The 111,152-nt window shown below is 54.3% G+C and carries 100 protein-coding genes and 1 riboswitch; of the genes, 48 read left to right on the top strand and 52 right to left on the bottom strand.

Translation table 11 applies throughout. The features are described 5' to 3' along the window. Window positions 1-49 precede the first annotated feature (49 nt). Window positions 50-553: a molybdopterin-guanine dinucleotide biosynthesis protein MobB gene (mobB, locus tag AC0LWE_RS20540; RefSeq protein ID WP_219347224.1), complete on the bottom strand. Its 504-nt coding sequence runs from the start codon at window positions 551-553 to the stop codon at window positions 50-52. After that, entirely contained in the window at window positions 550-1,134 is a 585-nt protein-coding gene (mobA, locus tag AC0LWE_RS20535) for a molybdenum cofactor guanylyltransferase MobA (protein ID WP_219347225.1), read from the bottom strand. Before mobA ends, mobB begins: the two co-directional genes overlap by 4 nt. A gap of 68 nt (window positions 1,135-1,202) precedes the next feature. Between mobA and AC0LWE_RS20530 the strand changes: the two genes are divergently transcribed. From AC0LWE_RS20530 to dsbA, 3 genes are all read left to right on the top strand, one after another. Next, on the top strand, window positions 1,203-1,472 hold the full coding sequence (locus AC0LWE_RS20530; RefSeq protein WP_059180536.1) for a YihD family protein: 270 nt from the start codon (window positions 1,203-1,205) through the stop codon (window positions 1,470-1,472). 75 nt (window positions 1,473-1,547) lie between these two features. Further along, entirely contained in the window at window positions 1,548-2,534 is a 987-nt protein-coding gene (locus tag AC0LWE_RS20525; RefSeq protein WP_202714695.1) for a serine/threonine protein kinase, read from the top strand. A gap of 26 nt (window positions 2,535-2,560) precedes the next feature. Then, window positions 2,561-3,184 carry a thiol:disulfide interchange protein DsbA gene (gene dsbA / locus AC0LWE_RS20520; RefSeq protein ID WP_059180538.1) on the top strand — a complete coding sequence of 208 codons (624 nt, stop codon included), beginning with the start codon at window positions 2,561-2,563 and terminating at the stop codon, window positions 3,182-3,184. A 15-nt stretch (window positions 3,185-3,199) separates the two neighbouring features. On the opposite strand, the gene AC0LWE_RS20515 is transcribed toward dsbA, so the two are convergent. Then, the gene (locus tag AC0LWE_RS20515; protein ID WP_219347226.1) at window positions 3,200-4,108 is read right to left on the bottom strand and encodes an acyltransferase; all 909 of its coding nucleotides are present in this window, start codon (window positions 4,106-4,108) and stop codon (window positions 3,200-3,202) included. A 436-nt stretch (window positions 4,109-4,544) separates the two neighbouring features. On the opposite strand from AC0LWE_RS20515, the gene polA reads away from it, so the two are divergent. Further along, window positions 4,545-7,337: a DNA polymerase I gene (gene polA / locus AC0LWE_RS20510; protein WP_202668688.1), complete on the top strand. Its 2,793-nt coding sequence runs from the start codon at window positions 4,545-4,547 to the stop codon at window positions 7,335-7,337. 166 nt (window positions 7,338-7,503) lie between these two features. Beyond that, the gene (gene spfP / locus AC0LWE_RS20505; RefSeq protein ID WP_071892919.1) at window positions 7,504-7,551 is read left to right on the top strand and encodes a small protein SpfP; all 48 of its coding nucleotides are present in this window, start codon (window positions 7,504-7,506) and stop codon (window positions 7,549-7,551) included. 98 nt (window positions 7,552-7,649) lie between these two features. Here spfP and yihA read toward each other — a convergent pair whose 3' ends face one another. Beyond that, window positions 7,650-8,276, bottom strand: a complete 627-nt coding sequence (gene yihA, locus AC0LWE_RS20500; RefSeq protein WP_059180541.1) for a ribosome biogenesis GTP-binding protein YihA/YsxC — start codon at window positions 8,274-8,276, stop codon at window positions 7,650-7,652. A 575-nt stretch (window positions 8,277-8,851) separates the two neighbouring features. On the opposite strand from yihA, the gene yihI reads away from it, so the two are divergent. Together yihI and hemN are read left to right on the top strand one after the other, a co-directional pair. After that, window positions 8,852-9,367 carry a Der GTPase-activating protein YihI gene (gene yihI / locus AC0LWE_RS20495; RefSeq protein WP_131487105.1) on the top strand — a complete coding sequence of 172 codons (516 nt, stop codon included), beginning with the start codon at window positions 8,852-8,854 and terminating at the stop codon, window positions 9,365-9,367. Window positions 9,368-9,555: 188 nt separating this feature from the next. Next, the gene (gene hemN / locus AC0LWE_RS20490) at window positions 9,556-10,929 is read left to right on the top strand and encodes an oxygen-independent coproporphyrinogen III oxidase (protein ID WP_202668687.1); all 1,374 of its coding nucleotides are present in this window, start codon (window positions 9,556-9,558) and stop codon (window positions 10,927-10,929) included. Window positions 10,930-10,969: 40 nt separating this feature from the next. On the opposite strand, the gene glnG is transcribed toward hemN, so the two are convergent. The 3 genes from glnG to glnA form a co-directional block, all read right to left on the bottom strand. Beyond that, window positions 10,970-12,382, bottom strand: a complete 1,413-nt coding sequence (glnG, locus tag AC0LWE_RS20485) for a nitrogen regulation protein NR(I) (RefSeq protein ID WP_015961056.1) — start codon at window positions 12,380-12,382, stop codon at window positions 10,970-10,972. Between the two features lie 10 nt (window positions 12,383-12,392). Continuing rightward, window positions 12,393-13,442, bottom strand: coding sequence for a nitrogen regulation protein NR(II) (glnL, locus tag AC0LWE_RS20480; RefSeq protein WP_059180544.1), 1,050 nt, complete (start codon window positions 13,440-13,442; stop codon window positions 12,393-12,395). A gap of 301 nt (window positions 13,443-13,743) precedes the next feature. Continuing rightward, window positions 13,744-15,153, bottom strand: coding sequence for a glutamate--ammonia ligase (gene glnA / locus AC0LWE_RS20475; protein WP_015961054.1), 1,410 nt, complete (start codon window positions 15,151-15,153; stop codon window positions 13,744-13,746). Window positions 15,154-15,542: 389 nt separating this feature from the next. Here glnA and typA point away from each other — a divergent pair, with 389 nt between their 5' ends. Further along, window positions 15,543-17,366, top strand: a complete 1,824-nt coding sequence (gene typA, locus AC0LWE_RS20470; RefSeq protein WP_059180545.1) for a ribosome-dependent GTPase TypA — start codon at window positions 15,543-15,545, stop codon at window positions 17,364-17,366. An 87-nt stretch (window positions 17,367-17,453) separates the two neighbouring features. Here typA and ompL read toward each other — a convergent pair whose 3' ends face one another. The 7 genes from ompL to yihU all read right to left on the bottom strand — a co-directional run bounded on the left by ompL (window position 17,454) and on the right by yihU (window position 26,205). Continuing rightward, window positions 17,454-18,140 carry a porin OmpL gene (gene ompL, locus AC0LWE_RS20465; RefSeq protein WP_174343773.1) on the bottom strand — a complete coding sequence of 229 codons (687 nt, stop codon included), beginning with the start codon at window positions 18,138-18,140 and terminating at the stop codon, window positions 17,454-17,456. Window positions 18,141-18,215: 75 nt separating this feature from the next. Further along, a complete protein-coding gene (locus AC0LWE_RS20460; protein WP_202666395.1) occupies window positions 18,216-19,640 on the bottom strand; it encodes an MFS transporter in 1,425 nt (474 codons plus the stop codon). Between the two features lie 43 nt (window positions 19,641-19,683). Next, entirely contained in the window at window positions 19,684-21,066 is a 1,383-nt protein-coding gene (locus AC0LWE_RS20455; protein ID WP_219347227.1) for an MFS transporter, read from the bottom strand. Window positions 21,067-21,111: 45 nt separating this feature from the next. Then, entirely contained in the window at window positions 21,112-23,136 is a 2,025-nt protein-coding gene (locus AC0LWE_RS20450; protein ID WP_219347228.1) for an alpha-glucosidase, read from the bottom strand. Window positions 23,137-23,163: 27 nt separating this feature from the next. Then, window positions 23,164-24,405: a sulfoquinovose isomerase gene (gene yihS, locus AC0LWE_RS20445; protein ID WP_059180550.1), complete on the bottom strand. Its 1,242-nt coding sequence runs from the start codon at window positions 24,403-24,405 to the stop codon at window positions 23,164-23,166. 14 nt (window positions 24,406-24,419) lie between these two features. Further along, window positions 24,420-25,295 carry a sulfofructosephosphate aldolase gene (gene yihT / locus AC0LWE_RS20440; RefSeq protein WP_219347229.1) on the bottom strand — a complete coding sequence of 292 codons (876 nt, stop codon included), beginning with the start codon at window positions 25,293-25,295 and terminating at the stop codon, window positions 24,420-24,422. A gap of 19 nt (window positions 25,296-25,314) precedes the next feature. Next, entirely contained in the window at window positions 25,315-26,205 is an 891-nt protein-coding gene (gene yihU, locus AC0LWE_RS20435; RefSeq protein ID WP_219347230.1) for a sulfolactaldehyde 3-reductase, read from the bottom strand. Window positions 26,206-26,373: 168 nt separating this feature from the next. On the opposite strand from yihU, the gene AC0LWE_RS20430 reads away from it, so the two are divergent. The 8 genes from AC0LWE_RS20430 to nadS all read left to right on the top strand — a co-directional run bounded on the left by AC0LWE_RS20430 (window position 26,374) and on the right by nadS (window position 31,883). Continuing rightward, complete coding sequence (locus tag AC0LWE_RS20430) at window positions 26,374-27,270, top strand: sugar kinase (RefSeq protein ID WP_219347231.1); 897 nt, start codon at window positions 26,374-26,376, stop codon at window positions 27,268-27,270. 34 nt (window positions 27,271-27,304) lie between these two features. After that, window positions 27,305-28,105 carry a DeoR/GlpR family DNA-binding transcription regulator gene (locus AC0LWE_RS20425; protein WP_202694773.1) on the top strand — a complete coding sequence of 267 codons (801 nt, stop codon included), beginning with the start codon at window positions 27,305-27,307 and terminating at the stop codon, window positions 28,103-28,105. Between the two features lie 132 nt (window positions 28,106-28,237). Further along, window positions 28,238-28,837, top strand: a complete 600-nt coding sequence (gene yihX, locus AC0LWE_RS20420; protein WP_015961052.1) for a glucose-1-phosphatase — start codon at window positions 28,238-28,240, stop codon at window positions 28,835-28,837. Continuing rightward, window positions 28,831-29,703, top strand: a complete 873-nt coding sequence (locus AC0LWE_RS20415; protein WP_131487116.1) for a virulence factor BrkB family protein — start codon at window positions 28,831-28,833, stop codon at window positions 29,701-29,703. Before yihX ends, AC0LWE_RS20415 begins: the two co-directional genes overlap by 7 nt. Further along, window positions 29,700-30,137, top strand: a complete 438-nt coding sequence (gene dtd, locus AC0LWE_RS20410; protein WP_059180556.1) for a D-aminoacyl-tRNA deacylase — start codon at window positions 29,700-29,702, stop codon at window positions 30,135-30,137. Before AC0LWE_RS20415 ends, dtd begins: the two co-directional genes overlap by 4 nt. 44 nt (window positions 30,138-30,181) lie before the next feature. Continuing rightward, window positions 30,182-31,123 carry a fatty acid biosynthesis protein FabY gene (gene fabY, locus AC0LWE_RS20405; protein WP_041689564.1) on the top strand — a complete coding sequence of 314 codons (942 nt, stop codon included), beginning with the start codon at window positions 30,182-30,184 and terminating at the stop codon, window positions 31,121-31,123. 157 nt (window positions 31,124-31,280) lie between these two features. Further along, the gene (locus AC0LWE_RS20400) at window positions 31,281-31,592 is read left to right on the top strand and encodes a type II toxin-antitoxin system RelE/ParE family toxin (protein ID WP_219347232.1); all 312 of its coding nucleotides are present in this window, start codon (window positions 31,281-31,283) and stop codon (window positions 31,590-31,592) included. Then, the gene (nadS, locus tag AC0LWE_RS20395) at window positions 31,593-31,883 is read left to right on the top strand and encodes a NadS family protein (protein WP_174343764.1); all 291 of its coding nucleotides are present in this window, start codon (window positions 31,593-31,595) and stop codon (window positions 31,881-31,883) included. Window positions 31,884-31,925: 42 nt separating this feature from the next. Here nadS and fdhE read toward each other — a convergent pair whose 3' ends face one another. From fdhE to fdnG, 4 genes are read right to left on the bottom strand one after another with little or no spacing between them, the layout of a single operon-like run. Then, complete coding sequence (fdhE, locus tag AC0LWE_RS20390; protein ID WP_234593281.1) at window positions 31,926-32,855, bottom strand: formate dehydrogenase accessory protein FdhE; 930 nt, start codon at window positions 32,853-32,855, stop codon at window positions 31,926-31,928. Next, window positions 32,852-33,487: a formate dehydrogenase cytochrome b556 subunit gene (gene fdoI / locus AC0LWE_RS20385; protein WP_059180560.1), complete on the bottom strand. Its 636-nt coding sequence runs from the start codon at window positions 33,485-33,487 to the stop codon at window positions 32,852-32,854. Before fdoI ends, fdhE begins: the two co-directional genes overlap by 4 nt. Then, window positions 33,484-34,407 carry a formate dehydrogenase subunit beta gene (gene fdxH, locus AC0LWE_RS20380; protein ID WP_219347234.1) on the bottom strand — a complete coding sequence of 308 codons (924 nt, stop codon included), beginning with the start codon at window positions 34,405-34,407 and terminating at the stop codon, window positions 33,484-33,486. The genes fdoI and fdxH overlap by 4 nt, the downstream gene beginning before the upstream one ends. Before the next feature lie 12 nt (window positions 34,408-34,419). Continuing rightward, window positions 34,420-37,470, bottom strand: a complete 3,051-nt coding sequence (fdnG, locus tag AC0LWE_RS20375; RefSeq protein ID WP_138108107.1) for a formate dehydrogenase-N subunit alpha — start codon at window positions 37,468-37,470, stop codon at window positions 34,420-34,422. Between the two features lie 434 nt (window positions 37,471-37,904). Here fdnG and fdhD point away from each other — a divergent pair, with 434 nt between their 5' ends. Beyond that, a complete protein-coding gene (gene fdhD / locus AC0LWE_RS20370) occupies window positions 37,905-38,741 on the top strand; it encodes a formate dehydrogenase accessory sulfurtransferase FdhD (RefSeq protein WP_059180562.1) in 837 nt (278 codons plus the stop codon). Window positions 38,742-38,853: 112 nt separating this feature from the next. Continuing rightward, window positions 38,854-39,066, top strand: a complete 213-nt coding sequence (locus AC0LWE_RS20365) for a YdgH/BhsA/McbA family protein (RefSeq protein ID WP_015961041.1) — start codon at window positions 38,854-38,856, stop codon at window positions 39,064-39,066. Window positions 39,067-39,105: 39 nt separating this feature from the next. On the opposite strand, the gene AC0LWE_RS20360 is transcribed toward AC0LWE_RS20365, so the two are convergent. Both AC0LWE_RS20360 and AC0LWE_RS20355 read right to left on the bottom strand, forming a co-directional pair. Then, the gene (locus AC0LWE_RS20360; protein ID WP_131487120.1) at window positions 39,106-39,429 is read right to left on the bottom strand and encodes an AzlD domain-containing protein; all 324 of its coding nucleotides are present in this window, start codon (window positions 39,427-39,429) and stop codon (window positions 39,106-39,108) included. Then, on the bottom strand, window positions 39,429-40,088 hold the full coding sequence (locus tag AC0LWE_RS20355) for an AzlC family ABC transporter permease (protein WP_219347236.1): 660 nt from the start codon (window positions 40,086-40,088) through the stop codon (window positions 39,429-39,431). Before AC0LWE_RS20355 ends, AC0LWE_RS20360 begins: the two co-directional genes overlap by 1 nt. A 102-nt stretch (window positions 40,089-40,190) precedes the next feature. Between AC0LWE_RS20355 and AC0LWE_RS20350 the strand changes: the two genes are divergently transcribed. From AC0LWE_RS20350 to AC0LWE_RS20335, 4 genes are all read left to right on the top strand, one after another. Then, window positions 40,191-40,739: a helix-turn-helix domain-containing protein gene (locus AC0LWE_RS20350; protein ID WP_059180565.1), complete on the top strand. Its 549-nt coding sequence runs from the start codon at window positions 40,191-40,193 to the stop codon at window positions 40,737-40,739. Window positions 40,740-40,759: 20 nt separating this feature from the next. After that, a complete protein-coding gene (locus AC0LWE_RS20345) occupies window positions 40,760-41,755 on the top strand; it encodes a LacI family DNA-binding transcriptional regulator (protein WP_204771899.1) in 996 nt (331 codons plus the stop codon). A 102-nt stretch (window positions 41,756-41,857) separates the two neighbouring features. Continuing rightward, window positions 41,858-43,981: an alpha-galactosidase gene (locus AC0LWE_RS20340; RefSeq protein ID WP_234593286.1), complete on the top strand. Its 2,124-nt coding sequence runs from the start codon at window positions 41,858-41,860 to the stop codon at window positions 43,979-43,981. A gap of 44 nt (window positions 43,982-44,025) precedes the next feature. Continuing rightward, complete coding sequence (locus AC0LWE_RS20335; RefSeq protein WP_219347238.1) at window positions 44,026-45,291, top strand: MFS transporter; 1,266 nt, start codon at window positions 44,026-44,028, stop codon at window positions 45,289-45,291. A gap of 42 nt (window positions 45,292-45,333) precedes the next feature. On the opposite strand, the gene rhaM is transcribed toward AC0LWE_RS20335, so the two are convergent. The 9 genes from rhaM to rhaB form a co-directional block, all read right to left on the bottom strand. Beyond that, the gene (gene rhaM, locus AC0LWE_RS20330) at window positions 45,334-45,648 is read right to left on the bottom strand and encodes an L-rhamnose mutarotase (protein WP_174343751.1); all 315 of its coding nucleotides are present in this window, start codon (window positions 45,646-45,648) and stop codon (window positions 45,334-45,336) included. Further along, window positions 45,645-46,793, bottom strand: a complete 1,149-nt coding sequence (gene fucO, locus AC0LWE_RS20325; protein WP_219347239.1) for a lactaldehyde reductase — start codon at window positions 46,791-46,793, stop codon at window positions 45,645-45,647. Before fucO ends, rhaM begins: the two co-directional genes overlap by 4 nt. A 64-nt stretch (window positions 46,794-46,857) precedes the next feature. Next, complete coding sequence (locus AC0LWE_RS20320) at window positions 46,858-47,862, bottom strand: ABC transporter permease (RefSeq protein ID WP_202668675.1); 1,005 nt, start codon at window positions 47,860-47,862, stop codon at window positions 46,858-46,860. Next, a complete protein-coding gene (locus AC0LWE_RS20315) occupies window positions 47,859-48,863 on the bottom strand; it encodes an ABC transporter permease (protein WP_059180572.1) in 1,005 nt (334 codons plus the stop codon). The genes AC0LWE_RS20320 and AC0LWE_RS20315 overlap by 4 nt, the downstream gene beginning before the upstream one ends. Beyond that, the gene (locus tag AC0LWE_RS20310) at window positions 48,863-50,365 is read right to left on the bottom strand and encodes a sugar ABC transporter ATP-binding protein (protein WP_216980766.1); all 1,503 of its coding nucleotides are present in this window, start codon (window positions 50,363-50,365) and stop codon (window positions 48,863-48,865) included. The genes AC0LWE_RS20315 and AC0LWE_RS20310 overlap by 1 nt, the downstream gene beginning before the upstream one ends. A 101-nt stretch (window positions 50,366-50,466) precedes the next feature. Further along, a complete protein-coding gene (gene rhaS / locus AC0LWE_RS20305) occupies window positions 50,467-51,453 on the bottom strand; it encodes a rhamnose ABC transporter substrate-binding protein (RefSeq protein ID WP_059180574.1) in 987 nt (328 codons plus the stop codon). A gap of 203 nt (window positions 51,454-51,656) precedes the next feature. After that, window positions 51,657-52,487 carry a rhamnulose-1-phosphate aldolase gene (gene rhaD / locus AC0LWE_RS20300; RefSeq protein WP_474266069.1) on the bottom strand — a complete coding sequence of 277 codons (831 nt, stop codon included), beginning with the start codon at window positions 52,485-52,487 and terminating at the stop codon, window positions 51,657-51,659. 300 nt (window positions 52,488-52,787) lie between these two features. Then, window positions 52,788-54,047: an L-rhamnose isomerase gene (locus AC0LWE_RS20295; protein WP_059180576.1), complete on the bottom strand. Its 1,260-nt coding sequence runs from the start codon at window positions 54,045-54,047 to the stop codon at window positions 52,788-52,790. Then, window positions 54,044-55,513, bottom strand: a complete 1,470-nt coding sequence (gene rhaB / locus AC0LWE_RS20290) for a rhamnulokinase (protein ID WP_219347240.1) — start codon at window positions 55,511-55,513, stop codon at window positions 54,044-54,046. The genes AC0LWE_RS20295 and rhaB overlap by 4 nt, the downstream gene beginning before the upstream one ends. A 301-nt stretch (window positions 55,514-55,814) precedes the next feature. Here rhaB and rhaS (AC0LWE_RS20285) point away from each other — a divergent pair, with 301 nt between their 5' ends. Together rhaS (AC0LWE_RS20285) and rhaR are read left to right on the top strand one after the other, a co-directional pair. Then, window positions 55,815-56,651: an HTH-type transcriptional activator RhaS gene (rhaS, locus tag AC0LWE_RS20285; RefSeq protein ID WP_202668672.1), complete on the top strand. Its 837-nt coding sequence runs from the start codon at window positions 55,815-55,817 to the stop codon at window positions 56,649-56,651. Window positions 56,652-56,723: 72 nt separating this feature from the next. After that, window positions 56,724-57,572: an HTH-type transcriptional activator RhaR gene (gene rhaR / locus AC0LWE_RS20280; RefSeq protein WP_202694766.1), complete on the top strand. Its 849-nt coding sequence runs from the start codon at window positions 56,724-56,726 to the stop codon at window positions 57,570-57,572. Here the strand turns inward: rhaR and rhaT are convergent, their stop codons facing one another. After that, on the bottom strand, window positions 57,573-58,607 hold the full coding sequence (rhaT, locus tag AC0LWE_RS20275) for an L-rhamnose/proton symporter RhaT (RefSeq protein WP_131487133.1): 1,035 nt from the start codon (window positions 58,605-58,607) through the stop codon (window positions 57,573-57,575). It lies immediately after the preceding gene. 289 nt (window positions 58,608-58,896) lie between these two features. Here rhaT and sodA point away from each other — a divergent pair, with 289 nt between their 5' ends. Both sodA and yiiM read left to right on the top strand, forming a co-directional pair. Continuing rightward, the gene (gene sodA / locus AC0LWE_RS20270) at window positions 58,897-59,517 is read left to right on the top strand and encodes a superoxide dismutase [Mn] (RefSeq protein ID WP_015961022.1); all 621 of its coding nucleotides are present in this window, start codon (window positions 58,897-58,899) and stop codon (window positions 59,515-59,517) included. Window positions 59,518-59,591: 74 nt separating this feature from the next. Beyond that, complete coding sequence (gene yiiM, locus AC0LWE_RS20265) at window positions 59,592-60,266, top strand: 6-hydroxyaminopurine reductase (protein ID WP_174343742.1); 675 nt, start codon at window positions 59,592-59,594, stop codon at window positions 60,264-60,266. A gap of 187 nt (window positions 60,267-60,453) precedes the next feature. On the opposite strand, the gene cpxA is transcribed toward yiiM, so the two are convergent. Together cpxA and cpxR are read right to left on the bottom strand one after the other, a co-directional pair. After that, window positions 60,454-61,827: an envelope stress sensor histidine kinase CpxA gene (cpxA, locus tag AC0LWE_RS20260; RefSeq protein WP_059180584.1), complete on the bottom strand. Its 1,374-nt coding sequence runs from the start codon at window positions 61,825-61,827 to the stop codon at window positions 60,454-60,456. After that, window positions 61,824-62,522: an envelope stress response regulator transcription factor CpxR gene (gene cpxR, locus AC0LWE_RS20255; protein ID WP_059180585.1), complete on the bottom strand. Its 699-nt coding sequence runs from the start codon at window positions 62,520-62,522 to the stop codon at window positions 61,824-61,826. The genes cpxA and cpxR overlap by 4 nt, the downstream gene beginning before the upstream one ends. Window positions 62,523-62,672: 150 nt before the next feature. Between cpxR and cpxP the strand changes: the two genes are divergently transcribed. From cpxP to AC0LWE_RS20220, 7 genes are all read left to right on the top strand, one after another. Continuing rightward, window positions 62,673-63,173 carry a cell-envelope stress modulator CpxP gene (cpxP, locus tag AC0LWE_RS20250; protein WP_059180586.1) on the top strand — a complete coding sequence of 167 codons (501 nt, stop codon included), beginning with the start codon at window positions 62,673-62,675 and terminating at the stop codon, window positions 63,171-63,173. Between the two features lie 437 nt (window positions 63,174-63,610). Then, window positions 63,611-64,828, top strand: coding sequence for a serine hydrolase domain-containing protein (locus AC0LWE_RS20245; protein ID WP_202694763.1), 1,218 nt, complete (start codon window positions 63,611-63,613; stop codon window positions 64,826-64,828). Between the two features lie 110 nt (window positions 64,829-64,938). Beyond that, entirely contained in the window at window positions 64,939-65,841 is a 903-nt protein-coding gene (fieF, locus tag AC0LWE_RS20240) for a CDF family cation-efflux transporter FieF (RefSeq protein ID WP_174343740.1), read from the top strand. A 234-nt stretch (window positions 65,842-66,075) separates the two neighbouring features. Then, the gene (gene pfkA, locus AC0LWE_RS20235; RefSeq protein WP_015961015.1) at window positions 66,076-67,038 is read left to right on the top strand and encodes a 6-phosphofructokinase; all 963 of its coding nucleotides are present in this window, start codon (window positions 66,076-66,078) and stop codon (window positions 67,036-67,038) included. A 133-nt stretch (window positions 67,039-67,171) separates the two neighbouring features. Beyond that, the gene (locus AC0LWE_RS20230) at window positions 67,172-68,161 is read left to right on the top strand and encodes a sulfate ABC transporter substrate-binding protein (protein WP_202668668.1); all 990 of its coding nucleotides are present in this window, start codon (window positions 67,172-67,174) and stop codon (window positions 68,159-68,161) included. A gap of 108 nt (window positions 68,162-68,269) precedes the next feature. Continuing rightward, window positions 68,270-69,013, top strand: a complete 744-nt coding sequence (locus tag AC0LWE_RS20225) for a CDP-diacylglycerol diphosphatase (protein WP_202668667.1) — start codon at window positions 68,270-68,272, stop codon at window positions 69,011-69,013. A gap of 73 nt (window positions 69,014-69,086) precedes the next feature. Beyond that, entirely contained in the window at window positions 69,087-70,391 is a 1,305-nt protein-coding gene (locus AC0LWE_RS20220; protein ID WP_219347241.1) for an SLC13 family permease, read from the top strand. Between the two features lie 48 nt (window positions 70,392-70,439). On the opposite strand, the gene tpiA is transcribed toward AC0LWE_RS20220, so the two are convergent. Both tpiA and AC0LWE_RS20210 read right to left on the bottom strand, forming a co-directional pair. Beyond that, complete coding sequence (tpiA, locus tag AC0LWE_RS20215) at window positions 70,440-71,207, bottom strand: triose-phosphate isomerase (protein WP_059180591.1); 768 nt, start codon at window positions 71,205-71,207, stop codon at window positions 70,440-70,442. Between the two features lie 111 nt (window positions 71,208-71,318). Next, entirely contained in the window at window positions 71,319-71,915 is a 597-nt protein-coding gene (locus AC0LWE_RS20210) for a DUF1454 family protein (RefSeq protein ID WP_059180592.1), read from the bottom strand. Between the two features lie 112 nt (window positions 71,916-72,027). Between AC0LWE_RS20210 and AC0LWE_RS20205 the strand changes: the two genes are divergently transcribed. After that, window positions 72,028-72,447 (top strand): DUF805 domain-containing protein, encoded by a 420-nt coding sequence (locus AC0LWE_RS20205; protein WP_174343736.1) that lies wholly within the window; start codon window positions 72,028-72,030, stop codon window positions 72,445-72,447. On the opposite strand, the gene fpr is transcribed toward AC0LWE_RS20205, so the two are convergent. The 4 genes from fpr to AC0LWE_RS20185 all read right to left on the bottom strand — a co-directional run bounded on the left by fpr (window position 72,448) and on the right by AC0LWE_RS20185 (window position 76,902). Continuing rightward, window positions 72,448-73,194, bottom strand: a complete 747-nt coding sequence (gene fpr / locus AC0LWE_RS20200) for a ferredoxin--NADP(+) reductase (RefSeq protein WP_174343735.1) — start codon at window positions 73,192-73,194, stop codon at window positions 72,448-72,450. A gap of 96 nt (window positions 73,195-73,290) precedes the next feature. Further along, window positions 73,291-74,301, bottom strand: coding sequence for a class II fructose-bisphosphatase (gene glpX / locus AC0LWE_RS20195; RefSeq protein WP_059180595.1), 1,011 nt, complete (start codon window positions 74,299-74,301; stop codon window positions 73,291-73,293). A 225-nt stretch (window positions 74,302-74,526) separates the two neighbouring features. Continuing rightward, window positions 74,527-76,035: a glycerol kinase GlpK gene (gene glpK, locus AC0LWE_RS20190; protein WP_219347242.1), complete on the bottom strand. Its 1,509-nt coding sequence runs from the start codon at window positions 76,033-76,035 to the stop codon at window positions 74,527-74,529. Between the two features lie 21 nt (window positions 76,036-76,056). Then, entirely contained in the window at window positions 76,057-76,902 is an 846-nt protein-coding gene (locus AC0LWE_RS20185; protein ID WP_015961005.1) for an MIP/aquaporin family protein, read from the bottom strand. A gap of 450 nt (window positions 76,903-77,352) precedes the next feature. Between AC0LWE_RS20185 and zapB the strand changes: the two genes are divergently transcribed. Further along, a complete protein-coding gene (zapB, locus tag AC0LWE_RS20180; RefSeq protein ID WP_096759555.1) occupies window positions 77,353-77,598 on the top strand; it encodes a septal ring assembly protein ZapB in 246 nt (81 codons plus the stop codon). A 192-nt stretch (window positions 77,599-77,790) separates the two neighbouring features. On the opposite strand, the gene rraA is transcribed toward zapB, so the two are convergent. The 7 genes from rraA to priA all read right to left on the bottom strand — a co-directional run bounded on the left by rraA (window position 77,791) and on the right by priA (window position 85,780). After that, on the bottom strand, window positions 77,791-78,276 hold the full coding sequence (gene rraA / locus AC0LWE_RS20175) for a ribonuclease E activity regulator RraA (RefSeq protein ID WP_015961003.1): 486 nt from the start codon (window positions 78,274-78,276) through the stop codon (window positions 77,791-77,793). A 92-nt stretch (window positions 78,277-78,368) separates the two neighbouring features. Then, window positions 78,369-79,289, bottom strand: coding sequence for a 1,4-dihydroxy-2-naphthoate polyprenyltransferase (gene menA / locus AC0LWE_RS20170; protein WP_202668665.1), 921 nt, complete (start codon window positions 79,287-79,289; stop codon window positions 78,369-78,371). A gap of 67 nt (window positions 79,290-79,356) precedes the next feature. Next, on the bottom strand, window positions 79,357-80,688 hold the full coding sequence (hslU, locus tag AC0LWE_RS20165) for an HslU--HslV peptidase ATPase subunit (RefSeq protein ID WP_059180598.1): 1,332 nt from the start codon (window positions 80,686-80,688) through the stop codon (window positions 79,357-79,359). Window positions 80,689-80,697: 9 nt separating this feature from the next. Then, the gene (hslV, locus tag AC0LWE_RS20160; protein WP_059180599.1) at window positions 80,698-81,228 is read right to left on the bottom strand and encodes an ATP-dependent protease subunit HslV; all 531 of its coding nucleotides are present in this window, start codon (window positions 81,226-81,228) and stop codon (window positions 80,698-80,700) included. 92 nt (window positions 81,229-81,320) lie between these two features. Continuing rightward, the gene (ftsN, locus tag AC0LWE_RS20155; RefSeq protein ID WP_059180617.1) at window positions 81,321-82,337 is read right to left on the bottom strand and encodes a cell division protein FtsN; all 1,017 of its coding nucleotides are present in this window, start codon (window positions 82,335-82,337) and stop codon (window positions 81,321-81,323) included. A 93-nt stretch (window positions 82,338-82,430) separates the two neighbouring features. Then, window positions 82,431-83,456, bottom strand: coding sequence for a DNA-binding transcriptional regulator CytR (gene cytR, locus AC0LWE_RS20150; protein WP_131489416.1), 1,026 nt, complete (start codon window positions 83,454-83,456; stop codon window positions 82,431-82,433). Between the two features lie 128 nt (window positions 83,457-83,584). Then, complete coding sequence (gene priA / locus AC0LWE_RS20145) at window positions 83,585-85,780, bottom strand: primosomal protein N' (protein WP_219347243.1); 2,196 nt, start codon at window positions 85,778-85,780, stop codon at window positions 83,585-83,587. A gap of 203 nt (window positions 85,781-85,983) precedes the next feature. Here priA and rpmE point away from each other — a divergent pair, with 203 nt between their 5' ends. Further along, on the top strand, window positions 85,984-86,196 hold the full coding sequence (rpmE, locus tag AC0LWE_RS20140; protein ID WP_015960996.1) for a 50S ribosomal protein L31: 213 nt from the start codon (window positions 85,984-85,986) through the stop codon (window positions 86,194-86,196). A gap of 48 nt (window positions 86,197-86,244) precedes the next feature. On the opposite strand, the gene metJ is transcribed toward rpmE, so the two are convergent. Next, window positions 86,245-86,562, bottom strand: a complete 318-nt coding sequence (gene metJ / locus AC0LWE_RS20135; RefSeq protein WP_015960995.1) for a met regulon transcriptional regulator MetJ — start codon at window positions 86,560-86,562, stop codon at window positions 86,245-86,247. A gap of 277 nt (window positions 86,563-86,839) precedes the next feature. Here metJ and metB point away from each other — a divergent pair, with 277 nt between their 5' ends. After that, a complete protein-coding gene (metB, locus tag AC0LWE_RS20130) occupies window positions 86,840-88,000 on the top strand; it encodes a cystathionine gamma-synthase (protein ID WP_202668663.1) in 1,161 nt (386 codons plus the stop codon). 2 nt (window positions 88,001-88,002) lie between these two features. Then, on the top strand, window positions 88,003-90,435 hold the full coding sequence (locus AC0LWE_RS20125) for a bifunctional aspartate kinase/homoserine dehydrogenase II (RefSeq protein WP_202668662.1): 2,433 nt from the start codon (window positions 88,003-88,005) through the stop codon (window positions 90,433-90,435). Between the two features lie 146 nt (window positions 90,436-90,581). Here AC0LWE_RS20125 and AC0LWE_RS20120 read toward each other — a convergent pair whose 3' ends face one another. Further along, window positions 90,582-90,809: a hypothetical protein gene (locus AC0LWE_RS20120; protein ID WP_219347244.1), complete on the bottom strand. Its 228-nt coding sequence runs from the start codon at window positions 90,807-90,809 to the stop codon at window positions 90,582-90,584. A gap of 90 nt (window positions 90,810-90,899) precedes the next feature. Between AC0LWE_RS20120 and metF the strand changes: the two genes are divergently transcribed. Together metF and katG are read left to right on the top strand one after the other, a co-directional pair. Next, window positions 90,900-91,790, top strand: a complete 891-nt coding sequence (gene metF / locus AC0LWE_RS20115) for a methylenetetrahydrofolate reductase (RefSeq protein WP_131489420.1) — start codon at window positions 90,900-90,902, stop codon at window positions 91,788-91,790. A gap of 206 nt (window positions 91,791-91,996) precedes the next feature. Then, complete coding sequence (gene katG / locus AC0LWE_RS20110; RefSeq protein WP_219347245.1) at window positions 91,997-94,177, top strand: catalase/peroxidase HPI; 2,181 nt, start codon at window positions 91,997-91,999, stop codon at window positions 94,175-94,177. A gap of 58 nt (window positions 94,178-94,235) precedes the next feature. Here katG and gldA read toward each other — a convergent pair whose 3' ends face one another. The 3 genes from gldA to argE all read right to left on the bottom strand — a co-directional run bounded on the left by gldA (window position 94,236) and on the right by argE (window position 99,719). Beyond that, window positions 94,236-95,339: a bifunctional L-1,2-propanediol dehydrogenase/glycerol dehydrogenase gene (gene gldA, locus AC0LWE_RS20105; protein ID WP_059180606.1), complete on the bottom strand. Its 1,104-nt coding sequence runs from the start codon at window positions 95,337-95,339 to the stop codon at window positions 94,236-94,238. Between the two features lie 176 nt (window positions 95,340-95,515). Continuing rightward, complete coding sequence (gene ppc, locus AC0LWE_RS20100; protein ID WP_202694757.1) at window positions 95,516-98,167, bottom strand: phosphoenolpyruvate carboxylase; 2,652 nt, start codon at window positions 98,165-98,167, stop codon at window positions 95,516-95,518. A 400-nt stretch (window positions 98,168-98,567) separates the two neighbouring features. Continuing rightward, window positions 98,568-99,719, bottom strand: a complete 1,152-nt coding sequence (gene argE / locus AC0LWE_RS20095; RefSeq protein WP_131489422.1) for an acetylornithine deacetylase — start codon at window positions 99,717-99,719, stop codon at window positions 98,568-98,570. An 88-nt stretch (window positions 99,720-99,807) separates the two neighbouring features. On the opposite strand from argE, the gene argC reads away from it, so the two are divergent. The 4 genes from argC to oxyR all read left to right on the top strand — a co-directional run bounded on the left by argC (window position 99,808) and on the right by oxyR (window position 104,447). Continuing rightward, window positions 99,808-100,812, top strand: a complete 1,005-nt coding sequence (argC, locus tag AC0LWE_RS20090; protein WP_219347246.1) for an N-acetyl-gamma-glutamyl-phosphate reductase — start codon at window positions 99,808-99,810, stop codon at window positions 100,810-100,812. A 6-nt stretch (window positions 100,813-100,818) separates the two neighbouring features. Continuing rightward, window positions 100,819-101,595, top strand: coding sequence for an acetylglutamate kinase (argB, locus tag AC0LWE_RS20085; RefSeq protein ID WP_096759554.1), 777 nt, complete (start codon window positions 100,819-100,821; stop codon window positions 101,593-101,595). A 53-nt stretch (window positions 101,596-101,648) separates the two neighbouring features. Beyond that, a complete protein-coding gene (argH, locus tag AC0LWE_RS20080; protein WP_219347247.1) occupies window positions 101,649-103,022 on the top strand; it encodes an argininosuccinate lyase in 1,374 nt (457 codons plus the stop codon). Window positions 103,023-103,529: 507 nt separating this feature from the next. Then, the gene (gene oxyR / locus AC0LWE_RS20075; RefSeq protein WP_015960984.1) at window positions 103,530-104,447 is read left to right on the top strand and encodes a DNA-binding transcriptional regulator OxyR; all 918 of its coding nucleotides are present in this window, start codon (window positions 103,530-103,532) and stop codon (window positions 104,445-104,447) included. Here oxyR and sthA read toward each other — a convergent pair. Then, entirely contained in the window at window positions 104,430-105,830 is a 1,401-nt protein-coding gene (gene sthA / locus AC0LWE_RS20070) for a Si-specific NAD(P)(+) transhydrogenase (protein ID WP_059180611.1), read from the bottom strand. The genes oxyR and sthA overlap by 18 nt on opposite strands. A 196-nt stretch (window positions 105,831-106,026) precedes the next feature. On the opposite strand from sthA, the gene fabR reads away from it, so the two are divergent. Next, on the top strand, window positions 106,027-106,668 hold the full coding sequence (gene fabR / locus AC0LWE_RS20065) for an HTH-type transcriptional repressor FabR (RefSeq protein WP_015960982.1): 642 nt from the start codon (window positions 106,027-106,029) through the stop codon (window positions 106,666-106,668). 3 nt (window positions 106,669-106,671) lie between these two features. Further along, window positions 106,672-107,031, top strand: a complete 360-nt coding sequence (locus AC0LWE_RS20060) for a YijD family membrane protein (protein WP_015960981.1) — start codon at window positions 106,672-106,674, stop codon at window positions 107,029-107,031. Between the two features lie 5 nt (window positions 107,032-107,036). Here the strand turns inward: AC0LWE_RS20060 and trmA are convergent, their stop codons facing one another. Further along, complete coding sequence (gene trmA, locus AC0LWE_RS20055; protein WP_131489427.1) at window positions 107,037-108,137, bottom strand: tRNA (uridine(54)-C5)-methyltransferase TrmA; 1,101 nt, start codon at window positions 108,135-108,137, stop codon at window positions 107,037-107,039. A gap of 104 nt (window positions 108,138-108,241) precedes the next feature. After that, a riboswitch (cobalamin riboswitch) is annotated at window positions 108,242-108,417 on the top strand. Between the two features lie 66 nt (window positions 108,418-108,483). Here trmA and btuB point away from each other — a divergent pair. Together btuB and murI are read left to right on the top strand one after the other, a co-directional pair. Further along, window positions 108,484-110,334, top strand: coding sequence for a TonB-dependent vitamin B12 receptor BtuB (btuB, locus tag AC0LWE_RS20050; protein WP_059180613.1), 1,851 nt, complete (start codon window positions 108,484-108,486; stop codon window positions 110,332-110,334). Beyond that, window positions 110,279-111,130, top strand: a complete 852-nt coding sequence (gene murI, locus AC0LWE_RS20045) for a glutamate racemase (protein ID WP_059180614.1) — start codon at window positions 110,279-110,281, stop codon at window positions 111,128-111,130. Before btuB ends, murI begins: the two co-directional genes overlap by 56 nt. Window positions 111,131-111,152: the final 22 nt, after the last annotated feature.

Genomic DNA, 111,152 nt, shown 5'->3' with positions numbered 1-111,152 from the left:
ATGAAATGCGCAGAAAACAAGCCAGTCTGATATGTCGCCCAGATGTTTACTACGTCTGTAGCCACGCCTCAATAAAATCGGTAATTTCATCCGTATCATTGAGATTTAAAACTGGCATCTGTATTGTCAGTGAAACATCACTGGCAACGGCAATCACATCCTGATCCAACGTTAACTCATCGACTCCATGCCCGGTACCCTGTCTGAACAACAGTATCTTAGCCACCGATTCATGCTTAAATCCCTCAACTAAAACCAGATCCAATGCTGAATGATCCATACGACTCACAAGATAATTGAGATCGAGTGTGTCTTTTTCTGGTGTTTCAGTCATCAGTGCCCATCGCTGCGTACTGGCAACCATGGTTTGCGCAGCGCCAGCGTGGCGCAATTCGTAACTGTCTTTACCCGGTTTATCGATATCCATATTGTGATGGGTATGCTTAATTATCCCAGTACGGATGCCTCGGGCGTAAAGCGCAGGAATGAGTTTTTTAAGAAGATAGGTTTTACCTGTGCCACTCCACGCGGCGATGGCTAAAACGGGTTTCATACAGTCCCCTGTATATTTCGCAGATCTTCAGGTGTATTCACGTTAATAAAAGCAGATTTTTGGTCGCTAAAATCGACTGAATGACCGCCGGATTGACGCAGGAATATCATCACTCGACGTTCTCCGGATGTCAGGTACGCTTTCATTTCAGTAATTAACTTTCTATTAATCAATGCAATAGTAGGATGATCTCGCTCGCCATCGTGTACCCAGACGACAGGAGAATTATCCCGATTGCTGACCAGCCGTTCAGCAAGACAAGTTGGAATAAAAGGCGTATCGCAGGGGCAAAAGAGAAACCATTCTCGCTCTGACTGCTGCATAACGCTGAGCATACCGGCTAAAGGCCCCGGATAATCATCAAGACTGTCTTGATAGACGGGATAACCACTTTGCTGATAAATATCGATATGCCGGTTAGCACTAATAGCGATCGCATCGACTTGCTTACTAAGCGTATCGGCCACGTGCTTCCATAAAGGCTTTCCATCAAGTTCTTGTAAGCCCTTATCTCTTCCCCCCATTCGTGTCGCTCTTCCACCTGCCAGAACCACAGCAAATACTTCCTTGCATTGATTCACAAATATCGCCTCTTTTATTGTGGGATTGACCCTGATAACGTATTCCCATAAACGAAAGGAGCATCGCAATGAAATGTAAACGTCTGAACGAAGTTATTGAACTCCTCCAGCCAGCCTGGCAAAAAGAGCCTGAACTGAATCTAATCCAATTTTTACAGAAACTGGCGAAAGAGTCAGGTTATGACGGCGAACTGACCGACCTTTCTGATGACATTCTGATCTATCACCTCAAAATGCGCGATTCCGCAAAAGATGCTGCGATTCCAGGGATAAAGAAAGATTACGAAGAAGACTTTAAAACCGCACTTCTGCGAGCCCGTGGCGTCATTAAAGAGTAAAACCTTGTAAGAGCTGCCACCGAAATCGCTGTGAAATGATATCCTGAATCATTCGTATAATTTCCGGATGATCGGATGAACGACAAGTCTTTTACTTTCCAGACATTACACCCGGATACCATTATGGATGCCCTGTTCGAGCAGGGTATCCGCGTAGACTCCGGGTTAACACCCCTTAACAGCTATGAAAACCGCGTCTATCAATTTCAGGATGAAGACCGCCAGCGTTTTGTCGTTAAATTTTATCGGCCTCAACGTTGGTCTGCTGAGCAAATTCAGGAAGAGCATCAGTTCGCTCTGGATCTCGTGAATGATGAGATTCCTGTAGCCGCGCCGATTCAATTTGATAACCAAACGTTATTGACGCATAAAGGCTTTTTTTATGCTGTTTTCCCAAGTCTCGGCGGCCGTCAGTTTGAGTCCGATAATATCGATCAAATGGAGTGGGTTGCCCGCTATCTGGGTCGAATTCATCAGACTGGCCGAAAAAAAACCTTTAGTGCCCGTCCTGCGATCGGTATTCAGGAATATTTAACAGAACCCCGTCAGGTTTTTGAAACCGCCACGCTGATCCCCAAGGCTCTGAAAGCGAACTTCCTTAAAGCGACCGATGCACTGATTGATGCGGTTGCGATGCACTGGGATGGTCAGGCAGAAACGTTGCGCCTTCATGGGGATTGTCATGCCGGTAATATCCTGTGGCGAGACGGGCCTTTATTTGTCGATCTCGACGATGCCAGAATGGGACCCGCGGTTCAGGATCTCTGGATGCTGCTGAATGGTGATAAAGCGGAACAACGCATGCAGCTTGAAACCATTATTGAAGCATATGAAGAATTTAGCCCCTTCAATTCAGATGAAATCGCTCTGATTGAACCTTTACGCGCCATGCGTTTTGTATATTATCTCGCATGGTTAATCAGGCGTTGGGACGATCCCGCCTTTCCTAAAAACTTCCCGTGGTTAACCGGGGAGGATTACTGGCGCAGCCAGACAACCACATTTATTGAGCAGGTTAAGGTTCTCAATGAACCTCCACTGCAATTAACGCCAATGTATTAATCGGAAACATCAGGAGAAAGTTGATCATGAAAAAAATATGGCTGGCGCTGGCAGGTATGATTCTGGCATTTAGCGCATCCGCTGCTCAATTCAGCGATGGCAAACAGTTCAATACCCTTGAAAAACCGGTCGCCGGTGAGCCTCAGGTGCTTGAGTTTTTCTCATTCTATTGCCCACATTGCTATCAGTTTGAGGAAGTGCTGCACGTTTCAGATAACGTGAAGAAAAAGTTGCCTGAAGGCACCAAAATGACCAAATATCATGTCGAATTCCTGGGGCCTTTGGGCAAAGATTTGACCCAGGCTTGGGCTGTGGCACTGGCGTTAGGTGTGGAAGATCAAGTTACCGCACCAATGTTTGAAGCCGTTCAGAAAACCCAAACCGTTCAGACAACCGCCGATATTCGCAAAGTCTTTGTTGATGCCGGTGTGAAAGGTGAAGATTACGACGCCGCATGGAATAGTTTTGTCGTGAAATCCCTTGTCGCCCAACAGGAAAAAGCTGCCGCAGATCTTCAGCTGCAAGGTGTTCCAGCCATGTTCGTAAATGGCAAATATCAGGTGAACCCACAAGGTATGGATGCAAGCAACATGGACATTTTCGTGCAGCAATACGCTGACACCGTAAAATATCTGGTTGAGAAGAAATAAAAAAGAAAACGCCGGTTAACAGCCGGCGTTTTTATTTGGTGATTTAATCCTGTCTATCAGCTCATCTTTATCATTCCACAGCGTGTTTAGCCAAAGCTGAAAGCGACGTTTGAAGTGCTTATCGTTAATGTAATCGCCGTGCAACTCTTCATTCACCTCGACAACATTAACCCGCACCACCACGTGCGTTAACTTTCCGCAGAGCATATCGTAGAACGGTTTTTTGCTATTTTCTGAATAGTACAAAGTGACATTCAGCAGCTTATCGAAGTTTTTCCCCAGGACATTAATCGCCATAGCGATCCCCGCAGCTTTGGGTGGCAGCAGGTTTTTATAATGGGAACGAGCCTGCAAGCGTTTCTGTTCGGTAAAGCGAGACCCTTCGACAAAATTGACAATAGTTGTCGGAAGCACGCGAAATTTTTCGCATGAACGGCGTGTCGTTTCAACGTCTCTACCGCGGTGCTGAGGGTGGCGAAGCAGATAACTGCGTGAATAGCGTTTCATAAACGGCATATCCAATGCCCAACAGGCCAGGCCAATAAAAGGAATCCACGCTAACTGCTGTTTCAGAAAATATTTGTTCATTGGAATGTGTTTGCGAAACAGCACGCATAACACGACGATATCTGCCCAGCTATAGTGATTGCAGACCAGCAAATATCCCTTGTTCTTACTCAGTCCATCTAACCCTTCGATATCCCATTTCAGGTCGGGGTTTAGACAAAGCAGGAACGCTAACCCTTCGCACCAGCAATACATCATGAAATTACAGAATGTCGAGACTGTGCGCCAAACGATGGGAACAGGCAGCAATAATTTTATTATGCCAGCGAGAATTATAGGCACAGCGCAAAAGAGAGTGATCAGAATCGTTAAAGTGATGCTGAGCAGTAAGGTTGCTGCAGCGAGGAATCTCGACATGATGGGTTTTTCAGGTGGTTAGCGGATAATCAACGAGGGTATCGCTGAAGCAGGACGCTGATTTTATCAGAAAACATGGAGTCGGATGTACTTTCACTCAGTGATTATTTGGAACTGATTTTGCGACAGAGTATTTCACCCGAAAATGATTTTAGCTCAGGTAATATCCACACAGAGTAAATAATCAGCGCCCGGAAATATACGGATGGAATACTTCCTTAGTACTTTGATCACAAAGCATAAATTATAAAACCTGATATTTTGAAGGATACGATTATTGTTATGTCATGAAAGTATTCACAAAGTTATCCACAGTTTGAATTTGCGAAGGATCCTGAGGATCGCGAAATCTTTTGCTGTACACAGCGCTAAAAACTGATGTTTTCATCCGTCTGTGGCATCCTTGAGCCATAAATTAATTAAAGGCACGTACACTATGGTTCAGATCCCAGAAAACCCTCTTATTCTCGTCGATGGCTCTTCTTACCTTTATCGGGCGTATCATGCGTTTCCTCCTCTGACCAATAGCGCAGGGCTGCCTACCGGCGCGATGTACGGTGTGCTGAACATGCTGCGCAGTCTGATCCTTCAGTATCAGCCATCGCATGCAGCGGTCGTTTTTGACGCGAAGGGCAAAACGTTCCGCGATGAACTGTTTGAAGATTACAAATCCCACCGTCCACCTATGCCGGACGATTTGCGTGCGCAAATTGAGCCTCTGCATGCCATGGTGAAAGCAATGGGCTTGCCATTGCTTGCCGTTTCTGGCGTTGAAGCCGATGACGTCATCGGTACGCTGGCGCGCGAAGCTGAAAAATTAGGTCGTCCGGTGCTCATCAGCACGGGTGATAAAGACATGGCGCAGCTGGTGACCCCTGGTATCACCCTAATCAATACCATGACAAATACCATTCTTGGGCCAGATGAAGTCGTCACCAAATATGGCGTGCCTCCAGAACTGATTATTGATTTCCTGGCCTTGATGGGTGACTCCTCGGATAACATCCCAGGCGTGCCGGGCGTAGGTGAAAAGACCGCGCAAGCGCTGCTACAAGGGTTAGGTGGGCTGGACACCCTCTATGCCGAATCGGATAAAATCGCTGGCTTAACATTCCGTGGCGCGAAGACCATTGCCGCGAAACTGGAACAGAATAAAGAGGTGGCCTACCTCTCTTACAAACTGGCGACCATTAAAACCGACGTTGAACTAGAACTGACCTGTGAACAGCTTGAGGTGCAGCAGCCGATTGCTGAAGAGCTGCTTGGCCTGTTTAAGCAATATGAATTCAAGCGCTGGATAACGGATGTCGAAGCCGGTAAATGGATGCAAGCTAAGGGCGGCAAACCTGCCGCGAAGCCAAAAGACACTATCGTCGTCAATGCTGAAGACGAAGTGGAAGAAGAGGCAGCGACGCTCTCTTATGAGAACTATGAAGTTGTGCTTGAAGAGTCGCAGCTTATTGCCTGGATTGAAAAACTGAAAAAAGCGCCCGTCTTTGCTTTTGATACCGAAACTGACAGCCTTGATAATATCTCTGCCAACATGGTGGGTCTGTCATTTGCAACGGAGCCTGGCATGGCGGCTTATGTTCCCGTTGCGCATGACTATCTCGATGCCCCTAATCAGATTTCACGCGACCGGGTACTGGAATTGCTGAAACCGCTTCTCGAAGATGAGAACGCGAAAAAAGTGGGGCAAAACCTCAAGTTTGACCGCGGCATTTTGCAAAATTACGGCATTGAGCTACGCGGTATTGCCTATGACACCATGCTGGAATCTTACATTCTAAACAGTGTCGCGGGTCGCCATGATATGGATTCGCTTTCAGATCGCTGGCTTAAGCATAAAACCGTCACCTTTGAAGAGATCGCGGGTAAAGGCAAAAATCAGCTGACGTTTAATCAGATCGCGCTGGAAGAAGCGGGCCGTTACGCGGCGGAAGACGCCGACGTCACTCTGCAACTGCATCTGAAAATGTGGCCAAAACTGCAAAAGCAGGAAGGTCCGCTGAATGTATTCGAGCATATTGAAATGCCGCTGGTGCCGGTTATTTCGCGCATTGAGCGCAACGGCGTCAAAATCGATCCGGCGGTGTTGCATAAACATTCTGAGGAACTCGCGCTACGATTGAGCGAGCTTGAGCAAAAAGCCCATGAGATTGCCGGTGAGCCGTTCAACCTGTCCTCAACCAAGCAGTTGCAGACTATCTTGTTTGAAAAGCAAGGCATCAAGCCGCTGAAGAAAACCCCTGGTGGTGCACCGTCAACGTCTGAAGAGGTACTGGAAGAGCTGGCGCTGGATTACCCGTTACCTAAAGTGATTCTGCAATACCGGGGTCTCGCTAAGCTTAAATCGACTTACACCGATAAGCTGCCGTTGATGATCAACCCAAAAACCAGTCGCGTTCACACCTCTTATCATCAGGCGGTTGCGGCGACGGGGCGTTTATCCTCTACCGAGCCAAACCTGCAGAACATCCCCGTTCGTAATGAAGAGGGGCGCAGAATCCGTCAGGCATTTATCGCGCCGAAAGATTATCTGATTGTCTCTGCCGACTACTCGCAAATTGAACTGCGCATCATGGCGCATTTGTCGCGTGACAAAGGCTTACTGACCGCGTTTGCCGAAGGCAAGGACATCCATCGCGCGACAGCTGCAGAAGTTTTTGGATTGCCACTGGACAGCGTGACCAACGATCAGCGTCGCAGCGCGAAAGCGATCAATTTCGGTTTGATTTACGGCATGAGCGCGTTTGGCCTTTCTCGTCAGTTAAATATTCCGCGCAAAGAGTCGCAAAAGTACATGGATCTCTACTTTGAGCGTTATCCTGGCGTTCTGGAATATATGGAACGCACTCGCGCGCAGGCGAAGGAAAAAGGTTACGTCGAAACGCTGGATGGCCGTCGCCTTTATCTCCCGGACATCACGTCAAGCAATGCGGCGCGTCGAGCTGGAGCAGAGCGAGCGGCGATCAACGCACCCATGCAGGGAACGGCAGCCGACATTATTAAACGTGCAATGATTGCAGTGGATGCGTGGCTTGAAAAAGACAAACCGCGCGTGCGCATGATCATGCAGGTACACGATGAACTGGTGTTCGAAGTTCATCACGAAGATCTGGAAGCCGTTTCGAAAAAAATCCATGAACTGATGGAAAGCAGCATGACACTCGATGTGCCGTTGCTGGTGGAAGTGGGAAGTGGTGAAAACTGGGATCAGGCTCACTAATGATTCGATGCGTAATGCGCTTTTTATGTAAGTAAGCAACATAACAGCGCGCATTATGTGACATTCATTAGATTTACCTATGTAAAGAGTGAAAAAAAACTACAAAAAGTGCTTTGTCCAGCGTTAAAAAAAGAGTAGAGTTATTCGCGTAGGGTACAGAGGTAAGATGTTCTATCTTTCAGACCTTTTACTTCACGTAATCGGATTTGGCTGAATATTTTAGCCGCCCCAGTCAGTAATGACTGGGGCGTTTTTTATTGCGGCAAAGAAAATTTTAGGCCAAAAAAAGCGCGGACATCGCCGCGCTTCTTATCACTCTTCCGCTTCTACAGCGGGTTCCAGTCCGTTATACCAACTGTCTAGCTTTTGGCGTAACACATCTACGCCTTGCTTTTTAAGCGATGAAAACGTCTCAATTTGCACGTCACCGTTGAATGCCATCGCGGCTTCACGCACCATTTTAAGCTGCGCTTTACGTGCTCCGCTGGCCAGCTTGTCGGATTTGGTCAATAGCACCAGTACTGGGATTTCACTCGCTACCGCCCAGTGGATCATCTGCTGATCGAGATCTTTAAGCGGGTGGCGGATATCCATCAGCACAACCAGACCTTTCAGACACTGGCGTTTTTCCAGATATTCACCCAGGGCTTTTTGCCATTTGAGTTTTACCTCTTCTGGAACTTCCGCATAGCCGTAACCGGGTAAATCGACCAGTCGCTTGCCTTCAGCAACTTCAAATAAGTTAATAAGCTGGGTGCGCCCTGGCGTTTTTGAGGTACGCGCCAGGCTTCTCTGGTTAGTTAGCGTATTGAGGGCGCTTGATTTCCCGGCATTAGAACGGCCCGCAAACGCCACTTCAATCCCGGTATCAGGGGGTAAGTGGCGGATATCAGGCGCACTGGTGACAAAATTCGTCTGTTGATAGTTCCAGTTAGTCACGTACTTGTCTCCAAAATTCTTATTCTGGAAGGGATTATACCTGAATGCAGGCAAAAGGCTTTCCCTTCGCGAATACGGCGTACGTGAATACCCTATCCATTGTGAGATATGCGCCATGAAAGCTATGGGAAATATCAGACTAACGCCAGGCGAGAAATTAACCAAAGCATTTAAAATCAATATCTTATTTTTAAGTAATTTTCCTAAAATCTTTTTTTGTACACTTTCGTTACTTGTCAGAAGAAGTGAAAAAGGTAAAGTAGCACCCACGGCGAGGATGCCATCAGGATTATGACTTAAGGATGAGGGTCAGGAGCGCCAGGAGGCGAAGACTCAGGACGACAAGGACGACACGCCAGGAGGCGTTTTAAAGGGAAATGGAACTGCATCACGGATGATTCCGCTAAAGGATAAACAGGGTTAGTTGTTGGCGAACAGGGATTGTAAAACCCGTTTAGGGTGGTGAGTCAGGAAAAAAGGCGACAGATTGCTCTGTCGCCTTTTTTCTTTGCTTGCTTTCTGCTAGATTTCGCCGCAATTCTATACTGAATAAAACGGCTTAAAGACAAGACATCATGAAAAAACCGACCTCTGCAGCGGGCGCAAAACGCCCGGCAAAAGCGCACCGCAAAACGCGTGAAGAACTGAATCAGGAAGCACGCGATCGCAAACGTGTTAAAAAGCACAGTGGGCATTCTGCGGGGAGCCGTGCGAATGGTAGCAGTGCATCAGGTTCTGCTGCACAAAACAGCAAACAGAAAGATCCGCGCATCGGCAGTAAAACGCCAATTCCACTGGGCGTGACAGACACCCCAGTCGTCAAGCAGCACAAACCTAAGAGCGAGAAACCTATGCTTTCACCGCAGGCAGAGCTGGATATGCTGGAGAATGATGAGCGCCTGGACGCGCTGCTGGAACGCCTTGAAGCAGGCGAAAAACTGAATGCTGAAGAGCAAAAATGGGTCGATGCCAAATTAGACCGTATTGATGAACTGATGCAGCAGCTCGGCCTCTCTTACGAAGATGATGAAGACGACGAAGAAGAAGAGAAGCAGGACGACATGATGCGTCTTCTGAAAGGTGGAAACTAACATTTGCACCCGGCAGGCACTATCGTCCTGCTTATAACCCTTCCGGTTATATGTTATCTGGTGTGGTTATTCGTTAAACTACGGCGGTTGTCGCGGCGACAGAGGTTGTTGCGCACCCGAATGATGACCCGCAATGGGGCTAAAACGGGCCGCCGTATACGAATGCGACACCAACGGAAGGAGTGAACATGTCTGTACCGAGCATCGACTGGGATCTGGCCCTGATCCAAAAATATAACTATTCCGGGCCGCGTTATACCTCATATCCGACTGCGCTGGAGTTTGCCGAAACGTTCAGTGAGGCTGATTTCCAGCAGGCGGTGGTGCGTTATCCTGAGCGCCCGCTTTCGCTGTATGTTCACATCCCTTTCTGCCACAAGCTCTGCTATTTTTGCGGCTGTAATAAGATCGTGACTCGCCAGCAGCATAAAGCCGACCACTATCTCGATGCGCTTGAGCAGGAAATTCTGCATCGCGCACCGCTTTTTGCTGGCCGTCATGTGAGCCAGCTGCACTGGGGCGGTGGTACACCGACCTATCTGAACAAAGCGCAAATCAGCCGTCTGATGGATCTGCTGCGGGCAAACTTCCGGTTCGATGCTGATGCCGAAATTTCTATCGAAGTCGATCCGCGTGAAATTGAGCTGGACGTCCTTGATCACCTGCGGGCGGAAGGTTTTAACCGTCTGAGCATGGGTGTCCAGGACTTCAACAAAGAGGTTCAGCGTCTGGTTAACCGCGAGCAGGATGAAGATTTTATTTTTGCTCTGCTGAACCATGCTCGCGAAATCGGTTTTACCTCAACTAATATTGACCTGATTTATGGCCTGCCGAAGCAGACGCCCGAAAGCTTTGCCTTCACGCTTAAACGAGTAGCAGAACTGAATCCCGATCGCCTGAGCGTCTTTAACTATGCGCATCTGCCAACGCTGTTTGCGGCGCAACGTAAAATTAAAGATGCCGATCTGCCGTCCGCGCAGCAGAAGCTCGATATCCTGCAAGAAACCATCACGTCACTGACGGAAACAGGCTATCAGTTTATCGGTATGGATCACTTTGCCCGCCCGGATGACGAGCTAGCGGTTGCCCAACGCGAAGGCATTCTGCATCGTAATTTCCAGGGCTACACCACTCAGGGCGACAGTGACTTGCTGGGCATGGGCGTCTCTGCCATCAGTATGATCGGCGACTGCTATGCGCAAAACCAGAAAGAGCTGAAGCAGTATTATCAGCAGGTGGATGACTTCGGGAATGCGCTGTGGCGCGGGATTGCGTTAACGCGCGACGATTGTATTCGCCGTGACGTTATTAAGGCGCTTATCTGTAACTTCCGCCTCGATTTTGAGCCGGTAGAAGCGCAATGGGATCTGAAATTTGCAGACTATTTTGCCGAAGATTTACAGCTGCTCGCCCCGCTGGCGAAAGATGGGCTGGTGGATGTGACGGACAAAGAGATTCAGGTGACGCCGAAAGGGCGCTTATTAATTCGTAATATCTGCATGTGTTTTGACGCCTATTTGCGCCAGAAGGCAAGGCTGCAACAGTTCTCAAGGGTCATTTAAGTAAAAAAACGGAGGCTCAAGCCTCCGGTTTTAGCTGTACTTACTCCATTCCCAACTCTTTCAGCTTGCGGGTCAGGGTATTTCGCCCCCAACCCAGCAGTCGCGCTGCTTCCTGCTTGTGCCCTTGCGTGTGGCGAAGCGCGGTCGTCAGCAACGTACGCTCCATCTCTGGCTGTGCTTCTGACAGTAAATTTTGATGACCGGAACGCAGTGCGCGATCCGCCCATTGCGCCAGAAGTGTCGCCCAGCTGTCGGGCAATGACTGCCCGTTGCTGCTCTCTGGCGCCGTCGCTTCAAACAACTCACTCGGTAAATCCTGGATCAACACTTCCTGACCGGCTGCCATCACGGTCAGCCAGCGGCAGGTGTTTTCAAGCTGGCGCACGTTTCCGGGCCAGGCCAGGCGAGTTAATGCGGCATCTGTCTCCGGATGCAGGAGTTTGGCTTCCACGCCCAATTCGCGGGCGGCAACCTGCAAAAAGTGACGTGCCAGGCGGGGAATATCTTCACGGCGCTCACGCAGCGGCGGCAGATGAACGCGGATAACGTTCAGGCGGTGGAACAAATCCTCACGGAATTTGCCTTCCTGCACACGCTGCTCCAGGTTCTGGTGTGTCGCGGCGATAATGCGCACGTCCACTTTCACCGGCGCGTATCCACCGACGCGATAGAACTGACCATCCGCTAAAACGCGAAGCAGACGAGTCTGCACATCCATCGGCATATCACCGATTTCATCGAGGAACAGCGTCCCGCCATCGGCCTGCTCAAAGCGTCCCTGACGAACGGTGTTCGCGCCGGTAAAGGCCCCTTTCTCGTGGCCAAAAAGTTCCGACTCAATTAAGTCTTTTGGAATCGCCGCCATATTCAGCGCGATAAACGGCGCTTTCGCACGCGGACTGTGGCGGTGCAGGGCGTGAGCAACCAGCTCTTTACCGGTCCCGGACTCACCGTTAATCAGGACGCTAATGGATGAGCGCGACAAACGCCCGATGATGCGAAAGACATCCTGCATGGCAGGTGCTTCGCCAATAATATCGGTCGTTGGCCCAAAGACTGGCGCATTGCGCGGCTGCTGCTGTTCCTGATAATGACTGATCGCGCGCTCAACCAGAGCCACCGCTTCGTCAATATCAAACGGCTTGGGCAAATAATCAAACGCACCCTGCTGGTACGCGCTCACGGCCGCATCCAGATCGGAATGAGCGGTCATTATGATGACCGGCAACATCGGGTGACGCTGTTTGATTTGCTTCAGTAACGCAAGCCCGTCCATTCCCGGCATGCGAATATCAGAAAGCAGCACGTCCGGGGTTTTGGTGATGAGCGCGTCGAGCACTTCGCTACCGCTTTCAAAGGTGGTGCAGTTTAATCCTGCTCCGGTAAGCGCGCGTTCGAGCACCCAGCGTATGGAACTATCATCATCGACTACCCAGACTATCCCTCGTTGCATCGTCGTCACCTTATTTTTTTATTGGCAGGTAAACCGAAAACTCGGTATGACCCGGCCAACTGGTAAATTCAATTTTGCCGGAGTGTTGGTCGATCAAATTGCGGGCAATGGACAACCCAAGCCCGGTGCCGCCTTCGCGGCCGCTCACCATCGGGTAGAAAAGCGTATCCTGAAGATGCGACGGAATACCCGGCCCGTTGTCTTCAACGTCGATTCTCGCCGCCAGGCGATAGCGCACGCCGTGCAGCGTCAACTGGAATGCCGTGCGGGTACGCAGGATAATTTCGCCGCCTTCGGGGCCGAGGGCCTGTAGGGCATTGCGCACGATATTGAGCAGAACTTGCTCAACCTGGTCGGGGTCATGCGGCAATTCCGGCAGGCTCGGATCGTAATCGCGAATCAGTTTGACGTTCGGCGGGAGCTCCATCGACACCAGCTTCACGACCCGCTCCGCCACTTTATGAATACTTTCCGTCACGTGCATACCCGGCTGCTGCGGCCCAAGTAATCGGTCAACCAGATTGCGCAGGCGATCGGCCTGTTCAATGATGACGTTGGTATATTCCGCCAGCGCAGGGTCCGGCAGCGCTTTGGTTAACAGCTGCGCTGCACCCCGTAAACCGCCTAACGGGTTTTTGATTTCATGGGCAAGGCCTCTCACCAGATCGCGTGCAGCAATCTGCTGTGCATGCTGAAGCTGTTCCTGGCTGAGCCGACGCAGATTATCCATCGGCGCCATTTCCAGTAAAATCAGGCCGTCCGGCAAGCGTTGCGCTGTTAACGAGAGAATATGCGAGCGTCCGTCGATCACCAGGGTCACTTCGTTATCGGTAAATCCCTGACCCGCAGCCAAACTTTCCTGCATCAACGGGATATTCAGCGAAAAATAACTCAACAGTTCCGGCAAGGGTGTGCCGAATAATTTGCGTGAGCTTTGGGCGAGCAGCTGCTGCGCCGCAGGGTTGGCGTAATGGACCGCCAGCTCATCATCGACAAGTAAGATGCTGTTGATTAAAGAATTGAGGATCTGCCCAGCATCGGGCAGCGCGCCAGTTGCCATTCAGCAGTCTCCTGGAGTAGGTGCACTAATTTAGTGCAGTATAGCTTTTTCGTTGTAAAAAGCGCGTCAGATCAGTCTGTTGGTGGAGAAAAAAGCCCATCCGAAGATGGGCTGAAAGTTTCCACGGCAACAAAAATCTTCTCGCGTTTTTCTCGCCGCAACGGCGTTGGCCGCCTTTGCTCACCCCAGTCACATCGTTATCTATGCGCCTGGGGATGTATGAGAGGCATTCTGCCTCTCACCAGCTGCCGCCTTGTTGCGACAAGAAATCCACCGAGTATTTATTTCTTACGAGTATTTCTTAAACGCTGTAGTACAGCTCGAACTCAACCGGGTGTGGAGTCATGCGTACGCGGTCGTTCTCTTCGATACGCAGGCCGATGTAAGCATCGATTGCATCGTCAGTGAACACGCCGCCAGCCGTCAGGAACTCGCGGTCAGCGTCCAGCGCGTTCAGTGCTTCTTCCAGAGAACCGGCAACCTGTGGGATCTCTTTCGCTTCTTCTGGCGGCAGGTCATACAGGTTTTTATCCATGGCTTCGCCTGGATGGATTTTGTTCTTAATGCCGTCCAGACCCGCCATCAGCAGCGCTGCGAAGCACAGGTATGGGTTAGCCGCTGGATCCGGGAAACGCACTTCGATACGACGTGCTTTCGGAGATGCCACCACTGGGATACGGATAGAAGCAGAACGGTTACGTGCGGAGTAAGCCAGCATAACAGGGGCTTCATAACCCGGGACCAGACGCTTGTAGGAGTTGGTCGTTGGGTTTGCCAGGGCGTTAATCGCTTTAGCGTGCTTGATAACACCGCCGATGTAGAACAGCGCCTGCTCTGACAGACCCGCATATTTGTCACCAGAGAACAGGTTTACGCCGTTCTTGGACAAGGACATGTGGCAGTGCATACCGGAACCGTTGTCGCCAAACATTGGTTTTGGCATAAAGGTCGCGGTTTTGCCGAAGCGGTGAGCAACGTTGTGCACCACATATTTGTAGATCTGAATTTCATCCGCTTTTTTGGTCATGGTGTTAAAGCGGGTCGCGATTTCGTTCTGGCCCGCAGTGGCCACTTCGTGGTGGTGAGCTTCAACCACCAGGCCCATCTCTTCCATGATCAGACACATGGTAGAGCGGATGTCCTGTGAAGAATCGACCGGAGGAACCGGGAAGTAACCGCCTTTCACGCCAGGACGGTGACCTTTGTTGCCACCTTCGTATTTGGTGGAGGAGTTCCATGCGCCTTCGATATCATCGATAGCGACGTGGGAACCGGAAATGGACGCACCAAAACGAATGTCGTCGAACAGGAAGAATTCTGGCTCTGGCCCAAACAGAACGGTGTCTGCAATGCCAGTAGAGCGCAGGTACTCTTCAGCGCGTTTAGCGATGGAGCGTGGGTCGCGATCGTAGCCCTGCAGCGTGCCTGGCTCAAGAATGTCGCAACGGATAATCAGGGTAGACTCTTCGTAGAACGGGTCAATGAGCGCAGTCGTTGAATCTGGCATCAGTACCATGTCGGATTCGTTAATGCCTTTCCAGCCACCGATAGAGGAGCCGTCAAACATTTTGCCTTCTTCGAAGAATTCGGCATTTACCTGGTGAGCAGGAATTGTGACGTGCTGTTCTTTGCCTTTGGTATCGGTGAAGCGCAGATCAACAAACTTCACTTCATGTTCGTTCAGCATCGTCAAAACGTGTTCAGCGGACATACTTAACTCTCCCGGATTGGTCATTGTCGTCGTGGTAACGAGGTCTTCAATTCTGTTTAAGGCTGGCGCCGTCGCCATCTTTTTGCCGTATTTTTATAAAGCGAAATCTGTGCCAACTTTCAAATTACCCCCAAAAGGCGTTATCATGCACACCATAGTGCAAACGACCTGCACCACGAACGTCACATTGCACCATTATAGTGCTTCAATGTGAACATTGAGCACCATAATGGTGCGATTTCCGTTAAAGTGCACTTTTTACGCTGCGTGAAAGCGATCACAAAGCAACTCTGCAATACTTGTTTGCGGAGGATGTTTGTGATCCTGTTTAGTCCTGCGATTAATCCGTGTACAATAACGCGCTATTTCTAAATGCCTGAGGCAAAGTTGTGATCGAAAATCTGCGTAATATCGCCATCATCGCGCACGTTGACCATGGTAAAACTACCCTGGTTGACAAGCTGCTACAGCAATCCGGTACTTTCAGCAATGAACGTGCAGAAGCCACCGAACGCGTGATGGACTCCAACGATTTGGAGAAAGAGCGTGGGATTACCATCCTCGCTAAAAACACCGCTATCAAATGGAATGACTACCGTATCAACATCGTTGATACCCCAGGGCACGCCGACTTCGGTGGTGAAGTTGAACGTGTGATGTCCATGGTAGACTCCGTTCTGCTGGTCGTTGACGCAATGGATGGCCCAATGCCGCAGACGCGCTTCGTAACCAAAAAGGCATTTGCCCATGGTTTGAAGCCAATCGTGGTTATCAACAAAGTTGACCGTCCTGGCGCGCGTCCTGACTGGGTTGTGGATCAGGTCTTCGACCTGTTCGTAAACCTGGATGCAAGCGACGAGCAACTCGATTTCCCAATCATCTATGCATCAGCATTGATGGGTATCGCGGGCAACGACCACACTGATATGGCGGAAGACATGACCCCGCTGTACCAGGCTATCGTTGACCACGTTAAAGCACCGAGCGTTGATCTTGACGGTCCGTTCCAGATGCAAATCTCCCAGCTGGATTACAACAACTACGTTGGCGTAATCGGCATCGGTCGTATCAAACGTGGCCGTGTTAAACCTAACCAGCAGATCACTCTGATCGACAGCGAAGGTAAAACACGTAACGGTAAAGTGGGTAAAGTTCTGACTCACCTCGGTCTGGAGCGTATTGAATCCACCGAAGCTGAAGCGGGCGATATCATCGCGATCACCGGTCTGGGCGAACTGAACATCTCCGACACCCTTTGCGATCCGCAAAATGTCGAAGCGCTGCCAGCGCTGTCTGTTGATGAACCAACAGTCACCATGTTCTTCAACGTCAACACCTCTCCGTTCTGTGGCAAAGAAGGTAAATATGTTACCTCTCGTCAGATTCTTGACCGCCTGAACAAAGAGCTGGTGCACAACGTGGCACTGCGTGTTGAAGAAACCGAAGATGCGGACGCGTTCCGTGTATCCGGTCGTGGTGAGCTGCACCTGTCTGTTCTTATCGAAAACATGCGTCGTGAAGGCTTCGAACTGGCTGTGTCCCGTCCGAAAGTTATCAACCGTATGATCGATGGCCGTATGCAAGAGCCGTTCGAGAACGTGACGCTGGACATCGAAGAACAGCACCAGGGTTCTGTGATGCAGGCAATGGGCGAGCGTAAGGGCGATGTCAAAGACATGATCCCTGACGGCAAAGGCCGTATTCGTCTGGATTACCTGATCCCGGCACGTGGCCTGATCGGCTTCCGTACCGAGTTCATGACCATGACGTCTGGTACAGGTCTGCTGTACTCCACGTTCAGCCACTACGATGACGTTAAACCGGGTGAAATCGGCCAGCGCCAGAACGGCGTGCTGATCTCTAACGGCCAGGGTAAAGCAGTTGCGTTCGCACTGTTCAGCCTGCAGGATCGCGGTAAGCTGTTCCTGGGTCACGGTGCAGAAGTTTACGAAGGCCAGATCATCGGTATTCACAGTCGTTCTAACGACCTGACTGTAAACTGCCTGACCGGTAAGAAACTGACCAACATGCGTGCTTCCGGTACTGACGAAGCGACCACGCTGGTTCCAGCACTGAAAATGTCTCTTGAGCAGGCTCTGGAATTTATCGATGACGACGAACTGGTAGAAGTTACCCCTACCTCCGTACGTATCCGTAAACGTCACCTGACTGAGAACGACCGTAAACGTGCGGGCCGTGGCAGCAAAGACTAATACGACGCCTGTAAAGACGCCGTATACCGGGTGGGCGTAAGCCTCGCCCGGAACGTAAAAAGCCGCTGATTTCAGCGGCTTTTTTTATTAGAACGAATACCGCAACCCCAGGCGAATGCGGTACTGCTCGCGGTTGTAATCATTCCATCTGTCCAGCCACTGAAGTTCCAGATACGGCATCCAGTTCCGGTCGATTTTATAGCTAAACTTGTTGGTAATTTCCCAGTGATGATCCTTACCGTTTTTACTGTGGTAATCATTCACCCGCTGGAAAAAATGCGGCTCAAAGGTATAGAACAACGAATCGGTTAATTTGAAATTCCAGTAATTGGCAAACTCATGGGTATCGTTTTTATCCATTTCGCCGTTAAAGTCAGGCGTATCATAATTATTATGGTTATAGCGATAACGAAACGTCAGATTAAATGCGTTGGCAAATTTATAATTGGTATCCAGATAAAGGGCACCTCCCGATCCATCTTTATTGTCGTTGATTAACCCGCCGGGCTGAAAAGTGAGTTTAGCCGTCGGTTTAAATAAGGGATACCATCCTTCGATTTCGTTATAGCTGTGCTTAATTTCATCCCATTTCCCCACGTCATAGGCGTTCGTGAACATCAGACCCGCGCCCATATCAAAATTATAACCGGCTCGCAGGATCACCTCATGGCGTTCAGAGGCAGTGTTGTAGGCTTCACGTGTTTCGACATAGGCCCCCGCAAAAGCAGAGCCAGACACAGACGAAACGAGGAGTACTGTCGCTATTTTTTTCATAATTCTTCCATGTGTCAGGTACAGAAAGGCCGCCCCTCCTTATGAACAGGAAGGGAATACCGGCTGGATTTATTGTTATAAAGTGACGGGTGAGGCTTTATTCTCATTATTCAAGGGCGTTACTTCGCCCATTTTATTCTTCCGTTTGCTTATCTCCTTAATAATAAAAGCGAAGCGCGCTTCATTGAGTTTATAAAAAAGTCCCATGGTGATGGCCGCAATAATGGCTAGCCCGCAGGGCCAGAGAAAGATCAGCTGACGTAACCCCAGCAGCGTGCCCGCGCTTTGTACGGCATGCGGAACATAGCCAATCTGCGTGAGCATGATGCCCGGCAGGAAACCGGCAAGCGCGGCGGAAATCTTGCGTGAAAAGGTATACCCGGTATACACCGACCCTTCGGCGCGAATCCCGGTTTTCCACTCGCCATAGTCCACGGTGTCGGGCACCAGCGCCCAGTTCAGGCTGTTGACAAAGGCGGTGCCGAAAAAGGCCATGCAGGAGAAGAGCACAAACGTGGTGGAACTGCTCCCCCAGAAGAAATTCAGCACGTCGCCCACGGCCCACAGCGCCAGCCCGCCTAAATACACCTGTTTCTTACCAAAACGCTTTACCGCGCCGGGCACGAGGAAAACGCCCACCAGAATGCAGCCCATGCTGAAAAATCCCATCCACGACAGCAGATGGATATCGTTCAGCACGTACTGGGTGTAATAGACCTGGATGGCGAGCTTGATGTTAAACGCCGCCAGCGTGCAGAGATTGGCGATGCACAACACCAGCAGTGGGGGATTGCGAAAGATAGCGCAGAAGGATTTTAAAATGCTGGGTTTGTGATGATCGGGCGAAACCTCGACATAGCGTTCCTTCACCCCGCTGTAGCACCACCACATGCAGAACAGCCCGCAGGTCACAAACAGCAGAGCCGCAACGAGGTAGCCCAGCGACGGTTGGCTGACAAAGAGTGCCTGGACAGGCATAAAGCCCACCGTGCACAGCAGCAAGCCCACCGTGGCACCCCCCTGACGCCACGCGGCCAGCTGCGCCCGCTCGTTCGGGTTTTTGGTGATCGCCGGAACCATCGCCCCATAAGAACAGTTCATCAGGCTGTAGAACAACCCGAACAGCATAAACAGAACGGTAGCGAGGGCGGTTTTCACCGTCAGGTTAAAATCATTCGCCACAAACTGCGCCGTCGCCGCCAGCGCGACGGGAACCGAAGCATAGAGAATAAAAGGCCTGAACTTGCCCCGCGCGCCAATGTGACGCCGTGAGTCCAGCAGCACGCCGGTCAACATATCGGTGAAAGCGGTGAAGAACTTGGCGACCAGAAAAATAATACCGCCATAGAAGGCAGGCAGACCCAGCTCATCGGTATAAAACTTCAGCAGATACAGCGTGCCAATACACAGCATCAGGTTAGAGCCAAAATCGCCCATCCCATAGGCGCACTTCTCTCGCAGGCTCAGTTTCAGGGTTAACGGATCAGGAGTGTGATTCATAGTCGATCCTCGTAGCGCCCGTGAGAGCGCTAAGACAGTTCATTCAGGCCGGACGTTTACGCTGTTCTATCTCTTCAACGATGCGTACATACATCTTTTCGTTGAGATTATAGAAACAGCCCATCGCCACGATGGTGATCACCGCGAGGAGGCTGGGGTAGATGAAGATCAGCTGCCGCAACCCTTCAACCGTACCTGCCGACTGCACCACATTCGGTATATAGCCGATTTGCGTCAGCATAATGCCGGGGAAGAAGCCCGCCAGCGCCTGCGACACCTTGCGAAAGAAGGTAAAGCCGGTATAGACCGTCCCTTCCGAACGCACACCGGTACGCCATTCGCCGTACTCGACCGTGTCGGACACCAGCGCCCAGTTCAGGCTATTTACAAACGCAGAACCGAAGAAAGCCAGGCACGAGAACGCAACAAAGCTGACCGAACCGCCGCCAAAGAAGTAGTTAAGAAGATCGCCTGCCACCCAGATCAGCAATCCGCTGATATAGACTTTTTTCTTACCGAAGCGACGCACGGCACCGGGCATCAAAAAGACCCCAATGAAAATGCAGCCCATGCTGAAAAAGCCCATATAGGACAGCAAAATCGGATCGTTAAGGACGTATTGGGTGTAGTAAACCTGAATGGCGAGCTTGACGTTGAACGCGCCCAGGGTACACAGGTTGGCGATGCACAAAATAAACAGCGGTCGGTTACCCGCAATCGCCCGAAACGACTGTAACAGCCCCGGTTTATGCGTCGGGTGCGCCGGCTGTGCCTCCACGTAGCGTTCTTTCACGCCGCGATAGCACCACCACATAAAGAACAGCCCGAACAGCGAGAAGAGGGTCGCGGCAAAGATATACCCGAGCTGGTCGCTCCCCTCGATCAGGTTCATCACCGGAACAAACCCCACGGTACAGAGCAACAGACCCAGCGTCGCGCCGCCCTGTCGCCATGCAGCAAGCGAGGCGCGCTCGTCAGGGTTTTTGGTGATCGCGGGCACCATGGCGCCGTAGGAACAGTTCATCATGCTGAAGAACAAGCCATACAGCATGAACAACACCGTGGCCATCACCGTCTTGCCGGTCACCTCAAACGGCGTGCCGACAAAGTTGGCGATAGCTAACAGCGTCACCGGAAACGCCGCATAAAGCACGAACGGGCGGAACTTGCCTTTTGGCCCGATTTTGCGCCGCGAGTCGAGCATGATACCGGTGCCCATATCGGTGAAGGCGGTAAAGAATTTGGCAATCAAAAAGATAATCCCGCCATACGTGCCCGGTAACCCCAGCACGTCGGTGTAAAACTTCAGCAGGTACAAGGTGCCGATATCTAACAGAATATTGGACCCTAAATCGCCCATTCCGTAGGCGAGTTTTTCTTTAAACGGCAGTCGTAGGGTTGCCGGATCGGATGCATGTTGACTCATTATTATTCTCCGTCTGCCCGCAGGTTTCCCTGCGGGCGAGCCTTATCAGAGTTGACGTAAGCGGCCAAACAGATCGGCCCATTCACTTTGCTCGCGCCAAAAGACCGGGGGTTGGCCGAGAGGCGCAGCAACGGTCACTTCGCCTCCCTGATAGCGCTCTCCGGTCCAGGCATTGACCCAGTTGTCCTGCGGCAGATACAGCGTCCAGTCGCTGCGGCCCTCTTCATACACTGGCGCAACCAGCAGATCGCGGCCAAACAGATACTGATATTTCAGCGTGTAGGTATGGGCATCATCCTCGTAATGCAGGAAGAGCGGGCGCATTACCGGCAGGCCAGATTTGGCGTTCTGGGCTACAGCGTCTTTGATGTAAGGTTTGAGGGTCGTGAAGACGGTGGTCATACGGGCAAAATGGGCGATGGTTTCAGCATCGCTGTCAAACTGCCAGTTATCACCGGGGCGATTGCCTTCGTGGGTGCGCATCATGGGAGTAAAGGCGCTGAAATCGCACCAGCGCAACAGCAGCTCTTTACTGCGTTTCATCTCAAAGAGCGTGGTGTAACCGCCAATGTCGCTATGGTGCAGGCCGTGTCCGGTCATCGCCAGCGACAGCGCCGCCGGGATCACCGAGGCCAGACCATCGTCCAGGCTCCAGTCCACGTTCTGATCGCCTGCCCACATCATCAGGGAGTGTTTCTGGCTGCCGGTGTAACCTGCCCGCATAAAGAACAGGATCTCCCCGAGCTTGCCGGTCTCTTCCAGCGCCTCGTAGTTACATTTTGCCCACAGTGCTGGCCAGGCGTTATGCATGATCTCTGCGCTGACGCCGTTGTGCAGGAAGGTGTCGGTCGGCAGATACTCACCGAAGTCGGCCATCCAGCCACCGCACCCGAGTTCTATTAAATTCTTTTTGATGACCTCTTTGTACCAGGCGTAAGCCTCCGGATTGGTCAGATCAATGACGCCGGCATAGAACTCACCAAACTCAACGTGGTAATCCTTTCCCTCAGCGTCTTTGGTGAGATACCCGCGTTTAGAGGCCTCTTCGCACAAGTCACGGTCGCTGGCGACGTACGGATTGATATACGAAAGGTACTGCACCCCTTCGCGCTTCCACTGCGCAATACGCTCATTCAGCTGCGGATAAAGCTCACTGTTCCACTTCCAGTTCCACATCACGCGCTTGCCGAAAGAGGTCATGCGGATGCCGGACCAGTCCTGCGCCCAAATCCCATTTACCTTCACGCCGCCGTTGCGCAGGGTGTCCAGCTTTTGCTGGCAAATGTCGGTCCCGCCCTGAATCCCCAGCGTCACGCCATCGTAAACCCAGTCTGGCAGTTCAGGCTGACGGCCCAGCAGCCCCGTTAATTTTTCCAGCAGATCGATATACGTTTCTGCACATTCGAAGCGCAGCGTGGCGTTATCTTCCCAGAAGGCCAGTTCGTGGAAATCGGGCGCGCTAAAATCAAAATTCATATAGCAGCTGTTATCAACGTGGCAGTAATACTTTTGCGTGCTGACAAAGGTTGGCTGCGGGAAGAAGGTCCAGTAATAATCGCCGCCCGCATTCTCTTTACAGTCAGCCTGCCAGGTGACATACGTCTGTTTGTTACGCCCCACGCCCTGTTCGCTGGTCCACAGCGGGAAGGGTTTGCCACGCAAATCGAAATACGAGAACTGTTCGCCACAGCCGTAGATGTGATCTTCTGGCTCGGCCGCCAGCCGCAGCCAGATGCGGTTATGGCTGGCGGCATCGTTTTTGAGTTTAATTTCAAGTCGGCCCTGATCGTCTGCCCCGACAAGCAGCGTGGCACTCACCGTATCGCCACGGGTAAAGCGAATCGCCCAGCCGTTTTGCTGGTGGGTGACGGTCGCCTCTGTCAGTGCGATTTTTTCATTCAGCTTATCTTTGATGCTGAAATTACCGCGAAACATCTCGATATCCGCCACACCGGTGCCGATCCACAGGCAGGGCGCTTCATCGGTATGGGCCAAAATCAGCCGGTTTTGCCAGCGTAAGGTAAAGCCATTGTCGAGCGTGGTCAGGTTGACATCATGTAGGGTAGTCATACGATCTCCATCGTTTCGGGAGTATTGTTATTTGGCCTGGCTGTCGAGTAGCCCGGCGGCGACCGCAGGCGCAAGCCCTGGTGCCAGCGGCAGGCGAGGGATCACCAGACAGTGCAAAAGATGGTAGATATCCTGTTTGCCATCCCAGACTTTGGTCGTTACTTCATTGTTGGTATCCAGTTCCTGCCACCATGAGCCGTTTTCGTAATCCATCAGGTACTTGATGCAGTAATCCCACCATTTCTGATACCAGGCTTCGTACTGCGGATCGCCGGTGACGGTATAGAGCGCATAGGCCGTACCCATGGCCTCAACAATCGGCCAGCGCACGCGTTCACGCACAATCGGTTTACCGTCCCAGCCTACGGAATAGACAAACCCGTCGGCGCCATCAGGTGCCCAGGCGTCACGGATCGTGGCGTGGAATAAGCCTTTTGCATCTTCCAGCAGCCATTCCGGTGGGGTTTCAAAGCGTGCTTCCAGCGCGGCGCGCAGATGCAGCATCAGACGGCCCCACTCGATCCAGTGGCCCGGCGTCCCGCCATAGGCACGAAAACGGTGCGCGGGGTTATCCTTGTTGTAATCGCGGATGGGGTTCCAGTGGGTGTCGAAATGCTCATTCACGCGGTACTCACCCTTACGGGCGACGTCGTGAATAATCACTGACGCAATGCGCAGGGCGCGATCGAGCCATTTACGATCGTGCGTCACGTCATAGACGATGAGAAACGCTTCGACCGCGTGCATATTGGCGTTGCCGCCGCGGTAATCCTCGGTTTTGCTGAAGGCTTCGTCCCAGGATTCCAGGCACATTTGTTCCTGTTCGCTCCAGAAGTATTTCTCAATAACGGCGATGGCCTCATCAAGCAGCGGACGCGCCTCAGGGTGACCGGTGGTGACCGCACTGGCGGCCCCTAGCAGGACGAAGAAGTGCTGATAACCCTGTTTGGAGGCATCGACTACACCTTCGTCATTCACGCAGGCGTACCAGCCGCCGTACTGCTGGTCGCGCAGCGCGCCGTTCAGGGTTTTAATGCCATGATCGACCAGCGCATACGCGCCGGGGCGGCCCATTCCGGCGGCGACCGCATACACGTGCAGCATGCGGGCGGTGATCCACAGATGCGTGCCCATATCGCTTCGCACCTGACCGTTATTGCCCAGCCAGCCAAACCCGGTCGGGACGGCGGCGTTTTTACCAAAATCCAGAATGCGATCGGTCTCTTGTTCCAGCCAGCGGTTGTGGCTGAGAGTGTTAAACCATTTCATGTTCATGTCCTTTTCTAGCGGCGAGCCATCATTTCGTCGACGATTTCGCCCAATCGCTGCAGTTTCGGCACAGAAATATCGCGCAGCATCAGCTCGGTATCCGGCAGACCCACGACGGAAGACCACACGGCTCGTCCGGCGAGGAAGCCAGACGCCCCTGCCTGCATTGCCACACTCACCGCGCGCGGGAACAGCTTCTCATCGACACCGGACGAGAGAATCACCCACGGCATGTTGATCTGCTCATTCAGCTTTTGCGAGGCGTTGAGCAGGGTTTGCTGTGTGCCTTTGCCGTAAAGCGGCATCTCGACTTTGTAGAGATCTGCGCCGCTGTCACCCAGCTCTTTTGCCGCTTCAATAATGGCCTTCTCGCGGTCAAAAACATCACCCCGACGCGGTGGGCGCACAACGGGTTCGATAATGCTGAGCAAGCCATTCGCGTGGCAAAGCTGGTTAAAATTACGCACCATCTCCAGGCGTTGCGCGGGATCTTCGTCGTTGCGCCACAGCACCAGCAGCTTGAGCGCTTTGCCGCCATCGCGTTTTACCGCTTGTGCATCAACACCGTTATCAATCACCACGCTGTCGACCGGAATACCATTGCCCGGAATAAATTCGTCTGCGGCGACAATCATGGCGCAGCTTTTTGCTATCGCGTTTTGTTCCACGATCTGGTGGTAGCAGAATTGCTGATCGACCAGAATCGCCGAGGCATAGGGTGACAGAATCTTTGCTGCGTTCACTTTGAAATCGGTTAAATGCCGATCGGTCACCGGTGCAGGCACACCCGCAGCGGCAAACATCAGGCGCATCGCTTCACGCTGATCGACCGCCAGCATGGAAAAACCGCCGGAAGGTCGGGTGATATCTTTCAGGGTGTACGTCGTCATGCAATAGTCCTTTTCTTCATCAGTGTTGGTTGTTCAGCCCGGCAGATGCGCGAACTTGTTCAAGAATGGCGGTCCAGTCTTCGCGACCGCGCCCGGCGGCACGCGCCTGGTTATAAACTTCACGAGAGGCCGCGCCCAGCGGCATGGGAACGTGCAGCTGATTAGCCACGTCCAGAGCGATGCCCAGATCTTTATGCGCGAGGTCGATCATGAACGCTGGCGAAAGATCGCCTTTCAGCACTTTGTTCGGCCACGAGGTGGTGAAATGCCCTTTGCCCGCCGGCGTGCCGCTCATGACCTTAAGGGCCACATCGAAGGAGAGACCCAGCGCTTCGCACAGCACGGCGGCCTCGGCGGATAACGCGTTCAGGGCAATACTCATGTAGTTATTGATAAGCTTCACGCGGATGCCCATCCCCGGGCCGCCTGCCTCGATTAACTCGTTCCCCATCGCCATCAGCACCGGGGTGGCGCGTTCAACCTGCTGCGACGTACCGCCTGCCAGCAGCAGCAGCGTTCCGGCGATTGCATGATCGGATGTCCGGCCAACAGGCGCGTCCATCATGCTAAAACCACGCTCGACCATCTCAGCGATGAGGTTGTCGGTTTGCAGCGGATGAATGGTCGACATATCAATGACCAGTGCATCACGGGATAAGCCGTCGCAAACCCCGTTCTCACCGAATAACACGGCACGGACCAGATCGCCGTTTGGCAGCATCGTGATGATAAATTCCGCCCCTCTGGCGGCATCGGCAGGCGTTTCGGCAGACGCCGCACCTTTTTCGACCAACGCCTGAACCGCCTGCGGGTTAACGTCATAAACGTGAAGCTGATGACCCTGTTTGAGCAAATTGTTCGCCATCGGCGCGCCCATTTGTCCCAGACCAATAAATGCAATCACTGACATGCCTCTCTCCTGCTAATGCGTTATTGTCACAGTTTGTCTATTCGTGAGCGTTTGTGGTGTCTGTTTTTGATCGTATTTGTAATTTATAGTCAAAAAATAGACATGGGTCACTTTTTAAACATTTGATGAAATTAAAATGGTCACATCCAATTGAGGGAAGGAATCACCATGGCTCGAATCGCTTGTGTTGGCATCACCGTGCTGGATCGCATCTGGTATCTCGCTGATTTACCCAAAGAGGGAGGCAAATATGTGGCAAACAATTACACGGAAGTGGGCGGTGGTCCGGCGGCCACTGCGGCGGTGGCTGCGGCGAAACTGGGGGCCAACGTGGACTTTATTGGGCGGGTGGGCGATGACGATACCGGCAGTCGGCTCCTCGCGGAGCTGGAGTCCCTGGGAGTAAATACGCGCTTTACCCGGATTTTTAAGGGCGCGCGCTCTTCGCAATCGGCGGTGCTGGTCGATGCCAGCGGCGAACGGATTATTGCCAACTACCCGAGCCCCGATCTCCCGGCGGAAGCGGACTGGTTGCAGGATATCGACTTTTCACAGTGGGATGTGGTGCTGGCAGACGTACGCTGGCATGACGGCGCAAAACAGGCATTAACCCTGGCTCGTCAGCAAGGGGTTACAACGGTTCTGGATGCGGATATCACCCCGCAGGATATTGCCGATCTGGTGGCCTTAAGCGATCACGCCGCCTTTTCCGCCCCGGGCCTGCAGCGTATGACGCAAATCGCCGAGGCTGAAAGCGCCCTGAAAAAAGCACAAACGCTCACAAATGGACATGTGTACGTCACGCAGGGCAAAGACGGTTGTTATTGGCTTGAAAAGGGGGCACTGAGCCATCTGCCGGCTTTTCAGATCGACGTCGTGGATACCACTGGAGCAGGGGATGTTTTTCACGGTGCACTGGCGGTGGGACTGGCGCAGAATCAGCCCGCACAGGAAGCGGTGCGCTTCGCCAGCGCCGTCGCGGCATTAAAATGCACCCGCCCCGGCGGACGGGCGGGAATCCCCGACTGTGATCAAACCCGCTCTTTCTTGTCACTTTTTGTATAAAATGCGGGGCGTGATGGTTTTCAGAGGACAGCCCATGAGCCTTACCGAAATGACCGGTAATCCACGGCACGATCAATTGCTCACATTGATCGCCGATCGTGGCTACATGAACATTGATGAACTGGCGCAACTGCTGGATGTCTCAACGCAAACGGTGCGGCGTGATATTCGCAAGCTCAGCGAGCAAGGATTGATTACGCGCCATCACGGCGGCGCGGGGCGTGCGTCGAGTGTGGTGAATACGGCGTTTGAACAGCGTGAAGTCTCTCTGACGGAGGAGAAACGGGCAATCGCCGAAGCCATTGCTGATTATATCCCGGACGGTTCGACGATTTTCATCACCATTGGTACCACGGTGGAACATGTGGCGCGCGCCCTGCTGAATCACAACCATCTGCGCATTATCACTAACAGTCTGCGGGTGGCGCATATTCTCTACAAAAATCCGCGTTTTGAAGTGATGGTGCCGGGCGGAACGTTGCGTGCGCATAACGGCGGCATTATTGGCCCTGCTGCCACGGCTTTTGTCTCAGGTTTTCGGGCAGATTACCTGGTGACCAGCGTCGGAGCCATTGAACCCGACGGGGCAATGATGGAGTTTGACGTCAATGAAGCCAGCGTCGTAAAAACGATGATCGCCCACGCCCGGCATGTTTTACTGGCGGCCGATCATACAAAATATCAGGCCTCCGCCGCCGTTGAGATCGGTAACGTCGCCCAGGCGACCGCGTTGTTTACCGATGAGGTTCCCGGCACCGCATTGCAATCCCTTCTCAGAAACAGCCATGTTGAGCTGGTCGAAGTCAGCTCCAGCGACGAACAGCAGGCAGGCTAATCTCCCTGACAGGCAGACCCGGTCCACACCGCACCGGGTTTTTTGCTCTCTTTCTCTAAGCTGAATCTGGCGCATAGCCAAAGCTTATCTTTCCCGCTACAGTTATTTCTCCACGGAGCGAAGGGGATAAACATGCTTTATATCTTTGACTTAGGAAATGTCATCGTTGATATCGATTTCAATCGGGTGCTGGGGGCGTGGAGCGATTTCAGCCGTGTCCCGCTGGCGACGCTCAAGCAGAACTTCGCCATGGGCGAGGCGTTTCATCAGCATGAGCGCGGTGAAATCAGCGATGAGGCCTTCGCAGAAGCGATGTGCCATGAAATGGATTTGCCGCTGAGCTACGAACAATTTTCCCACGGCTGGCAGGCGGTCTTTGTGGCGATACGTCCGGACGTTGTCGACATCATGCACAAACTGCGTGAGCAGGGGCATCGCGTGGTGGTCCTGTCCAATACTAACCGTCTTCACACCACGTTCTGGCCGGAGGAATATCCGGAGATTCGCGCAGCAGCCGATAAAATTTACCTTTCTCAGGAGATGGGCATGCGTAAGCCGGAAGCGCGAATTTATCAGGCCGTCTTGCAGGCCGAAGGTTTCTCCGCCGCCGATGCGGTCTTTTTTGACGACAACGCCGATAATATAGAGGGAGCTAACCAGTTGGGTATCACCTCAATTCTGGTGACAGGAAAAGAGACGATACCGAACTATTTTGCGAAGCAGGTATGTTAAAAAACGTTCATCAAAAAGCCGAACATCACACCCGTCCGTTTCGGGCCTGGGTAAAACTGCTCTGGCAGCGCATTGATGAGGACAATATGACCACGCTGGCGGGCAACCTCGCGTATGTGTCACTGCTCTCATTGGTGCCGCTGGTGGCGGTGATTTTTGCGCTGTTCGCTGCATTTCCGATGTTTTCGGAAGTCAGCGTCCAGCTGAGACACTTTGTCTTCGCTAACTTTATGCCCGCTACGGGCGATGTTATTCAGCGCTATATCGAACAGTTTGTCGCCAACTCCAACAAGATGACGGCAGTCGGTGCCTGTGGGCTGATCGTCACGGCGCTGCTGCTGATGTATGCCATCGATAGCGCGCTCAATACCATCTGGCGCAGCAAAAAAGTGCGGCCAAAAGTGTACTCTTTTGCCGTCTACTGGATGATCCTCACGCTCGGGCCACTGCTGGCTGGGGCAAGTCTGGCCATCAGTTCTTATCTGCTGTCGCTGCGCTGGGCCAGCGAGCTCAACACGGTGATCGATAACGTGCTTCGGCTCTTTCCGTTAATCCTGTCGTGGCTCGCTTTCTGGCTACTGTACAGCGTAGTGCCGACCACGCGCGTGCCCAATCGCGATGCCATGGCGGGCGCGCTGGTCGCCGCGATTTTATTTGAGCTGGGCAAAAAAGGCTTCGCACTTTACATCACCACGTTCCCTTCCTATCAGCTGATCTATGGCGTGCTGGCCGTCGTGCCGATCCTGTTCGTCTGGGTCTACTGGACCTGGTGCATCGTCTTGCTTGGGGCGGAAATAACTGTCACTCTCGGGGAATACCGCAAACTCAAATTAGCCGCAGAACAAGAAGAAGCAGACCAACCATGATTGCATTGATTCAGCGCGTAACCCGTGCCAGCGTTACCGTGGAGGACGAGGTGACGGGTGAAATTGGCCCAGGACTTTTGGTGTTGTTAGGTGTCGAAAAGGATGACGACGAGCAAAAAGCCAACCGCTTGTGCGAGCGAGTGCTCGGCTATCGCATTTTCAGCGATGCAGACGGCAAGATGAATCTTAACGTCCAGCAGGCCGGTGGCAGCGTGCTGGTGGTGTCTCAATTTACGCTGGCGGCCGATACCGATCGCGGCATGCGCCCAGGATTTTCAAAAGGCGCCGCGCCCGATCGTGCAGAGGCGTTGTACGAATACTTTGTTGAGCGTTGTCGCCAACAGGAAATGAATACGCAAACCGGACGATTCGCTGCAGATATGCAGGTCTCGTTGGTGAACGATGGCCCCGTCACCTTCTGGCTGCAGGTATGAGCCAGCTGGCGGCCTGGCCGCGTGTAACAAGAGAGAGTACCGCTATGTATCATCTACGCGTACCGCAAACAGAAGAAGAGTTAGAGGTTTACTACCATTTCCGTTGGGAAATGCTGCGCAAACCGTTGCATCAGCCGAAAGGCTCAGAGCGTGATGCCTGGGATGCGATGGCGCACCATCAGATGGTGGTGGACGAAGAGGGGAATTTGGTTGCTGTCGGCCGCTTATACATCAACGCCGACTATGAAGCCTCCATCCGCTTTATGGCGGTGCATCCCTCCGTACAGGACAAAGGTCTGGGCACGCTGATGGCGATGACGCTGGAGTCCGTGGCCCGTCAGGAGGGCGTAAAGCGCGTCACCTGCAGTGCCCGCGAAGATGCGGTCGAGTTTTTCTCCAAGCTGGGATTCGTCAACGAAGGCGAAATTACCGCGCCGCAAACCACGCCGATTCGTCATTTCCTGATGATTAAACCGATCGCTTCACTCGATGATATTCTGCATCGCGGCGACTGGTGCGGTCAGCTTCAGCAGGCCTGGTATCAGCACATTCCGCTCAGCGAGAAAATGGGCGTACGCATCCAGCAATATACCGGCCAGAAATTCATTACCACCATGCCGGAAATTGGCAATCAAAATCCGCACCACACGCTGTTCGCCGGGAGTCTGTTCTCGCTGGCGACGCTGACGGGCTGGGGATTGATCTGGCTGATGCTGCGAGAACGCCACCTTGGCGGGACCATTATTCTTGCCGATGCGCATATCCGTTACAGCAGACCCATCAGCGGTAAACCGAGCGCTATTGCCGATTTAGGCTGCCTGAGCGGCGATCTGGACCGTCTGGCGCGTGGACGTAAAGCCCGCGTGCAGATGCAGGTAGAGCTGTTTGGCGACGAGACGTCGGGCGCTGTGTTCGAGGGAACCTATATTGTCCTGCCTGCAAAACCGTATGGTGCCTTTGAAGAGGGCGGCAACGAGGAAGAGTAAGCGGCGCGTTGCGCTTCTGGAAAGCGGCTCGCATAGATGAAACGCGGTCAGAGCAATAAGTAGCATTCTATGATGTATCCCCCTAACGTATTCAATGAGGGGTACGTCAATGACGTACATTAGGCATTTATTACCATAAGCCAATGGCGTATATTTAATGCTATTCACTGAAACGGAAATCTTCACGCAAGACGTCAAACTTCTTCTGGATGATGTCCAATATCACGAATTCCAGGTGTTCCTTGCCACACAACCCGACCATGGCGATGTGATCCCTAATACGGGGGGCCTACGTAAGATCCGTTGGCTTGCAGGAGGCAAAGGGAAGCGGGGTGGTGTGAGGGTGATTTATTATCACCGTATCCATAACAGTGAAATTAGATTGTTGCTGATTTACCGTAAAGGGATCAAAGATGACCTGTCAGCAAGTGAGAAAGCGGTTCTGAAAAAGCTTAATGAGGGGTGGTAAATGGATAAAATGTTATTTGAGCGTTTAACGCAAAGCATGGCTCAAATGAACGAGATTGCTGAGGGTCAACGTCAGCCATCTCGGACCTTTCAAATTGATGCGCTGAAAATCAAAGAGATTCGTCAGGCTTCCGGACTCTCGCAAAGCAAATTCGCCAATTTAATTTCTGTTAGCGTTGATACTCTGCGTAACTGGGAACAAGGGCGACGTTCACCCACCGGTCCTGCAAAGGCGCTGCTCCGTGCGATTGCCAACGATCCGCTGCATGTCATTCCTGCGCTTTCACATTAAATAAGCCCGGCTGCATATTCGCTAACCGGGCCCGTATGGAGACTACTCCCCTTCACCCGGGAACAGGAACGGGTTGATAGAGCTGCGGGCAAAGCCCTCTTGCTCCATATGCGCGTCCAGTACCAGCGTGGCGAGATCGTCCGCGACGGCTTCCACTTTCGGGTCTTTTTCCTGATAAAGAATCTTCAGATACGTCCCGCAATCACCGCAACTTTCCGCTTTAACGGCCGCGTTTTCGTTTTCCAGCGACCAGTAGTTCAGATCGCGGGTCTGCTCGCAGTTGCTGCATTTAATGCGCACCACGTGCCACTCGGTTTCACACAGGTTGCAGTGCAGATAGCGCAGGCCTTGCGTCGTGCCGATTTGCACCATGCTGGTGACCGGCATTGAGCCGCAGACCGGGCAGAACTGGCGGGCTTCGCCATACTCCGCGCGCGCTTTGCCCGGAATCAGGCTGGCCATTTGCGCCCAGTAGAGCGACAGCGCAGCCCAAATAAACGGTGCTTTATCACTGCTGACTAACGCGAAATCCGCAGCAAACAGCGCGCTCGCCATCTCTTCCAGTTCAAGCTCTGAGGCTTTTTCCAGATTCTCGATAACTGCCAGCGCTGGGCCGCTCATCTCGGGCTTCAGCTCAGCAATCAAAGAGTGCAGCAGCGTGTGCCAGTGCTTATCGCGCGGTAAAACGTGGATATCCAGCGGCGGCTTGCCCTGATCGTTCGCTTCTTTGATGCGCGCGGTCAGGTCGATTTGCAGCGGGTGATCGTACAGCACCACTTCCTGCGCGTGGGCGACCAGCGCGGCGAAGCGCAAGAAATCGCCAAGCGGATTGTTCTCTGCCAGCTCGCGCAGACGCTCTGCGCGGCGGTTGTAGAGGTTCTTGAGTCTGGGGAATAACAACGGCGGAATGTAATCCGCCGTGCGTTTCTCGCTCGAACCCAGCTCATCTTGCGGGATTATGCGAATGCTCATTCAGTTTTCTTTTCCGTTGTCTTTCGGACTTCTCGGTACCAGCGCGGGTGATGTTTCTTCGCCCAGGCACTGGTAACCCATCCTTCCACCATCGCGGTAATGGTGCCTTTGACCCAAAGGGCCGCGTAAATATGCACCATGATAACCACAATTAACGCTACTGCGGCAAATGAATGCAGCATCAGCGCAAATCGGATCACCGGGATTGAGAAAGCAGGCGCAAAGTACGGACGCCAGATGATCACACCGCTCACCAGCAGCAGAACCAGGAAAATAATCGCCGCCCAGAATACGCATTTCTGGCCGAAGTTATAACGCCCGGTGTCACCCACTTCCTCGTTGACGACGATCTTACGAATATTCTTCGCCCAAAAGATATCATCCCGATTGATTAGGTTATGGTGCCAGTAACGGAAAAACATGATGATGAACGACGCAAACATAATCACGCCGACAAACGGGTGCAGAATTCGCGCCAGCTGCGGGGTACCCATGATTTGCATCAGCCAGTTGAAGGATGGGAAGAAAAATCCCAGCCCGCTTATCGCCGCCAGCATGAAGCAGAAAGCGGTGACCCAGTGGTTGATACGTTCGGGCGCGGTGTAGCGCACGATGGTGTCACGTTTCCTCATTTGCGCTCCTCCTCATGATCGTCACGAGGCGTGTCTTTTTCCTCATGAAGATTGTCTTCTTCATCATCCGCACGGTTAGGACCGACACCGACATAGTGGAAGATACTGGCGGCAAACGTCGCCGCAAAGCCAACGGCGGCCAGCGGTTTCCAGATACCTTTCCAGAACTTCACGGTCGCGCTGATCTCCGGGTTCTCCGGCAGGCCGTGATACAGATTCGGCTTGTCGGCGTGGTGCAGTACATACATCACGTGCGTCCCGCCAACACCCGCCGGATCGTACAGACCTGCGTTGTCATATCCACGGGTTTTCAGCTCGGAGACGCGCTCGCCCGCCAGCGTTTTCATATCCTCTTTGGAGCCAAAGTGGATAGCGCCCGTCGGACAGGTTTTCACGCAGGCCGGCTCCTGGCCGACATTCACGCGGTCAACGCACAGCGTACATTTGTAGACGCGGTTGTCTTCCGGGTTCATGCGCGGGACGTCGAACGGACAGCCTGCGATGCAATAGCCGCAGCCAATGCACTGCTCGGACTGAAAATCGACGATGCCGTTGGCATACTGAATGATAGCCCCTTCCGACGGACACGCCTTCAGGCAGCCCGGATCGGCACAGTGCATACAGCCGTCTTTGCGGATCAGCCATTCCAGTTTGTCGTTCTGTTCCACTTCCGAAAAACGCATCACCGTCCAGGATTTAGCGGTCAAATCGGCGGGGTTATCGTACACCCCGACGTTATGTCCCACTTCGTCACGGATATCGTTCCACTCGGAACACGCCACCTGACAGGCCTTACAGCCGATACAGGTGGTGACGTCAATAAGCTTTGCCACTTCCTGCTGGTGGTCCCGCGCCTGAGGCGCGGGCGTGAAACCGTTAGTCGCGGAACGACGAATAATGTCTTGCGATTGATAAGCCATAAGTCGTCTTCCTTACACCTTTTCCACGTTCACGAGGAAAGCCTTAAACTCCGGCGTCTGCGTATTTGCATCACCGACAAACGGCGTCAGGGTGTTGGCAATAAAGCCTTTCTTCGCCACACCTTCGTAACCCCAGTGAATCGGAATACCAATGGTATCCACCTGCTGGCCGTGAACATTCAGCGTGCGAATACGTTTAGTCACCACCGCCTTGGCTTTGATATAGCCACGGTTAGACGAGACTTTCACCGTGTCGCCGTGCGCGATGCCGAGCTTATTCGCCAGCTTCTCACCGATCTCCACAAACTGTTCCGGCTGCGCGATGGCATTAAGCAGCGCGTGTTTGGTCCAGTAGTGGAAGTGCTCGGTCAGGCGGTAAGTGGTGCCGACATACGGGAATTTATCTTTTTTACCCAGCGCTTCCAGATCGCCTTTAAAGATACGGGCGGCCGGGTTAGAGATAACATTTGGGTGCAGCGGGTTAGTGCCCAGCGGCGTCTCAAACGGCTCGTAGTGTTCCGGGAACGGCCCTTCCGCCATCTTATCGATAGCAAACAGGCGGCCCATCCCTTCAGGCTGCATGATAAACGGCCCCACGTCGCTGCCCGGTGCGGCGGCGCTGTAGTCCGGAATATCGACGCCACCCCATTTCGCGCCATCCCATTTCAGGAGTTGACGTTTCGGGTCCCACGGATTGCCCTGCGGATCGGCGGATGCGCGGTTGTACAAAATTCGACGGTTCAGCGGCCACGCCCACGCCCAGCCCAGCGTATTGCCAAGACCTGACGGATCGGCGTTATCGCGGTTAGCCATCTGGTTGCCTTTCGGCGTCCAGCTACCGGCGAAGATCCAGCAACCGCTGGAGGTTGAGCCGTCATCGCGCAGGTGCGCAAAGGTGCTCAGCTGTTCACCTTTCTTCGCCAGCACGGTGCCGGTGGCCGGATCGATAATATCCGCCAATGCTTTACCGTTGCTCTCCATCGCCACTTCTTCTGGCGCTGGATTTTCTGGCGTCGAATAGTTCCAGGTCATGTTCAGAACCGGTTCCGGATTCGCGCCGCCTTCGGTCGCATACATCTTACGCAGGCGCATGAAGATACCGGCCAGGATCTCGCCGTCGTTCATGGCGATGCCCGGGGCGTCTGCGCCTTTCCAGTGCCACTGCAACCAGCGGCCGGAGTTGACGATCGAACCGTTCTCTTCGGCGAAGCAGGTCGATGGCAGACGGAACACTTCGGTCTGAATCTTTGACGGATCGACGTCGTTTGATTCGCCGTGGTTCTGCCAGAAAGTCGCGGTCTCTGTATTGAGCGGATCAATGGTGACCAGGAATTTCAGCTTCGACAGTGATTCCACCACCTTGTTTTTGTTCGGGAACGAGGCGACCGGGTTAAAGCCCTGGCATAGATAGCCGTTCACTTTGCCCTGGTGCATCATCTCGAAGTACTGCAGCACGTCGTACCCTTTGTCCCACTTCGGCAACCAGTCAAAGCCCCAGCTGTTCTCAGCCGTCGCTTTGTCGCCGTAAAAGGCCTTCATCATTGAGACGAAGAATTTCGGGTAGTTGCCCCAGTAGTTGACCTGGCCTTCCAGCAGCGGTTTCGGCGTGTTGGCAGTCAGATAGGTCTGGAGGTCGGTCTGCTTCTCGCTTGGCAGCGTCATATAGCCCGTCAGGCTTTGTGACAGCAGACCAAGGTCGGTGAGCCCCTGAATATTGGAGTGACCGCGCAGGGCGTTGACGCCGCCGCCTGCCATCCCCATGTTGCCGAGCAGCAGCTGAATCATCGCCATGGTGCGAATGTTCTGCGCCCCGACGGAGTGTTGCGTCCAGCCGAGCGCATACAGGAACGACGCCGTTTTGTCTTTGGCGCTGGTTTCCGCAATGTATTCGCACACTTTCAGGAAATCCGCTTTTGGCGTGCCGCAGATGTTTTCGACCACATCTGGCGTGTAACGGGAAACGTGCTCTTTAAGCAAATTCCATACACAGCGTGGATGCGTCAGCGTGGTGTCGCGTTTCGCAAAGCCGTTCTCGTCCAGCTCGTAGTTCCAGCTGGTTTTGTCGTACTTGCGTTTTTCGGCGTCGTAACCGCTGAACAAGCCATCTTCAAAGCCATAATCCTCACGCACGATCAGGCTGGCGTTGGTGTAGGCTTCGGCGTATTCACGGTTATATTTTTCGTTGGTGAGCAGATACAGCAAAACGCCCGACAGGAAAGTAATGTCAGTACCCGATCGAATAGGGGTGTAGAAATCCGCCACTGACGCAGTTCGCGTGAAGCGGGGATCGATCACAATCAGTTTCGCGCCATTATGGATTTTGGCTTCCATCGCCCAGCGGAATCCCACCGGATGCGCTTCTGCCGCGTTCCCACCCATCACGACGATGAGGTTGGCGTTTTTGATGTCGACCCAGTGGTTGGTCATCGCACCGCGACCAAATGTTGGAGCAAGACTTGCTACCGTTGGTCCGTGTCAGACACGCGCCTGGTTGTCGACCGCGAGCATACCGAGTGCACGCGTGAATTTCTGGGTTAAATAGCCGGTTTCGTTGCTGGACGCCGAGGCACACAGCATCCCGGTGGAGAGCCAGCGGTTGACCGTTACGCCGTCCGCGTTCTGCGGCATAAAGTTGGCGTCGCGATCTTCTTTCATCAGCTTAGCGATGCGGTCAAATGCGTCGTCCCAGGTGATTTGCTGCCACTTATCAGAGCCAGGTGCGCGGTACTCGGGGAATTTGAGGCGGCTTTCTGAGTGGATGAAATCCACCAGACCTGCGCCTTTCGGACACAGCGCGCCACGGTTGACCGGATGGTCCGGGTCACCTTCGATATGGAAAATAGATGCTTTAGCGTTTTTCGCGCCGTCGCCGAGGCTATACATTAACAGCCCGCAACCGACAGAGCAGTAAGTGCAGGTATTACGGGTTTCACGGGTACGCAGCAGTTTGTACTGCCGTGTTTCCGCGAGCGCGACGCCTGGGGCAAAGCCCAGCGCGGCTACCGTCGTGCCTGCCATACCGCCAGCGCAGATCTTAAAGAACTGCCTTCTGCTGACCTGCATGGGTCACTCCTTGTTTCGACATTGCCACCCTTCATTCCTCGGACAGCGGGCGTTTAACCCGTTATGCGAGTTATTTAGGGGCATTATTGTTTTACTTTATGGATGAGAAATAACCACAAAGGTGAAAAATTGATTTATTCCCCCATTTGCACGAGGGATATGTTGAGAATACCACAATGTCGGTAAGCCTGTTCCCGCCGTGTTAAAACAAAGTGAGCGTATTATCACTGTGGCGATTATAAAGTGTGACACTAATCACATTTTACTTAGGGGTTGTTACGATTTTGTATCGGTGTCAACGTTGTGCCTCTCCAGAAGGAGTAGGTAAACTTGAAGGGTATGGGAGCCGAAAAGTTGATCCATACTATGCGCGAGGCCTGCGGTTTATGATGCAATAGCAGGTCTCACCTACGTGGTTGCTCAGGAATACCGTTGTGTCAAAACAGAATCGTGATGCCCAATTGTCTACACTGCCTGTGGGCGTGGTGGAACATTCGGTACACAGACCCCCTCACATTACCCATTCCGTCCCTGATTTTCTGGCGGAGGAGGTGCCCGTTGCGCTGGTTTACAACGGAATTTCCCATGTCGTGATGATGGCCTCGCCTAAAGATCTCCAGCTGTTTGCCATCGGCTTTTCGCTATCTGAAGGCATTATCGAGCAGCCTCAGGAAATTTACGGCATGGATGTTGTCAACGTCTGCAACGGTCTCGAAGTACAAATCGAGCTGTCCAGCCGCCGCTTTATGGGGCTCAAAGAGCGTCGTCGCGCGCTGGCTGGCCGCACGGGCTGCGGCGTATGCGGTGTCGAGCAACTCAACGATATCGGCAAGCCCATTACCCCGCTGCCGTTCACCCAGACGTTCAATCTCCGGCAGCTCGATCATGCTCTGGAGCATCTCAACGATGTTCAGCCCATTGGTCAACTGAGTGGCTGCACGCATGCCGCCGCCTGGGTTTTACCGTCGGGTGAAATTGCAGGCGGACACGAAGATGTAGGACGTCACGTCGCGCTGGATAAACTGCTGGGCCGTCGTGCGGGTGAACGTGACGCGTGGCAGCAGGGTGCTGTTCTGGTGTCCAGCCGGGCAAGTTATGAGATGGTGCAAAAAGCCGCGATGTGTGGCGTTGAAATTCTGTTCGCGGTATCCGCGGCGACGACGCTGGCGGTCGAGGTAGCGCAGCGCTGCAATCTGACGCTGGTGGGCTTTTGTAAACCGGGGCGCGTGACGATTTATACGCATCCTGAGCGCTTGATTATTGATCAGTAAATTTGAAAGACTTTAGCAAATCCTTCCGCTTTTAGTTATCGGTGATGAGGCCTATTATTATCACATCAAGGCACAACGCCTTATCTAAACAACTTGCTGAAGGATTTATATCATGAAAAACATCAAAACTTTTGTTGCAGTAATCGCACTGGCTACTTCTTTCGGTTCATTTGCTGCTCAGTCAGTGACCGCGACCGCAACCACCATTGACGGTGCAGAAGCGAAAATTGCTGCTCAGGCACAAGAAGCGGGCGCGTCATCTTATAAAATTACTCAGGCATTCACCGGTAACCAGGTTCACATGACCGCTGAACTGACTAAATAAGCGAATCACCTGTCGAAAGAGCGCCCCTGGGGCGCTTTTTTAGTTTATGCCTGCCACGCGCATCAGCGCGGTGACCACCGCCGCCGCAAAAATCACCACGATCAGCGGCATTTTCCGCCACGCCAAAAACACTGCAAACGCCACACCTGTCACCCGCGCCATTCCGGCAAAATGTTCGCCTTCGTAGAAGGTGGTTGCCAGCGCCACGGAAAATAACAGCACCGTTGCGGCATCGGAAAGCAGCGCCTGAGAACGCTCAGAAAGCGCTAAACGATTCCCCAGCTTCGCGCCGCCGAGGCGCATCAGGTACGTTCCCGCCGATAAAATGGCGATGCCGAGGATGAAAACCGTCATATTGCCCATTATTTCTTCCTCGCGGCGAGGCCCAGTAACGAGAGCAACACCGGCAAACCGACGGGTGCAAACGGCACCGCCGCCAGCGACAGCGCCGCACCGCTAAAGGCGCGGATAAGCGTGGTGCGGTTCTTAAACGCGGGCACCACCAAAGCCAATAAAATGGCCGGGAAAACGGCGTCCAGGCCGATGGTCTCCGGCGCAGGCAATAATTTTCCCACCCCTGCGCCCAGCAGCGTGCCGAGCGGCCAGATGATGGCGACGCCCAAACCGCACAGCCAATAGGCTGCTTTACGCTGCTCCGGCGTTTTTTGCGACAGACCAAATACCACGCTTTCATCATTCATAATGTGGCAGCCTAAAAAGCTCGCGCCGCGCTTGCCGACCAGATCGCGCACTGTCACGCCAAACGGGACATGACGCGCATTAACCAGCAACCCTGCGGCGGCGGCGGCAAGCGGATTTCCGCCGCTGGCGACAATACCGATAAACATAAATTCCGATGCACCCGCCAGCACGGTGAGTGAAAGGAGAAACGGCACCCATATCGGGAAACCATATGCCATCGCCAGCGAACCGTAGGACACCCCAACGACGCCCACGGCCAGGCACACCAGGACGATTGCTTTTATCGTGTCGCCTTTCAGGCAGGAGAAATAATGCTTCATACAATTTTAGCCATATCGAACGAGTTTCCATTATAATGAACGCATCAATATTGTTTTACAAGATGAACGATTCGTTCGATTTATAGAACAGAGGCCCTTTTTATGACGCAGCCAATTAGCGTTATCGCCAAAAGTCTGGTGCGAGAGCGTACGCGGACCGGGCTTTCACTGGCGGAAATCGCGCGTCGTGCCGGGATCGCGAAATCTACGCTTTCTCAGCTAGAGTCCGGCAACGGCAATCCGAGTCTGGAAACATTATGGTCGCTTTGTGTCGCACTCGACATTCCGTTTGCCCGTTTACTGGAGCCGCAGCAGCCCACCACGCAGGTAATTCGCCGTGGCGAAGGGACAAAAGTGACCGCCGAGCACGCAAATTATCAGGCGATTTTGTTGGCCGCATGCCCGCCAGGCGCTCGTCGCGATGTGTATATGCTGATGGCTCAGCCGGGTGCGGATCGCGTTTCGCAGCCACATCCGCCGGGGTCAGTGGAACACATTATTGTGACACAAGGCCGGGCGTTGGTTGGCCTGACGGAAGCGCCTGAAGAGCTGGGCGAAGGGGACTATATTTGCTATCCCGCAGACCAGCCGCATATCTTCAAAGCCCTTGAGCGAGATACGTACGCGCTTATGGTGGCGGAACAAAACTAAACAGCAGGACACGGAAAATCATGTCGCTTAAAGCCATTGCCAAAGAACTGGGGCTGTCCGTTACCACCGTCAGTCGCGCCCTCAACGGATATGATGACGTGTCCAGCGAAACGCGCGCGCGCGTTGAAGCCGAAGCCCAGCGCCGTGGCTATCGCCCGAATACGTTTGCCCGTCGCCTGAAAATGGGCAAAATCGACGCTGTTGGGCTGGTGTTTCCGGTGCATCCGGTTCCGCTCAATAACAGCGTGTTTATGGATATGGTCGGCGAAATTAGCCACGAACTGGCGCGACATGAGATCGATTTGCTGCTGATCGCGGACGACGATTTGGCCGACAAACACAGCTATATGCGCATGGTACAAAGCCGGCGCGTGGATGCGTTGATTGTGGCGCATACGCTCGATCACGATCCGCGTCTTGAACAGCTTCAGGCGGCGGGATTCCCTTTCCTGGCGCTGGGTCGCAGTCAGTTGCCGCAGCCTTACGCCTGGTTTGATTTTGACAACTACGCCGGGACGTATAACGCCACACGCTGGTTGATTGCAAAAGGTCATCAGCGTATTGCGCTGCTGGGTGAAAGCAATAATCAGGCGTTCATAACCCAGCGTCGACAGGGTTATCTCGATGCACTGCGTGAAGCCGGACTGTCCAGCGAATGGCTGCGCGCTATGCCGCCATCTCGTCGCGCAGGGTATAACACCACGCAGGCGCTGCTCGCGCTCGCACAACCGCCGAGCGCCATTATCACCGATTGCAACACCCACGGTGACGGGGCCGCCATGGCGCTGGCGCAAGCCGGACGTTTAAGCGGTGAACACGCGGTGGCGCTGATCGTGTACGACGGGCTGCCGCAGGACAGCATTGTTGAGACCGACGTGGCGGCGGTGATTCAGTCCACCCGGCAGGGCGTGGGCAAACAAATTGCTGACATGGTGCGCCAGCTGATTGGCGGCGATGACCTCTCTCAACTTCAGGTGCTGTGGCAACCTGAATTCTCGCCAGGCGAAACCGCCTAAACGCGTTAAAATCATAAACCGATCACAAATCCGAAACGTTTAGGTTGGTATCCGAAACGTTTCGGATCAACACTCAGGACATCTGATGACAGGAGATGTCCGATGCACGATTTCATTTTACGACTCGAAAGCCATTCGGTTGACGTGGTGATAAAAACGCACCCGTTCGCCGAAATTCTTTACTGGGGGCCGCATCTTCGCCACTTTTCTCCGCAAGATGTTCAAAGCCTTTCCCGCCCGATTGCCAACGGCCGACTGGATGTTGATATCCCGCTGACGCTGATGGCAGAGCTGGGCCACGGATTGTTTGGCGCGCCCGGCATTGAAGGCCATCGTCAGGGACTCGACGGTTCACCGATATTCAAAACGATTGCTGTGGCGCAGGAAGGACAACATCTTTCCATCACCGCCGAAGATGACAATGCAGGGTTACGTCTGACCAGTGAAATTGCCCTCGATGAGAGCGGTGTGCTGGTGGTGCGTCACGGCCTGACGAATTTACGCGCACAGCCGTGGCAGGTCGACAGGCTCGCCGTCACGCTGCCAATCGCCGAGCGCGCCCAGGAAGTGATGGCCTTTCATGGCCGCTGGATCCGCGAGTTTCAGCCGCATCGCGTCACGCTTGAGCACGACAGCTTTGTGATTGAAAGCCGTCGCGGGCGCTCTTCTCATGAACATTTCCCGGCCCTGATGACCGGCACGCCATCGTTTAACGAAATGCATGGCGACGTGTGGGGCGTACATTTGGGATGGAGCGGCAACCACCGCCTGCGTGCCGAAGCCAAAACAGACGGTCGCCGTTATCTGCAGGCTGAGGCGCTCTATCTGCCAGGCGAAATGGCGGTGGAAGAGGGTGAAACGCTGTGGACGCCACGCCTCTACGCCAGCTATTCCGCCCACGGGCTGAACGGCATGAGTCAGCAGTTCCACCGCTATCTGCGTGAAAATATCATTCGCTTCCCGGAAAACAAACCGCGGCCGGTGCATCTCAATACCTGGGAAGGGATCTACTTCGACCACGATCCGCACTACATCATGCGAATGGCGGACGAAGCCGCTGGGCTCGGCGTGGAGCGTTTTATCATCGACGACGGCTGGTTTAAGGGGCGCAATAACGACCACGGCGCGCTGGGTGACTGGTATCTTGATGAGAAAAAATATCCTGACGGCTTAACGCCGGTGATTAACCACGTCAAAAATCTTGGCATGGAGTTCGGGATTTGGGTCGAACCCGAGATGATCAGCCCTGATTCCGATTTGTATCGCGCTCACCCCGACTGGGTGCTGGCTCTGCCGGGCTACACGCAGTCCACTGGACGCCATCAGTGGGTGCTCAATCTGAACATTCCTGAAGCCTTTGATTATTTACTCGAGCGCCTGAGCTGGCTGCTCGGTGAACACGCGATTGATTACGTAAAATGGGACATGAACCGCGAGCTGGTGCAGCCAGGCCATAACGGTAAAGCTGCCGCCGACGCGCAAACCCGCCAGTTCTACCGTCTGCTGGATATATTGGGTGAACGCTTCCCGCAGGTTGAATTTGAATCCTGCTCGTCGGGCGGTGGGCGTATCGATTACGAAGTGCTGACCCGTTGTCACCGTTTTTGGGCGTCGGACAACAATGATGCGCTGGAGCGCAACACCATCCAGCGCGGTATGAGCTATTTCTTCCCGCCGGAGGTGATGGGCGCGCATATCGGTCATCATAAATGCCACGCCACATTCCGCCAGCACAGTATCGCCTTCCGGGGCCTGACCGCGCTGTTTGGTCATATGGGACTGGAGTTGGATCCGCTGAGTGTGGACGAGCACGAGCGAGACGGTTATCGCCACTACGCCGCGCTGCACAAACAGTGGCGTGAGGTGATTCATCATGGCACGCAGTGGCGCGTGGATATGCCGGATGCCAGCACGCTGGCGCACGGTATCGTGAGTGGCGACAAAGGGCAGGGGCTGTTTATTGTCAGCCAGTTGGCGATGCCAGATTACACGCTGATGATGCCGCTGCGCATGCCGGGGCTGGAGGCGAGCGCACAGTACCGCATCACGCTGCTCGATCATCCGAATATTTGTCTGACGGGCGAGGGCGGGCACACCATGCGCAAGCTCCCGGCGTGGATGGAAGAGCCGCAAATGGTGAGCGGCGAATGGTTGATGCAGGCAGGCATTGCGCTGCCGATTCTGGATCCGGAAACCGCCATTCTGATTGGCGTTGAACGCGTGTAAAGGTGACGGGCCGGGTAGCCGGCCCTCAGTTGAGGATAAAAATAATGAACACGACTGCCTGTACCCACAAAGACAACCCTAATTTCTGGATTTTCGGGGCGTTCTTCTTTCTCTACTTCTTTATCATGGCCACCTGTTTTCCGTTCCTGCCGATCTGGCTGTCGGATGTCATCGGCCTCAACAAAACCCATACCGGGATTGTTTTCTCCTGTATTTCGCTTTCTGCGATCGCCTTCCAGCCAGTGCTGGGCGTGATTTCTGACAAACTGGGGCTGAAAAAACATCTGCTATGGATAATCGCGGTACTGCTGTTTTTGTTCGCCCCGTTTTTCCTGTACGTCTTCGCGCCGCTGTTAAAAACCAGTATCTGGCTTGGGGCGCTAAGCGGCGGGCTGTATATCGGCTTTGTCTTCTCGGCGGGGTCGGGTGCCATTGAGGCCTACATCGAACGCGTCAGCCGCAACAGCTTCTTCGAATATGGCAAAGCGCGCATGTTCGGTTGTCTGGGCTGGGGACTTTGCGCCTCAACGGGTGGCGTGCTGTTCAGCATCGATCCGTCGCTGGTGTTCTGGATGGGGTCCGGGGCGGCGTTGCTGCTTATGCTGCTGTTAGTCGTCGCCAGGCCTAAGCCAAACCAGACGGCGGAAGTGATGAACGCGCTCGGCGCAAACCAACCGCAAATCACCGCTAAAACCGTCATGACCCTGTTCCGCCAGCGCAAAATGTGGATGTTTATTTTGTACGTGATTGGCGTGGCGTGCGTCTACGACGTGTTCGATCAGCAGTTTGCCACCTTCTTTAAATCATTCTTCGCCACCCCAGAAGAAGGCACGCGAGCCTTCGGATTTGCGACGACGGCAGGGGAAATTTGTAACGCGATTATCATGTTCTGCTCGCCGTGGATCATTAACCGCATTGGTGCAAAAAATACGCTGCTGATTGCCGGACTGATCATGGCGACGCGCATTATCGGCTCATCGTTCGCCACCACGGTGGTAGAAGTGATCGCCCTGAAAATGCTGCATGCGCTGGAAGTGCCGTTCCTGCTGGTGGGCGCGTTCAAATACATTACCGGCGTGTTTGATACCCGACTGTCTGCGACGATCTATCTGATTGGTTTCAATTTTGCCAAACAGTCGGCGGCGATTTTCCTCTCCGCCTTTGCCGGAAATATGTATGACCGGATCGGCTTCCAGGACACCTACCTGATGCTGGGCTGTATTGTGCTGACGATAACGGTGATTTCGGCATTTACGCTGAGTAGCAAACAGCAGATTGCCGCAAGAGGGAACACGGTGCAGGCCAGTTAAAAACAAGGCGCTGCCGCGAGTTCAGGCGGCAGCGCAAAAAGCTTACTCCAGGTAAAACACGCTTTTCAGCTCTGCACTTACCGGGCTGTTGTCCGGATTCGAGGGCATGACGTCACGCATGTGCTTCCACCAGCGCTGGCAAACGTCGGTTTGTGCCACCGCATTCCAGCGCTCTTCCGATTCAATCTCGACGGTCGCAAACAGCAAATTGCGGGCTTTATCCAGATAAATGGCGTAATGGTGCGCACCGTGGTCTTTCAGGACCGATTCCAGTTCTGGCCAGATCGGCGTGTGGCGGCGTTCATATTCGTCGTGTGAATCTGGGTTCACCTGCATCACAAAAGCTTTGCGGATCATAATGCCTCCAGATACAGCTCGCGTACTTCGTCGCGGCTGGCGGTACGCGGGTTGCACGGTGCGCAGGGGTCAGCCAGCGCTTTGTCCAGCCAGCCTTCGATATCCGCTTTGGTTACGCCGAGTTGGCTAAAGCCCGATGGAATGCCGACGCGCGTGCTCAGATCGCGAATGGCCTGAATCGCTGACATGCTTGCCGCGTCGTCGCTCATTCCCCGCGTCTCAACGCCCATCGCCTGTGCCACGCGGGCAAAACGTGCGACCGCATTGGGACGGTTAAAGTTTTCGATGATCGGCAGCAGGATGGCGTTGCACACGCCGTGCGGCAGGTTGTGCGTCGCGCCGGGTTGATGGGCAAGGGCATGCACCAGCCCCAGACCGGCGCTGTTAAACGCCATACCCGCCAGATACTGACCAAAGGCCATCTGCTCACGGGCTTGCAGATTATGCCCGTCATCGACCGCTTTCGGCAGCCACAGCGCGATCAGGCGAATGGCTTCCAGCGCGTTGGCGTCGGTCAGCGGGTGCGCACCAACAGACACATAAGCTTCGATGGCGTGCGTCAGCGCATCCATCCCCGTTGCCGCAGTGACGGAAGCGGGAATATCGAGCATCACGCTGGCGTCATCCACGGCGATATCCGGGATAATGTTCGAATCAATAATGACTTCTTTCACCTGGCGCACGGTATCGATAATCACCGCGTTGCTGGTCATTTCTGCCGCCGTACCCGCCGTGGTATTGATCGCCACCAGCGGTACGCCTGCATTTTTGACTTTCCCAACGCCAGAATAGGCGGTGGAGGGGCCAGGATTCGCCGTCAGGATTTTAATCGCCTTTGCGGTATCAATCGGACTGCCGCCGCCGAAGGCAATCAGGTAATCGCAATTCGCATCCTGATACGCTGCAAACCCTTTCTGCACCAGCGCTTCGGTGGGATTTGGAAACACGTCATCGAACAGATGATAGGACATCTGGTGGGCGTCCAGCGCCGTAAACAGGCTGTCGAGCAGGCCCATTTTCACCAGCTGTCCGTCAGTAACAATCAGCGCTTTACCCCACTGTTTGTTTGCCACCAGATTGACCATATCGCCGATTGCGCCCGCGCCGTGCAGGCTGATTTTGGGAAGCGCCAACATAAAGCTCATGATAATTCTCCTTAACATTGATTTTGGGAAATCCTGTTCCCCTCGCCCCTAGGGATGAGGGGACTCAAATCCGTCTTCGCTGCATCATCCGGCGAGTGATAATCGGCAGGGAGATCACCACAATCAGCATCGCACCGATAATCACCGACATCACAATGCCGGGCACATTCAGCAGGCTCAGGCCAAAGGTGACCAGTCCCATCAGGAAGGCGGCGATAATCACGCCCACCATGCTGCCGGACCCGCCGAGAATATTGACGCCGCCGAGCACCGCCATCGTGACGACCGCCAGCTCCCAGCCCATCGCAATCGTCGGGCGCGTGCTGCCTAAACGCGAGGTGAGCAATACCGACGCCAGCCCGGACATCAGCCCCACCAGCGCAAACAGCAGTAAGTTGTGACGTTTCACGTTGATGCCGGAATACCACGCCCCGGTTGGATTATTGCCAATGGCGTAGGTGCGGCGACCAAAGTTGGTGCGATGCAACACGAAGGCAAACACCGCCGCCAGCACGATGAACAGCGCAAATTCGAATGACAGCGCGCCCCATACGTAGCCTTGACCCAGCCAGGCGAAGCTTTCGGGATAGCTGTTCAGCGCCTGATCGCCGAGCAAAATGTAGGTAATGCCGCGATACAGACTCATGGTGCCGATAGTGATAACAATTGACGACAGGTTAAAGCGGGTCACCAGCAGGCCGTTGAACAATCCGCACAGCAGCCCAACGCCTAATCCCACACAAACCAGCAGCGGTGTATCCACCCCCGCCGCCGCGCAAAAGCCCATCACCGTGGAGCTCAGCGCGATGGTCGACGCCACCGACAGATCGATTTCGCGGGCGATAATCAGCATCGCCATCGGCAGCACGATGATCGCTTTTTCGGTGAAGTTAAACGTCGCGTCCGACAGATTCCAGATATCGAGGAAATAGGGCGAGGCGAACGCATTGACCACAAACACTGCCAGAGTCACCGCCAGCAAAAATCCTTCCCAGCACAGCAGACGCTGGAAAATCCCCGGGGGCACAGTCGTAGTGTTGATCTCTTCTGACGTCATTATTTTGCTCATGAGTTCACCGCCTGTTTCTGACGTGCCAGCGCCGCATCGCGCAAGATCAGCCGTCCTTTGCGTTTATTGCCGCGTTCGTTGAGCAGCACCGCAATCACAATCACCGTGCCGGAAATCGCCATTTGCCAGAACGGCGAAACGCCAATCACCGGTAGCGCGTTATTGATAATGCCGAGGAACAGCGCGCCGAACAGGCAGCCGAGCACACGTCCGGTGCCGCCCATGGTGCTGATGCCGCCAATCACGCACGCCGCCACAACCTGCAGCTCAAACCCGTTTGCCACATCGACGTAAGCCACCGCGAAGCGCGAGATCCACAGATAGCCGCAGAATCCGGCCAGCGCGCCCGACAGGCAGAAGCTGACGAACTGCATTTTCCCGGCGTTAATCCCAGTGTAATACGCCGCCGTCGCGTTGCCGCCCGCAGTGTAAAGGGCGCGTCCGGTGCGGCTGTAGCGCAGGAAATAACCCACTAACAGCAGCGCGGCAACCGCACACCAGCTCAGCACGGGCAGACCTAAAATCGCTGTGCGCGGCAGGGCGAGAAAATCCGCGCCCATCTGGTTGGAGTTCACCCAGCCGCCGCCGGAGAGCAAAAAGATAATTCCGCGGTAAATGCTCATGGTGCCGAGCGTCACCACAATCGCCGGGATGCCGAGCTTCCACACCAGCAGGCCGTTGATCGCGCCCATCAACAACCCAAGCCCGGTGGCCAGAATCAGCAGCGTCCAGACGGGAACAGCCGGATAATGGAAATTAATCAGCGCGACAATCATCCCGGTCAGTGCCAGGTTTGCCGCCATCGACAGGTCGATGCCTTTGGTCAGCAGCACCATCATCTGACCGAGCGCGAGAATGATCAGAATGGCGGTGTCGTTGAACATCTCCACCAGATTGCCCGGCGCGATAAATGACGGCACGCGGCTACCGATGGCGAGAATCATCAGCACGATCACGGCACCCAACAGCGCCTCACGGTGCTTCAGCAGTTGCTTTATCATTACGCCGCCTCCTGTTTTGCACCGCTGGCCGCGCTGACGATGGTTTCCGCCGTTGCGCCGCCCGCCTGATATTCCGCCACCATCAACCCCTCGTGCATCACGATAATACGGTCAGCCATGCCCATCACTTCCGGCAGCTCCGACGACACCATGATCACCGCCAGCCCCTGTCCAACCAGCTCGGACATAAACTGATGCACTGCCGCTTTTGAGCCAATATCGATGCCTTTTGTCGGCTCATCGAGGATTATCACGTCAGGATGCGTCGCCAGCCATTTGCCGATCACCACTTTTTGCTGATTGCCGCCGGAGAGCGTTTCGACAGGCTGTTTCCAGCTAAAGGCCTTCACCTGCAGACGCGTCGCGTATTCATCCGCCAACGCCCATTCGCGGCGGTCATTTAACACGCCGTTGGGATTGAGCTTGCCGAGCTGCGGCAGGCTGATGTTTTGCGCAATCGGCAGGGCAATAATCGCCCCCTGTTTTTGCCGCTCCTCCGGCACGCAGACAATCCCTGCTTTGATGGCGTCGGACGGCTGGCGGAACTGTTGCGCTTTGCCGTTCAGCACGATTTTCCCGGAGGACGGGCGCGTAACGCCAGACAGCGCCTGCATCAGCTCGGTACGTCCTGCACCGACCAGGCCGTAAAAGCCGAGGATTTCACCTTTGCGCAGTGAGAAAGAAATATGCGCGAATTCAGTCGGATGGCAGAGATCGTTGACCTCCAGCACCGTCTCGCCTTTTTCGCACTCCACTTTTGGGAAGGTTTGGGTAATGGCACGGCCCACCATCATTGAGACCATGCGCTCTTCAGTGATGTCATTCATCGCGCCCGCACCGACAAACACGCCGTCGCGCAAAATGGTGTAGTGATCCGCCAGCTCGAAAATCTCGTCGAATTTGTGCGAGATAAACAGAATGGCTTTGCCTTCCTGCTTTAAGCGCTCAACGATGTGATAGAACTCGAGGATTTCATGCTGAGACAATGCAGCGGTGGGCTCATCGAGGATAACCACCTGCGCCTCGAACGACAGCGCACGGGCGATAGCCACCATATGACGCTGGGCAATGCTCAGGGTTTTGAGCGTGGCGCGCGGGTCAATTTGCACCTCGAGCCGTGACAAAATCTCCTGCGCGCGACGATGCATTTCCGGCCAGTCGAGCTTTTTGAAAAAGCCTTTGTGCAGATACTGACCGACGAAAATATTTTCCGTCACCGACAGTTCATCGAAGAGCACGGTTTCCTGATGAATGGCGGTGATCCCGACTTTGTGCGCCGATTCCGGCGTCGGGAGCTGAATGGGGATCGCTTTGTAGAGGATTTCGCCCTCTTCGGGCTGGTAAATACCGGTCATCACTTTGACCAGCGTCGATTTGCCCGCGCCGTTTTCGCCGATAAGGGCGGTGACTTTGCCGGGCCAAAGCTCAAGCTGCACGTTCTCAAGAGCGCGCACGCCCGGGAAAATCTTGGTGATGCCGTTGAGTTGAAGCAATGGGGTCATGATAGTTCTCCAAAGTATCCCCGCTCCCTCAGGAGAGCGTTAGGATGAGGAGAAATACAGCCCTCACCCCGGTGCTCTCCCACAGGGAGCGGGAGAAAGGATCAGAAGATTTTCGAGAACTTATCAATATTGCTGGCATCGTAGACGAACGGCTCAGCCATCGCGCCGCTGCCGTCGGCATCAAGCTTCACTTTGCCCAGTTTGCCCATGCTGGCTTCGTCTTTGGTGGCGGTGCCTTTCACCAGATCGTCTGCCAGATAGGTGGCGGCGTAGCCGAGATCGATTGGGTTCCAGATAGCGAAACTTTTGCTCGCGCCGGATTTCACTGCGCCCGCCATTTCAGACGGCAAGCCCAGACCGGTGACGTACACTTTGCCGATTTTTCCCTGGTCTTTTACTGCCTGCGCGGCCGCGACAATGCCGACGGAGGACGGCGAGACAATCACTTTCAAATCAGGATAGGTTTTCAGCAGGCCAACCGCTTCGCGGTAGCTTTTGTCAGAGAGATCGTCGCCGTAGGCCACGGTCACCAGATTGACGGACGGGTACTTAGGCAGCACCTTTTTCATCTCGGCAATCCAGGTGTTCTGGTTAGTGGAGGTCGGCGTCGCGCTCAGTACCGCCACATCGCCTTTTTCCACGTTCAGAGCTTTCAATGCGTCTGCCGCCAGCTTGACGTTGGTTTCGCCGATCAGCGCATTATTAGACGGATTCAGGTGGATTTGCCGCCCGGCTTTCGCCACGCCAGAATCCCACGACACCACTTTAATGCCGCGCTGCATGGCTTTTTTGAGTACCGGAACCAGGGCATCCGGATCGTTAGCGGAAATGGCGATCGCATCCACGCCTTGTGCGATCAAGCCGTTTAACACTTCGATCTGCGCTTCGGCGGTGGTCGTTGTGGGGCCGGTGTAAATCACTTTCACATCACCCAACTCTTTGGCCGCCTCCTGTGCGCCGACGTTCGCGGCTTCGAAGAATCCATTCCCGAGGGATTTCGCCACCAGGGCGATTTTGACTTCTGCTAATGCGGAACCGGACAGCGCCAGAGCGGCAACGGTGAGGATTAAGCTTGTCTTTATTTTCATTGCTTTGACTCCACTTAGGGTGATTCCCGTCGTCTTTCACGTTGCAGGTGCGTTGGCTTTCTCGCTCACCCCAGCCACTTACTTTTGTAAGCGCCTGGGGGTTCACTGCGAAGCCGCCTTCCTGCACCGTGAAATCCATAGGGAATATGTGTAGGGATTGCAGGTGTTTTTCGCCCCGTCTCAGTGAGCGGGGCGCGATGTTGTTATTTGTACAGCGCTAACGCCGATTTCATCGGGTTCACGTCAAAGCGTTTGCCCAGTGCAATCAGTTCTTCCTGCGTAATGGTCTGTTTCATTCCGCCCATGGAATAGACTTTGACCAATACTTCGGCGGATTTCTCGGCGGTATCGATCAGGCCAAAGGCTTCATCCAGCGTCGGACCGCTGCCGAACACACCGTGGAACGGCCACAGAACCAGAGAATGTTTTTGCATCTCTTGCGCCGTCGCCTGGCCGATCTCGTCGGTACCCGGCACCATCCACGGCAAAATGCCCACGCCGTCCGGGAACACCACCAGACATTCGGTGCTGCCTTCCCACAGTTTGCGCGTGATGCACGCACTATCGTTTTCAAGCACATAAGTCAGTGCGATCAGGTTGGTGGCATGACAGTGCATGATCACGCGGTCTTTCCCATCGGTCGCTTTGATACGTTCGCAGTGGGAGAGGAAATGCGCCGGCAGCTCGGACGTCGGTACCGCGTCGTTCGTCAGCCCCCAAAGAATGTGATAGCCCGCGCCGTCGCTGTCCACTTTTACCACGCCTAAATTCGCGGTCGGATCGAGCTGCACGTTGCGGAAGAACTTACCGGATCCCGTGACGATAAACGCCGTATTGGCGAGCAGCGGCATCGGCTGACTCAGCGCGATATAGCGCGGCTTGTGGTGAAAATCCGCCTCGAACGGTGCGAGATCTGCATCGTCAAGACGCAGCGTCAGGTTGCCGCCGTTGCGCTCGTCCCAGCCTTTCAGCCAGGCGTCGGTGGTGGCTTTAATCATGCCCTGGACGAACCAGGCGTTGGTGATGGTCTGCATAGTTTCTCTTTCCTTCAACGTGCCGGGTGGCGCTGCGCTTACCCGGCCTACAAAATCTGGTATTCGGTGAGGCCTGATGCCCTCACCCTAGCCCTCTCCCACAGGGAGAGGGGACTGTTCGGTGCTGTTTTCTCCCCTCCCACACAGGGAGAGGGGACTGTTCGGTGCTGTTTTCTCCCCTCCCACACAGGGAGAAGGGACTGTTCAGTGCTGTTTTCTCTCCTCCCACACAGGGAGAGGGGACTGTTCAGTGCTGTTTTCTCTCTCTCCCTCAGGAAGAGGGCAGGGGTGAGGGTTGTGTTACCCGCGTTGACTCAACACCTCTTTCTCATAGGCCCGCACGTTGTCCAGCCACTGGCTGCCGACGGGCGCGTCGTTGCGCTGGCAGTACATTTCCCAGATGGCCTGCCACGGCAGGGATTTTTGCTCCTCCAGCAGCGCCAGACGCGCGGTGTAGTCGCCGTTTTCTTCCAGCTGTTTCAGCGCAGAGGTTGGCTCCAGCAGCGCGCGCAGCAGGGCTTTTTTCATGTTGCGCGTACCGATCACCCATGCGGCGATGCGGTTGATAGAGGCGTCAAAGAAGTCGAGGCCAATGTGCACGCGGTCGAACAGATCGTGGCGGATGATTTCGCTGGCGATGGCCTGGGTTTCGTCATCCAGCAGCACCACATGGTCACTGTCCCAACGCACCGGACGGCTGACGTGCAGCAGCAGGCGCGGGACGTACAGCATGGCGGCGGAGATTTTGTCGGAGATCACTTCCGTTGGATGGAAATGGCCGGCATCCAGGCACAGCGCGGTTTGGCGGCTGGTGGCGTAACCCATGTAGAACTCATTCGAGCCGACGGTGTAGCTTTCCGCGCCGATACCGAACAGTTTGCTTTCCACGGCATCGATGTGATGCGCCGGATTTATCTTTTCGCTGATGATCTCATCGAGCGCCGCCAGCAGGCGCTGGCGCGGGGCCAGGCGGTCGACGGTGATGTCTTTCATGCCGTCCGGGATCCAGATGTTCATCACTGACGGCGTACCAAGCTGTTCGCCAAAATAAGCTGACACGCGGCGGCTGGCCTTCACGTGGTCGATCCAGAACTGGCGAATTTCATCATCTGCGTGAGACAGCGTAAAACCGTCGGCGCTCAGCGGATGTGAGAAGCAGGACGGGTTGAAATCCAGCCCAAGTTTGTTGGCTTTTGCCCACTCAACCCAGTTCTTAAAGTGTTCCGGTTTGATTTCGTTACGCGCGACTGGCTCTGGAGCTTCGTGATAAATCGCATGCAGATTCAGGCGTTTTGGACCGGGGATTAAGCTCAGTGCCAGCTCTAGATCGGCGCGTAGCTCGGTCGCGTTACGCGCTTTGCCTGGATAATTACCGGTGGCCTGAATACCGCCCGTCAGCGCGGCGCCGGTATTTTCAAAGCCTGCGACGTCATCGCCTTGCCAGCAGTGCATGGAAACCGGCAGGCGATCGAGCTGGCGCAGCGCCTCGTCGACATTCACGCCGACGTCGGCGAAACGCTGTTTAGCCAGTTCCCAGGCTTGTTCAAGTTGAGTGGTCATGCGCAAAGCTCCTTAGTCAGTCGTTTTTGCTGAAACTGCGCTCGGTAGCGGGCAATTTCATGGCAGGAATTAGGGGTAAACGTGGTGAGGGCATAGTTGCCCGTGACCACGGTGCGGAAATCGTCCACGTTGGTGAGTTCGTCCAGCGTCATCAACTGGATGCCGATATTGCCGAGCGTGGAGGCCTCTACAGGACCCGCCACGACGGTGATCCCGCAGGCGTCGGCACACAGCTGATTCAGCAGCTGGTTCTGGCAGCCACCGCCTACGATGTGCAGCTGGCTGAAGGGTTTGCCGCGCAGTGCTGCCAGCTCTTGCAGCACGTCGGCGTACAGCAGAGCGAGGCTGTCGAAAATACAGCGTGCCAGCTCGGCTGGGGTGTCAGGGATTGGCTGGTGTGTTTCGCGACAGGCGGCCTGAATCTCGGCGCTCATATTGGCCGGATTGATAAAGCGATCGTCGTTCGGGTTGATCACGAAACGGCACGCTGTCAACGCTTCGGTATCGGCAATCAGCGCCGACAGGTCGGAGACGTTTTGCTCTTTCAGCACGCGCTGGAGTAGCCACAGCCCCATGATATTTTTCAGCACCCGATAGCGGCCTTCTGCGCCGCCTTCGTTGGTGATATTGGCCGCCAGCGCCGCATCGCTGGTGTACGGCGTTTTGCTCTCGAAACCCATCAGCGACCAGGTGCCGGACGAGAGATATGCCGCGTCTTTGCTGGCGAGTGGAGAGGCGATCACGGCGCTGGCGGTGTCGTGGCTTGCCACCGCGACGACGGGAATTTGATTGCCCAGCGGGCAAATCCAGTGACCGATCACATTGCCGGGATGCGTCGGCGTACCAAACCAGGCGGCGGAGACGCCGGTCCAGTTGAGCAGGCGTTCATCCCAGTTATCGGAGTTTATGTTGACCAACTGCGTGGTGGTGGCGTTGGTATATTCCCAGTTCAGATTGCCGGTGAGGCGATAGCTAAAATAGTCGGGGATCAGCAGCGCGTGGGCGACGTTTTTAATCAGCGCGGGCTGCTGTTCCGCCAGCGCACGCAGCTGATATAGCGTATTGAACGGTAAAAACTGGATGCCGCTGCGCCCGTAGATGTCCGCTTTGCCAAGCTGTTCAATGGCGCGGGCCATCACGCCGTCGGTACGGCTGTCGCGATACGACACCGGCAAACCGACGCGCGCGCCGTCGCGGTCGAGCAGGACATAATCCACGCCCCAGGTATCAATCCCGATACTGTCAATCAGAATGCCTTCTTCGCAGACCTTGTTCAGGCCAGTGCGGATTTCAGCTTCCAGGCTGTCAATGTCCCAGGTGTCCGCACCGTCCTGCTTTTGCAGGCAGTTAACAAAACGGTGGATCTCGCGAAGAGTCAGCGTGCGCTGTTCAGGGGCGTAGCAGGCCAGCATTACGCGACCGCTGGAGGCGCCTAAATCGACAGCGACACAATGGCGAAGAGTCATGTTCCGGTCCTTCTTTAAGTCATTACCGGAGAGTGTAAGAAAGGAAGGAAAAACAGACCTTCTCGCCACTGACAGGCAAAATCCGCGGCTGGCAAGAAATCAAAGATGAACGTGAGGGAGTTCACAGTTTCCAGTTATGGCGCGGATGTCAGGTCATGTGACGGTTACCGCATTTCCCGATCTTTCCCGCTGTTTCTTAAAAATCCGACAGGCTTTGCGCGCTTTGCTGTCGAAAATTGAAGGTGAGAATCGCGCCCCTTAATTACTATTTTGAGAACATTTCTCATTGGTGGTGGCCGTTATGACCGTACTGCACAGCGTGGATTTTTTCCCTTCCGGACTTTCGCCCGTTGCGATTGAGCCGCGCCTGCCGCAGGCGGCCTTTCCGGAACATCACCATGATTTTCATGAGATTGTGATTGTTGAGCATGGGACGGGCATTCACGTTTTTAACGGCCAGCCGTACACCATCAGCGGGGGTACCGTCTGCTTTGTACGCGATCACGACCGACACATGTATGAACATACCGACAACCTGTGCCTGACGAATGTGCTCTATCGTTCCCCGGACGCGTTCCAGTTTTTATCGGGGCTAAACCAGCTGTTGCCGCAGGAAAAAGACGGGCACTATCCGTCGCACTGGCGAGTGAATCAGTCCACGCTGCAGCAGGTGCGCCAGTTGGTCACCCAGATGGAGCAGACCGAGGAAAATACGGAATCACATGCGCTCGCCAGCCGTGAGCTGTTGTTCATGCAACTGCTGGTGCTCCTGCGTCGGAGCAGTCTGGTGGAAGGGCTGGAGAATAACGACGCGCGGCTCAATCAACTGATGGCCTGGCTGGAAGATCACTTTGCCGAAGAGGTGAGTTGGGAGACGGTGGCGGATGTATTTTCGCTTTCTCTGCGCACTCTGCATCGCCAGCTCAAACAGCACACCGGTTTGACGCCGCAGCGCTATTTGAATCGCCTGCGATTGATCAAAGCCCGCCATCTTTTGCGTCATACGGACGAGAGCGTGACGGATATCGCATATCGCTGCGGCTTTGGCGACAGTAACCACTTTTCGACGCTTTTTCGCCGGGAGTTTAGCTGGTCACCGCGCGAAATCCGTCAGGGACGGGATGCGTCACTTCAGTAACGCGAGGGCAATCACCGTTTTTTTTTCGCGAAACGGCTAATAATGTTCGGTTATTAGCCGCTGGGGTGTGTTGTGGGCGTTCCGTTAATCCTTCGCAAATCTGATTTTTTTGCCAACGCCGGACAGGCCGTCGCGGTGGCGGACCGCTATCCGCAAAATGTCTTTGCTGAGCACACGCACGAGTTTTGCGAGTTAGTGCTGGTGTGGCGCGGCAACGGCCTTCACGTCCTCAACGATCGTCCCTATCGTATTACGCGCGGTGACCTGTTTTATATCCGCGCGGAAGACAAACACTCCTACGCCTCGGTTAACGATCTGGTTTTGCAGAACGTCATTTATTGCCCGGACAGGCTCAAGCTGAACGTTGACTGGGCCAGCAACATTCCTGGCTTTGACGATACACAAGGCGCGCCGCACTGGCGTTTGAGCAGCAACGGTATGGCGCAGGTCAGGCCCGTTATCACGCAGCTTGAACAGGAGAGTTTGAAGGCTGACCCGAGTGCGAACGAAATGGCTGAACTGCTGTTCGCCCAACTGGTGATGACGCTCAAACGCTTTCGTTATGCGATCGATAACCCTTCGGCGAACGAGCAAGAGGCGCTGCTGGATAAGTTGATTACCGCGCTGGCTGGCAGCCTGAATCGCAGCTTTGTGCTGGAGACGTTTTGCGAACAGGAACAGTGCAGTGAACGCGCCTTGCGTCAGCAGTTTCGCACCCAGACGGGCATGACCGTGAATCACTATTTGCGCCAGCTACGCATTTGCCACGCGCAATATCTGCTGCAACATACGGAGCTGATGGTGAGTGAGGTGGCGATGCGCTGCGGCTTTGAGGACAGTAACTATTTTTCGGTGGTGTTTAACCGCGAAGTAGGGATGACGCCGGTTCAGTGGCGTCATCGCAGTCGAAAAGCGGCGTAATTAACTCGCCATGCCCAGGCCGACAATGTTGGCGGCAATAATGATCACCACACAACCCAGACTCAGCACGCCCACCGGACGACGCCCGGCGTTGTTCCACTCTTTCAGCACCAGACCTACCAACCCGCCGCACAGCACGTAGAAACTCATGTGTAGCATCCAGCTCATATAGTCATATTGCGCCGGAATGCTGGCGTGTCCCCAGGCGTAGAAGAAGAACTGCAGATACCACATCAGGCCGCCGAGCGCCGAGAGCAGCACGTTGGTGATGATTAACGATTTTGCCAACGAGAAGTCGGCTTTTACTGACAGATTCTTCACTTTTGCCAGACGAATAAAACAGAAGCCCAGGTTGACCAGCGCCCCGCCGCCCATAATTACCACATAGCTTGGCAGCGCGACATACAGCGGATCAACGCCGAGCGCGGCAGCGGCTTCGTGCATTGGTTTTGCCGCGTTCATCGCAAATGACATGCCCGCCGAGAAAATGCCGCACATCACCGCCAGCACCAGCCCTTTCTTCAGATTGAAATCCTCGGCGGTGATGCCCATTTTGCGCTCTTTCAACTGGCCCGCGCGGGTGACAATCCCCACACCGATCACCGCCACCAGCACGCCGAGCAGCGTCATTCTTCCGCCACGGGTGTTGATCAGCACGTCAAAATTACCGTTCAGAATCGGCGTCATCAGGGTGCCGACAATCAGTGTGATCCCGATGGCAATCCCAATCCCCATCGACATGCCCAGATAGCGCATCGTCAGGCCGTAGTTGATATTACCGATGCCCCACATCGCGCCAAACAGAAAAACGGGCAGCAGCGTGGAGGCGCTAAAGGAAGAGAAATATCCCCAGAAATCAGGGAGGAGTAGAGCACTGACCGTCCAGGGCAAGATAAGCCACGAGACAGTACCGCCAACAGACCACATGGTTTCCCATGACCAATGTTTGACCTTTTTAAACGGGGCATAGAAACAGGCTGCACTGGCTGCGCCTATCAAATGCCAGAAAATACCCATCGTAATCGCATGATTCATTTTTACATCCTCATCGTTTTTATATGTCGTTGGCTTCCCTCCGACCCGATGAGTGTAAAAATTACGCGGTGAGCGAACCTTCAGAAGGTTGCCGCACTTTTCTTCCAAATGGCAATCAACGCGTTAACCGCGTGAGCAGACTCACAATTTCACGATTGACACAAAAATGAATAACCTTATAAAAAGTACGGCATTGATAATCATTTTCAATATCATTTAATTAACTATAATGAACCAACTGCTTACGCGGCATTAACAGCTGTGCCGCCCGACAATAATGGAGAGGATTATGAGTTATACACTGCCATCCCTGCCGTATGCCTATGACGCACTGGAACCGCATTTCGACAAGCAGACGATGGAAATCCATCACACTAAACACCACCAGGCTTATGTAAACAACGCGAACGCTGCGCTGGAAAGCCTGCCAGAATTCGCTGAATTGTCTGTTGAAGAGCTGATCACCAAACTGGATCAACTGCCAGCAGACAAGAAAACCGTTCTGCGTAACAACGCGGGCGGCCACGCTAACCACAGCCTGTTCTGGAAAGGCCTGAAAACCGGCACCACCCTGCAGGGCGACCTGAAAGCGGCTATCGAGCGCGATTTCGGTTCTGTGGATGCTTTCAAAGCGGAATTCGAAAAAGCCGCTGCAACCCGTTTCGGTTCTGGCTGGGCGTGGCTGGTGCTGAAAGGCGACAAACTGGCTGTGGTTTCTACCGCTAACCAGGATTCCCCGCTGATGGGTGAAGCAGTTTCTGGCGTGTCTGGTTTCCCAATTGTGGGCCTGGACGTGTGGGAACACGCGTACTACCTGAAATTCCAGAACCGTCGTCCAGACTACATCAAAGCATTCTGGGACGTGGTGAACTGGGACGAAGCAGCAGCGCGTTTCGCCGCTAAAAAATAAGGTTGCATTGACGCCTGTGAGAAGCGAGTCTGATGACTCGCTTTTTTTGTATCTGCATAAAGGAGCCACGATACATGCACTATCCGGTAAATGTGTTTACAGGCAAGGTCAGGGACTACGATGGTAGCCGTCCGAGCGCGATTGCTAAAGTGCAGGTTGATGGTGAGCTCACGTTGACCGAACTGGGGCTGGCGGGTGACGAGCAGGCCGAGAAAAAAATCCACGGCGGGCCTGAGCGCGCGCTGTGTCATTATCCCCGCGAACATTATCTCCATTGGGCGCGTGAATTCCCCGAGCAGGCGGATCTCTTCGTCGCTCCCGCGTTTGGCGAAAACCTGTCGACCGACGGCATGACCGAAAAAGACGTCTTTATTGGCGACATTTATCGCTGGGGTGACGCGCTGATTCAGGTCACGCAGCCGCGCTCCCCGTGCTTCAAACTCAACTTCCATTTCGGCATCAGCGATATGTCTTCGCTGATGCAAAGCGCGGGTAAAACCGGCTGGTTGTATCGCGTGGTGCTGGCGGGGCAGGTTTTTGCTGATGCACCGCTCGAGCTGGCATCGCGCCTGAGTGATGTGTCGGTTTATGATGCTTGCGCCATCGCCTGGCATATGCCGTTTGATGATGAACAATATCATCGGCTACTGTCCGCGGCGGGTCTGTCGACAAGCTGGACCAGAACCATGCAGAAGCGACGAATTGCTCGCAAGATCGAGGATAACTCCCGGAGGTTGTGGGGGAAATAGCGTGCTGTTATCCCCTCACCCCGGCCCTCTCCCAAGGGGAGAGGGAGAAAGACAGTAGGGAGCTCTTTTCTTTCCCAAGGGAAGCGGGAAAACACTGCACGGAGCCATTCCTTCTCTTTCGGAGGGAAAAAACTGTACGGAACCATTCCCTCTCCCTGTGGGAGAGGGGTAGGGTGAGGGCAAAAAGTTACGAACGCTTATACAGCGGCAACCACATGGTTAACCGTAATCCCCCCAGCGGGCTGTCGTCGGCTTTAACCCAGCCACGGTGCTGCTGAATGGCGGTTTCGACAATCGCCAGCCCAAGCCCCGTCCCGCCAGACTCGCGATCGCGCGCTTCGTCGGTACGGTAGAATGGACGGAAAATTTGTTCGCGATCTTCCGCGCTCACGCCAGGACCGTCATCATCCACGTTGATGGTGACCCCATCTTTATCGACCGAGAACGCCACCTCAATCTTCGTGTGCGAGTAACGCAGAGCGTTACGCACGATATTTTCCAGCGCGCTTTCCAGCGTGTTGGGGTTACCGTACAGCGGCCACGGCCCCGGCGGGAAGTTGACGGTAAACGACTTGCCCATCTGTTCGGCTTCGAACGCGGCGTTATCCAGCACCTCATGCCACAGGTGATTGGCTTTCACCGTTTCGCTCACCAGCGCATTTTTTTGCTGATTGCGCGACATCACCAGCAGATCGTTGATCATGCTGTCCAGACGATGCGCTTCCATCTCGATACGCTCCAGCTCTTTACTCTCGCCGCTACGACGACGCAGCAGTGCGGTGCCGAGTTGCAGACGCGTGAGCGGGGTGCGCAGCTCGTGAGAGATGTCAGACAACAGGCGTTGCTGTGACGTCATCATCCTTTCGAGTGCGGTGACCATCTGGTTAAAACTGGCACCGGCGGCAAGGAATTCTTGCGGTCCGGCTTCCAGTTCCGGATGCTGTCGCAGGTTGCCCTGAGCCACTTCGTCCGCCGCGTTTTTCAGCTTACGCGCCGGTTTTGCCAGGCTCCACGCCAGCCATAACAGCAGCGGAGAACTCAACAGCATGGTGACAATCAGCAGCAGCAGCGGACGGTCAAACAGCAGGTTGATGAAATCAGTTTGCGAACTGCTGGCCGGTCGAATCAGATAGAGCTGGTAATTATCTTCCCCATCCCTGATGGAAAATGGCCCCACCATTTCTACCCGACCGTACTTTTTCTTTTGTGGATGATCGGCGTTATCCGCCTGGCCAATGAAGTTACGGATAATTTGCATTTCATTGCGTTCCGCACCGATCACGCGGCCTTCGCTGGTAACCAGCAGCAGCCGTTGTCCGGGCGGCGCCCATTTGTCGATAGCGCGAAACAGCCTGCGCCACCACATCAAATCATTGGGCGGATCGTTTGCCAGCTCAGCTTCCACGTGTTGTTCGATCATCACGCCCTGACGTTGCTCGCTGTCGAGAAGCTCCGTCATCTGGCGTGAGTCGAGTTTTGGCAACATCAAAACCAGCATCAAAACCAGTGCCAGCGTCAGCCAAAAAATGGCGAAAATGCGGGCGGTTAAGCTGCCAATCATGAAGCGGAAACCATCAGATAGCCGCGGCCACGTAAGGTTTTAAACCATGGGTGACCATCTTTGCGCTCCGGCAGCTTCCGGCGCAGGTTAGAGATGTGCATGTCGATGGCGCGGTCAAACGGTGTAAGACGTTTGCCCAGCACTTCCTGACTCAAATGTTCACGCGATACCACCTGGCCGAGATGCTGCGCCAGCAGATAAAGCAGGGTGAACTCGGTGCCGGTTAATTCCAGCGCGACCCCATCAAAGCTCGCTTCCTGACGCCCTGGGTTCAGGCTAAGGGAATCCACTTCGAGCGTCGGTGAACTGTTATCGCTATTCTGCTGCTGTTCGCTCCAGTGGGAACGACGCAGAATCGCGCGGATACGCGCTACCAGCTCGCGATCGTTAAACGGTTTAGGTAAATAGTCATCGGCACCCAGCTCAAGGCCGAGAACGCGATCCAGTTCGCTGCCGCGAGCGGTCAACATGATTACAGGTGTCTGATAGGTCTGGCGTAGTTCTTTAAGCGTATCAATACCGTTTTTCTTCGGCATCATCACGTCAAGCAAAAGCAAGTCAATGCTGTCGTCCAGAAGACTCAGCGCCTGTTCCCCATCATGGGCAACAATCACGTTGAAACCTTCCATGTCCAGCAGCTCTTTTAGAAGAGATGTAAGCTCTCGGTCATCATCAACTAACAGGATTTTATTCATTGTTTAAATACCTCCGAGGCAGAAATTACGTCATCAAGGCTATCTAATCCATGACTTTACGTTGTTTTACACCCCCTGACGCATGTTTGCAGCACGTATCGTAATCTGTCTTCGTTGAATCGCGACACGAAAGATTTTTGGGAGCAAGTGATGCGCAAAGTTACCGCTGCCGTCATGGCCTCAACACTGGCGTTTAGTGCTTTAAGCCAGGCTGCTGGAGTCATCACCGGCGTTAACGGGTCCTCAGCTGAGGGCATTACGCAGCACAGTGGCCAGAGCCATATGTTTGACGGCATAAATTTAACTGAACACCAGCGTCAACAGATGCGAGATCTGATGCACAGGGCAAGACACGATCAGCCCCCTGTTAATGTTAGCGAAATAGAGACAATGCATAGCCTTGTCACTGCAGAAAATTTTGACGAAAGCGCTGTACGCGCTCAGGCACAAAAGATGGCACAGGAACAAGTGGCCCGCCAGGTCGAGATGGCCAGGGTTCGCAACCAAATGTTCCACCTGCTATCGCCCGAGCAGCAAGCGGTTTTGAACGAGAAACATCAGCAACGAATGGATGAGTTGCGTGAGGTTGCCCGGATGCAACAAAGCGCTGAGATGACGTTTTTCAGTAGCAATACCCGTAGTAACCAGTAGACCCTGTTTTCCTTGCCATAGACACCATCCCTGTCTTCCCCCTCATGATGAGGGGGTTTTTTTTGCCCAAAATTCTGCCACTTCACGACTCTGCCAGCAGCATAACGCCGCATTGTGCTCTTCATTACTGCCATTGAGAGTACATTAAATCGCCGCGTTGCGTTTTTTATGTACGGTAATTCACTAGGACGACGTACTTCATTCGGTTATCATTACTAACAGTCGTACTAAGATAGCTGAACTGCCCAAGATAAGTGGCGGTAAAATAAAGATAAAATCAGATATTCAAACAGAGTAAACCGACGAGCCTTGGGTTTGCGGGATAACAATAACGCTCTGGTCTTTCCGCTCATGTACTTCTGTTTACGACGCTCTGCGCCATCTTTTAGACAGACATCATTGTGTCTGCCATTTAACAGTGATGTTTTTCTCTGACGATGAAATTTTTAATACCTCTGCTGCTTTCGCCCTTGCTGGCGCTGACCGGTTGCACCAACAGCACGTTGTCGCAAATGGATAATCCTGACCCAAATATCACCCCGGTGACGGTGGGGTATTACGGCCGCAATATTGATCCGATGATCAACCAATATATGCAGGAAAAGCAGGTTACCGGCATGGTGGTCGCGATCATCTATCATAATGGGTCGGCAGAATTCCACTCTTATGGGGTAACGGACGATCTGAGTCAGCGTGCAATTACGCCTGATACGCTTTTTGCACTGGGATCGCTGAGTAAAGGGGTGACCGCTGAGGTTGCCACGCTCCTCGTAAATGAGGGACAACTTAACTGGACGGATACGCTGGAAACACTGCTTCCACGGGGAACGTCGTTAAGTGCGGATGCTAAAAAAATCACGCTATTGCAGCTTGTGACTCATACCTCGGGTCTACCCCGTCAGCCCATGGATTTATTAACGCTGGAGAACCTTCTCAGCTATTTCCGTACGGGTGAAAACTTCTATGCCCAACTGGATAATGATTCGCTGCTGACTTATCTCAGCGATTTTGACGCGCCAGCCTATCGGGTACCGCAGTATTCCAACATCGGTTATGCCCTTCTGAGCCATATTTTGCAACGACGTACCGGCAAATCGATGGAGACGTTAGCACAGGATAAACTCCTGAAACCGTTGCAGATGAGCAACAGCAGCTTCACGCCGGAATCGCTCAAAGCTTATCCCTACCGCGCGCTCGGACACGCGGGGGATCAACCCAAATTTATTTCGCGTGGCGCACTCACGCCCGACTGGGTGTTTCAGCAAAATATGATGGGGGCGGCGAGCTTATACAGCAGCGCCCGCGATCTTGCTGAATATGCCCGTGCGCACTTCACTGCCACATCACACCCCGCCATTGATCGCGCCCTGGCAGATGTGACGCAAACCTATTTTTACCGACAAAAAGAAGCGGCTAATATCGCCTGGGTCAGTGACGAAACCGCCAGCCAGAAAATAACCTATCAAGTGGGATACATTGGCGGATATTCAAGCTATATCGGTTTTGATAAAAAAAACCAGAGTGCAGTGATCGTGCTGCAAAATAGCTTTAACTGGAGCAACTACATTGGCCAGACGATCCTGACGCTACTTGAGCCACAGAAAAGCCAAATCCTTCAGGAAGGCACTCTGGCAATGACGAACCGATCGCTTTAAAAATGGCGGCGATGTTTTTATCCGCTTCATTCTGATTTGTTAACCGTTTATTCATGCTTTACCTGCGGATGCATCCGTTATACTAGCGGCATGGCATGACAGGAGCATGTATGAATCATTCTTATGGCCGGCTGGTGAGCCGCGCCGCAATCGCCGCGACGGTTATGGCGTCGTGTTTGCTAATCATCAAAATCTTTGCATGGTGGTATACCGGCTCGGTCAGTATTCTGGCAGCGCTGGTAGATTCCCTCGTCGATATCGCCGCGTCGTTAACCAATCTGCTGGTGGTGCGCTACTCGTTGCAACCCGCGGATGATGAACACACTTTCGGCCACGGCAAAGCGGAATCACTCGCCGCGCTGGCGCAAAGTATGTTTATTTCTGGCTCTGCGTTATTTCTCTTTTTAACCGGTATTCAGAATTTGATATCGCCCGTTCCGATGAAAGATCCGGGTGTTGGCGTGGTCGTCACGGTAATAGCACTTATTAGCACAATTGTTCTGGTAACGTTCCAACGCTGGGTTGTTCGCAAAACCCAAAGTCAGGCGGTACGGGCGGATATGCTTCATTATCAGTCTGATGTTATGATGAATGGTGCGATTCTTGTTGCGCTCGGACTCGCATGGTATGGATGGCATCGTGCCGACGCGTTATTTGCGTTAGGGATTGGGATCTATATTTTATACAGCGCCTTACGTATGGGTTATGAAGCAGTGCAATCGCTTCTTGACCGCGCGCTTCCCGATGCAGAACGAGCAGACATCTTTAATATCGTCACCACCTGGCCGGGCGTCAGTGGTGCTCACGATCTTCGTACGCGGCAGTCAGGGCCGACCCGCTTTATTCAGATTCATTTAGAAATGGAAGATAACCTGCCGCTGGTTCAGGCGCATGTGATTGCTGAGCAGGTTGAACAGGCGATTTTGCAGCGTTTCCCGGGTTCGGACGTCATTATTCACCAGGATCCCTGTTCGGTCGTACCAGGACATTTGAGCTTTCGTAATTCGTTGTAAAAAAGTGAGCCAGGCCAGCATTTTGTGGATAAATTACCCCCATTGGGGCTGACCTGAATCAATTCAGCTGGAAGTGGTTGATATACTATTTGCAGTATTGGTTGGTTGAATAGACCCGTCATATTTCAAGTTGCATGCGCGTAGGCTGCGCTTTTCTGCAAATTGAACTATGTAGGGTATAGACCTCTTCCGGCAACAGATTTCATTTTTGCATTCCTAAGTTCAGAGGTAGTCATGATTAAGAAAATCGGTGTGTTGACAAGCGGCGGTGATGCCCCAGGCATGAACGCGGCAATTCGTGGTGTTGTGCGTGCAGCGTTGACGGAAGGTCTGGAAATTTTTGGCGTTTATGACGGTTATCTGGGTCTGTATGAAGACCGTATGGTCCAGCTCGATCGCTACAGCGTATCTGACATGATTAACCGTGGCGGCACCTTCCTGGGTTCCGCGCGCTTCCCGGAATTCCGCGAAGAGCACATCCGTCAGGTGGCTATCGAAAACATGAAAAAACGCGGCCTGGACGCGTTAGTGGTTATCGGCGGTGACGGTTCTTATATGGGCGCAAAACGCCTGACTGAAATGGGTTTCCCATGTATCGGTCTGCCGGGCACTATCGATAACGACATCAAAGGCACCGACTACACTATCGGCTTCTTCACGGCCCTCGGGACGGTTGTTGAAGCGATTGACCGTCTGCGTGACACCTCTTCTTCTCACCAGCGTATTTCCATCGTTGAAGTGATGGGCCGTTACTGCGGCGACCTGACCCTGGCGGCGGCCATTGCTGGTGGCTGCGAGTTCATCGTAGTGCCTGAAGTCGAGTTCAGCCGTGAAGACCTGGTTAACGAAATCAAAGCCGGTATCGCGAAAGGCAAAAAACACGCCATCGTCGCGATCACTGAACACATCTGTGATGTGGACGAGCTGGCAAAATACATCGAAACCGAAACCAAGCGCGAAACGCGTGCCACGGTTCTGGGTCACATCCAGCGCGGCGGTTCCCCGGGTCCTTACGACCGTATTCTGGCCTCTCGCATGGGCGCATACGCTATCGACCTGCTGCTGCAGGGTCATGGCGGCCGTTGCGTCGGTATTCAGAACGAAAAACTGGTTCACCATGACATCGTTGACGCGATCGAAAGCATGAAGCGTCCGTTCAAAGGTGACTGGCTGGACTGCGCGAAAAAACTGTATTAATCCGCACGCCCTCTCTATCTGGAGAGGGCTGTTTATTCCCCTAAGTTATAGCCAATCTTTTTTTATTCTTTTATCGTCATAATCCTTTCTGGCAACCTGCATTCATCAAAACACTACACAAGAGAGTTGGGCGATGAACAAATGGGGCGTGGGATTAACGTTATTGCTGGCATCGACCAGCGTTCTGGCAAAAGACATCCAGTTATTGAACGTGTCGTACGATCCGACGCGTGAGCTTTACGATCAATACAACAAAGCGTTCGCGGCGCATTACAAGCAAGAGACCGGCGATAACGTGGTGATTCGCCAGTCGCATGGCGGCTCCGGAAAACAGGCTACGTCCGTCATCAACGGTATTGAAGCTGATGTGGTCACCCTGGCACTGGCCTACGATGTAGACGCTATCGCTGAGCGTGGTCGTATTGATAAAAACTGGATTAAACGTCTGCCGGACAACTCTGCGCCGTATACCTCCACCATCGTTTTCCTGGTACGCAAAGGTAATCCCAAACAGATTCATGACTGGAACGATCTGATTAAACCCGGCGTTTCCGTGATCACCCCGAACCCGAAAAGCTCCGGTGGCGCACGCTGGAACTACCTGGCAGCCTGGGGCTACGCGCTGCATCACAACAACGGTGATCAGGCCAAAGCACAGGATTTCGTTAAATCCCTGTTCAAAAATGTCGAAGTGCTGGATTCCGGCGCACGCGGCGCAACCAATACCTTCGTAGAACGCGGCATTGGCGATGTGCTGATTGCATGGGAAAACGAAGCGCTGCTGGCAACCCATGAACTGGATAAAGATAAGTTCGAAATTGTCACCCCGAGCGAATCTATTCTGGCGGAACCAACCGTTTCTATCGTCGATAAAGTGGTTGAGAAAAAAGACACCAAAACGGTGGCCGAAGCCTATCTGAAGTACCTGTACTCTCCAGAAGGCCAGGAAATCGCGGCGAAAAACTTCTATCGCCCACGTGACGCGGACGTAGCGAAGAAATATGACAGCGCGTTCCCGAAACTGAAGCTGTTCACCATTGACGAAGAGTTCGGCGGCTGGGCGAAAGCGCAGAAAGAGCACTTCTCTAACGGCGGCACGTTCGACCAAATCAGCAAACGCTAAGCGTTCAACCCGCATGACAAGAGACCCGGCGCGAGAAATCCGCCGGGTTTTTATTTGGTCATCATTTTGCGTTACTCTTTCGCTTCAACTGGATACAGGGAATGCGTGATGAAAAAACTTATCGTACTGGTACTGGTGGTCAGCGTGGCTGTCGCGGGCGGCTGGTTCTGGATGAAGTCCGGTAATCCTGACGCATTGCGCCATATCGTTCTCGAACAGTGTCTTGTGAATCAGCAGCAGCACCGCAATCCCGCGCCGTGCGCACTGGTTAAACCGGATGCCGGTTACGTCGTGTTTAAAGATCGCAACGGGCCGCTGCAATACCTGCTGATGCCAACTTACCGCATCAACGGCACCGAAAGCCCGCTGCTGACCGAGCCGCAGACGCCGAATTTCTTCTGGCTGGCGTGGCAGTCGCGCAACTTTATGAGCATGAAGCGCGGTGTGGAAGTGCCGGACAGCGCCATCTCGCTCACGATCAATTCGCCAACCGGGCGCACGCAAAATCATTTTCATATTCACATTTCCTGCCTGCGTGCCGATGTGCGCGAAAAGCTGGACGCGAATCAGGGACAAATTAGCACGCAGTGGCTGCCGTTTCCTGGCGGCCTGGAGGGGCATGAGTATCTTGCGCGACGGGTGACGGAAGCCGAGCTGGTAAAACGCAGCCCGTTTATGATGCTGGCGCAAGAACTGCCGGAAGCGCGTGAGCACATGGGGCGGTTTGCCATGGCGATGGCGCAGCAGTCCGACGGTTCGTTTGTGCTGCTGGCGACCGAGCGAAATCTACTGGTGCTTAACCGCGCATCTGCTGAGGAATTACAGGATCATCAATGCGATATCCTGAATTGACCCCACCATAAATAGCGTTTACTCGTACTGCCTGTCGCCGTAGACTTGCTGAAAAATTCGACAGGAGACAGGTATGTCGCTCTGGTTTACTCACCCTCTTTTTCTGCCCTCGGTCATTGTTGGCATCACTATCGTGCTGTGGGCGACCTCGCTCCTGCCGGAATTTATCACCGCGCTGCTGTTCTTTACGGCCGCGATGATCGCCAAAATTGCCCCAGCGGATGTCATTTTCGGGGGCTTTGCATCATCGGCCTTCTGGCTTGTCTTTAGCGGATTTGTACTCGGCGTGGCGATTCGCAAAACCGGCCTGGCGGACAGGGCGGCGCGCGCGCTATCGGCAAAGCTGACCGATTCGTGGGTGTTGATGGTGGCAAGCGTGGTGCTGCTGAGTTATGCCCTGGCATTCGTGATGCCGTCGAACATGGGGCGTATCGCGCTGCTGATGCCGATTGTGGCGGCGATGGCGAAACGTGCCAGCATCGCGGACGGCTCGCGTGCGTGGTTTGGTCTGGCGTTGGCGGTAGGTTTTGGCACGTTCCAGCTTTCCGCAACGATCCTCCCCGCTAACGTGCCCAATCTGGTGATGAGCGGCGCGGCAGAAGGTTCATACGGCATCCACCTGAACTACGTGCCTTATCTGCTGCTGCATACGCCGGTGCTCGGCATTCTGAAGGGGCTGATTCTGATTGGGCTGATCTGCTGGTTGTTCCCCGGCTCACCCAAACATCCGCAGGAGGTTGCTGCCCCGGAACCGATGGGGCGCGATGAGAAGCGGCTCGCCTGGCTTCTGGCGGTGGTGCTGGTGATGTGGGTGACGGAGGGCTGGCACGGGATTGGCCCCGCGTGGACCGGGCTGACGGCATCGCTGGTAGTGATGCTCCCGCGCATCGGTTTTATTACCGGCGAGGAGTTTTCGGCGGGCGTGAATATGCGCACCTGCATCTACGTGGCGGGCATTTTGGGGCTGGCCATCACCGTCACGCAGACGGGAATAGGGAGCGCTGTAGGTGAAGCGCTGCTTCATCTGATGCCGCTGGACGCAGATAAACCGTTTACCAGTTTTCTGGCGCTTACGGGGATCACCACAGCGCTTAACTTCATCATGACCGCCAACGGTGTTCCGGCGTTGTACACCACGCTGGCGCAGAGCTTTTCCGATGCGACCGGTTTCCCGCTGCTCTCGGTGATTATGATTCAGGTGTTGGGTTATTCCACGCCCCTGTTGCCGTATCAGGCGTCGCCGATTGTGGTGGCGATGGGGCTCGGGAAAGTGCCTGCAAAGGCGGGAATGATGCTGTGTCTGACGCTGGCAGTGGCGACCTGGCTGGTCCTGTTACCGCTCAATTATTTGTGGTTTAGCGTGCTGGGGAAATTATAGGTTCTTTTCGATTTTCCCCTCTCCCCATCGGAGAGAGGGGTCGAGCTATTAAGCTTGTTTAGCGGCTTCTGCTGCTTTAACGATCACCGCGAAAGCGTCAGCTTTCAGGGATGCACCGCCAACCAGCGCGCCGTCGATGTCCGGCTGGGTGAACAGCTCAGCAGCGTTTGCCGCGTTAACGGAACCGCCGTACTGAATGATCACTTGCTCAGCGACTTTCGCGTCGGCTTTAGCAATGTGGTCACGGATAAATTTGTGAACAGCCTGTGCCTGCGCAGGGGTTGCTGATTTGCCCGTACCGATTGCCCATACAGGTTCGTAAGCGATAACTACGCCTTCGAACGCGCTTGCGCCCTGGGTTTTCAGCACAGCGTCGATCTGACGTGCGCACACTTCTTCGGTTTTGCCTGCTTCGTTTTCTGCTTCGGTTTCACCGATGCACAGAACTGGAATCAGACCCTGCTCTTTCAGCACAGCGAATTTCTTCGCGATGAACTCGTCAGACTCTTTGTGATAAGTACGACGCTCAGAGTGGCCGATGATGATGTATTTTGCACCGATATCTTTCAGCATTTCAGCGGAGGTTTCACCGGTGAATGCACCAGACAGGTTAACGTCAACGTTCTGTGCACCCAGAACGATGTGGCTGCCGTCAGCAGCGTGTTTAGCCAGATCCAGATAAATGTCTGGTGGAGCGATCGCTACAGCACAGCCCGTCACGCCAGCCAGCTCTGTACGCAGGTTCGCGATCAGCTCGTTTACCATATGGCGGCTGCCGTTCAGTTTCCAGTTACCCATCACTAAAGGATGTCGCATTTCAATTCTCCACGCTACTAAAGCGAATTAAGGATTATGGCCGCCCTGACGGGCAGCATGGTCTGTGAATCAGTATAGAGATTTTCCCTCGAAAGGCTTTGCTTTTTGTCATTAATTCGCCCCTCCGAGTGTGTCAGATAGCGCCAGCTTAATCGGTTCAACGGCGAAGGTCAGCCCCTTTTCGCCGTGATCTGCAACCACATAGCGGATCGCGCCGTCTGTTTCGGCGTAGTAACGTTTATTTTTACCGGCGGTCAGCAATTTTTGCAGCTTTTGCTGGCTTTGCACTTTGGTCAAAATCGGGGTAAAGGCGCGCAAAATGGCGCTCATGTACTCCAGCGCTTTGGCTTTGGCCGCTTTCTGTTCCGGGCCTTGAATCGGCAGCCAGGTGATTTGCATGCTTTTGATTTTTAACGTGCCGCGCTCAAGTGCGGTCGAGGCGTACAGATTTTCGTTAATTTTACTCGCTGCACGCGTCAGGGTTGGCGTGTCTTTTGCGCCGTCTATCGCGCGAAATTCACCCAGCGCCAGCGTGGGATTATCTTTGTTGAACGTTTCACGAAACTGACTGATCGATTGATCGAACGACGGCGCGCCTTGCAGAAGATACGGCGCAGTCGCAGGCGGAGAAGCGTCATTGGCGAGCAGGGAAAAGCTGGCGATAAGCATCGTTAAACACAGCAGAATCGGGTGAGTCCATCTTTTCATCAATATTATCCCTGGCGGTCATTGCTCATGATTAAAACGATATCTGCCCGGCTTGTCAAAAGGTCGGCACTCCAGGGTAAACTACGCGGCAGACGATAATAAGGAACCTGACATGACCATACAGCAGTGGCTGTTTTCATTCAAAGGGCGTATTGGACGCCGTGATTTTTGGATTTGGATCGTGACGTGGATTGTCGCGATGCTGGTGCTTTTCGGCCTGGCGTACAGCAACTGGTTGGGCACCCAAACGGCGGCTTTTGCACTCGTATGTCTGCTGTGGCCAACGGCTTCAGTCATCGTTAAACGTCTGCATGACAGGGGCCGTTCCGGTTTGTGGGCGCTGCTGGTTCCACTGGCGTGGATGCTGCTGGCGGGCAACTGGGCAATACTGCCGTCGGTACTGCCCTGGGTGGTTGGGAAACTCATTCCGACGGTGATTTTTGTGATGACCCTTATCGATCTGGGCGCGTTTGTGGGCACCCAGAGCGAGAATAAATACGGCAAGGACACCCTGGAAGTGAATTTCCGCTAATTACCAGTAGTGTTCAGCAGTCATATGGCCCGGTCGGCGGCGCAAATGTTTGGTCATCTGCCGGGAATCTTTCAGCAACTGCTGAGTATCACGCACCATCTGCGGGTTGCCGCACAGCATCACATGGCTGGTTTCAGCATTCATCTGTAAACCCACGGCGGATTCAAGTTCGCCACTTTCAATCAGCGCCGGAACGCGTCCGGTAAGCGCACCATCTACGGTTTCACGGCTCACCACCGTCTGGATTTTCAACTTCCCTTCGTAGCGTTTTTCAAGCGCCTGCATCAGCGGCAGATAGCTCAGATCGGCGGCATAGCGTGCGGCATGAACCAGAACGATATTTTTGAATCGCTCCAGATCCTTCCCGTATTGCAAAATCGACAGATAAGGACCGATGGCTGTACCGGTTGCCAGCATCCACAAGGTGTCACAGTCGGGGATCTCTTCCAGCACAAAGAAACCGGCGGCTTCGCTGACCATCAGAATGTCATCACCGGGCTGAAGCGCCGCCAGGCGTGGGCTGAGTTTGCCGTCAGGAACGGTCACCAGATAAAACTCGAGATCCGGATTATCCGGCGCATTGACGTAGGAATAGGCGCGTTGCACGCGTTCACCGTCAATTTCCAGCCCCAGCTTGGCAAATTGCCCGGCCGTGAACGGATGGATGGGCGCATGAACGGTGATACTAAAAAGTGCATCGGTCCAGAACGTTACTTTTGTGACTTTACCTGTTACCCAGTCCGCCATGACGATCTCCTGTGCTGATATCTGTTTCTATCTTCCGTTCTTGCCGGAGAGATTTCCAGCCCAGCGGGGCCGGAAAGCTCTATTGATCAAATCACCTTACAGGATGTGAGTTTGAACATTCGGGTCTTTGCGATCCAAATAGTGAATCGACTGAATACGACGAATGGTGCGTGATTTTCCGCGAATCAGCAGCGTTTCGGTGGTGGCCATATTGCCCTTGCGGGTGATGCCGTCCAGCAGATCGCCTTTAGTGATGCCCGTTGCCGAGAAGATCACGTTATCGCTGCGCGCCATGTCATCCAGTGACAGCACTTTATTCGCTTCAATGCCCATCGCTTTGCAGCGCGCCAGCTCCTGTTCGCCGATGCGACGGTTCTCTTCGCTGTCACCTTTCACGTCATGACGCGCCAACAGGCGGCCCTGCATATCACCGTCCAGCGCGCGGATCACCGCAGCGGACACCACGCCTTCCGGCGCGCCGCCAATGCCGTACAGCACGTCGACTTCACTGTCTGGCATACAGGTCAAAATAGATGCCGCGACGTCGCCATCCGGAATGGCAAAAACACGCACGCCGAGCTGCTGCATATGCGCAATGGTGACGTCATGGCGCGGTTTGGCGAGAATAGTGACGGTCAGTTCACTGAGCGGTTTATTCAGCGCGGCCGCGACATTGCGCAGGTTATCCGCCAGAGGCAGATTGAGATCGATAGCGCCTTTCGCGCCAGGACCGACAATCAGTTTTTCCATGTACATATCAGGCGCGTTGAGGAAGCAGCCTTTATCGCCGACCGCCAGCACCGCCAGCGCGTTCGCCTGGCCCATCGCCGTCATGCGCGTGCCTTCAATCGGGTCGACGGCGATATCTACCGCGTCACCGTTACCGGTGCCCACTTTCTCACCGATGAACAGCATTGGCGCTTCGTCGATCTCGCCTTCGCCGATGACAATGGTCCCGTCAATGTTGACCTGATTGAGCATAATGCGCATCGCGTGAACGGCCGCGCCGTCAGCAATATTTTTGTCGCCGCGTCCTAACCACTTATAGCCTGCGAGGGCGGCGGCTTCGGTGACGCGGGAGAATTCGATGGCAAGTTCACGTTTCATGGGGTACTCGTGCAGTCAAAAGGAATTGCACGAAGTTTATCACAGAGTGGGATGGGGTGCGGATCGATGCGGTGCGGCCTGATGCCTTCACTCCGGCCATTTCCCACGGGAAGAGGGGGAAAAGCAGTCAGGATTAACACGCGTCGGTCAGGAAAAAAGCGGCAAGTAAAGTGTGAGTGAAAACCAGAAAACCCCTCTCCCATTCGGAGAGGGGGAGGGGGGAAATTACTCTTCGTGCTCTTCCCACGCCAGCGCGCGTTTCACCGCTTTTTTCCAGCCGTTGTAGCGATAGTTACGCTCGGTCGTCTCGATACCCGGACGGAATTCACGCTCAATGACCGCTTTTTCCTGCAGCTCATCCAGATTCTGCCAGAAGCCAACCGCCAGACCAGCCAGATACGCGGCACCCAACGCGGTGACTTCGCGCACTTCTGGACGCTCAACGCGGGTGCCCAGAATGTCAGACTGGAACTGCATCAGGAAGTTGTTCGCCACCGCACCGCCGTCCACGCGTAGAGCGTGCAGACGAATGCCGGAGTCGGCTTGCATCGCTTCCAGCACGTCACGCGTCTGGTAGGCGATGGATTCCAGCGTCGCGCGGATGATGTGGTTCGAGTTCACCCCACGCGTCAGGCCGAAAATCGCGCCGCGCGCATACGGGTCCCAATATGGCGCGCCCAGGCCTGTGAATGCAGGTACCACGTACACACCGTTGGTGTCTTTCACTTTGGTGGCGAAATATTCGGAATCGAACGCATCGCTGATGAGCTTCATTTCGTCGCGCAGCCACTGAATGGATGCACCGGCCATGAATACCGCACCTTCCAGCGCATAGTTCACTTCGCCGCGTGGGCCACAGGCGATGGTGGTCAGCAGGCCGTTTTCTGATTTCACCGCTTTCTCGCCAGTGTTCATCAGCATAAAGCAGCCGGTACCGTAGGTGTTTTTCGCCATCCCTTCTTTCACGCACAGCTGGCCAAATAGCGCTGCCTGCTGGTCACCGGCGATACCGGAGATTGGAATACGCGTGCCGCCTTTACCACCGATGTTGGTCTGGCCGTACACTTCTGACGATTTACGCACTTCGGGCAGCATGGCGCGCGGGATGTCCAGCGCTTCCAGCATTTTGTCATCCCAGTCCAGCTCGTGGATGTTGAACAGCATGGTACGGGAGGCGTTGGTGTAATCGGTAACGTGCACACGCCCTTGGGTCATCTTCCAGATGAGCCAGGTATCGACGGTTCCGAACAGGAGTTCGCCGCGTTTTGCACGCTCGCGGGAGCCTTCAACGTGATCCAGAATCCACTTCACTTTGGTGCCAGAGAAGTACGGATCCACCACCAGACCGGTGGTGCTGCGGATGTAATCTTCCATGCCGTCGCGCTTGAGCTTCTCGCAGATTTCCGCCGTACGACGGCACTGCCAGACGATGGCGTTATAGATTGGTTTGCCGGTTTCACGTTCCCACACAATCGCGGTTTCACGCTGGTTGGTGATACCAATTGCCGCGATTTCATCGGAACTGATGTCGGCTTTCGCCAACACTTCGACCAGCGTTGAGCTTTGGGTAGCCCAGATTTCCATCGGATCGTGCTCTACCCAGCCAGGCTTAGGATAGATTTGTTCGAATTCGCGCTGTGACACGCTGACGATATTCGCGTCATGATCCATTACGACAGCGCGGGAGCTGGTAGTGCCCTGGTCGAGCGCAACGATATATTTTTTGTCGGTCATAGTATGTGTCCCGTAGTCAGATTACAGCGAAGCTTTTTGTTGTGCGGTAGAGGTCGTTTCTTTCTCGTCTTCCACACAGGTGTCGCACGGTAAGTGGCGACCAATTAATTTGCGATAGCCGAATGCGCCCAGCGCAGCCCCTGCAATCGGGCCGAACAGCGGCACCAGGAAGTAAGGGATATCTTTAGCGCCGGTAAAGGCCACTTCACCCCAGCCTGCAAAGAAGGCGAAGGTTTTCGGCCCCAGGTCACGCGCCGGGTTCATCGCAAAGCCCGTCAGTGGACCCATTGATGCGCCGATCACCGCAATCAGTAAACCAATTAGCAGTGGCGCCAACGGGCCGCGTGGAATGCCGTTACCATCATCGCCCAGCGCCATGATAACGCCCATCAGAATAGCGGTAATCACCATCTCAACCGCGAAGGCCTGCACAAAATTGATATGCGGGTTTGGATACGTTGAGAAGATACCGGCCAGATCCAGACTTTCGACACTGCCGCGCACCATATGATGCGTCTGTTCGAAGTCGATGAAAAGATTGTAATAAAGCCCGTAAACTAATGCCGCTGCGCAAAAGGCGCCGGCAAACTGAGAAATAATGAACGGCACAACTTTGCGTCCGTCAAAGCAGGCAAACAGCCACAACGCGATGGTTACCGCCGGGTTAAGGTGTGCGCCGGAAACCCCTGCAGTCAGGTAAATGGCCATGGCCACGCCCAAACCCCAGATGATGCTGATTTCCCACTGGCCGAAGGTCGCGCCAGCTACTTTCAGAGCAGCAACACAGCCTACACCGAAGAAAATCAACAACCCGGTACCAAGGAACTCGGCGATGCACTGGCCTTTTAAGGTTGATGTCTGACTCATAATCGGAATCCTGAAGAAAGATGAATGTTTATTGTTAGCGCAGCGACAGCGGACAGCCACGATGTCCTGTAGACATGCTGTTAATTTATCGTTAACGAGCAAAAACGAGAAATATCGAAATCAAAATGTGTGTGCTGTGTCAATAAAATGAGCGTTTTCGCGCTATAAAGCGTGTTTTAGCGGTATCAGGTAAATGTGAGCTGAATCATTTCATTAACTAAAGTATTAACAATTTAGGGGTAGATGGCGCGAATGCACCAGGACCAGACCGAAAAGTGTTGCAAACCGCGATCTGCGCGGCGTGCCGCTGGACAGGCGACGCCGCGCTCCATACAATCGACATTAAATATGTTGCGCGCGTTTTACACGCCATTGTTCAATTTTCTTCCTTGATGAAATGTGAATGATGTAGCGTAAGTTCGAAGCGTCGCCTTGCCATTCAGAAGAGGTATGACCATGTCATTAGAAGTGTTTGAGAAACTGGAATCAAAAGTACAGCAGGCGATCGACACCATCACACTGCTGCAGATGGAAATCGAAGAACTGAAAGAAAAGAACAATGCACTGGCGCAGGAAGTTCATTCTGCTCAGAATGGTCGTGAAGAGCTGGAGCGCGAAAATCACCAGCTGCGCGAGCAGCAGAGCGGCTGGCAGGATCGCCTGCAGGCGTTGCTCGGACGTATGGAAGAAGTCTAATTACGCTTTTTCTTTCGCGCCGTAGCGGCGTTGGCTGTGTTCAGCTACCCCAGTCACGTAGTTGACTACGCTGCTGGGGATATCTTCGTTTGCCGCCTTGCTACAACACGAAATCTTGTGCGTAATTGCCCAGCAGTCAAATGCTGGCCAAAAGAATCCATAAAAAAAGGCACCTTTCGGTGCCTTTTTTCATTATTCGATATCGAGAGGATCTTCGGAAAGGATGATGCCGGTATTGTCGGCGTAGAGATGGTCGCCGGAGAAGAAGGTGACGCCACCGAAGTTAACGCGCACATCGCTTTCGCCGATGCCTTCGCCTGCTGCACCCACGGGGATGGCTGCAATGGCCTGAATGCCCAAATCCAGCTCTTCCAGATCGTCAACCTGACGGACCGCCCCGTATACCACAATCCCTTCCCACTCGTTTTGCAGGGCCAGACGGGCAAGATCGGCGTCGATTAACGCACGACGAACAGAGCCGCCGCCATCAACCAGCAAAATACGGCCACGGCCATTTTGTTCGAGCAACTCATACAGCAACCCGTTGTCCTCGAAACATTTTACCGTGATGATTTGTCCGCCAAATGACGACCGTCCTCCAAAGTTGGAAAACAGCGGTTCCACGACGTTGACATCTTCTTGATAGATGTCACAAAGCTCGGAAGTATCGTATTTCATAGGTTTAACGCTCGGTTGCTGCGAATGTGTTCAGTATATCGCGCTAAACGCGTTGTTGGCAAAATCATCAATTGTTAATTGATATTTGTCAGTTAACTCAGCGTCTGGCTCAGAATAATCCCAAGTACGAACAAGAGGTTAGTCAACAATGCACCTTTTACCGTACGTTCGAGCATGGGCGGCATCGCTGAGGGGCTGAGCTCGCGAATCACGAAACGTGCCTGTTTGACTAACAGCGGCGCGGCCAGAACAAACAGCCAGCCCCAGATACTGTGCAGTGAAAGCAGATTAAACAGCGCCAGACAGATCAGCGCGCCCATCAGCAGGCCAGCGTGATAGCGACGGGCGTTGACCGGGCCTAACCGCACCGCCAGGGTGTTTTTTCCGTTCTGACGGTCACTTTCGATATCACGCAGATTATTGATATTGAGAACCGCAGCGGCCAGTAATCCGCAGGCAGTAGCGGGCAAGAATAGTGCTGGAATCAGCGTATGCGCCTGCAAATACCAACTGCCCATCACGCTCAGCCAGCCGAAGAAAACCAGCACGGAAATATCACCCAGACCGATATAACCATAAGGGCGCGTGCCGACGGTATAGGTAATCGCGGCAACAATCGCCAAAAGCCCCAACACCATAAATCCGATGAAATCGGCCGTCGTTTTGCATGCCACCGACACCAGCGCCAGGCCTGAAAGACAGATGAGCACCACGGTGATTATCAGCGCACGTTTCATCTGCGCCTGAGTAATCACCCCTTTCTGCATGCCGCGCAGCGGCCCAATACGATCGGGTTTGTCGCTGCCCTTGACCGCATCGCCGTAGTCGTTCGCGAGGTTAGAGAGGATTTGCAGCAGGCCCGCAGTGATGAGCGCCAGACCGGCAACCAGCGGATCGAAATGGCCCTGCCACCAGGCAAGCGTGGTGCCAACGACGATAGCGGCAAAGGCCAGAGGTAATGTCTTAGGACGCAGGCTCTCGAGCCACGCCTGAGTACGGCTGATATCAGTCATTTTATTTAGCCAATAAAAATGGGGGCATTAGCCCCCATCAACAGTGATGAAAATGCATTAACCGCGATTATAAGATAAAACGGCTTAGATCTTCATCTGCCACTAACGCATCCAGATGTTTACGCACATAATCTGCGTCAATGGTAATACTCTGGCCGTTCAGATCGCTGGCTTCATAAGAGATATCTTCGACCAGACGTTCCAGCACGGTGTGTAAACGACGCGCACCGATGTTTTCGGTGGTTTCGTTAACCTGCCATGCGGCCTGCGCGATACGCTTGATACCGTCTTCGGTGAATTCAATGGTCACGCCTTCGGTCGCCATCAGCGCTTTATACTGCACGGTGATGGAGGCATTTGGCTCAGTCAGAATGCGCTCAAAATCGTCGGTGGTCAGCGCCTGCAACTCTACGCGAATCGGCAGACGACCCTGCAATTCCGGAATGAGATCGGAAGGCTTAGCCACCTGGAATGCGCCAGATGCGATAAACAGAATGTGATCGGTTTTGACCATGCCGTGCTTGGTCGAAACGGTACAGCCCTCGACCAGCGGCAACAGATCGCGCTGAACGCCTTCGCGAGACACGTCCGGACCGTTGGATTCACCGCGCTTACAGATCTTGTCGATTTCATCGATAAACACGATACCGTGCTGCTCAACCGCGTCGATTGCGTCCTGTTTCAGCTCTTCTGGATTCACCAGTTTAGCCGCTTCTTCTTCAATCAGCAGCTTCATTGCATCTTTGATTTTCAGCTTGCGCGGCTTTTGCTTCTGACCGCCCAGATTCTGGAACATCGACTGCAGCTGGCTGGTCATCTCTTCCATGCCCGGAGGAGACATGATTTCAACACCCATTGGCGCTGCAGCGAGATCGATTTCAATCTCTTTGTCGTCCAGTTCGCCTTCACGCAGTTTTTTGCGGAATGCCTGACGCGCGGCGGACGGCTCCTGAGGTTGTTCATTCTGACCCCAGTTGTTTTTTGCCGGTGGGATCAGCACGTCGAGAATACGTTCTTCGGCCATTTCTTCCGCGCGATAACGGTTTTTCTCGATGGCTTGCACACGCACCATTTTCATCGCTGAATCGGCCAGATCGCGGATGATAGAGTCCACTTCTTTACCGACGTAGCCCACTTCAGTGAACTTGGTGGCTTCAACTTTGATGAACGGCGCGTTCGCCAGCTTCGCCAGACGACGGGCGATTTCGGTTTTACCGACGCCGGTCGGGCCGATCATCAGAATATTTTTTGGGGTCACTTCGTGGCGCAGCTCTTCATCAAGCTGCATACGACGCCAGCGGTTACGCAGGGCGATTGCCACGGAACGCTTGGCGTTGTCCTGGCCGATAATGTGTTTGTTCAGCTCGCTGACAATTTCGCGTGGGGTCATTTCAGACATGGGAGATCCTTACGCTTTGGAGGTCAATTCTTCGATGGTATGGAAGTGGTTGGTGTAAATGCAGATATCACCTGCAATTCCCAACGCCTTCTCGGCAATTTCGCGGGCGCCCAGCTCAGTATTTTCAAGCAAAGCACGCGCAGCGGCCTGGGCGTAAGGACCGCCGGAGCCGATAGCAATCAAATCATTTTCTGGCTGAATGACGTCACCGTTCCCGGTGATAATCAGAGAGGCGTTTTCATCCGCGACGGCCAGCAGCGCTTCGAGCTTGCGCAGCATGCGGTCGGTGCGCCAGTCTTTCGCCAGCTCAACGGCCGCTTTGACCAGGTGGCCCTGGTGCATTTCAAGCTTGCGTTCAAACAGTTCGAAGAGCGTGAAGGCGTCAGCGGTACCGCCCGCAAAACCGGCGATCACTTTGTCGTTATACAGGCGGCGCACTTTTTTCACGTTGCCTTTCATGACGGTATTACCCAGCGTGGCCTGGCCATCACCGGCGATTACCACATGGCCGTTACGGCGTACACTTACTATTGTTGTCACGAGCAGACCCCCTGGTTACAAATTCGAAACAGATGCCCTGAGCTGATACTCAGGGCTGAATAGAATGATAGATGGGGGGGATTTTTGGGGTTTCAACCCCCGGAGGCGAGTCGAATGCAGTTTGTGTGGCCGGCAATTTTCAGGCGGCTAATGGTGCCGTCTGCATTTTCTTTACCCTTCACCGGGCCGATCACAACGCGATTCCAGCCACCGTTGGTGGTCACGCGTGAATCAAAACCTTCGAAGGCCAACTGCGCGCGCACGGTTTCTGCCTGGTCTGCACCTTTGAACGATCCGCACTGAACCATCCAGCGACGATCGTCTTTCTTCTCGGCCGTTTGTTTCGGCGCTTCAGTTTGCTGCGTAACCGGTGCGCTCTGCTGTGGCTGCGCTTTTGGCTGCTGCGCGGTGTTATGCGCTGGCGTTTGCAGCAGATCCTGATACGGCTGCGCTGATGCGGTTTGTTTCTGCTGTTGCACCGGTGCCTGCCGCGGCTGTTGGGCAGGCTGAGTCTGCACGGTACGCGTTTGCTGCTGCGGCTGCTGATACGGTTGTTCGGTCACACGCGGCTGCGTGCGTGGTTGCTGTACCGGCTGCGTTTGCGTCAACTGCTGTTGCTGAACTTGTTGCTGTGCCTGACGCTGGCGTTGCAGCGTTTGCTGGCGCTGCTGTGGCGTTTGTTCGTTCCACGGGACTTCGGTCAGCTGCGTTGGCTGCTGACGCATATCGGCCTGCATCTGCGCCAGAAGCTGGCGTTGCTCATTCGTAAGCTGATCGGCATTTTTCACTTCACCACCGGCAGAAGGCTCCGTCGGCGCACGCACGCCTGGCTGGCGGCTTTCCAGCTCTTTGATATAGCGCCAACGCTCTTCAGGTTTTGGCGGCAGGCCATTACCGGCCACTTTGTTGCCCTGAAGCGCTTCAGACTCTTCTTTTTTGTGGTGAGTAATAAAGTATAAACCGCCGATAAAGGCCACGAGCACAGCCGCGGCTATCGCGACCATAGCGGGCGAGACGGAGGGCAGGTTACTTTTCTTGCTCCGTGAGGTGCTCTTTTTGCGTCGCGAAGGTGCCGGCTGGCCGCGACGTACATAATCTCGTTGTGCCACTATCGTTTCGCTGTATTTATGCATTCGTCAGCCCGCCATGTTACTTAAGCGGCGGGCCTTTGACCAGATGAGGGAGTCTTAAAGCCGTTTACTTTAAGTAAGCGCCTGTGTAGAGCCCCGAATAATAAGTTCGCAATCCAGTAACCGCGAGCCGCTGCTGACGGTTTGCCCATGCAGTTGATCAAGCAGCAACAGCATGGCCTCGCGTCCAATATCATAGCGCGGTTGCGCGACGGTCGAGAGGGGAGGATCGCAAAACTCGGAAAGGGAAATATTATCGAACCCGATAATCGACAAATCTTGCGGCACGCGCAGGCCCCGGCGTTTGGCATACGACAACGCGCCCAGTGCCATCACGTCGCTGTGGCAGAAAACGGCCGTTGGCGGCACAGGCTGCGCCAGTAATTGCTCGAGCGCCAGGCCTCCGGCTTCAAGCGTGAAATCACCGCGCGCGATGTAATGCGGATCGACCGTCACGCCTGCGCGGCGCAATGCCTGAACGTAGCCCTGCAGGCGATAATGGCACAGCGGCATCTCTTCTGGCCCGGCGATACAGCCAATGCGCTTATGTCCCAAATCCTGAAGATAGTTCACGGCGTTAAACGCGGCGGTCAGATTATCAATATGGACCGTCGGCAGTTTAAGCTCAGGTGCAAATTCATTCGCCATCACCATAGGCGGCAGGTTGCGTTGCTCTTCAATGCTGGCATCAAACGGCAAACGCGACCCGAGCAGCAGCATACCGTCGATCTGCTTGGTGATGATGAGGTCGATAAAGGTTTTTTCTTGCTGATTCTGATGCGCGCAATCGCCAATCAGCACCAGATAACCCTGTGCGGCGGCCGTCACTTCGATGCCGCGAATGATTTCGCTGAAGAAGGGATCGCAAATGTCCGGCACAATTACCAGGATGGTCCGCGATTCGTTACGCTTGAGGTTACGGCCCATCGCCTGAGGTAAATAGCCCACTTCCAGCGCCGCCTGCTCGACGCGATTACGCGTCGTCTGAGAGACTTTATCCGGGTTCATTAACGCGCGGGACACCGTTGCCGTGGACACTTTGGCTTTCTGGGCAACGTCTTTCATGGTCGCCGGGGCAACCTCTTTCCTGGACTTCAACGTCTTCTCCTCGCAGGACCACCAACTACTGACTGATTCATTTTTACAGATAGTGAATGGAAGCGGTTACAGAATTTTCATAAAAAGTGTGAGGGGCGTTTGATTTTTCGATCCCTCTCGCATCGTTTCTACCCTTCGATAGGGTCGACATCCAGAACCCACTTCACTTTTCGCGCTTCTGGCAACGTGTTGATGAGCGCCAACGTGCCACTAATTACATGTTGTAAACGCACGCGAGAAGGGTGCTGAAGTAAAATTTGCCAGCGATAACGGCCACCGCGTTTAGGCGCCAGCGCCGGAACGGGGCCTAAAATCCACAGCTGATTATCCACCAGCGGACTGGCCTGCAACAGATTACGTAACTGCTGCAAAAACAGCGGTGCCTGCTGATTGTTATGATCTTCCGCGCGAATAATCACGTGGCTGGTCCACGGCGGAAGTTGCATGGTCTGGCGCTCGGCCAGCGCCTGCTCGGCAAACGCGTCATAGCCTTTATGGAGCAACGTTTGCAGCAGTGGGTGTTCAGGGTGATGCGTTTGCAATACCACTTCACCCTGCTTACCCGCGCGACCGGCACGCCCGGCCACTTGCGTGTAAAGCTGGGCGAAACGTTCAGCGGAACGGAAATCGGCAGAAAACAGCGCGCCATCGACGTCAAGCAGCGCCACCAGGGTGACGTCGGGGAAGTGGTGCCCTTTTGCCAGCATCTGCGTACCAATCAGAATGCGCGCCCCGCCGCGATGAACCTCAGCCAGCTGCTGCTCCAGAGCCCCTTTACGGCTGGTGGTGTCGCGGTCAATACGCGAAAGCGGTACGCCGGGGAAAAACGGTGCCAGCGCCTGTTCGAGCTGCTCGGTGCCAAGACCGACCGGAACCATATGCGTAGAGCCGCACGACGGGCACTGGCGCGGCACCGGGCGCTGGCTGTCGCAATGGTGGCAGCGCAAATGATGCTGTGCCTGGTGCAGCGTGTAGTAATGATCGCAGCGCGGGCACTCTGCTATCCAGCCGCAGTCGTGGCACAGCAGCGTCGGAGCGAATCCACGGCGATTCAGGAACAGAATCACCTGATTATCAGCCTGCAAATGCTGGCGCATGCGAGTGATTAACGCGGGCGCTAATCCGGCCTGTACCTGCTGACCTTTCAGATCCAGCACATGTTGAATGGCCGGGCGCGCATTACCCGCGCGGCGGGTCAGGCGTAGCATATGGTATTTCCGCTGGCGCACGTTGTGCAGCGTTTCCAGAGCGGGCGTTGCCGAGCCAAGAATAATCGGGATTTGTTCGCTGTGCGCACGGTAAACGGCCAGGTCGCGGGCGTGATAGCGCCAGCCTTCCTGCTGTTTATAGGAACTGTCGTGTTCTTCGTCGATCACGATGACGCCCAGATTTTTAAATGGCGTAAACAGCGACGAGCGGGTACCAATCACAATCGCCGCCTCGCCATTTTTGGCTTTCAGCCAGACGTTCAGGCGTTCGGTATCGTTTAAACCGGAATGGAGTACTTCTACCGGGGCGTTAAAACGTTCGCGAAAACGGGCGATTGTCTGCGGCGTCAGGCCGATCTCAGGCACCATCACCAGCGCTTGTTTACCCTGTGTGAGCGCGTTTTCGAGTACGCTCAGATAAACTTCGGTCTTACCGGAACCGGTCACGCCCGCTAACAACCAGGCGGAAAAACGGTCAGACGCGCTGTGAATCGCGCCAACGGCGGTCGCTTGTTCCGTGTTGAGACGCAGTCGCTCGCCCGCCACGCTAAAACCGTCGCGCCAGTCCACCAGCGCAGGAGATTCGCTGGCAAGCTCGCTCAGCCCTTTTTTGCGCAACGCCTGCAGCGCTGCGTCGTTAAATTCCAGCTCTTCAACCTGATGACGCCAGATTCTGCCCTGGCGCAGCGCGGCCAGCGCCTGCTGCTGTTTCGGCGATCGTTTCAGGCTGTTGATATCGACGGCTTGGCCCTCTTCCGTCGCAAACCAGTACCACGTCGGGGCATGGCTGGCGCTTTTACCCTGACGCAGCAAAATCGGCAACGCGTGAAACAGCACATCGCCAATCGGGTGGTGATAATAATCCGCCGTCCACAGCAGCAGTCGCCAGACACTTGCGGAGTAAACCGGCTCAACGTCGAGCACATCGACCACCGCTTTTAATTCATTGATCGGCAACTCGCTTTGGTTGCTCACCGACACCACTACGCCGACGCGCTGTTGCTTGCCAAACGGCACGGTTACGCGACAGCCCGCTTTGGCGCTCATGCTGTCGGGCAGCAAATAGTCAAAGGTGCGGGGAAGCGGAACGGGCAGGGCAACGTGAGCAACGGGCATCGAATCTTCCTGACTTGAAAAGTGGCGCGTTAGTATACACATTAGATGCTATAGACGTGCTGATCAGTTTGCATCCATCGAATGGATTCTGTATGATTCGCCGCCTTTGGTGTAACTTTACGCCAAAGAATTTACTATCAACATCGCGTGGTGTCTGGCGTTAGGGCTGGAAGAGCGACGCGGCCTTAACTGAGGTTCTCCCCATGAAAAAAGATATTCACCCGAAATACGATTTTATTACTGCAAACTGCTCTTGCGGTAACGCGATCAAAATCCGCTCTACAGTGGGTCACGATCTGAACCTGGACGTGTGCGGTCAATGCCACCCGTTCTACACTGGTAAGCAGCGTGATGTTGCAACCGGTGGCCGTGTTGACCGCTTCAACAAGCGTTTCAGCATCCCGGGCGCTAAATAAGCTACCCGAAAAAAAAGCGCCGAAAGGCGCTTTTTTTGTATCTGCAAATCAGTATTCCCACGTATCCGGGTCGATACCCAGTTCACGCATAATCACTTTCGCCGCTTCCGGAATTTCATCGCTACGCTCTTTGCGCAGGTCTTCATCATTCGGCAGGGGTTGGCCAGTAAACGCATGCAAAAATGCTTCGCAGAGCAGTTCGCTGTTTGTCGCGTGACGCAGGTTGTTCACCTGACGACGCGTGCGTTCATCGGTGAGGATCTTTAACACCTTCAGAGGAATGGAAACCGTAATTTTTTTTACTTGCTCACTCTTCTTACCGTGCTCAGCGTATGGGCTGATATATTCGCCGCTCCATTCAGCCATGAGATACCTTTAATCCTCTCTGTCATTTATAAGGGCATAAAGCCATAGATTATATGGGGCTTTATACCGTAATCTCGCGTAGTTTACCGTAAGGACGATACCGTGACACGGATATTGCGCCCGAGCCGTGCACTAAAGCATGTCATTTTAACGGCTATTCTCGCATTGCTCAATCTATACGCAAAGAAGTTTAGATGTCCAGATGTATTGACGTCCATAAGTTCAGTGTTTACTCTGGTGCCTGACTTTTCACCTCATTAGCCAGGAAGCCTTCACCATGACGCGTAAACAGGCCACGATCGCAGTGCGTAGCGGATTGAATGATGACGAGCAGTACGGCTGCGTTGTCCCGCCGATTCATCTTTCCAGTACCTATAATTTCACCGGATTTAATGAACCTCGTGCGCATGACTATTCACGTCGTGGCAACCCGACGCGTGACGTTACCCAGCGCGCCTTGGCAGAGCTCGAAGGCGGCGCAGGCGCGGTCCTGACCAATACCGGTATGTCGGCCATTCATCTGGTGACTACGGTATTCCTGAAACCTGGCGATTTATTGCTGGCCCCGCACGACTGTTACGGTGGCAGCTACCGACTTTTTGATAGCCTGGCAAAACGCGGCTGTTATCGCGTGCTCTTTGTCGATCAAAATGACGAACAGGCGCTAAAACAAGCACTTGCCGAAAAACCTAAGCTCGTTTTGGTGGAAAGCCCAAGTAACCCGTTATTGCGTGTTGTCGATATCGCGAAAATTTGTCAGCTCGCAAGGGATGCGGGAGCGATAAGTGTAGTGGATAATACGTTCCTCAGTCCGGCGCTTCAGAACCCACTTTCCCTGGGTGCGGACCTGGTATTGCATTCATGCACTAAATATTTGAACGGTCACTCTGACGTGGTCGCTGGCGTGGTGATTGCAAAAGATCCGGAGATTGTCACCGAGCTGGCATGGTGGGCCAATAACATTGGCGTGACTGCGGGTGCGTTCGACAGCTATTTGCTGCTGCGCGGCATCCGCACGCTGTCGCCACGTATGGAAGTGGCACAACGCAATGCCCAGGCGATTGTCGATTTCCTGAAAAACCAGCCGCTGGTGAAAAAGCTGTATCACCCGTCGCTGCCGGAAAACCAGGGCCACGAGATTGCCGCGCGCCAGCAGAAAGGCTTTGGCGCGATGTTAAGTTTTGAACTGGACGGCGATGAGCAAACGCTGCGTCGCTTCCTGAGTGCGTTGTCACTGTTTACGCTGGCGGAATCCTTAGGGGGAGTTGAAAGCTTGATCTCCCACGCCGCAACAATGACACACGCAGGCATGGCGCCAGAAGCGCGTGCCGCAGCCGGAATTTCTGAGACGCTGCTTCGCATCTCAACCGGTATTGAAGACTGTGAAGATTTAATTGCCGATCTGGAAAATGCCTTCCAGGTCGCAGCCAAGGGGTAATCATGAGTGTGATAGCGCAGGCAGGGGCGAAGGGTCGTCAACTGCATAAGTTTGGTGGTAGTAGTCTTGCTGATGTGAAATGTTACCTGCGTGTTGCAGGGATCATGGCGGAGTATTCGATGCCGGGCGACATGATGGTTGTCTCGGCGGCGGGCAGCACTACCAACCAGTTGATTAGCTGGCTCAAACTGAGCCAGACGGATCGTCTTTCTGCGCATCAGGTTCAACAAACGTTACGCCGTTATCAGAGCGATTTGATTTCCGGCCTGCTGCCCGCGCAAGCGGCTGACGGGCTGATCAGCGCTTTTGTTCACGATCTGGAGCGCCTTGCGGCGCTGCTGGACAGCGGCATTAACGATGCGGTTTACGCTGAAGTGGTCGGCCACGGTGAAGTCTGGTCTGCGCGCCTGATGGCCGCAGTGCTGGAACAGCAAGGTCTCGAGGCCGCCTGGCTGGACGCACGCGATTTCCTGCGCGCCGAACGCGCTGCGCAGCCGCAGGTCGACGAAGGGTTATCTTATCCGCTGCTGCAACAGCTTTTGGTGCAGCATCCGGGTAAACGTATCGTTGTCACCGGCTTTATCAGCCGCAGCAACGCGGGTGAAACCGTGCTGTTGGGCCGTAACGGCTCTGACTATTCCGCCACGCAAATCGGTGCACTGGCGGGAGCGTCTCGCGTCACCATCTGGAGCGATGTGGCCGGCGTCTACAGTGCCGATCCCCGCAAAGTCAAAGATGCCTGTCTGCTGCCGCTGCTGCGTCTGGACGAAGCCAGCGAGCTGGCACGTCTCGCGGCTCCGGTTCTGCACGCGCGTACGCTGCAGCCGGTTTCCGGAAGCGATATTGATTTGCAACTGCGCTGCAGCTACACGCCGGATCAGGGTTCCACGCGCATCGAACGCGTTCTGGCGTCGGGTACGGGCGCACGTATTGTCACCAGTCACGATGATATTTGCCTGATTGAGTTCCAGGTGCCGGCGGGCCAGGACGTCAAGCTGGCGCATAAAGATATTGATTTAATTCTCAAGCGTGCGCAGGTGCGTCCGCTGGCGGTTGGCGTGCACAGCGATCGTCATTTACTGCAATTCTGCTATACCGCGGAAGTGGCCGACAGCGCGCTCAAAACGCTGGATGAAGCTGGTTTGCCGGGCGAACTCCGTCTGCGTCAGGGCCTGGCACTGGTGGCGATGGTCGGCGCGGGTGTCTCGCGTAACCCGCTGCATTGCCACCGTTTCTGGCAACAGTTGAAAGGTCAGCCGGTCGAATTTACCTGGCAGTCGGAGGAGGGCATCAGCCTGGTTGCCGTGCTGCGTAAGGGGCCAACCGAGAGTCTGATTCAAGGCCTGCACACCACGCTGTTCCGCGCGGAAAAACGTATCGGTCTGGTGCTGTTTGGTAAAGGTAATATCGGTTCCCGCTGGCTGGAGCTGTTCGCTCGCGAGCAAACGACGCTGTCGGCGCGTACCGGATTTGAATTTGTACTGGCAGGCGTTGTGGACAGTCGCCGCAGCCTGCTCAATTACGAAGGGCTGGACGCCAGCCGCGCGCTCGCATTCTTCAATGACGAAGCCGTTGAACAGGATGAAGAGTCGCTGTTCCTGTGGATGCGTGCGCACCCGTACGACGATTTAGTGGTGCTGGATGTTACGGCCAGCGAACAGCTTGCCGACCAGTATCTGGATTTCGCCAGCCACGGTTTCCATGTCATCAGCGCGAATAAACTGGCGGGTGCCAGCAGTACCGATAAATACCGTCAGATTCACGATGCGTTTGAAAAAACCGGGCGTCACTGGCTGTATAACGCCACCGTAGGCGCAGGCTTGCCGGTTAACCATACGGTGCGGGATCTGATTGACAGTGGCGACAGCATTTTAGCGATCAGCGGGATTTTCTCCGGGACACTTTCGTGGCTGTTCCTGCAGTTCGACGGCACGGTGCCGTTCACCGACCTGGTCGATCAGGCGTGGCAGCAGGGGCTGACCGAGCCCGATCCGCGCGTCGATCTGGCCGGGAAAGACGTGATGCGCAAGCTGGTGATTCTGGCGCGTGAGGCGGGTTACGATATCGAGCCGGGCCAGGTGCGTGTGGAATCGTTAGTTCCTGCGGGCTGCGAAGAGGGGTCAGTCGATCACTTCTTTGAGAACGGTGATGAGCTGAACGACCAGATGGTGCAACGTCTGGAGGCCGCGCAAGAGATGGGGCTGGTGCTGCGCTACGTGGCGCGTTTTGATGCCAACGGTAAAGCCCGCGTGGGTGTGGAAGCGGTGCGTCCGGAGCATCCGCTGGCGGCGCTACTGCCATGCGATAACGTCTTTGCCATCGAAAGCCGCTGGTATCGCGATAATCCGCTGGTGATTCGTGGGCCAGGCGCGGGGCGTGATGTGACTGCCGGTGCCATTCAGTCGGATATTAATCGTCTGGCGCAACTGCTGTAGTTTTTGCTCTGCATCGTTTGATGCCCTCACCCTAACCCTCTCCCACGGGAGAGGGAATCGTTCGGGGCGGTCTTCTCCCAGTCTCCGCAAATAAGAGGGACTGTTTTCTCCCTGTTCCTTACGCGGCGAACGGACTGTTTTCTCCCTCATCGCAATGCGGTGAAAGGATTGTTTTCTGCCTCATCACAATACGGCGAAAGGATTTTTTCCTCCCTCATCGCAATGCGGCGAAAGGGTTGTCTTCCCCCCCTCTCCCTGTGGGAGAGGGCCGGGGTGAGGGCATCAAACCGCACTCTTTCCCCGCCATCATGAACATCTTTCATCTTGCCTGAACATTCCTCACCGTTATGACTGATTATTTCAGTTGACGGCATTCGCGTTTTCCGTCATTTTTACATCCAGACGTCTAAATGGATAGATGTTTATAACGAGCAATAATTATCACGCGATTGATGAGGTAAGGTATGAGCTTTTTTCACGCCAACCAGCGGGAAGCCCTGAATCAGAGCCTGGCTGAAGTGCAGGGCCAGATTAACGTCTCTTTTGAATTCTTTCCGCCGCGCACCAGTGAAATGGAGCAAACCCTATGGAGCTCTATCGATCGCCTGAGCAGCCTGAAGCCGAAATTTGTCTCCGTCACCTACGGGGCAAACTCTGGCGAGCGCGACCGTACGCACAGCATTATCAAGGGCATTAAGGACCGTACCGGGCTTGAAGCCGCACCGCATTTGACCTGTGTGGATGCGACTCGCGATGAACTGCGCGCTATCGCCCAGGATTACTGGAATAACGGGATTCGCCACATCGTCGCCCTGCGCGGTGATTTGCCGCCGGGCAGCGGAAAACCGGAAATGTACGCCACCGATCTGGTCGCGTTACTCAAGGACGTGGGCGATTTTGATATCTCCGTCGCTGCGTATCCGGAAGTGCATCCGGAAGCGAAAAGCGCCCAGGCCGATCTGCTCAACCTGAAACGCAAAGTCGATGCCGGTGCCAACCGCGCGATTACCCAGTTTTTCTTCGACGTCGAAAGCTATCTGCGTTTTCGTGACCGCTGTGTTAACGCTGGAATCGACCTGGAAATTATTCCGGGCATCCTGCCGGTCTCGAACTTCAGGCAGGCTAAGAAGTTTGCAGACATGACCAACGTGCGCATTCCGCTGTGGATGCAGAAAATGTACGAAGGGCTCGATGACGACGCCGAAACCCGCAAGCTGGTGGGCGCGAATATCGCGATGGACATGGTGAAAATTTTGAGCCGTGAAGGGGTGAAGGATTTCCACTTCTACACGCTAAACCGCGCCGAGATGAGTTACGCCATCTGCCACACCCTCGGCGTTCGCCCTGGACTGTAATCTCATAACCCTCTTCGGAGGGTTTTTGCTTATCTGACCTTCCGCCCTTCTCCAGCCTGACGGCATTTTTACCGATCCACTATAAAAGCTTACATTTTACAGGGTAATTTAAACGGTAATAACTATCGAATCTGTGGGTTATCTCAATTATACCTATCTGGCTTCGGTGTATATCTTAAGGGAAATACGATCAACGGAGTATAAAGATGAGCATGTCAGAAGAGACCAATAATTCGTCATCCAGCGGCAAGTGTCCTTTTCACCATGGAGGGTCTGATCAGAGCGCAGGCGCGGGGACAGGCAGTCGCGACTGGTGGCCCAAGCAGCTGCGCGTTGAACTCTTAAACCAACATTCCAACCGTTCGAACCCTTTGGGTGAAGACTTCGACTACCGCAAAGAATTCAGCAAACTCGACTATTCCGCTCTGAAAGGCGATATCAAAGCTCTCCTGACCGATTCTCAATCCTGGTGGCCTGCCGACTGGGGCAGCTATGTGGGTCTGTTTATTCGTATGGCATGGCACGGCGCAGGGACTTACCGTTCCGTGGATGGTCGTGGCGGTGCCGGTCGCGGTCAGCAGCGTTTTGCTCCTCTGAATGCATGGCCAGATAACGTGAGCCTCGACAAAGCGCGTCGTCTGCTGTGGCCTGTTAAACAAAAATACGGGCAGAAAATCTCCTGGGCCGATCTGTATATCCTGGCGGGGAACGTGGCGCTGGAAAATTCAGGCTTCCGTACGTTTGGCTTTGGTGCCGGGCGCGAAGATGTCTGGGAGCCAGATATGGACGTTAACTGGGGCGATGAAAAAGCCTGGCTGACCCATCGCGATCCTGAATCACTGGCGAAGCGTCCGTTGGCCGCTACCGAAATGGGGCTGATTTACGTCAATCCGGAAGGGCCAAACGCCAGCGGTGAGCCGCTGTCGGCCGCCGCAGCGATTCGCGCGACGTTCGGCAACATGGGCATGAACGATGAAGAGACCGTCGCGCTGATTGCGGGCGGACATACGCTCGGCAAAACGCACGGTGCAGCGGCGGCCACGCATGTGGGTGTCGATCCGGAAGGGGCGTTGATTGAATCTCAGGGCCTGGGCTGGGCCAGCACCCACGGAACGGGCGTGGGTGCAGATGCAATCACCTCCGGTCTGGAAGTCGTCTGGTCACAGACGCCAACCCAGTGGAGTAATTACTTCTTCGAAAACCTGTTCAAATACGAGTGGGTACAGACCCGCAGCCCGGCAGGCGCGATCCAGTTTGAAGCCGTTGACGCGCCGGAAATTATTCCCGATCCGTTCGACCCGGCGAAAAAACGCAAACCGACCATGCTGGTGACCGACCTGACGCTGCGTTTCGACCCAGAGTTCGAGAAAATTTCTCGTCGCTTCCTGAACGATCCGCAGGCGTTTAACGAAGCATTCGCGCGGGCCTGGTACAAACTGACGCACCGAGATATGGGGCCAAAAGCACGTTACATCGGTCCTGAAGTGCCGAAAGAAGATCTGATCTGGCAGGACCCGCTGCCGCAGGCGGTGTTCAATCCGTCTCAAGAAGATATTGCGAGTCTGAAAGCGGAAATTGTGGCGTCCGGGCTTTCCGTTAGCGAGCTGGTGTCGGTTGCCTGGGCGTCTGCGTCCACCTTCCGTGGCGGTGACAAACGCGGTGGTGCCAACGGCGCGCGTCTGGCTCTGGCTCCGCAGCGCGACTGGGATGTTAACGCCGCCGCGGTACGCGTCTTACCAACGCTGGAAGCGATTCAACGCACAACCAACAAAGCATCGCTCGCCGATATCATCGTGCTGGCGGGCGTCGTCGGCGTTGAGCAGGCGGCAAAAGCGGCGGGGGTTTACATCACCGTGCCGTTTACCCCGGGCCGCGTGGATGCGCGTCAGGATCAGACTGATATCGAGATGTTTAATCTCCTTGAGCCAGTTGCAGATGGTTTCCGCAACTATCGCGCTCAGGTTGATGTCTCGACAACGGAATCGCTGCTGATTGATAAAGCGCAGCAGCTGACGCTTACCGCGCCAGAACTGACCGCGCTGGTCGGGGGAATGCGCGCGCTGGGAGCCAACTTTGATGGCAGCCAGAACGGCGTGTTCACCGATCGCGTGGGTGTGCTGACCACCGATTTCTTTGTGAATCTGTTGGATATGGGCACCCAGTGGAAAGCCACCGACGAATCCAATGAACTGTTTGCGGGCAGCGATCGTGCGAGCGGTGAGGTGAAATACACCGCAACGCGTGCCGATCTGGTGTTTGGTTCAAATGCGGTTCTGCGTGCGCTGGCGGAGGTTTATGCCAGTCAGGATGCCAGCGAGAAGTTCGTCAAAGATTTTGTCGCGGCATGGACCAAAGTGATGAATCTGGATCGTTTTGATGTGAAGTAATCAGGCATCAGTCATAAATAAAAATCCCCGCCTCGGCGGGGATTTTTTATGTCAGACGTTATTCCCACTCATGCAGGCAACGCTGACCATACTGATCGGCGACCAGCAGCGCTGCATATACCTCATCTGGCGTCACGCCGCCCGGCATATTGTGAATGGTTTCGCCTTCCGCGCAGGCGGTTTTTGCCACCAGACGCATCTTGGCAGGAACATCTTCTTTAATACCCAGCTGTGCCAGGGTGATGGGCAGCCCAACGCTGTGACACAGTGCGGCAACCGTTTCGATCTCTTCTACCGGCGCGTTTTCCAGCACCAGTTGGGTGAGCGTGCCGAACGCAACTTTTTCACCGTGATAGTAATGGTGCGCATCCGGAATCGCCGTCAGCCCATTGTGTATCGCGTGGGCTGCGGCCAGTCCACCACTCTCAAAGCCCACGCCGCTGAGGTAGGTATTGGCTTCGACGACGCGCTCAAGGGCCGGCGTGACGACATGCTGTTCCGCTGCCAGCATCGCCTTTTCTCCCTCTTCAATCAGCGTGTTATAGCAAAGCTCCGCCAGCGCGAGAGCTGCCTGCGTGCATTTGCCTCCGGCCATGGTAGTGGCACCGCTGCGTGAGCAGGCGCGCGCCTCAAACCAGGTCGCCAGCGCATCGCCAATCCCTGCGGCCAAAAGACGCGCAGGCGCACCCGCCACGATTTTGGTATCGACGATAACCATATTGGGATTGTGCGGGAGCATAAGGTAATGATCGAACTCGCCGCTGTCGGTGTAGATGACTGAAAGGGCGCTGCACGGTGCATCCGTAGAGGCAATGGTTGGCGCGATGGCCACCGGTACATCCATAAAATGCGCTAATGCTTTGGCGGTATCGAGCGTTTTACCGCCGCCAATACCCAGCACGGCCTGACAGTCAGCGCCTTTGGCCAGCTTGCGCAGACGGTCGATCTCATTTTGTGAACATTCGCCGCCAAATGGCGCGATTTCGACGTGCAGTTCTGCCTGTTTGAAGCTTTGGCGCAAGGTTTCTTCCGCAAAGCCTAAAACAAACTTATCCCCGACAACCAGCCAGCGTTTTGCCAGCGGTTTGAGATAGTCGCCGAGTCGAGTGAGGGCATCTGCACCCTGAATGTATTTGCCCGGTGATTGAATGATACGGTCCATAACATTTCTCCCATAGAGGTTGAGGTTACTAAACGCGTTTTTCCCGTCGTGCTCGAACGTCACTATTGTGACTTTACCGCCACAGTAGCTGGCATTTGTTGCGCTAAATCTAAGGTGGGGGATTTTTGGGCAAAAAAAAGGCCACACCCTGTGTGACCTTTTGATTCGGAAAACCGTTAGCCGGTGTTACGCATGCCTGCCGCAACGCCCGCAATCGTCACCATCAGCGCCTGTTCGACGCGTGGGTCCGCCTCTTTGCCTTCTTCTTCGGCCTTGCGCGAGCGATGCAGCAGCTCAGCCTGCAGAACGTTTAGCGGGTCGGTGTAGATATTTCGCAACTGGATGGATTCGGCAATCCACGGCAAATCAGCCATCAGATGGGAGTCGTTAGCGATATCCAGAACAATTTTGATGTCGCTTTCGAGCAGGTCGCGCAGCTCTTTACCTAACGCCCACAGTTCGGGTTTCACCAGACGCTGATCGTAGTATTCCGCCAGCCACAGGTCGACTTTGGAGAACACCATCTCCAGCATACCCAGGCGCGTGGAGAAGAACGGCCAGTCGCGGCACATCGTCTCAAGCTCAGTCTGCTTACCGTCTTCCACCACTTTTTGCAGCGCTGCACCGGCACCCAGCCAGGCGGGCAGCATCAGGCGGTTTTGCGTCCAGGCGAAGATCCACGGAATCGCGCGCAGGGATTCCACACCGCCGGTCGGACGGCGTTTAGCCGGACGAGAACCCAGCGGCAGTTTGCCCAGTTCCTGCTCAGGCGTGGCCGAGCGGAAATAAGGTACGAAGTCTTTGTTTTCGCGCACGTAGCCACGGTACAAGTCGCAGGAGATATCCGACAGCTCATCCATGATGTGACGCCATGCGTCCTTCGGCTCCGGCGGTGGCAGCAGGTTAGCTTCCAGAATCGCGCTGGTGTAGAGCGACAGGCTGCTGATTGTCACTTCTGGCAGACCGTATTTAAAGCGAATCATCTCGCCCTGCTCGGTGACGCGCAAACCGCCTTTCAGGCTGCCCGGGGGCTGAGAGAGCAGTGCGGCATGAGCCGGTGCACCGCCGCGACCGATAGAACCGCCGCGTCCGTGGAACAGCGTTAATTCGATCCCGGCTTTTTCGCAGGTTTTGATCAGCGCATCTTGTGCCTGGTACTGCGCCCAGGATGCCGCCATCACGCCCGCGTCTTTTGCGGAGTCGGAATAGCCAATCATCACCATCTGTTTGCCCTGGATAAAGCCGCGATACCAGTCGATGTTCAGCAACTGGGTCATCACGTCGTTGGCATTATTCAGGTCGTCGAGGGTTTCAAACAGCGGCGCGACAGGCAGCGCAAAGCTGATACCGGCTTCTTTCAACAGCAAATGAACGGCCAGCACGTCAGACGGCGTTTTAGCCATGGAGATCACATAGGCCGCGACCGATCCTTTTGGCGCATCGACGATCGCTTTACAGGTGTTGAGGACTTCGCTGGTTTCTTCGCTTGGTTCCCAGCTGCGTGGCAGAAGTGGACGTTTGGAATTCAATTCGCGGATCAGGAACGCCTGTTTGTCGGCTTCTGACCAGCTTTCGTAATCGCCAATGCCAAGATAACGGGTCAACTCGCCCAGCGCTTCGGTATGGCGGGTGCTTTCCTGACGCACGTCAATGCGCACTAAAGGCACGCCAAAACACTTCACGCGGCGCAGGGTGTCGAGCAGTTCACCGTTGGCGATGATGCCCATGCCGCACGCTTGCAGTGATTTATAGCAGGCGTAAAGCGGGTCCCAGAGCTGTTCGTTTTGACTCAGCAGCCCTGCGGGTTTTGGCAGGCGCTGGCCTTTCAAACGTGCTTCCAGCCAGGCTTGGGTCGCCATCAGCTGGCCGCGCAGGCCTTTTAACAAGAAGCGGTACGGTTCGGTTGCACCGGCTTCGCCGACTTGGTCGAGCAGTTCTGGCGTGGCTTCAACCATCGACAGCTCAGAAATCAGGATCTGAATATCTTTCAGGAACAGGTCGGTGGCTTTCCAGCGGCTGAGCAACAGCACATGGCGGGTGATTTCGGCGGTGACATTGGGGTTACCGTCGCGGTCGCCACCCATCCAGGAGGTGAAACGCACCGGAACAAAATCCACCGGCAGGCGATAGCCAAGGTTCTCTTCCAGCTGTTCGTTTAATTCGCGCAGGTAGTTCGGCACGCCTTCCCACAGGCTGTTTTCGACAACCGCAAAACCCCATTTGGCTTCATCAACCGGGCTTGGGCGATATTTGCGAATTTCATCGGTGTGCCAGGACTGGGCGATCAGCTGGCGCAGGCGGCGCATCAGCTGGTTACGTTCGTAATCGACGATGTCTTTGTTGTCTAACTGCTTGAGACAGCTATTCACTTCGCCCATTTTGTGAATCAGCGTACGGCGGGTGATTTCGGTCGGGTGTGCAGTCAGCACCAGCTCCAGCGAGAGGGATTCAACCGCTTTTTTGATGGTCTCTTCGTTCAGTTCAGGCTGGTCTTTGAGTTTTCTGAGCGTACGGGCAATCACTTCCGGGTTGCTGGCACCTTCGCCTTTTGGCGAAATGCTGTGGTATTGCTCGGCGGTGTTAGCCAGATTCAGGAACTGGCTGAACGCACGCGCCACGGGCAGAAGCTCATCATTTGACAGGTTTTGCAGCGTGGTGAGCAGCTCCTGACGATTGGCTTCATTTCCTGCACGGGAGGATTTGGACAGCTTACGGATTGTTTCGACGCGGTCGAGAATAGTCTCTCCTAGCGCATCCTTGATGGTATCTCCCAGCACTTTGCCGAGCATACTGACATTACTACGCAACGCGGAATATTGTTCGTTCATATAAACCCAGACACCCCATCATTTTTGTAAATGCCCTGCATCTTTCAAACCGCAGCCGTTTTGGCTGCTCTCACCCACTCAGGTCACTTACTTATGTAAGTTCCCGAAGATGCGCTCGTTGCCGCCTTGCCGCAGCTTGAAATCTCTCGGACATAATTTTTCAGTTGTCCTTTATAAAGCCACGTAAAACCCCTGTCGTCAATTGCTGCGAAAACGGTTCAGCAAACGAATAAATGCAGGTAATTTACGAAATTTAATTCGCTTCGCGTCAGATAAGAGATGCTTATGGGAATGTGATGGGGATCATGCGTTATGTCGTCCTCACCTGACCCTCTCCCACCGGGAGAGGGGATAGCTCGGCGCTGTTTTTTACGCGCTCACCCCTTTGGAAAGCGTGTTGTTAATGCCAGCAGAAGTGATGCACAACCTGCGTAATTAACTCGCGAGTGGGCTTAATAAAGCGCGTTTCCAGGTATTCATCCGGCTGGTGGGCCTGATTGATGGAGCCCGGACCCAGCACCAGCGTCGGGCACAGCGTCTGGATAAACGGTGCTTCGGTGCAGTAGTTCACCACGTCCGTTTTCTCGCCGAGCAGTTTCTCAACCACTTGCACCAATTGATGATCCGGCGGGCATTCGTAACCTGGAATTGGCGGATGCAGATCGAAAATGGTCAGACGGCCAGGCCAGCGTTCACTTACCGGGGCCAGCGCTTCGCTCAGTAAGCCATTGAGATCGTCGAGCGTCATGCCTGGCAGCGGGCGAATATCCATGTGCAATTCGCAGCAGGCGCAGATGCGGTTAGAGGCATCGCCGCCGTGCAGGCTACCGAGATTGAGCGTGGGATATGGCACGGTGAAGGAATCGTGGTGGAAGCGTTCTTTCAGGGCGTCGCGCAGCACCATGATGCGGCCAATGGCGTCGTGCATCAGCTCAATGGCATTGACGCCGCGTGCCGGATCGCTGGAGTGGCCTGACTGGCCCAACACGCGCACCGCTGTGGAAATATGGCCTTTATGCGCCCGAATCGGTTGCAGTGAAGTTGGTTCGCCAATGATCGCGCAGTCCGGGCGAATGGCGGTGTTTTCCGAGAAATAGCGCGCGCCCGCCATGCTGGTTTCTTCGTCGGCGGTCGCCAGAATGTATAGCGGTTTTTTAAGCGTCTTCACATCAACGTCACGCAGCGCATCGAGAATAAAGGCAAAAAAGCCTTTCATGTCGGCGGTACCCAGACCGTAAAGCTTGCCGTCATGCTCGGTGAGCGTGAAAGGATCGCGCGTCCAGCGCCCATCATCGAAGGGCACGGTGTCCGTATGGCCAGCCAGTAAAAGGCCGCCTGCACCCTGTCCGGCACTGGCCAGCAGGTTAAATTTATGACGGGTTCCTGGAACGGGTTGAACTTCCACCTTAAAGCCGAGATCGCTAAACCATCCAGCCAGCATATTGATTAAAGACTCATTGCTCTGGTCGAGCGCTTCTTCGGTCGCACTGATGGACGGCGTGGCAATCAGGGCGCGGTAAATCTCGATAAAGGGTGGTAAATTCATTTTCATTGTTGACATACCTTAGGTCGTGATAGTATCAATATTCATGCACTAAATGTGAATAAAAATACACTAACGTTGATCGTAAAGGAACCCGATGTTGAATACGCTGATTGTGGGCGCTAGCGGTTATGCGGGCGCAGAGCTTGTAAGCTACGTGAATCGCCATCCTCATATGACCATAACCGCTTTGACTGTCTCAGCGCAAAGCAATGATGCGGGAAAGTTAATTTCCGATTTGCATCCGCAACTTAAGGGAATCGTCGATCTCCCGTTGCAGCCGATGTCCGATATCAGTGAGTTTGTTGGTGGTGTGGACGTGGTGTTTCTGGCCACGGCGCACGAAGTCAGCCACGATCTGGCCCCGCAGTTTTTGGCGGCGGGTTGCGTGGTGTTTGACCTCTCCGGCGCGTTCCGCGTAAACGACAGTGCGTTCTACGAAAAATATTACGGTTTCACTCACCAGCATACCGATCTGCTTGAGCAGGCGGTCTACGGCCTGGCGGAGTGGAATGACGACAAGATAAAAGAAGCCAATCTGATCGCTGTTCCGGGTTGTTATCCGACGGCGGCGCAGCTTTCGCTTAAACCGCTGATCGAAGCTGACCTGCTGGATCTCAATCAGTGGCCGGTGATCAACGCCACCAGCGGCGTGAGCGGTGCCGGGCGCAAGGCGGCGATTGCCAATAGTTTCTGCGAAGTGAGTCTGCAACCGTATGGCGTGTTCAACCACCGTCATCATCCGGAGATCACCACGCATCTGGGCGCAGAGGTGATTTTCACACCACATCTGGGCAATTTCCCGCGCGGGATTCTGGAAACCATTACCTGTCGTCTGAAGCCGGGCGTGACCAAAGACCAGATTTCTGAAGCCTTTACGCAGGCCTATGCCAATAAACCGCTGGTCCGCCTGTATGACAACGTGCTGCCAGCGCTGAAAAATGTGGTCGGTCTGCCGTTCTGCGACATCGGCTTTGCCGTTCAGGGCGAGCATCTGATTGTGGTTGCGGCGGAAGATAACCTTCTTAAAGGCGCTGCCGCTCAGGCTGTGCAGTGCGCAAATATTCGTTTTGGCTACGCTGAAACCCAGTCTCTTATTTAAGGTGTGATGATGAATCCATTAATTATCAAACTCGGTGGCGTATTGCTGGACAGCGAAGAAGCGCTGGAGCGTCTGTTTAGCGCGCTGGTTGATTATCGCGAATCCCATCAACGTCCGCTGGTGATTGTGCACGGCGGCGGCTGCGTGGTGGATGAGCTGATGAAAGGCCTCAACCTGCCGGTGAAAAAGAAGAACGGTCTGCGCGTGACGCCTGCCGATCAGATTGACATCATCACCGGTGCGCTGGCGGGAACGGCGAACAAAACGCTGCTGTCATGGGCGAAGAAACATCATATCGCGTCGGTCGGCCTGTACCTCGGCGATGGCGACAGCGTAAAAGTGACGCAGCTCGACGAAGAGTTGGGCCACGTTGGACTGGCGCAGCCGGGTTCGCCTAAGCTGATTAATACGCTGCTGGAAGGCGGTTTCTTGCCAGTGGTGAGCTCTATCGGGGTAACCGAAGAAGGGCAACTGATGAACGTGAACGCCGATCAGGCCGCAACGGCGCTGGCCGCCACGCTGGGCGCTGACCTGATTCTGCTTTCCGACGTGAGCGGCATTCTGGACGGTAAAGGCCAGCGCATCGCCGAGATGACAGCGGCAAAAGCGGAGCAGCTGATTTCTCAGGGCATCATTACGGATGGCATGATTGTGAAAGTGAACGCGGCGCTGGACGCTGCGCGCACCCTGGGCCGTCCGGTGGACATTGCCTCATGGCGTCACGCGGAACAACTCCCGGCGCTGTTTAACGGCACGCCGATTGGCACACGTATTCTGGCGTAAGCATTTTTCCCCTCATCAGAGGGTATCTCTAAACGAATTTAAGGAAGCATGTTATGGCACTTTGGGGTGGGCGTTTTACACAGGCAGCGGATCAACGGTTCAAACAGTTCAACGACTCTTTGCGCTTCGACTACCGCCTGGCCGAACAAGATATCGTCGGCTCTGTGGCCTGGTCCAAAGCGCTGGTCACCGTTGGTGTATTAAGCGCTGATGAGCAATTACAGCTCGAAGAGGCGCTAAACAACCTTCTGGAAGAAGTGCGCCTGAATCCGCAGCAAATCCTCGAAAGCGACGCGGAAGATATTCACAGCTGGGTGGAAGGCAAGCTGATCGACAAAGTGGGTCAACTGGGTAAAAAACTGCACACCGGGCGTAGTCGTAACGACCAGGTGGCGACAGACCTGAAGCTGTGGTGTAAAGACACTATCGTGGAGCTGCTGTCGGCGAACCGTCAGCTGCAGAATGCGCTGGTTGAAACTGCGCAAAACAATCAGGATGCAGTGATGCCGGGTTATACCCACCTGCAGCGCGCGCAGCCGGTTACGTTTGCTCACTGGTCTCTGGCGTATGTCGAGATGCTGGCGCGTGATGAAAGCCGTTTGCAGGATACGCTGAAGCGTCTGGACGTTAGCCCGCTGGGCAGCGGTGCGCTGGCCGGTACCGCCTATGAAATCGATCGCGAACAGCTGGCAGGCTGGTTAGGTTTTGCCTCTGCGACCCGCAACAGTCTGGACAGCGTGTCGGATCGTGACCACGTCCTGGAATTGCTGTCGAACGCCTCTATCGGCATGGTGCATTTGTCGCGCTTTGCCGAAGATCTGATTTTCTTCAACTCCGGTGAAGCCGGTTTTGTGGAGCTGTCCGATCGTGTCACCTCTGGCTCTTCATTGATGCCGCAGAAGAAAAACCCGGACGCGCTGGAGCTGATCCGCGGTAAGTGTGGCCGTGTGCAGGGGGCGCTGACGGGCATGATGATGACTCTGAAAGGTCTGCCGTTGGCCTACAACAAAGATATGCAGGAAGACAAAGAAGGGCTGTTCGATGCGCTCGACACCTGGCTGGATTGCCTGCATATGGGCGCGCTGGTGCTGGACGGCATTCAGGTGAAACGTCCACGTTGTCAGGAAGCGGCGCAGCAGGGCTATGCGAACTCCACCGAACTGGCGGATTATCTGGTCGCCAAGGGCGTACCGTTCCGCGAGGCGCACCATATTGTGGGCGAAGCCGTGGTAGAGGCGATTCGTCAGGGCAAACCGCTGGAAGATCTGACGCTGGCCGATTTGCAGAAATTTAGTGCCGTGATAGGCGATGACGTGTACCCGATTCTTTCGCTGCAATCCTGTCTGGATAAGCGCGCGGCGAAAGGTGGCGTGTCACCGAAACAGGTCGCGCAGGCGATTGCGGATGCGAAAGGGCGTCTTGTTTAAGATTTGTGCGGGCTGATGCCCTCACCCCGGCCCTCTCCCACAGGAGAGGGAGTAAACACTAAAAATGGCAACGTCAGTTGCCATTTTGCTTTTACCTTGTCTCAACCCCGGCCCTCTCCCATTGGAGGGGGAGTAAATACTAAAAATGGCAACGTCGGTTGCCATTTTGCTTTTACCTTGTCTCAACCCGAGCCTCTTCCATGGTGAAAGGCGCGAGCTGTCTCCTCTCTTTGGGAGAGGGCCAGGTGAGGGAAGAATAGGCAGCCTGGTTAAAAGCCGGGCTTTTTTACGCAAAAAAAAAGCGGACCACAGGGTCCGCAAAAGTTCACGTTGGCTTTAGTTGTTCGAGTCAGGGATAAACTCGTGTGACTCGGCGGGGACGTCAAGGGTCAAACACGTGCCGCCTCGTCTATGTGGTGTATTATTCAACAGAGTGCTTGATAGGGATAATCGTTCGTTGCTATGCTATCTATCGCCATGAACTATCATGGCGATAGAGGATGAATAATGAATATTCGTGATCTTGAATACCTGGTTGCACTCGCTGAGCACCGACATTTTCGCCGCGCGGCAGATTCCTGCCACGTTAGTCAGCCCACGCTGAGCGGTCAGATCCGCAAGCTGGAAGATGAGCTGGGCGTTATGCTGCTGGAGCGCACCAGCCGTAAAGTGCTGTTCACTCAGGCCGGTTTGTTGCTGGTGGATCAGGCGCGCACCGTATTGCGCGAGGTCAAAGTGCTCAAGGAAATGGCGAGCCAGCAGGGCGAGGCGATGTCCGGTCCGCTTCATATTGGCCTGATCCCGACCGTTGGCCCGTATCTCCTGCCGCTCATCATTCCGATGCTGCATCAGACCTTCCCGAAACTCGAAATGTATCTGCACGAAGCGCAGACACATCAATTGCTGGCCCAGCTCGACAGCGGCAAGCTCGACTGCGCGATCCTGGCGCTGGTTAAAGAGAGCGAAGCGTTTATTGAGGTGCCGCTGTTTGATGAGCCGATGATGCTGGCGATCTACGAAGATCACCCGTGGGCCAATCGCGATCGCGTACCGATGGGCGATCTGGCAGGTGAAAAGCTGTTGATGCTGGAAGACGGTCACTGCCTGCGCGATCAGGCGATGGGGTTCTGCTTTGAGGCGGGTGCTGAGGAAGATACCCATTTCCGCGCAACCAGTCTGGAAACGCTGCGTAATATGGTGGCGGCGGGAAGTGGTATTACGCTGCTGCCTGCGCTGGCCGTACCGCGCGAGCGTCGCCGCGATGGTGTGGTTTATCTGCCGTGCATTAAGCCGGAACCGCGTCGTACAGTTGGCCTGGTTTATCGTCCGGGATCGCCCCTGCGCAGCCGCTATGAGCAGCTAGCAGAGGCCATCCGCAGTTCGATGGATGGCCATTTTGACGACGCGTTAAAACAGGCGGTTTAAGCCGTTTAGCGCCGCTACCCGATAGGCTTCTGCCATCGTCGGGTAGTTAAAGGTGGTGTTAACGAAGTACTCGATCGTGTTACCGCCACCTTTTTGCTCCATGATTGCCTGACCGATATGAATGATTTCCGCCGCACGTTCACCGAAGCAGTGAATGCCGAGGATCTCTTTCGTCTCGCGATGGAACAAAATCTTCAGCGTCCCCACGCTCATTCCCACGATTTGTGCCCGCGCCAGATGTTTAAACTGCGCGCGACCGACCTCGTACGGCACTTTCATCGACGTCAGCTGCTGTTCGGTTTTACCCACAGAGCTGATTTCTGGAATGGTGTAAATGCCGGTTGGAATATCTTCAATCAGATGGGCGGTGGCTTCACCTTTCACCAACGCCTGAGCCGCGATGCGCCCCTGATCGTAAGCGGCGGATGCCAGACTCGGATACCCAATCACATCGCCTACTGCGTAAATATGCGGCAGCGCCGTCTGGTACATGCTGTTGACCTTTAACTGGCCGCGACTGTCGGTGGCAAGGCCAATGTTTTCCAGCGCCAGCGAATCGGTGTTACCGGTACGGCCATTCGCGTACAGCAGGCAATCGGCTTTCAGCTTTTTGCCAGACTTCAGATGCATAATCACGCCATCGTCGCAGGGCTCGATTCTTTCGTACTCTTCGTTGTGGCGAATCACCACACCGCTGTTCCAGAAGTGGTACGAGAGCGAATCGGACATCTCTTGATCGAGAAACGCCAGCAGGCGGTCGCGGGTGTTAATCAAATCAACTTTGACTTCCATCCCACGGAAAATGGAGGCGTATTCGCAGCCAATGACCCCCGCGCCGTAGATCAGCACATGGCGTGGCTCATGATGCAGGCTCAAAATAGAGTCGCTGTCATAAACGCGCGGATGTGAAAAATCGACGTCGTCCGGATGATAGGGGCGTGAACCGCAGGCGATGACGAATTTCTCGGCGGTAATGGTCTCGACGGAACCATCGTGACATTTTAGCGCCAGGGTATGCTCGTCAACAAAGTGCGCGTCACCCTGCAGGATTTCGCAGTGGTTGCGTTCGTAAAACCCCTGGCGCATCCGCGTCTGCTGATTAATCACGGTATCAGCATGGTTGAGGATGTCGGCAAAAGAGGAACGAAGAAGACGGGAGTGGTCGCTGTAAAGAGGGTTTTGGTTAAATTCGATAATGCGGCTAACGGCGTGGCGGAGGGCTTTAGAAGGGATGGTGCCCCAGTGGGTACAACCGCCGCCAACATTATGGTAGCGCTCAATGACCGCTACTCTGGCTCCCTGTTTAACCAGACCCATAGCAGCGCCTTCGCCGCCGGGGCCGGAACCAATAACTATTGCGTCGTAATCGTAGGAATGTGACATGGCAAGGCTTACCTGTTCTTATACATAAAAGCAACAGAATAGTAACATCATTAGCGGGATAACCCAATTATCGTTGTGCTCTTTTCGGGCTGTGGAGCACAAACCTCGCGTAAACAATCATTCACAAAGCTGTGCAAACAGATTAATTTTATTCTCTGGTATAGTGCCTTAAGGCCTTTGGAAGGATTCAACTATTGTGATGGGCGTAAGAGCACAACAAAAAGAGAAAACCCGGCGTTCGCTGGTGGAAGCGGCATTCAGTCAACTGAGCGCTGAGCGAAGCTTTGCCAGTTTAAGCCTGCGCGAAGTCGCACGCGAGGCCGGGATTGCGCCAACGTCTTTCTATCGTCATTTCCGTGATGTGGATGAACTGGGCCTGACCATGGTGGATGAGAGCGGCTTAATGCTGCGCCAGCTCATGCGCCAGGCGCGTCAGCGTATTGCCAAAGGTGGCAGCGTGATCCGCACTTCGGTCTCTACTTTTATGGAATTTATTGGCAACAACCCTAACGCATTCCGCCTGTTATTACGGGAACGTTCGGGAACGTCGGCGGCTTTCCGTGCCGCTGTAGTGCGAGAAATTCAGCATTTTATCGCGGAACTTGCCGACTATCTGGAACTCGAAAACCATATGCCACGTGCCTTCACGGAAGCGCAGGCCGAGGCGATGGTGACCATTGTTTTCAGTGCGGGTGCCGAAGCACTGGATGTGGGCGTTGAACAACGCAAACAACTCGAAGAGCGACTGGTCTTGCAACTGCGGATGATTTCCAAAGGCGCTTATTACTGGTATCGCCGTGAACAAGAAAGGTCGGCGCATCAAATCGACGAAGGGTGAGTAATGAAACAGTCAGGTCAGGATAAAGGTACGTTGTTGCTGGCATTGATCGCTGGCTTATCTATTAATGGTACGTTTGCAGCGGTGTTCAGCTCGATTGTGCCGTTTTCGATTTTCCCGATGATCGCGTTGGTCCTGACGGTTTACTGTCTGCATCAACGCTATCAAAACCGCACCATGCCGGTAGGTTTACCGGGCCTGGCGGCGGCGTTCTTTATTCTGGGTGTCCTGCTGTATAGCACCGTTGTGCGCGCGGAGTATCCGGATATCGGCTCGAATTTCCTGCCCGCCGTGCTGTCTGTGGCGCTGGTGTTCTGGATTGGCATCAAAATGCGTCACCGTAAGCACCAGCTTCCTGAATAATGGCGTTATTTCAACGTTAACAGTACGCCGCATTCCATATGGTGCGTGTAGGGGAACTGATCGAACAGCGCCAGACGTTCAACCTTGTGCGTCTGGCTTAATGTTTCCAGATTCTTGCACAGCGTTTCCGGGTTGCAGGAAATGTACAAAATACGCGGATACGCCTGCACCATCTTTTCGGTTTCGCTGTCCAGCCCGCTGCGCGGGGGATCGACGAAAATCGTCTCGCACTGGTAACTCTTCAAATCGATACCCTGCAAACGGTTGAATTCGCGCTCACCGTTCATTGCCTGCGTAAACTCTTCTGCCGCCATACGAATGATCTGCACGTTATCGATATGGTTGGCCGCAATATTGTATTGCGCGGAAGCGACAGACGGCTTGGCGATTTCGGTTGCCAGTACGCGCTCAAAGTTTCGCGCCAGCGCCAGCGAGAAGTTGCCGTTACCGCAGTACAACTCCAGCAGATCGCCTTTTGACCCTTCCGTTGCACTCAGCGCCCACTCCAGCATTTGCACATTCATGGCCGCATTCGGCTGGGTGAAGCTGTTTTCGACCTGGCGATAAATCATCTCTTTACCGGCCACCGGCAGGCGCTCATCCACGTAGTCCTGATCGAGCATGATTTTAGTTTTAGTCGCGCGGCCAATCAGATGGACGTTGATATTCTGCGCCCGCAGCGCATCGCGCAGGACTTCGGCTTCTTTGCGCCATTCGTCGTCCAGCTTTTTGTGATACAGCATCGAGACGATAGCCTGATTGCTTTGGGTGGTCAGGTAATCAATCTGGAACAGTTTATGGCGCAACTGGGTGTTATTGCGTACCCCTTCAATCATCAGCGTCATTAATTGGTTAATTAATTCGCTGGCTGCCGGGAAACTGTTTACGCGGATACGGGACTTGGTCTGCTGATCGAAAATGATGTGATACAGGTCGTCGCCGTCATGCCAGATACGGAACTCAGCACGCATGCGGTAATGGCTGACAGGAGAACGAAACACCTCGGGAACGGGCGCGGCAAAAGGCGTCATCATACTTTGCAGACGGACAACTTTCTCTGCCAGCTGCGCGTCGTACTGTTCTGTCGGGAGGTGTTCGGGTGTCATCATGCATCCTGAGTGGTAAAGAATTTCGCGGGGATTGTAAGCACTGTACAGGGGATGTCCAGATTTAATCCTGCATAGCTGTCTGGACATCCATACGTTTCTAATTGTAGCATTCTGTTTCCGGTCTCATGTAAGTGAAAAGGGAATCCAGTGCAAATCTGGAGCTGACGCGCAGCGGTAAAGACTGGCGGGATGAATGTTGTAGACACTGTGAAAATGGGAAGTCGTCATCCGTAAAACGCCACCAAGCCCGAAGACCTGCCGGAATTACGTCGCATCTGGTTTCATCATCGCGTGCTATAGATGACGCCTGCGGCATCCTTCTTATATTGTGGATGCTTTAAAAATGATTAAAAAAGTATCGCTGATGACGGCGCTTTCCGTCACGGCATTTTCGGGCTGGGCGCAGGATAGCGCTGACTCATTGGTGGTCACAGCAAACCGTTTTGAACAACCGGCAAATACCGTTCTGGCACCGACTTCTGTTGTAACGCGTGAAGATATTGAGCGCTGGCAGGCAAAAAGCGTCGTCGAAGTCATGCAGCGTTTACCTGGCGTAGATATTGCGCAAAGCGGCGGAATGGGGGCAAACGCGTCAACCTTTATTCGTGGAACCGAATCCCGTCACGTTCTGGTGCTTATCGATGGTATTCCGCTAAATAATGCCGGAATCAGCAATGTTGCCGATCTGAGTCAAATCCCAACGTCCCTCATTCAACGTATCGAGTACATTCGCGGCCCGCGTTCTGCGCTGTACGGTTCTGATGCGATTGGCGGCGTGATTAACATTATTACTGGGCGTGATAAGCCTGGCGCGGACATTACCGCGAGTGTCGGCTCGAAGGGCTATCAGTCTTACGATGGTTCATTCCAGCAGGTGCTGGATAAAACCAAAATCACGATGGCAGGAAACTATACCTATACCCGAGGTTTTGATATTGATGCGCAGGATGCGCCGCGTCAGCCGGATCGCGATGGCTTTATGAGTAAGTCGCTGTACGGGTCTATCGAACAGCAGATTAACGACAGCCTGAGTGGTTTCGTTCGCGGTTTTGGCTATGACAACCGCACGGCATACGACGGGTATGATAGCTACGACAATAATTTCAATTTTACCGGCACGCCGGATACGCGTCAGTTATACAGCCAGAACTGGGATACCGGGCTGCGTTACAAGCAGGGCATTTATCAGACGCAGCTGGTGGCGGGCTACGGTCGCAGTAAAGACCAGAACTACGATCCGAGTAAAGGTCGCTATGCCGCCTCTTCTACTATGGATGACGTGAAGCAATACACCACGCAATGGATGAACACCTTTACCGTAGGTCACGGCAACATCGGTGCGGGTGTGGACTGGCAGAAGCAGCAGACGCAGGCGGGTACGGGTCTTCTTGATCAAGGCTTCAAACAGCACAACACCGGCGTTTTCCTTTCGGCGATGCAGCAGTTTGATAGCGTCACGCTGGAAGCGGCAGCGCGTCATGATGATAACTCTAACTTCGGTAACCACAGCACCTGGCAGACCAGTGCGGCGTGGGAGTTTGTTGATGGCTATCGCATCATCGGCTCTTACGGTACAGCGTATAAAGCACCAACGATGAGCCAGATCCACAGTGCAGATTATGGCAATCCGGATCTTAAGCCAGAAGAGAGTGAACAGTGGGAAGGTGGTTTTGAAGGGCTGACAGGTCCGGTGACCTGGCGCATCAGCGCTTATCGTAATGACGTTGATAACTTAATTGGCTTTGGCAACAGAAATCGTCCTTATAACGTTGATAAAGCGCGTATCGAAGGGGTTGAAGCCACGGCACAGTTTGATACCGGCCCTGTCGGTCATCAGATCTCTTATGATTATGTTGACCCGCGCAATGCCACAACCAATCAGGTGCTTGCCCGTCGTTCTAAGCAACAGGTGAAATACCAGTTGGATACGCAGGTATGGGATTTCGACTGGAATCTGGCGTATCGCTATCTCGGCACGCGTTATGATGTGGCCGTCGATCCCAATACCTTCACCACTGAACGTGTACAAATGGGGGGCGTAAGCTTGTGGGATCTCGCAGTTTCATATCCTGTCACCTCACATCTCACAGTTCGTGGTAAAATAGCCAACCTGTTCGATAAAGATTACGAGACAGTTTATGGCTACGAAACTGCAGGACGGGAATACACCTTGTCTGGCAGCTACACCTTCTGATCCACGTCCCACCGTGCTGGTGTTTGACTCCGGCGTCGGTGGGCTTTCGGTCTACGATGAGATTCGGCATCTTCTGCCGGATCTTCATTACATCTATGCTTTCGATAATGTCGCCTTTCCGTATGGGGAAAAGAGCGAAGACTTTATTGTCGAACGTGTGGTTGAAATCGTCACAGCAGTTCAGGCGCGCTACCCCTTAGCGTTAGCCGTCATTGCCTGCAACACGGCGAGTACCGTTTCTCTTCCTTCATTACGTGAAAAATTCCCGTTCCCGGTTGTGGGCGTCGTTCCGGCGATTAAGCCTGCTGCGCGTCTGACGGCGAATGGCATCGTTGGGTTATTAGCGACGCGCGGAACGGTGAAGCGTCCTTATACGCGTGAGCTCATTGAACGCTTTGCCAACGAATGCAAGATTGCAATGTTAGGCTCAGCTGAGCTGGTGGAAATGGCCGAAGCGAAGCTGCACGGTGAACCCGTTTCGCTGGAAGAGCTGCGACGCATTCTCGGCCCATGGCTTCGCATGGCTGAACCGCCTGATACGGTTGTGCTGGGCTGCACGCATTTCCCTCTATTACAGGATGAGCTACTGGAGGTGTTGCCGGAGGGGACGCGTCTTGTGGATTCCGGTGCGGCAATCGCCCGACGGACAGCCTGGTTGCTGGAACATGAAGCGCCAGATGCTAAATCCAGTGATAAGAACATTGCCTTTTGTATGGCGTTAACTTCTGAGACTGAGCAACTTTTACCCGTTTTACAGCGTTACGGCTTTGAAACGCTCGAAAAACTCGCACTTTAACGTGCTTTTGGGCAAAAAAGAG

This window comes from Lelliottia sp. RD5 (genome assembly GCF_056032945.1).
This window is presented reverse-complemented; position numbering and strand designations above follow the sequence as displayed.

Excerpts from the sequence above, each read along its gene's own strand:
- fucO (WP_219347239.1), bottom strand. The coding sequence starts at position 46,793 with ATGAGCTTTATGTTGGCGCTTCCCAAAATCAGCCTGCACGGCGCGGGC.
- dtd (WP_059180556.1), top strand. The coding sequence starts at position 29,700 with ATGATTGCATTGATTCAGCGCGTAACCCGTGCCAGCGTTACCGTGGAG.
- AC0LWE_RS20185 (WP_015961005.1), bottom strand. The coding sequence starts at position 76,902 with ATGAGTCAGACATCAACCTTAAAAGGCCAGTGCATCGCCGAGTTCCTT.
- btuB (WP_059180613.1), top strand. The coding sequence starts at position 108,484 with ATGATTAAAAAAGTATCGCTGATGACGGCGCTTTCCGTCACGGCATTT.
- yihS (WP_059180550.1), bottom strand. The coding sequence starts at position 24,405 with ATGAAATGGTTTAACACTCTCAGCCACAACCGCTGGCTGGAACAAGAG.
- yiiM (WP_174343742.1), top strand. The coding sequence starts at position 59,592 with ATGCACTATCCGGTAAATGTGTTTACAGGCAAGGTCAGGGACTACGAT.
- AC0LWE_RS20335 (WP_219347238.1), top strand. The coding sequence starts at position 44,026 with ATGAACACGACTGCCTGTACCCACAAAGACAACCCTAATTTCTGGATT.
- AC0LWE_RS20525 (WP_202714695.1), top strand. The coding sequence starts at position 1,548 with ATGAACGACAAGTCTTTTACTTTCCAGACATTACACCCGGATACCATT.
- rhaS (WP_059180574.1), bottom strand. The coding sequence starts at position 51,453 with ATGAAAATAAAGACAAGCTTAATCCTCACCGTTGCCGCTCTGGCGCTG.
- AC0LWE_RS20125 (WP_202668662.1), top strand. The coding sequence starts at position 88,003 with ATGAGTGTGATAGCGCAGGCAGGGGCGAAGGGTCGTCAACTGCATAAG.
- AC0LWE_RS20315 (WP_059180572.1), bottom strand. The coding sequence starts at position 48,863 with ATGATAAAGCAACTGCTGAAGCACCGTGAGGCGCTGTTGGGTGCCGTG.
- AC0LWE_RS20310 (WP_216980766.1), bottom strand. The coding sequence starts at position 50,365 with ATGACCCCATTGCTTCAACTCAACGGCATCACCAAGATTTTCCCGGGC.
- AC0LWE_RS20205 (WP_174343736.1), top strand. The coding sequence starts at position 72,028 with ATGACCATACAGCAGTGGCTGTTTTCATTCAAAGGGCGTATTGGACGC.
- hslU (WP_059180598.1), bottom strand. The coding sequence starts at position 80,688 with ATGTCTGAAATGACCCCACGCGAAATTGTCAGCGAGCTGAACAAACAC.
- AC0LWE_RS20450 (WP_219347228.1), bottom strand. The coding sequence starts at position 23,136 with ATGACTACCCTACATGATGTCAACCTGACCACGCTCGACAATGGCTTT.
- AC0LWE_RS20365 (WP_015961041.1), top strand. The coding sequence starts at position 38,854 with ATGAAAAACATCAAAACTTTTGTTGCAGTAATCGCACTGGCTACTTCT.
- yihI (WP_131487105.1), top strand. The coding sequence starts at position 8,852 with ATGAAAAAACCGACCTCTGCAGCGGGCGCAAAACGCCCGGCAAAAGCG.
- hemN (WP_202668687.1), top strand. The coding sequence starts at position 9,556 with ATGTCTGTACCGAGCATCGACTGGGATCTGGCCCTGATCCAAAAATAT.
- rhaB (WP_219347240.1), bottom strand. The coding sequence starts at position 55,513 with ATGACTCTTCGCCATTGTGTCGCTGTCGATTTAGGCGCCTCCAGCGGT.
- glnA (WP_015961054.1), bottom strand. The coding sequence starts at position 15,153 with ATGTCCGCTGAACACGTTTTGACGATGCTGAACGAACATGAAGTGAAG.
- AC0LWE_RS20120 (WP_219347244.1), bottom strand. The coding sequence starts at position 90,809 with ATGCCGTCAACTGAAATAATCAGTCATAACGGTGAGGAATGTTCAGGC.
- AC0LWE_RS20455 (WP_219347227.1), bottom strand. The coding sequence starts at position 21,066 with ATGAGTCAACATGCATCCGATCCGGCAACCCTACGACTGCCGTTTAAA.
- AC0LWE_RS20350 (WP_059180565.1), top strand. The coding sequence starts at position 40,191 with ATGACGCAGCCAATTAGCGTTATCGCCAAAAGTCTGGTGCGAGAGCGT.
- ppc (WP_202694757.1), bottom strand. The coding sequence starts at position 98,167 with ATGAACGAACAATATTCCGCGTTGCGTAGTAATGTCAGTATGCTCGGC.
- AC0LWE_RS20415 (WP_131487116.1), top strand. The coding sequence starts at position 28,831 with ATGTTAAAAAACGTTCATCAAAAAGCCGAACATCACACCCGTCCGTTT.
- argC (WP_219347246.1), top strand. The coding sequence starts at position 99,808 with ATGTTGAATACGCTGATTGTGGGCGCTAGCGGTTATGCGGGCGCAGAG.
- AC0LWE_RS20400 (WP_219347232.1), top strand. The coding sequence starts at position 31,281 with ATGCTATTCACTGAAACGGAAATCTTCACGCAAGACGTCAAACTTCTT.
- fabY (WP_041689564.1), top strand. The coding sequence starts at position 30,182 with ATGTATCATCTACGCGTACCGCAAACAGAAGAAGAGTTAGAGGTTTAC.
- cpxR (WP_059180585.1), bottom strand. The coding sequence starts at position 62,522 with ATGAATAAAATCCTGTTAGTTGATGATGACCGAGAGCTTACATCTCTT.
- glpK (WP_219347242.1), bottom strand. The coding sequence starts at position 76,035 with ATGACCGACAAAAAATATATCGTTGCGCTCGACCAGGGCACTACCAGC.
- mobB (WP_219347224.1), bottom strand. The coding sequence starts at position 553 with ATGAAACCCGTTTTAGCCATCGCCGCGTGGAGTGGCACAGGTAAAACC.
- metJ (WP_015960995.1), bottom strand. The coding sequence starts at position 86,562 with ATGGCTGAATGGAGCGGCGAATATATCAGCCCATACGCTGAGCACGGT.
- fpr (WP_174343735.1), bottom strand. The coding sequence starts at position 73,194 with ATGGCGGACTGGGTAACAGGTAAAGTCACAAAAGTAACGTTCTGGACC.
- AC0LWE_RS20245 (WP_202694763.1), top strand. The coding sequence starts at position 63,611 with ATGAAATTTTTAATACCTCTGCTGCTTTCGCCCTTGCTGGCGCTGACC.
- ompL (WP_174343773.1), bottom strand. The coding sequence starts at position 18,140 with ATGAAAAAAATAGCGACAGTACTCCTCGTTTCGTCTGTGTCTGGCTCT.
- yihU (WP_219347230.1), bottom strand. The coding sequence starts at position 26,205 with ATGTCAGTGATTGCATTTATTGGTCTGGGACAAATGGGCGCGCCGATG.
- AC0LWE_RS20460 (WP_202666395.1), bottom strand. The coding sequence starts at position 19,640 with ATGAATCACACTCCTGATCCGTTAACCCTGAAACTGAGCCTGCGAGAG.
- rpmE (WP_015960996.1), top strand. The coding sequence starts at position 85,984 with ATGAAAAAAGATATTCACCCGAAATACGATTTTATTACTGCAAACTGC.
- nadS (WP_174343764.1), top strand. The coding sequence starts at position 31,593 with ATGGATAAAATGTTATTTGAGCGTTTAACGCAAAGCATGGCTCAAATG.
- glnG (WP_015961056.1), bottom strand. The coding sequence starts at position 12,382 with ATGCAACGAGGGATAGTCTGGGTAGTCGATGATGATAGTTCCATACGC.
- argB (WP_096759554.1), top strand. The coding sequence starts at position 100,819 with ATGATGAATCCATTAATTATCAAACTCGGTGGCGTATTGCTGGACAGC.
- polA (WP_202668688.1), top strand. The coding sequence starts at position 4,545 with ATGGTTCAGATCCCAGAAAACCCTCTTATTCTCGTCGATGGCTCTTCT.
- sodA (WP_015961022.1), top strand. The coding sequence starts at position 58,897 with ATGAGTTATACACTGCCATCCCTGCCGTATGCCTATGACGCACTGGAA.
- fieF (WP_174343740.1), top strand. The coding sequence starts at position 64,939 with ATGAATCATTCTTATGGCCGGCTGGTGAGCCGCGCCGCAATCGCCGCG.
- argE (WP_131489422.1), bottom strand. The coding sequence starts at position 99,719 with ATGAAAATGAATTTACCACCCTTTATCGAGATTTACCGCGCCCTGATT.
- AC0LWE_RS20530 (WP_059180536.1), top strand. The coding sequence starts at position 1,203 with ATGAAATGTAAACGTCTGAACGAAGTTATTGAACTCCTCCAGCCAGCC.
- yihX (WP_015961052.1), top strand. The coding sequence starts at position 28,238 with ATGCTTTATATCTTTGACTTAGGAAATGTCATCGTTGATATCGATTTC.
- gldA (WP_059180606.1), bottom strand. The coding sequence starts at position 95,339 with ATGGACCGTATCATTCAATCACCGGGCAAATACATTCAGGGTGCAGAT.
- dsbA (WP_059180538.1), top strand. The coding sequence starts at position 2,561 with ATGAAAAAAATATGGCTGGCGCTGGCAGGTATGATTCTGGCATTTAGC.
- murI (WP_059180614.1), top strand. The coding sequence starts at position 110,279 with ATGGCTACGAAACTGCAGGACGGGAATACACCTTGTCTGGCAGCTACA.
- tpiA (WP_059180591.1), bottom strand. The coding sequence starts at position 71,207 with ATGCGACATCCTTTAGTGATGGGTAACTGGAAACTGAACGGCAGCCGC.
- AC0LWE_RS20210 (WP_059180592.1), bottom strand. The coding sequence starts at position 71,915 with ATGAAAAGATGGACTCACCCGATTCTGCTGTGTTTAACGATGCTTATC.
- metB (WP_202668663.1), top strand. The coding sequence starts at position 86,840 with ATGACGCGTAAACAGGCCACGATCGCAGTGCGTAGCGGATTGAATGAT.
- yihT (WP_219347229.1), bottom strand. The coding sequence starts at position 25,295 with ATGACGACGTACACCCTGAAAGATATCACCCGACCTTCCGGCGGTTTT.
- AC0LWE_RS20340 (WP_234593286.1), top strand. The coding sequence starts at position 41,858 with ATGCACGATTTCATTTTACGACTCGAAAGCCATTCGGTTGACGTGGTG.
- AC0LWE_RS20295 (WP_059180576.1), bottom strand. The coding sequence starts at position 54,047 with ATGACCACTCAACTTGAACAAGCCTGGGAACTGGCTAAACAGCGTTTC.
- sthA (WP_059180611.1), bottom strand. The coding sequence starts at position 105,830 with ATGTCACATTCCTACGATTACGACGCAATAGTTATTGGTTCCGGCCCC.
- AC0LWE_RS20060 (WP_015960981.1), top strand. The coding sequence starts at position 106,672 with ATGAAACAGTCAGGTCAGGATAAAGGTACGTTGTTGCTGGCATTGATC.
- fdhE (WP_234593281.1), bottom strand. The coding sequence starts at position 32,855 with ATGAGCATTCGCATAATCCCGCAAGATGAGCTGGGTTCGAGCGAGAAA.
- AC0LWE_RS20360 (WP_131487120.1), bottom strand. The coding sequence starts at position 39,429 with ATGGGCAATATGACGGTTTTCATCCTCGGCATCGCCATTTTATCGGCG.
- argH (WP_219347247.1), top strand. The coding sequence starts at position 101,649 with ATGGCACTTTGGGGTGGGCGTTTTACACAGGCAGCGGATCAACGGTTC.
- rhaS (WP_202668672.1), top strand. The coding sequence starts at position 55,815 with ATGACCGTACTGCACAGCGTGGATTTTTTCCCTTCCGGACTTTCGCCC.
- fdxH (WP_219347234.1), bottom strand. The coding sequence starts at position 34,407 with ATGGCTTATCAATCGCAAGACATTATTCGTCGTTCCGCGACTAACGGT.
- trmA (WP_131489427.1), bottom strand. The coding sequence starts at position 108,137 with ATGACACCCGAACACCTCCCGACAGAACAGTACGACGCGCAGCTGGCA.
- AC0LWE_RS20430 (WP_219347231.1), top strand. The coding sequence starts at position 26,374 with ATGGCTCGAATCGCTTGTGTTGGCATCACCGTGCTGGATCGCATCTGG.
- priA (WP_219347243.1), bottom strand. The coding sequence starts at position 85,780 with ATGCCCGTTGCTCACGTTGCCCTGCCCGTTCCGCTTCCCCGCACCTTT.
- AC0LWE_RS20345 (WP_204771899.1), top strand. The coding sequence starts at position 40,760 with ATGTCGCTTAAAGCCATTGCCAAAGAACTGGGGCTGTCCGTTACCACC.
- menA (WP_202668665.1), bottom strand. The coding sequence starts at position 79,289 with ATGACTGATATCAGCCGTACTCAGGCGTGGCTCGAGAGCCTGCGTCCT.
- oxyR (WP_015960984.1), top strand. The coding sequence starts at position 103,530 with ATGAATATTCGTGATCTTGAATACCTGGTTGCACTCGCTGAGCACCGA.
- AC0LWE_RS20225 (WP_202668667.1), top strand. The coding sequence starts at position 68,270 with ATGAAAAAACTTATCGTACTGGTACTGGTGGTCAGCGTGGCTGTCGCG.
- rhaT (WP_131487133.1), bottom strand. The coding sequence starts at position 58,607 with ATGAATCATGCGATTACGATGGGTATTTTCTGGCATTTGATAGGCGCA.
- cpxA (WP_059180584.1), bottom strand. The coding sequence starts at position 61,827 with ATGATTGGCAGCTTAACCGCCCGCATTTTCGCCATTTTTTGGCTGACG.
- rhaD (WP_474266069.1), bottom strand. The coding sequence starts at position 52,487 with ATGCAGACCATCACCAACGCCTGGTTCGTCCAGGGCATGATTAAAGCC.
- AC0LWE_RS20425 (WP_202694773.1), top strand. The coding sequence starts at position 27,305 with ATGAGCCTTACCGAAATGACCGGTAATCCACGGCACGATCAATTGCTC.
- katG (WP_219347245.1), top strand. The coding sequence starts at position 91,997 with ATGAGCATGTCAGAAGAGACCAATAATTCGTCATCCAGCGGCAAGTGT.
- zapB (WP_096759555.1), top strand. The coding sequence starts at position 77,353 with ATGACCATGTCATTAGAAGTGTTTGAGAAACTGGAATCAAAAGTACAG.
- cpxP (WP_059180586.1), top strand. The coding sequence starts at position 62,673 with ATGCGCAAAGTTACCGCTGCCGTCATGGCCTCAACACTGGCGTTTAGT.
- AC0LWE_RS20355 (WP_219347236.1), bottom strand. The coding sequence starts at position 40,088 with ATGAAGCATTATTTCTCCTGCCTGAAAGGCGACACGATAAAAGCAATC.
- metF (WP_131489420.1), top strand. The coding sequence starts at position 90,900 with ATGAGCTTTTTTCACGCCAACCAGCGGGAAGCCCTGAATCAGAGCCTG.
- fdoI (WP_059180560.1), bottom strand. The coding sequence starts at position 33,487 with ATGAGGAAACGTGACACCATCGTGCGCTACACCGCGCCCGAACGTATC.
- AC0LWE_RS20320 (WP_202668675.1), bottom strand. The coding sequence starts at position 47,862 with ATGAGCAAAATAATGACGTCAGAAGAGATCAACACTACGACTGTGCCC.
- pfkA (WP_015961015.1), top strand. The coding sequence starts at position 66,076 with ATGATTAAGAAAATCGGTGTGTTGACAAGCGGCGGTGATGCCCCAGGC.
- AC0LWE_RS20220 (WP_219347241.1), top strand. The coding sequence starts at position 69,087 with ATGTCGCTCTGGTTTACTCACCCTCTTTTTCTGCCCTCGGTCATTGTT.
- glnL (WP_059180544.1), bottom strand. The coding sequence starts at position 13,442 with ATGGCAACTGGCGCGCTGCCCGATGCTGGGCAGATCCTCAATTCTTTA.
- rhaM (WP_174343751.1), bottom strand. The coding sequence starts at position 45,648 with ATGATCCGCAAAGCTTTTGTGATGCAGGTGAACCCAGATTCACACGAC.
- rraA (WP_015961003.1), bottom strand. The coding sequence starts at position 78,276 with ATGAAATACGATACTTCCGAGCTTTGTGACATCTATCAAGAAGATGTC.
- glpX (WP_059180595.1), bottom strand. The coding sequence starts at position 74,301 with ATGAAACGTGAACTTGCCATCGAATTCTCCCGCGTCACCGAAGCCGCC.
- AC0LWE_RS20515 (WP_219347226.1), bottom strand. The coding sequence starts at position 4,108 with ATGTCGAGATTCCTCGCTGCAGCAACCTTACTGCTCAGCATCACTTTA.
- AC0LWE_RS20230 (WP_202668668.1), top strand. The coding sequence starts at position 67,172 with ATGAACAAATGGGGCGTGGGATTAACGTTATTGCTGGCATCGACCAGC.